Here is a 112217-nt window from a genome sequence, read left to right on the forward strand (position 1 = left end):
CACCTCATCGCGCCGCCGACGGATCATGGCGACGAGATCGAGAATGTAAGGCTCCTGAAAAAACTGCCCGTGGCCACCGCTGACGATGTCGATCGTGAAATTGTCGTCGTAATACGCGCGACATTCGGCGTCGGGGTCCTCGCACCAGAGATGGATATTGCGGTTGCTGTCGCGCCCGAAGCACAGCGCGACCCGCCCGGCATAGCGCTCGGGCACCATCTTCTCGTGCAGCACAAGGAGGGAGACCTCGCGTCCCGCCGCTCGGGCATGCCGGGCGACATGGAAGGCGATGGTCGCGGCCTGGCAATTGCCGCCGATGAACAGCGGACCGGCCGGCACTGCCGCCTGTATCTCGCCGGAGTAATGGGCGGCGAGCCGGTCGATGTTCTCGGCGGACTTCACCATGACTTCATGGCCCGAGCGCATGCCGAACACGGGCTGGTCCTTGCCGATGTAGCGCGCGATCTGCTTCAGTTCGGTCTCGTTCTGGAGGCACCAGAAGAGCGGCGGCCGCGCGCCATCGAGGTTGTGGCCGACCGCCACCGCGCCTGGGAACGGGCGGCGCCCCTCCCAACTCGCGGTGTAGGCGCGAAGCCTGGCGAGGATGTCGGGGTCAAGATGCCCGGCCGGCGCCGGCGCCGAATGTTCCTGTGCCTCATCGGACACCAGCGCCGCCGCCAGTTCCGCGACCGTGCCCAACTGGAGAAGCACGTTCGCTGAAAGGCGCCGCCCCAGCGTCTTCTCCAGATCGGAGAGCATTCGCACCGCCAGCAGGGAATGGCCGCCCAACTCCCGGAAATTCTCATGCCGCCCGATGGGATGGTCAAGCCACAGAGCCTTCTGCCAGAGATCGGCGATGATGCGCTCGACATCGTTCTCCGGCGGGTTGAAGGCGCTCTTTCCGCGTCCGTCGTCGAGGGCGACAAGCGTCTCCAGATCGACCGCTCCGGTTGCCGTGCGTGGCAACGCTGGCAGCGAGGAGAACCGCAGAGGCGGCAGCAGGGCCCCGAACTTGGTGCCGAGCCATGTCGTCAGTTCGTCTGCGGAGGCCCGATTGTACTCGTTCAGCACCATCCATGCCGACATGCCCCCTGTTTGGGGATTTTCGGTCACGGCGGCCTCGTCGATGCCGGGATGGGCGACCAGCAAGGCCCTTAAGCGCTCCCGGTCGACGGTGGGAGGCGTAAGGGAGCCGATCGGCTGGTCGATACCCTTCTCCACCATTGCTGTGAGTGTGTCGCGCAGCAACGTGCCGAACGCCGCCGCGCCGGCCGGGCCGAGAATATGCGCCCGGTGGCTGATCCGGCAGGAAAGAGCCGGGCCATCGGCCTCGAACTGCAGGGCAAGGGCAAAATCTGCGCTCTCGCGGTCCAGCTTCATCTCGCGCACCGGAAGCCGGCCGAAGGCAAGCGGCGCCTCACGCCGTCGCTCCTGCCACGCGGCCATGAACTGGTCGGTGCGCGCCCGCGCGAGGCCGGCCGTGGCCACGATCTCTGCGGTGGGAAGAAAGCGATGGCGATTGGCCGCGAAAAGATCCCGAGCGATGCCGGAGACGATATCGGCCAGAGTCGCCGTCGGCGGCAGGGCCACGGACAGCGGCACAACACGATTCAGATATCCGATGACCGCAGCCGCTTCCGCCTGTTCGCGATTGGTCAGCGGCGTGCAGAGCAGTATCTGGCGCTGCACGGTGACCCGGCTGAGTGTCAGTGCGGCTGCGGCGAGCGCGAGCGCGCCGGGCGGCACCTTAAGGGCAGCGGCGCGCGCGCGCAGCGCCTCCGCAAGATGGTCCGGGAACGCGACCCGCATGGAGCCGTCGCGCTCGGCTTGGCCCGGCGCGGCCGGCAGCGCGGCCGATGGATGGGCTTGCCCAAAGCGTTCGCGCCACCAGGCCCGCGACTGTTCCCCGCGCGGTCCCGCCGCCACCCGCCGCTCCCACTCCGCGACGTCGGTCGACTGGAAGCGCGGCTGCCCCACCGGGGGCGTTCTCCCGTCACTCAAGGCGGTGATGAGTTCCGCCAGTTCACCCGCGAACACATCCCGCGAAAAGCCATCGAAGATGAGATGGTGGAAGACGAGGAGCACGATCGTCCGTCTGCCCCCGACCGTGTAGACGCAGCAGCGCCAGAGCGGCCCGTGCGCGATGTCGAAGGGGCGCGCGCCTGCCCGCCCTATCGCGGCGTGGGCCTCCTCGGGCAGGTCGTCGCTGTCCTTTGCCTGGGCCTTGAAGGCGAGCGTCTCCTCCATCGCGATACGGCTCATGCGCGGGCGGAGCACCGGGCAGGTCTCCGTGGCGGGAAAACAGTATCGCAGCGCCTCATGGCGCTCTTGCAACGCCATAGAGGATGTTCAGATCGAGGGAGCCAGCAATGTCGAGAACAAGCGGCACGTTATAGAGGCTCTCGGCCTGGCGCGCCCGTGCCAGCGGCAGCAGGCTCTCCTGCGCGAGCGTGAGCACGCGGGGCGCCTCGGCCGGTATCGCCACCAGCCCCGGCTCCGACGCTTCCACCGTCGCAGGGGCTGGCGTGAGCAGCGCGATCAGCGCGTCGCGTTCCGCCTTGAGCCGGGCACGCACGGCTTCGTCGAGCCGGTCCGGCCGCGCGCTGCATTGCAGACGCCCGGACTCTACCCACAGCCGGATTCCGCGACCGGCCAGTTCTTCAAGGAACCGTGCCGTATCGTACGATCCCTTACCCGAAGAACCGGCATCCACTGCGTCCACGTTCTTCCCCCCCGAGAACAACTCTACGTACTATAGTGCGCCTGCACGTCGAGGCGCGATCCAAACAGCCCGCCGCACGGCACGTCACACCTCGAAGACGATCCGTTCCTCCGCCTTGCCGAGACGCTCGCCATGGCCCAGCGCATCCGCAAGTGCCCAGGTGGCGTCGGACAGGAAGTCCTCGTCATAATCCTGCTTCCACCGACGGGCGGACTCCCGGTCGATCCCGCGATGGGCATGGAATTTCGGGTCGCCGATCATGCGCGATCCCGGCCGCAGCCCGTCCGTCATCCGGCGGGAAGGATCGCCCAGCGGTTCGAGCATGGCCGGGTCGAACGCGATGCCAAGGCACGCGCAGAGGCGCCGGCAGGTCGCTTCGGGCTGATCGACAAGGTCTTCGTAGCGGACATGAATCCGGCGCGCCGCCGGGATACTGTCAAGAAACCCGGTCACGTTGTGGTGGACATGCTCCCAGATCAGTTCCGCGAGCTGCCGTGACGACAGAGGGCACGTCGCGCCGGCCTGTGGCCCCGCCAGGCGCGGCCACCACAGCTGGCCGAGCCTTGCTTGGTCGAAGGAACGGATCATGCCGTAGGGGTGGCGGCTGAGGTGGACATAGAAGGCGCCGTCGAACGTCGTCTCGCACGCCGCCAACACGCCAGGGTGCACGCCATAGAACGGCGTCTTGTCCACCAGCATCCGCTCGCCTATCGCCGACTGAAGGCGGTGGTAGATTTCGGGCATGGACGTGCCGACCTTCTCCATCTCCGCCACGAGCGCCGCAGCTGTATCGGCATCGCAGCCTTCCGCGCCCATGAGCGCGCGCGGCAGGCCCTCCAGTTGCGAGGCATGCGCCGGGCCATACCAGGCACGCCGCGACGCAAGATCGGAATGGCTGAGAAGGTAGAGTTCCGGCGGGGCGAACAGCCCGGGATGCCCCGCCAGCATGGCGCGCAGAAGGGTCGAACCCGAGCGCGGCGGGCTGAGGATGAACACCGCCGGCGGATTGGGGGCTGAGCCGCGCGGCACGCTCGGCAGCGGGTCGGCGATCGCGCCCCGAAAATAGGCGCGCACCTCTTCGGTCACCGGCGCTTCGCTCGCGCTGCATCCGTGGAACTGCGCGCCGATGATGCGGGCGACCATCTCGGGATAGTGCGCGGTCAGGAACGCGGCCTGGAGAACAGGGGTCGGCGCCTCATAAACCGACGAGACGTAGAGAATATAGTCGGGGTAGCGATCCTGAATGATCGCCGCCGTCTGCGCGGCCTGGAGAGAGGTGCCCCCGGACTGGAAGAAGTCCTCATCCCCACCCATCACCTCCTTGCGGAGCACGGACGCCCAGATTTCGGCGATCCATCGCGCCAGGGGCCGCTGCGGCCAGCTTTGTGCCGGCTTCACCGGCTCGGCTGCCGCGTCCGGCTCAGAAGCGAGGGAGAAACGCGCGGCAAGCCGGCTGCGCTGGAGCTTGCCACCCGACGTGCGAGGGAGCGCGTCGATGATGTGCAGGCGGGCGGGCACGCGCCCATGGCCGAGAATCGGGCGAAGGGCTGCCAATGCCGCGTCACTGCCGGCGAAGTCGCCGCCGTCCCCGGCCAGCACAATCGCCGCCTCGATCTCCTCCCCGAGCGTCGGGTGAGGCACGGCAAAGGCGGCGGCGTCGGCGACTCCGTCCAGCGACAGAAGCGCAGCTTCGATCTCCGCGGGGCTCACCATCTCGCCACCGCGATTGATCAGGTCCTTCAGGCGCCCCTGCAGCCATAAATGGCCATCCGCATCCATTCGACCGAGATCGCCCGTGTGGAACCCTTCCGTGGAAAAGGCGACGGCGTCGCCCGCGGACGCCGCCAGATATCCCGGCGAAACCTGCCGGCCGCGCACCACGACCTCGCCCTCCTCCCCCGGCCCGGCAGGCTCGCCGGACGGACGCAGAAGGACGATACCCACTCCGGCGCGGAGACCGACCGAGCCGGGCCGCTGCTGCGAAGGGGCGAGAGGATTGCTGGCGATGACACCGGCGGTTTCGGTCATGCCGTAAATCTCGACGACCGGCAGCCCCAGCCTAGCTTCGGCTTCCTGCTTCAGCGCCGGGGGCAGGGGCGCGGAAACCGACCGCAAAAGACGAAGCGTCGAGGCCATCTCCAGCGTCGGGGTTTCCAGCACGGAGCGGATCATGCTCGGCACCAGTTGCACCCAGCTCGGCGACAGCGCGCAGCCAGCCGCCAGGGCCGCGCGCGAGAACGTTCCTCCGCAAATGACGCTGCCGCCCGAGAGGAGGGGGGCGCCGACGAGATCCCACAATCCGCCGATATGAAACTGCGGCAGCAGGTTCAGTGCGCGATCGCGCTCCGTCAGGGCAAGGGACTCAATGAGCGCCGCTGCGGCCGCGAAGAGGTTTTCCTCCGTCAGCGGAACCAGCTTGGGCTGCGCCGTGGTGCCCGACGTCTGGAGGATCATGCGCGTCCCGTCGGGCGCGGCGAGCGTGTCGTCTTCCGCGACAGGCAGGGCCGCGCCCGAAGCCGGCGCCAGTCGCGGCCAGCCGGCAATGTCCTGCGCCGACCATTCCACCGCCAGCGTCGGCACGCCCAGCTCGTGGGCGATCCGTTCCGCGCCGCCCGGCAGCCCAGCGCGGTAGACGAGAATATGAGGGCGAAGCCGTTCCAGGGCCGAGGCCGTCTCGGACACCGTGAGTTCGGGATTGAGTGGCACAGCAATGCCCGTCCGCATGGCCGCAAGGCAGACCGTCGCCGCCTCCGCGCCCGGCGGCATCGACAGGGCGATGCGCGCATTCGCGGCCACGCCGGCCTCTTTCAGCCGGTCGGCGATCGCGGCGATGCAGCCGGGCAGGCCTCCCCAGAGCAGCGGCGGACGGTTCGACAGGGCGAGAATCGCCGGCGCCGACGGATGCCTCCGGCTCCAGAGGTCAAGCGTGCTCCAGTCAAACGGGCCTGCCGAATAGCTCACGCCGGAAAAGCCTGCTGCTCTTGCGTACGGATACGCGCCTGCAAACCTTCGATCGCCGGATCGATCTTTGCGTCGGCGCGGATACGGAGACTGAAATTGAACGAGCGCCGGGGAAGGTTGGATTCCGGGCTGAGGGCCGACACACCGTGCCAGGCCCGGTCGTTCTTGGCGAAGAAGAACAGCCGGTTCGGACGGAACGCGCTGCTGCCGATCAGGTCGACCTGATCGCGCGGCAGGAAGAAATTACTGAAATTGACCCGCTGTGCCGGCTTCGGGGGGCTGTAGATTTCGGTCGCGCCGCCCCACCCCTCAACCCACTGCTCCTGCGCGAAATAGTGGACGAAGATGAGAAGCTTGTCGGTCGAATCCGAATGCGGAGGCAACAGCGCGCCACCTTCGATGCTGGAGAACTCGCATTGAAGTTCCACCTGATCGGGCGTCAGGGCCTGACGGAGCCGGAAAAGCTCCCGGTAAGGCCCCTCGGGCAGACTGTCGAGCGGCATCAATTGCCGTGTCCATTCGAGGCAATGCGCCAGGAATTCGCGTGATGCCAGCGCGCTCAGATAGTCCCGCCAGACCGGATCAAGACCAGCCAGCGTGTCGGGAACCGGGGGCATCCGGAACGACACCCGCTTCTTGCCCTTCTTCAGAGTGTCCAGTCCCGGATGAAGATCCGGCATGACGAAGGACCGCTCCAGCGCGTCATAGATGTCCTGCGGCAAATAGCTGTCGATCCACCCGTAAGGAAAAGGTTCGGCATGCAATGTCGCGGGACATTCGCCGGGTTTGGGGACGTTCGCATGTGCCATCTGTGTCAACGACGTTTCTGGAGCAGGTTTTGCGAGGTCGGCCACAACACAGGTAGCCGGATACAATGTCAGGCGTAGGCGGCGATACGGGTCGCGGAAGCGTTGAGGCGAGCCGGATGCCGGCACGCACAACCGACGTCGGACCCTTTGCGAAGACTGCGAGAGCGATGAAACCCGATGATCGAAAACCCATCGGACGTCACGCCACCATCATACCGAAAGACTGAAATTAAAACAAATATAGGCAGTGGATTCAAAATGACGGGCACGCATGGATATCCACAGTTGCATGGGGCTGGTCGCGTCTGCCGGGACTGCCGAGCGCGGAGCATGGCGCGCAATGAGCGGACTTCGTGACGGCGGCGTTGCCGGATCGACCTCTATGGCCGGCCCTTAAACTCGGCACCAATACGGATCAACCCGGCCTAAGCGGGGTTAATCCGGCCAAATAAACTCTGTGAACGGCAACGAACACACCGGGGCGGGCGTCAGGTGCAACACTCGGTCTGCCTTTCCTTCGGCGCCGGCGATTTCACCGACGCTCTCGGCGTCGACTGCACGACGGAGGACACCGGAGGGCTGGTTCCCTCTCGTTCTCTCCTGTGAAGCGCGCGCCGCGAGGGGCTTGAAGCGCCCGGCCGGCGCCCTTATGGTGCCGCCACCTGAGCGGGCGTAGTTCAATGGTAGAACGGCAGCTTCCCAAGCTGCATACGAGGGTTCGATTCCCTTCGCCCGCTCCAGCGCCGACGGTTCGTTGATCTCGGCACGTGCGGGCGCTGCCCCGGCGTTTATCGCTCTATCGGGCGGGTTCCTCATATTCACAAGCGATCGTGACCCAGATTAGGGTCGCAGTGTATTTTTTAGCGATTCCAATAACTTTGCGCATACCGCGCCAAAAAACGCAGTGACGTCACGCGGTGGCACGAGGAACCCATTGTGCCCGTTGGCATTGCCTCCCTGATGACGACGTGGAACCGCGCCCCAAGGGGGTGCCGCGCCGGAGACATGCCGGGATCTGGCTGGCGAAGAAGGGACAGGTCGGTCTCGCACGCCGGATTTCGGACCACCCCAAAACTTTGATCACCCAACACGCGGATCACCCATGCAGCGATTTCCCGAAACCGGACTGTCACGCCGCGACCTGCTTGCGGCGGGGGCTGTCAGTGTCGCCGCCGGCACCACCGGGCGCAGCGCTCGGGCCGAAGGCGCGCCGCTCGCCGCATCGGCGAATGACGCCGTCGCAGTGGAGCCGACCCGGATGAAGGTTGGCTTTACGGTCAACGGTACCGTCAAGGAACTGGACGTCGATACCCGCACCACCCTGCTCGACGCACTGCGTGAGCAACTCCACCTCACGGGCACCAAGAAGGGCTGCGATCACGGGCAGTGCGGTGCCTGCACGGTGATGGTGGAGGGTGTCCGCATCAATTCCTGCCTTACGCTCGCCGTCATGCATGAGGGCGATGCCATCACCACGATCGAGGGGCTGGGGCGGCCCGGCGAGTTGCACCCGATGCAAGCCGCCTTTGTGAAGCATGACGGCTATCAGTGCGGCTATTGCACGCCAGGGCAGATCTGCTCGTCGGTGGCTGTTCTGGCCGAAATCGAGGCCGGCATTCCCAGCCATGTCACCGAAGATCTCACGGCCCGGCCGCAACTCTCGGCCGAGGAACTGCGGGAGCGCATGAGCGGCAATATCTGCCGTTGCGGCGCCTATTCCAACATCATTGACGCCATTACCGACGTTTCGAGGAGCCCGGCATGAGGCCCTTTACTTATGAGCGCGCAACCTCGCCCGCCGGCGCGGCCTCGGCGGCCGCCCGCACCCAGGGCGCCCGGTTCATCGCCGGGGGGACGAACCTGCTGGATCTGATGAAGCTGCAGATCGAGACGCCGCCCCATCTGATCGACGTCAACGGCCTCGGGCTTGACACGATCGAGGCCACGGAAGAGGGCGGTCTGCGGATCGGGGCGCTGGTCAGCAATACCGATCTGGCGGCAGATGCACGGGTCCGGCAGGACTATGGCCTGCTCGCCCGGGCCCTGCTCGCCGGCGCCTCCGGCCAACTGCGTAACAAGGCAACCACCGCCGGAAACCTGCTCCAGCGCACCCGCTGCCCTTACTTTTATGACACCGCCCAGCCCTGCAACAAACGACAGCCCGGCAGCGGCTGCGCAGCCATTGGCGGTTTCACGCGTCAGCTGGGGGTCATCGGAACCAGCGAGGCGTGCCTCGCGACCCATCCCAGCGACATGGCGGTGGCCTTGCGGGCGCTGGATGCGACGGTGGAGACGGTGCGGCCGGACGGCACCGCTCGCGCCTTGCCCATCGCCGATTTCCATCGGCTTCCGGGCGATACCCCGCATATTGAAACCGCGCTGGAGCCGGGCGAGTTGATCACGGCGGTGGTGTTGCCCAAGCCACTCGGCGGGCGCCACATTTATCGCAAGGTGCGCGACCGCGCGTCCTATGCCTTCGCGCTGGTCTCTGTCGGCGCCATCATCCAGTCGGATGGTTCGGGCCGCGTCGCGCTGGGGGGCGTCGCTCACAAGCCATGGCGCGTCGAGGCGGCGGAAGGGGAGATGCCGCGCGGTGCCGGCGCTGTCGCCGGGGCTTTGCTGGCGGGCGCGCGGCCCACACGCGAGAACGCCTTCAAGATCACGCTGGTCGAGCGCACGCTTGCCGCGGTCCTCAACGAGGCAAGGGGCTGAGCCATGAAATTCGATTCCCCCGCCACCACCAATCCCATCGACCGCCTGAAGGTGATCGGCCAGCCGCTCGACCGCATCGACGGCCCGCTGAAGACCACCGGCACGGCGCCCTATGCCTATGAGCGGCACGATATCGTCGCCGACCCCGCCTATGGCCATGTGATCGGCGCCACCATCGCGAAGGGGCGTATCACCGGCATGGACCTGTCGGCGGCTGAACGTGCGCCTGGCGTGCTGGCCATCGTCACGGCCCAGAATGCCGGCACGCTCACGAAGGGCAATTACAACACGGCGCATCTGCTCGGCGGGCCCGACATCCAGCACTACCATCAGGCGGTCGCTCTCGTGGTGGCGGAAAGCTTCGAGCAGGCACGCGCTGCGGCGCATCTCGTCCGTATCGACTATAAGGCCGAGCCCGGCAGCTTCGACCTTCACGCCGCAAAGGGCGCCGCCACCGCGCCCGAGCCGAACGACCTGACCGGCCCGATCGACACCCATGTCGGCGATTTTCCCCGCGCCTTGGCGCAGGCGCCGGTGCGGCTGGACGAGACGTACACCACGCCGGACCATTCCCATGCGATGATGGAGCCGCACGCGACTCTTGCGCGGTGGGAAGACGACGAGCTGACCGTTTGGACCTCAAACCAGATGGTCGCCTGGTCGACCGGCGAACTTGCCACCACGCTGGGCATTCCACCGGAAAAGGTGCGCCTCATTTCCCCCTATATCGGCGGCGGCTTCGGCGCGAAGCTGTTCCTGCGTGCCGATGTTGTACTAGCTGCGCTCGGCGCCCGGGCGGCCGGACGTCCCGTAAAGGTGGCATTGCAGCGTCCGCTGATCGCCAACAACACCACCCACCGCCCGGCGACGATCCAGCGCATCCGGCTCGGCGCCGAGCGCGACGGCACCATCACCGCAATCGGCCATGAGAGCTGGTCCGGCGATCTCGACGGCGGCGGGCCGGAGACGGCGGTCGGCCAGACGCGCCTTCTTTATGGCGGCGCCAACCGCATGACCTCGATGCGGCTTGCCGTGCTCGATCTGCCCGAAGGCAACGCCATGAGGGCGCCGGGCGAGGCGCCGGGCCTGATGGCGTTGGAAATCGCCATGGACGAGATGGCCGAGAAACTCGGCATGGACCCGGTCGAGTTCCGCATCCGCAACGACACCCAGGTCGATCCGGAACATCCTGAGCGGCCCTTCTCGGCGCGGCCTTTCGCGCAATGCCTGCGCCTCGGGGCCGAGCGCTTTGGATGGGATCGTCGCAACGCCCGCCCGGGCCAGACGCGCGACGGTCGCTGGCTCGTCGGCCTTGGCATGGCGGCCGGCTTCCGCAACAATTTGCTGATGAAGTCCGGCGCGCGGGTGCGGCTGGATAGCCGGGGGATCGTAACGGTGGAGACCGACATGACCGACATCGGCACCGGCAGCTATACCATCCTCGCCCAGACCGCCGCCGAAATGATGGGTGTGTCCATGGAGCAGGTGCGCGTGGTGCTTGGCGATTCCAGCTTCCCCGTTTCCGCCGGGTCGGGTGGCCAGTGGGGCGCCGCCAGTTCCACCGCTGGTGTCTACGCCGCCTGCGTGAAGCTGCGCGAGGAGGTGGCGCGCAAGCTGAGCTTCAATTCGGCGGATGCCGAGTTCGTGGACGGCGAGGTGCGGGTGGGTAATCGCACCGCTCGGCTGCAGGAAGCGGCGGCCGATGGCGATCTCGTCGCCGAGGACAGCATGGAATATGGCGACATCACCGAAAAGATGCAGCAATCCACCTTTGCCGGCCATTTTGTCGAGGTGGCGGTGGACAGCGCGACCGGGGAGACCCGCATTCGCCGCATGCTCGCCATTTGCGCGGCCGGGCGCATCCTCAACCCGAAATCGGCCCGCAGCCAGGTCATCGGCGCCATGACCATGGGGGCCGGCGCGGCGCTGATGGAGGAACTGGTCGTGGACACGCGGCGCGGCTTCTTCGTCAATCACGACCTCGCCGGATATGAAGTGCCGGTGCATGCCGACATCCCGCATCAGGACGTCATCTTCCTCGACGAGACCGACCCGATGTCGACGCCGATGAAGGCGAAGGGAGTGGGCGAACTCGGCATATGCGGTGTCGGCGCGGCGGTGGCCAACGCGGTCTACAATGCCACCGGCGTGCGTGTGCGCGACTACCCCGTCACGCTCGACAAGCATCTCGACCGCCTGCCCGACGTCGCCTGACGTGCCCGGCTTTCTCGGCGTCGGTTCGACCCGTTAGGATAACCTCGCCTGCCGAGTCGGCGGGCGGGGAAACGGGAGAAGGTTCGTGAGCGCGGAGGCCTTGGTCTTTTACAGCGACGTGGATAATGCGCAGGCGTGGCGGGAGGCGCTCACCGCCGAGCTTCCCGATCTCGATGTACGGATCGCCCCTGACATAGGCGACCCCGCAGCCGTTCGCTACGCACTGGCCTGGGCACCGCCGGCCGGCTTCTTCGCCCGCTTTCCCAATTTGCAGCTGGTCGTCAATCTCGGTGCCGGCGTGGATGGGCTGATGAAGCGCGACGATCTGGTGCAGGTGAAGGTTGCGCGGCTAAACGATCCGGCGATGGAGGCGATGATGGCGAGCTACGTCATGTTCGCCGTCACCCGTTACGCTCGCGACATTCCGGTCTTTGAACGCGCCAAGCGGCGTGGAGAGTGGGAATATGTCCATCCCCGCCCTTTGTTCGAGATCAAGGTCGGCGTGCTGGGGCTCGGCGAACTCGGCGCGGCCTCGGCAAAGGCGCTGGCGGCGATGGGCTTTTCAGTCACCGGCTGGTCGCGCAGCCCGAAGGACATTCCTGGCGTCACCGCCCTGACGGGCCGCGAAGGGCTGGAACGCGTGCTGAGCGAAAGCGAAATCACCGTGTGCCTCGTGCCGCTGACACCCGATACCCATCATCTGCTCGGCGCCGCTGAACTGGCGCTCATGCCCCGGGGTGCCAAGCTGGTGAATGTGTCGCGCGGCGCCGTGGTGGACGAACTGGCACTGGTCGAGGCGCTGCGCTCCGGCCAACTCGCCGAGGCGACGCTCGACGTGTTCGAGACCGAGCCGCTGCCGAAGGGCAATCCGCTCTGGACGCTCGACAATGTGCTGATCACCCCGCATGTGGCCAGCATCACCGTGCCGGCTCTGGCGGCGCGTGACGTGGCGGAGAGCGTTCGCCGCGTGCGTCAGGGTCTGTCGCCGCTGCACGAGGTGGACCCGCGGCGCGGCTACTGAGGTTGCGCGAGTTCCGGCAATGCTTGGCAAGTCCTCATCCGCGCTTCTTCATCCGCATCTCCTCATCCGCCTCATTCGTGCTACGCTGGAGCTGAGGGCGAGACAGATGGCGGAACCGATGGGGGAAGTGGCACCTTCGCACAGCACTTTCTGGAGCTGGGGGGCGGGCATTGCCGCGATCCTTGTCTTCGGTGCGGCGATCGGCCTGTGGGCGCGCCACGGTGCGGCCGTTTTCTTCGACATGCTGACGGCCGGCTTGGCCTATTGCTTCTGAGCCTGTGAATTGACCCGTGGCGCCGGCCCGCGCGGCCGCGCCGAGCCTTGCTGTGGTGCCATGTCCAACCGTCGTGTTCTGCTGCTCCTCGCCGCCTTTGTCGTCGGTGCCGTCGCCATCGTCGCCGGCGCCCTCACCCTGCTGCCGCCCGGGCCGGGCACGGTGACGAGCCAGGTCACGATCGGTGGCCCTTACGAACTCGTCGACCAGGATGGGCAGGCGGTGACGCAGGAGACCTTCGCCGGCAGCCCCTCGCTGGTGTTCTTCGGCTTCACCCATTGTCCCGACATCTGCCCCACGGCGCTCTACGAGATGTCGCAGCTCTTCGAGGCGCTCGGTCCGGATGCCCGCAAGGCGTCGGGATTGTTCATCACCGTCGACCCCGAGCGGGACACACCGGAGGTGCTGAAGGCGTATCTCGGGAGCTTTCATCCGAGCATCCAGGGGCTGAGCGGCACGCCGGAGCAGATCGCCGCCGTCACCCGGGCCTATCGCGCCTATGCCAAGAAGGTGCCCACCCAGGGCGACGACTACACCATGGACCACACGGCGATAGTCTATCTCATGGACAAGGATGGCACGTTCATCGCGCCGTTCAACTTAAAGCGGCCCCCAGAGGAGGCTGCGGCCGAACTGCGCCGCTACTTCTGAGCCTCAATGCCGGGCGCTGCCGCCGGCGCGAGGTGCGCGCCAGCCCGTGTTCGGTCTTCGCCCAGCGGGAGGGAGCCACCACCAGTTCGATCAGAGCGCGCCAGGCGGCGGCCGACATCATCAGCCAATAGACCGGCATGAGCGCCGCAACGCGGGCGATGCCGGGAATGCCGCGTCGGCGCATGCCCATTAAGGTGGAGAGCACCACGCCCACAAGTCCTGCGAGGAGCACGCAGAACCAGATGGCGTCGAGCAAGGTCGCCACAAGGGATGGGTTCGCGTCCGGCTCCATCACTGCATCGAGCAACAGCGAGACGACCAGCACCGGATGGAGCAGCGCCGCCGCTGTGCCGCTGCCGAGCAGGAAGAGCAGCGTCAGTGTGCCGGGCCAGCCGGCCGTGCGGGCCATAAGCAGCGGCTGTCGCGCGTGCACCAGCAGGGTCTGCATCCACCCCTTGTACCAGCGCGTACGCTGACGCATCCACGGGCCGAGCCGGCGCGGTGCTTCCTCGTCCGTCGCCGAGGCGATGACTTCCGTGCTCCAGCCGGTTCGGGCGAGGCGGACGCCGAGATCGGCATCTTCCGTGACGTTGAACGGATCCCACCCGCCGACGGCGTCCAGTGCCGCGCGTCGGAAATGGTTGGACGTGCCGCCAAGGGGCAATGGCAGTTGGAAGTGGCCGAGCATCGGCAGCACGACGTCGAAATAGCCGGCATATTCCGCGGCGAACTGCCGGGGTATCCAGCCATCCGCGAGATTGTCGATGACGAGGCGCGCCTGCACGCAGCCGATGCGCCCGTTCCCCCGGGCCTTGAGTGTGGTGCAGACCTGCCGCAGTTGCAGCGGATCGGGCACATCCTCGGCATCATAGACGCCGACTACCGAGCCGCGGGCAAAGGGCAGGGCTGCATTCAACGCCTTCGGCTTGGTCCGTGGCCCGACATTGGGTGCGACAATGACCTCGAAGCCGGGCCGTCGGGCGTGCAGCGCCAGTGCGGTCGCCGTCGGCTCGTCATCGGCCTCGATGACCAGAAGCACCTGAAGCTTTTCCCGGGGATAATCGAGGGCGTCCAGTGCATCCACCAACTGCGGCACCACCCGTGCCTCGCGATAGAGCGGCACGATCAGGCTGTAGTCGGGCAGGGACGCATCGTCGCGCGCGGGGCGCGGCGGAGGCTGCGGCGGGATCGTGCAGGCCCCGAGTTTCAACGTCGCGCTGCCGACGAGCATGAGTGCCACCAGACCGGGCAGGACCCATGCGCCGAAGAACGAGCTTGCCGTCGCAGTGAGGAAGAGGGTCGCCAGGGCGAAGGCGATGATGCCGAAGAGATAGCGCGAAATGGTCAGCGTTCCTGCCGACAGGTCGGGCTGCTGGTCGCGGAGCCGATAGGCGGCTTGCCAGCCGAGCTGTCTTGCGAACCGGGAGCGTACGAAGCTTGCCAGCCTTTCGGGCGTTGTCAGGCTTATCCGACCGCGCAGTTCCGGCCGCTCGTCCAGCGTGGCCGCCAGACGTCGCAGCCGCAACCCGCGTGCGGCGACAATGAGACGCCCGTCCGCCGTTCGCATCACACCGCTGCGCAGCATGGCGACAATGTCCGTGGCGCCGACCCTGGTGGGTCCTTGAAGAAAGGGCCGGTCGAGCGGCTCGAAGGCGGCGCCGATCTCGCGCGCCGCTGCCTGGCCAAGCTCGTCGGGTGAGACATGGCCCGCGGCGAGCAGGGTCTCGTCGAGGCCCACCCCGAGCCGGCTTGCCCGGTGCAATGCGTTGTGAACAACCGATGGATCGAGCCGGTGCGCAATGCCGGCCGCTTCGACCGGGACCTCGCTCCAGCGTCGCGCGTCCGGCGGGCCGGATAAGCGCCCGCGCACCACTTGTGTCATGCGGCGGCCCCTCGCCTAGTGGACATCAAGACGGTAGAACATCGCGGTGGCGCGGCAGCCGCCAGACCCAGCGCGAGGCCAGTGTGCGGTATTTTCGTCCGGTAGTTAAGCCCTGTTCGGTGATGGCGCTTGCCTTTGCGGTCGCCCTCCTGCTGGCGGCCCCGCTGGGCGCGGCATGGGCTCAATCGCCAACGCCGGCCGGCGTCTCCGATGCGGTGATGGTGCCCGGTTTCTGGGACCCGAAGCGGCGGCCGGAGCGGCCGGACGTGACCCGCCTGCCGGTCCAGATCCGCTTCGTCACGACGGAGGACTACCCGCCCTTCAGTTTCCGAGGCGAAGACGGCAGGCCAACCGGATTCAATGTCGATATTGCCCGTGCCATCTGCACGGAGCTCGCCATTCGCTGCACATTGGAGATCCTGCCCTTCGAGCAATTGGTGGAGGCCTTGGAGAGCGGCAAGGCCGATGCCGCCATCGCCGGCATCGCCATCTCCGCCGCCAGCCGCGAGCGCACCGATTTTTCCGACCGCTATTTCCGCTCGCCCGCTCGTTTCGTCGCCCGGAATGGCGATCCGGCGCTAAAGGTCACGCCGGACGCTCTTTCCTCCAAATCGGTGGGTGTGGTCGCGGATTCCGCGCATGAGGCCTATCTGCGTGATTTCTTCAACGAGATCGCCATCCGGCACTTCCCTGATGTCGATGCCGCGCGCGCTGCCCTGCAAAAGGGCGATGTCGACCTCATCTTCGGGGACGGCGTGCAACTGGCGCTGTGGCTCAACGGTACGGCATCGGCCGGGTGCTGCGTTTTCGTCGGCGGGCCGTTCACGGAAAGCCTCTATTTCGGCGAGGGCATGGGCATCGCGGTCAAGCGCGGCAATGATGCGCTGCGCCAGTCGCTCAACTACGCCCTGGCCCAACTCTGGGAGGAGGGGGTCTATACCGACCTTTATCTGCGCTGGTTCCCCATCAGCGTTTATTGACGCGGCCGCCGACACTACCTAGAGCATGCCCGAGGCGCGGCTCCGGGAAGCCGCCTTTGTTTTGTGCGCACAGCCCAGGAGGGCAGATCATGACGGCGACCGCTCCGGTCGAGGATTTTGCAGTCGAGCTGCGCACGCTGGCGGAGTCCGCTGGCGCATGGCCGTTCGAGGAAGCCCGCAAGATCGTCGAGCGCCTGAAGCGGAAACCCAAATCGGAAGTCCTTTTCGAGACCGGCTACGGCCCCTCGGGCCTGCCCCATATCGGCACCTTCGGCGAGGTGGCGCGCACCACCATGGTGCGCCACGCCTTCCATGTGCTGACCGAGGGCACGATTCCAACGCGCCTGCTGTGCTTCTCCGACGATATGGACGGCATGCGCAAGATCCCGGAAAACGTGCCGGATCCTGCCGCGCTCAAGCCTTATCTGCAGATGCCGCTGACCAAGGTGCCGAACCCCTTCGGCGGTGGCTATGCCAGCTTCGGCGACCACAACAACGCGATGCTGCGGCGCTTCCTCGACGCGTTCGGCTTCGACTACGAGTTTGCCAGCGCGACTGAGTATTATTTCTCCGGCAAGCTCGACGCGGTGCTGCTAAAGGCGGCGGCGACGTACGAGGCTATCATGGAGGTGATGCTGCCGACGCTGGGCGAGGAGCGGCAGGCAACCTATTCGCCCTTCCTGCCGATCTCGCCCGTCTCTGGCCGTGTGCTCTACGTGCCGCTGAAGGCGGTCGATGCCAAGGCCGGCACCATCACCTTCACCGACGAGGACGGCGAGGACAAGACCGTCCCCGTCACCGGCGGCCATGTAAAGCTTCAGTGGAAGCCGGATTTCGGTGCCCGCTGGGCGGCGCTCGACGTCGATTTCGAGATGTTCGGCAAGGACCACCAGACCAACGCGCCGATCTATGATCGCATCTGCGAGGTTCTGGGCGGCGTGGCACCGGAACACTTCGTCTATGAGCTGTTCCTCGACGAGAACGGCCAGAAGATATCGAAGTCCAAGGGCAACGGCATCACCATCGACGATTGGCTGACCTATGCCAGCCCCGAGAGCCTGGCGCTCTACATGTTCCAGTCGCCGCGCTCGGCCAAGAAGCTGCATTTCGACGTTATTCCGAAGGCGGTGGACGAGTATTTCGGCTTCCTCGCCCGCTACCCCACGCAGGACTGGAAGAGCCGGCTCGGCAACCCGGTGTGGCACATCCATGCCGGCAACCCGCCCGCGGACGAACTGCCGCTGAGCTTCGGCCTGATGCTCAAGCTCGCCTCGGCGTCCAATGCCGAGGACAAGGCCGTGCTCTGGCGCTTTATCGAACGCTACGCGCCCGGGACGTCGCCTGAAACCCATCCGTCCGTCGACCAGCTCGCGGGCTATGCGGTGCGCTATTTCATCGACCGGGTGAAGCCGCGCCGCACCTTCCGCCTGCCGGACGAAGTGGAGGCGCAGGCGCTGGCCCGTCTCGACGCGGCGTTGGCACCGCTCGATGGAACGGACCGCGACGCCATCCAGAACGCCGTGCTCGATGTCGGCCGCGCCGAGCCACGCTATCAGGACCACAAGCGCAAGAGCCCGACCGGCGGTCCCGGCGTGACCTTCGCCTGGTTCAGCGCGCTCTACGAGTTGCTGCTCGGCGAGAAGGAAGGCCCGCGCTTCGGCGGCTTCGTGGCCGCCTACGGCATCCCCGAGACCCGGGCACTGATCGCTCGGGCACTCTCCGGCGAACTCGCGCGCGGGGCGGAGTAGGCGAGAGCGACATGGCAAAGCGGCGCGAGGGACAGATCGACCTGCGAGTGGACGATCCGCAGCAACTGCTCGACATGCTCGATCCGTTTCCCTTCCGGGAGCGCGGCCTCGACGGCGAGGTGGACGCGTATATCTGCGAGCATGCCGAGGACGTGCCGGCGGAAGTCCCGCTCGCCATCACCGTTCACCTGCCGGCAGCACAGGCACAGGGTGCCCTCGCGCAGAGCCTGCCGGGCATTGTCAGCGAGCATTTCCACCAGCAGGCGGAGCAGCGCGGCAGTGAGCTTTCCCGCCTGTTCGCCCAGGGTCGCAAGGCGCTGCTGATCGGGCTGGTCGTGCTCGGCCTGTGCCTCGTCGTCGGCCAGTCGCTGGTCAATCTCTTCCCCGAGTCACGCCTGGCCGGCGTGGTCATGGAAGGGCTCGTCATCCTAGGCTGGGTGGCGAATTGGCGGCCGATGGAGATTTTCCTGTTCGACTGGTGGCCGCTGGTGCAGGAACGTCGGCTGTATCACCGTCTGGCGAAGGCGCAGGTGAAGATCGCCGCCCAGCCCCCGGACTCCTGATTGTCGGTCTATCCCGGCCGGTGCGCCGCCAGCGCCTTCGCGCGCAGAGCGCTGAGCGACGTGGTCGGCGTGATCGCCTCCGGGTCGAGCTTCACATGCACGATGGCCGGCAGGCCGGAAGCAAACGCCGCATCCAGCGCCGGCACGAACTCATCATCCATTTCCACCTTGGCGCCAAAGCCGCCGAAGGCGCGGGCATAGGCGGCGAAATCCGGGTTGCGCAGCGTCGTGCCGAAGACGCGGGTGGGATACTCCCGCTCCTGGTGCATGCGGATGGTGCCATACATGCCGTTGTCGATGACGACGGCGACGATGGGCGCCCCATATTGCACGGCGGTGGCGAATTCCTGCCCGGTCATGAGGAAATCGCCATCGCCGCACACCGCGACAACAGGCGTCCCCGGCTGGGAAATCTTCGCCGCCACGGCTGCCGGCAGGCCATAGCCCATCGAGCCCGACGTGGGAGCCAACTGCGTCCCATAGGCGCGGAAGTGGTGGAAACGGTGCACCCAGATGGCGAAGTTTCCTGCGCCATTGCAGATGACGGTCTCCTTGGGGAGGCCGCGCAGATACTGCACCAGCGTGGCCATCTGCACCGCGCCGGGATTTGCCGGCGGCGCCTGCGTCCAGTCGAGATAGTCGGCGCGCGCTTCGGCACGCCACGCGCTCCATGCCAGTTCGTTAGGCGGCTGAACACCCTCCAGCGCGGCAGCGAAGGCCCCCGATGAGGCGTTGATCGCCAGCGCCGGCTGGTAAACCCGGCCGAGTTCCTCCGGATCAGCATGCACATGCACGAGGGGTACGCCGGGATCGGGAATGCCGAACAGGCTGTAGCCCTGCGAAGGCACTTCGCCCAACCGCCCGCCGGCCAAGATCACGAGGTCGGCCTGCTTCAGCCGGTCGATCAGCTTGGGATTGACCGAGAAGCCGACATCGCCGGCGAAGCATGCGTGATCCGCCGGAAAAAGCATCTGCCGCCGGAAGCTGACCGCCACCGGCAGGTCGAAACGTTCGGCGAAGCGCTCCACCGCCGCGACCGCCCGGGCGTTCCAGCGGGCGCCCCCGAGGATCATAACCGGCCGCTTTGCCGCCCAGAGCAGGCGCTGGAGCCGCATCATGTCGGCGAGGCCGGGCCAGGTCTCGGCCGGCTCCACCGCCGGGGCGTCCGGCACCTCAGCGATTTCGCTCAGCACATCCTCCGGCAGCGCGATCACCACCGGGCCCGGCCGGCCCTGCATGGCGACGCGGAAGGCGCGCGCGACGATTTCCGGGATGCGTGCGACCTCGTCGATTTCCACCGCCCATTTGGCGAGTGGGCCGAACACGGCGCGGTAGTCGACCTCCTGAAATGCCTCACGCCCGCGCATGGCACGCGAGATCTGCCCGACGAACAGGATCATCGGTGTCGAATCCTGCTGGGCGATATGGATGCCCGCGCTGGCATTTGTGGCGCCCGGCCCGCGCGTGACGAAGCAGATCCCCGGCCGGCCGGTGAGCTTGCCGCAGGCTTCCGCCATCATCGCCGCGCCGCTCTCCTGCCGGCAGATGACGAAATCGACATCACTGTCGGAGAGCGCGTCGAGCACGTCGAGATAGCTCTCGCCGGGCACGCCAAAAGCGCGGAAGACGCCATTGGCGCGAAGGGCATCGACGAGAAGACGGGCGCCGGTGCGGGAGGCGGGGGAGGGCAGGGAGGTCATGATCGGGAACTCAGGACGCGACGAGAGGCCGGCACTCTAGAGCCCGGCGCATGGGAAGGCGAGTAGCCTTCCGGCGATGTCCGCCCCGGTTCTCAAGCGAAGCCAATCCATCGCCCGGCTACCAGCACGGCGAGCCAGAGCATGGCGGAGGCTGCGGCCGAAGTGCGAATGCGGCCCGTAAGTGGCCCGCCGCGGAGCGCCTCGCGATAGGCCGGATTGCCGTGCTGGAGGGCGACATTCACCAGCGCCGCCCCCAGCAAGGCGAGCTTTACGAGGAACGCAGGGTTCTCCGCATACTCGGCCGCGCGCACGGTGAAAAGCCACAGGCCGGTCAGCACCGCGAGGCTGGTGCCGAGCGCGGCCACGCGCGCGTGGAGCGGGCCAATCACCGCCAGCGGCACGCGGCGCAGCCCGCCCAGCAGCCGCAGGTCGAGCACCAGTATGGAGCCCAGCAGCAGGGCCACGCCGAGAATGTGGGCAGCGTTCACCAGCAGATAGGCGACCCACGACGCTCGCAGCCAGCGGGCGCCCGGCCAGCCGCCGAGCGCGCCGAGAAGACTTCCCGCGTCCTCCATGTCGGCCTCACTTGCTGCCGATTCGCTCCGGATACATGTCGTAGTTCTGGCCGGCGAGGGTGATGCGAACCGCCTTCATATGCGGCTTAGTCTCGTCGCGGTTGCGATTGCCGAGCACGGTGATGGAATCGCCCGGCTTGGCCGTGTCGCCGGTGAAGCCGGAATTGGCGGTCTGGCGGGGATTGCCGAGATCGACCTGCCAGAGCGTGCCATCCTGCGCCGTCACCTGCAAAGACGGGTGCGGTGGCGCCATGGAGATGGTCTTGATCGTCCCCTCCAGCGTCATCTGCTCGCTGTTCGCCCAGCTCCAGCCGTGATGGGCGAGGGCAGGGGCGGAGGCGGCGAGAAGGGCGGCGAGGCCGGCGCCAAGGAGGGCGCGGCGTGTGTTCAAAGGTGTCGTCGAAAGCATCGAAGCGGCTCCTGTCGTTACGGAAGTCGCTTCAGACTATGGGGCGATGATGGGCGGCGGCGAGAGATCGCTCTCTCACTTCTGCGCCAGCGCAGCGTGCGCTGGCGCGTTCGCCGCCCAAAGATCACACGTCGACGCTGGCGCGCAGGGCATTGTCCTGGATGAATTCGCGGCGCGGCTCGACCACATCGCCCATCAGGCGGTTGAACAGGTCGTCGGCGTCGGCGACTTCCTTCACCTTCACCTGCAGAAGCGAGCGGGCGTCCACGTCGAGCGTCGTTTCCCAAAGCTGTTCGGCGTTCATTTCGCCGAGGCCCTTGTAGCGCTGGAGTGCGACGCCCTTGCGGCCGGCATCGGTGACGGCATCGAACAAGTCCATCGGGCCGAAAACCTGCGTTTCCGTGCCCTTGCGGCGCAGGGTGGAAAGCTCCGCATGAACTTCCTGCAGGTCGGCGGCGAGGCTGTCGAGCCGGCGCGCTTCGGCCGAACCGACGAAGGTGGCATCCAGGGCCGCGACCTCCTTCACGCCGCGCACGGTGCGGGTGAAGCGGAAACCAGCGCCATCCGCCTCGCCGATCCAGCCGCGCTCGGTGTCGTCGGCTATGAGATCAAGGCGCTGGGCGACGATCTTGGCGATGTCGGCGGCCCGCTCTTCCTCGATGAGAAGGCCGGGCGTGAGAGCGCCGGCGATCGCCGCCTGTTCGACCACGGCGCGGTTGTAGCGCGGGTGGAGCCCGTTCATCACATGGCGAAACGAGCGGGCACTTTCCAGTACATGGTGAAGATCGGCGCCGCCGCGCACTTCCCCGGTCTTGAGGAGCAGCGATGCCTCGTCGAGGCCCTGGGTGATCAGGTAGTCTTCCAGCGAGCGCTCGTCCTTCAGGTACTGCTCGGATTTGCCGCGCGTCACCTTATAGAGCGGCGGCTGGGCGATATAGATGTGTCCACGCTCCAGCAGTTCCGGCATCTGGCGGAAGAAGAAGGTCAGCAGCAGGGTGCGGATGTGCGAGCCGTCGACGTCGGCATCCGTCATGATGATGATCTTGTGATAGCGCAGCTTCCCGACATTGAAGTCGTCGCGGCCGATGCCGGTGCCAAGCGCAGTGATCAGCGTGCCGATCTGCTCGGAGGAGAGCATCTTGTCGAAGCGCGCGCGCTCGACGTTCAGGATCTTGCCACGCAGCGGCAGGATCGCCTGGAAGGCGCGGTTGCGGCCCATCTTGGCGGAGCCGCCGGCCGAGTCTCCCTCGACGATGAAGAGTTCGGACTTGGCGGGGTCCCGCTCCTGGCAGTCGGCGAGCTTGCCGGGAAGCGAGGCGATGTCGAGCGGGTTCTTGCGCCGCGTGAGTTCGCGCGCCTTGCGCGCCGCTTCGCGCGCGGCGGCGGCCTCGACCACTTTGGTCACGAGCGACTTGCTCTCGGCGGGGTGTTCCTCCAGCCAATTGCCCAGCGCGTCATTGACCAGCGCCTCGACCACCGGGCGAACCTCGGAGGAGACCAGCTTGTCCTTGGTCTGCGAGGAGAATTTCGGATCGGGCACCTTCACCGAAAGAACAGCCGTCAGGCCCTCGCGGCAATCCTCGCCGGTGGGATCGACCTTTTCCTTCTTGGCGATGCCCGAGCGTTCGGAATAACCGATGATCTGCCGCGTCAGTGCCGCTGCAAAGCCGGTGAAATGCGTGCCGCGGTCGCGCTGCGGGATGTTATTGGTGAAGCACAGCACGTTTTCATGATAGCTGTCGTTCCATGAAAGTGCGCATTCCACAACGATGCCGTCGCGCTCGGCGCGGATGACGATGGGCTTCGGCAACAGCTCCTGCTTGGAGCGGTCGAGATACTGCACGAAGGCTTCGACGCCGCCCTCATACATCATCTCTTCGCGCTTGATCTCGGGGTGACGCGCATCCGTCAGCACGATCCTCACGCCGGAATTGAGGAAGGCGAGTTCGCGCAGCCGGTGCTCCAGCGTCGCATAGTCAAATTCGATATGGGTGAAGGTGTTCGGGCTGGGCACGAAAGTCACCATCGTGCCGCGCCTTCCAGCCGGCGCCGGGCCCGTCACCGCGAGCGGCTTTTCGGCGTCGCCATGGCGGAACCGCATGTGGTGCTCCAGCCCATTGCGCCAGATGGTCAGGTCGAGCGTGGTCGATAGCGCATTGACCACCGAGACACCGACGCCGTGCAGGCCGCCGGAGACCTTGTAGGAGTTCTGGTTGAACTTACCGCCCGCGTGCAACTGGGTCATGATGACCTCGGCCGCCGACACACCCTCTTCGTCGTGGATGTCGGTGGGAATGCCGCGACCATTGTCGGTCACGGTGACGGAGCCCTCGGCGTTGAGCGTCACCGTCACCTCGTCGGCATAGCCGGCGAGCGCTTCGTCAATGGCGTTGTCCACCACCTCATAGACCATGTGGTGCAGGCCGGAGCCGTCATCCGTGTCGCCGATATACATGCCCGGGCGCTTGCGCACGGCGTCGAGGCCGCGAAGCACCTGGATCGACTGCGCGCCATAGTCGTCCCCATTTGCGGTGGGGGTCGGGGCGTTGTCGGATTCGGCCATGGATAAAGCTCATCGATTCGTTTGACGTGACTGAGACTTATACCGCAATCGCGCGGTTATTTCGTGGCGCTCGTGGCCAGGCAGATGACCGTCGCTGTCCGGGCGGATGCCTCCGGGTGAGCGCCGATCCTCGCGTGCGCGTGCGGCCGCGTGTAAGGGCCAAATATAGGAGTTTTTCCCTTTATTTTCAAGGATAAACCCTAGTCAGCGGTAAAGCGCTCCACATGCCCTGATGTCACCGCGAAGCGCTCGGCCCGTCCTGAGAGCGCGGCGAAGGCGGAGGGGTCCGCGCCGGTCATCCACACCTGGCCGCCGAGTGCGTCGAGCGCGGCGAACAGAGCGGCGCGGCGCTCGGGATCGAGGTAGGCGACGACGTCGTCGAGCAGCATCACCGGCGCAATGCCGGTCATCTCCGTCACCAGCCTTGCATGGGCGAGGGCGAGGCCGATCAGAAGAGCCTTCTGCTCGCCGGTGGAGCCCTGCCCGGCGGGAATGGATTTCGGGCCGTGGCCGACGAGAAGGTCGGTCAGGTGCGGTCCCTCAAGCGTGCGTCCCGCCGCCCGGTCGCGCGGGCGAGCGGCGCGCAGCGCGAGCCGATATTGGTCCTCGACGAGCGTGGCCGGCTCGCGTGCCAGCGCGCGCTCCACCTCGCCCTCAAGCGCCACTGTCGCCCAGGGAAAAGGCGAGGTGTCATCACCACCTTCGTCCCGCCCCTGCGCGATGCCCGCGGCGAGGCGGCGAACGGTCTCCATCCGCGCGGCGGCGACCGCGATGGCGAGCGCGGCAAGCTCCTGCTCGACGGCGTCGAGATAGCGTGGATCGGTGGATAGATCCTCCAGCAGACGGTTGCGCGCCCGCAACGCCCGTTCCAGCGCGTTGACCCGTGCCCCGTGCTCGGCATCGACCGCCAATACCAGCCGATCGAGAAAGCGCCGGCGCTCGGAAGGCGGGCCGAGGAACAGGCCGTCCATGTCAGGTGTCAGCCAGACGACGCGGACATGGGCGGCGAAGGCGGCGGCCGAGCCTGCCGGCTCGCCATCGATGCGGGAGCGCCGCGTGCGCGCTTCGCCGTCGGCCTCCACCCCCGTGCCGAGTGTCACTTCGCCATAGGCGCCCTCGACCATGGCGGCGACGGCCCATCCGGAGGCGGCCACGCCCTGCGGCCCACGGGCTGCAAACTGGTCGAGACTCGCCCGTCTGAGCCCGCGCCCGGGCGCGAGCAGCGAAATGGCTTCCAGCAGATTGGTCTTGCCGGCGCCGTTCGGGCCAAGCAGCACGACCGGACCCTTGCCCGCCCGGATTTCCGCCTGATGGTAACTGCGGAAATCGCTGAGCCGCAGGCGGACGATGCGTGCCGTGGCGGTCGCGAGCGAACTCACACGCGCATCGGCATCAGCACATAGAGAGCGCCGCGCTTTTCCGGGTCCTGCACGAGGGTGGGGGAGCCCGGATCGGCGAGCTTCAGCTCAGCCGTGCTGCCTTCGATCTGCGAGGTAATGTCGAGGAGATAGCGGCTGTTGAAGCCGATATCGATCGGCTCCGCCGCGTACTCGACCTCGATCTCCTCGGTGGCGCTGCCCGAATCGGGATTGGTCACGGAAAGGGTCAGCTTGCCATCGCCGATGGAGAGCTTCACCGCGCGCCCGCGCTCGCTCGCAACGGTCGAGACGCGATCGACGGCGGAGGCGAAGTCGGCCTTGTCCACGATCAGGGTCTTGTCGTTGCCGACCGGGATGACGCGGCCATAATCGGGGAAGGTGCCGTCGATCAGCTTGGAGGTCAGCACCACGCGGTCGAGCGAGACGCGGATCTTGGCGGTGGAGAGTTCCACCGTCACCTCGGCGTCGGCATTCTCGGCCAGGCGCTGGATTTCGGCGACCGCCTTGCGCGGCACGATGACGCCCGGCATGCCGATAGCGCCGGCGGGGGCCGTGGTCTGCGCCTGCGCGAGGCGATGGCCGTCGGTGGCGACCGCGCGCAACACCGGCCCGCCGGCATCGGCGACATGCAGGTAGATGCCGTTGAGATAATAGCGGGTCTCTTCCGTCGAGATGGCGAACTGGGTCTTGTCGACCAGCCGCTTCAACTCGCCGGCCGGCAGGGTGAAGCTGTGCGACATTTCACCGGCGGCGAGATCGGGGAACTCGTTCTCCGGCAGGGTCTGAAGTGCGAAACGCGAGCGCCCGGCGCGCACGGTGAGCGTGCCGCGGTCGCCGGAGGTCTCGATCATCACCTGAGCGCCCTCGGGCAGCTTGCGCACGATGTCATAGATCGTGTGCGCCGGCACCGTGGTGGCGCCTTCCTGCTGCACTTCGGCGGCGATCGTCTCGACGATCTCGATATCGAGGTCGGTGGCGCGCAGGGCAAGGCCGCGCGGATCGCTGCGCATCAGCACGTTGGCGAGAATCGGAATGGTGTTGCGCCGCTCGACGACACGATGAACGTGGGCCAGAGACTTGAGCAACTCGGCCCGCTCGACAGTGACCTTCATGGCCGCGACACCCGTGGCTTTACGAAAAAGGGAAGGCGCACGAGGCACGGGCGGCCGGAGGACACCCGGCCACGCGCCCCGAGCAGCGGCGCGGGTGCACCGCCGGGGGCGCCGACATTGCCGCCACTGGCGTATCAAGGCAAGCGGCGCACCCCGTGGATGCGCCTAAATGATGGGGAAATCTACGGGAATAGTGGGGAGCGCCCCGCAGGGCGGGGCTTTCGGCTACTCGTCGTTGACCAGCCGCTTCAGCGTCTCCACCTCGTCGGCCAGCACGCGGTCGGTGCCGACCAGCCCGTCGATCTTGCGCACGGCGTGTAGCACGGTCGTGTGATCTCGACCGCCGAAGCGCCGGCCGATTTCCGGAAGCGAGCGCAACGTCAGCATTTTCGCGAGATACATCGCGATCTGACGCGGCTTCACCACATTCGCTGTGCGGCGCTGGGAAAGGATGTCGGCACGGCTGACATTGTAGTGCTTGGCGACGACGCGCAGGATGTCGTCCACCCGCACGCGCTTGGGCTCGCTGGAGCGCACGAGGTCGCGCACGGCGTTCTCGGCCATCTCCAGCGTGATGGCGCGCGAGGTCAACTGGTTGTGCGCCAGCAGGCGGTTCAGCGCGCCGTCGAGGTCGCGACCGTTCTGGCCGCAATTGCGGGCGATGAAGTTCAGCACGTCCGGCGGAACGCCGAAGCCGGGGTGCTGGTGCGACAGGGTGGCGATGCGGGCGGCGAGGATTTCGAGCTTCAACTCGTCATCCAGCGGCGCGATTTCGACCACGAGGCCGCCGGCGAGGCGCGAGCGTACCCGCTCCTCCAGCGCGTCGAGCTCGGCCGGAGGACGGTCGGCGGCGATCACCACCTGACGGCCGGAATCCATCAGGGCGTTCAGCGTGTGACAGAATTCCTGCTGCACGCTCTTTCCCTGCAAAAACTGCAGGTCGTCGATAACCAGCGTGTCGATGCCGCGCAACTGCTCCTTGAAGGCCAGCGACGACTGGCTCTTCAGCGCTGCCACAAAGCCGTACATGAAGCGCTCGGCGGTGAGATAGACGACGCGGCGGCCATGGTTGGCGCCATCGGCGGCGATGGCCTGGAGCAGATGCGTTTTGCCGAGGCCGACGGCCGCGTGGAGATAGAGAGGGTTGAAGACCGGGCCGCTGCCGGACGGAGCATGGGCCACCTTCAGCGCCGCAGCGTGGGCGAGGCGGTTGGAATCGCCGAGGCGATACGTCGAAAAATTGAGGCGGGGGTCGAGCGGCGACCCGTTGGCCACTTCCGCCGGGTTTGCCATTGCGATCGAGATAGGCGCCGCGCCGTCTGTCTCGACGGGGACAGACGGCCGCGTCACCGCGGCGCGAACCGGCATCGGTATGGAGCCCGGCGCCCGCATCACCGCCGTGCGGACGATCAATTCGACACGGTCGACGGAGCCCTCTTCCTGCCAGAGCGCGATCAGCCGCTCTATATAGTGCTGCTGGATCCAGGTCTTGAGGAAGCGGGTGGGAACGGACAACTGCACGAATCCATCACGGATTCCGTCCAGTTCAATGCGCGGAAACCAACTCGAATACACCTCTTCACCGACCTCGGCGCGCAGGCGACGGCGCACGCGATCCCAGGCCTCGCGTGCGTCCGTGTCCAGCCCTGCACGCGCACCGGCGCGTGCCGCCACACCGGCAAACGGGACTTTTCCAGAGGGTTCGATGCCATCTTTGAACATATCGGCTCCGCGCTTTTTATGCGGCTGTTGGGACACACGAGAGCCATGCCGTCACGCGGGATCGCAGACGCGACCGAGCGGGCGACAGGCTCATCAGTGCAAATGGATTGGTCGACGTCGCCTTGCGGCCGTTCGTCAATGGGCGGGGGATGTCATTAGACGACCCGCATCAGTGCCTCAATAGGCGAGTTCGCCGGGACATGAGGTTCGCGCGGAACGCAGCTCAACTGAGGGTTCGATGTCTCTTCGTCGCAGGCGCCATCCACCTTCGGAAGGGTGGGGCGATCTGGACACGCACCCTCTTGTGCGTTCATTCGCGTGGTCATAGCTGCCCCTTCACGGCAAGATCATTGCCGCCCTCAAAAGATTAGATTGTTATGATTTAACCAAAAATTGGAAACACTACGCGCTACGCTGACAAGTTCTTCCTTTGGAGAAGGCATGTCATTTGACGCCAGACGGCAGCAAATTTTGGGGAGACAGGGTCATGAATACAGCACACACCACCCTCCTCACGTTGCAATGAGCCGTTCCAAAACTCAACTTTTCGCTGAGGTGTCCGGCCGGACCGGATGAAGACAACATACACAGCACCCCCCTGCGGTGCAACGTCATCAGTGCCGCAGAGGTGGCATCCCGGTGCCGCACACCGCTGATTCGGTCGCACAAAAAAGAGCCATCAGCCGGCAAATCTCTGAGTCACTTGCAAGATTCATCGAGGCAAATTGGCGGGTCTTTCCGCAGCTAAATTTGCGCCGAGGGGGGGTGGGTGAGGCCGGGAGGGGGTGATTCGAGAGGGCTCGGCGAGCGTGGGTCGTAAGTATATGTAATTTAAGGAACAATTCTGCGCGACGGCGGGGGATTTTGACAATGAATTTGCGGGATTTCGCCTTGCTTGGGAGTGGCCGCGGAGTCAAGAAGCATCGCTCCCTCTCGTCAAGCGGTTCGAGTCGCAAAACGGCTCCGTGACACTTTTGCAACGCCAGCGCGGGCGGCCTGCGACGAGCAAGACCCCACGCCTGCCGATGACCTGGCCGGCTGCCCTGCGGCGCCCCGCGTAAACGCGAAAAGCCCGGCACGAGGCCGGGCTTGACGTCATTTTTGATCGCTGCGTTGAGGCTTGCAAGCAAGCCGTCCGTTCAGGCGCTGAGCTTGGCCAGGCGCTGAGCCAGACGCGAAACCTTGCGCGAGGCGGTGTTCTTGGGCAGCACGCCCTTCTGGGCGGCGCGCATGATTTCCGGCTCGGCGGTCTTGAAGGCCGCGCCCGCCGCGTCCTTGTCGCCGGAGGCAAGTGCCTCCTCGACCTTGCGCACAAACGTACGCATCCGCGAACGGCGGTTCTTGTTGACTTCAGTGCGGCGCTCAATCTTGCGAGCCGCCTTTTTGGCGGAGGGCGTATTGGCCATCGGCCATCCTCTTCATCTTCGCAAGGACGCCGCGTACCGCGCCTTGCCGAAATGTCGGTTGCAAATGATTAGCAGAGCGGTCCCGGAGGAGCTCTGCGTGAGTGGCGGGCTTATAGTCGGGGGGCGCCGCCGCGTCAATATGCAAGGCGCGGGCGGTCGCCGCTACAAGGGTTAATTGTTGGTAAAAGAGGCCCCGCGCTTGTTGGCGAAGGCCGCCATGCCCTCCTTCTGGTCGGCGGTGGCAAACAGCGCCTGGAAGAGGCGGCGCTCGAATCGGATGCCTTCCGACAGCGAGGATTCGAAGGCGCGGTTGACGCTTTCCTTGGCCATCATCACAGAGGGCAGCGACAGATCGGCGATGGTGTCGGCGACCTTCATCGCCTCGTCCCGCAGCGATGCCAGCGGCACGACGCGCGAGACGAGGCCGTAGCGGTCGGCCTCCTCGGCGGTAAGGGTGCGGCCGGTGAGGCACATTTCCATCGCCTTCGCCTTGCCGACCGCGCGGGCGAGGCGCTGCGAGCCGCCGGCGCCCGGAATGATGCCGAGCTGGATCTCCGGCTGGCCGAAGCGGGCATTGTCGGCGGCGAGGATGATGTCGCACATCATGGCGATCTCGCAGCCCCCGCCCAGCGCATAGCCCGCCACTGCGGCGACCACCGGCTTGCGGCAGCGGGACAGCCGCTCCCACGAGGTGATGAAGTCGTCGACATAGGTCGCGGGGAAGCTGAGCGCCTGCATCTCCTTGATATCGGCCCCTGCGGCGAAGGCGCGCTCGGAGCCTGTAAGGACGATGCAGCCGATGCCGGCGTCGCGCTCGAAGTCGTCCAGCGCACGCCCGAGCTCGTCGATCAGCGCCGCGTTGAGGGCGTTCAGGGCCTTGGGGCGGTTCAGCGTGATGACGCCGACGCGCCCGTTGGTTTCGACGAGGATGGTGTCGTAGGACATGGGGCGCTCCTAGCGCTGGCAGGCGGCACAATAGAAGGTCGAACGCCCGCTTTGCACAAGCCGAGCGATGGTTCCGCGGCAGCCGGGGCTGGTGCAGACGCCGCCTTCGCGATCATAAACCCGGAAGGTGTGCTGGAAATAACCCAGCGTGCCGTCCACCTGAGCATGGTCGCGCAGGGTCGAGCCGCCGGCGGCGATAGCCTCCTGCAGCACCGTGCGGATCGTCTCCACAAGGAGGGCGACGGGTGCGGTGGGGCGGCCCGTGGGGGTGACGAGGGTAGAGGCGCTCCGTTCCGGCGAGAGTCCGGCGCGATGCAGCGCCTCGCACACATAAATATTGCCGAGCCCGGCCACGACCTTCTGGTCGAGCAGCGCCGCTTTCAGCGGGGTGCGCCGCCCCTTGAGCGCCTGGGCCAGCCGCGCGGGGGTGAAATCGTCTCCCAGCGGCTCGGGCCCGAGGTCGCGAAACAGCGGGTGCGCCGCCAGCCCCTCGCGCGGCAGCAGCAGCATGAAGCCGAAGCGGCGCGGGTCGTTATAGATCACCTCCGCCGCGCTGGTTGCGCCGCCCTCCATGCGCAGCACTACATGGTCATGCGCGGCAAGGCGCGAGCGCGGCAGGTGGAAGTCGCCCGGAACCTCCGGCGGGCCGCTGTCAGGCTCGATGCGGAAGGAGCCGGACATGCCCAGATGCATGACCAGCACCTCGTCGACGCCGTGCCCGTCGGGGCCGACATCCGCCATCAGATATTTTGCCCGCCGGTCGAGCCGGCGCAGCACCCGTCCCGTCAGCCGCTCGGCGAAGCGCTCGGGCAGCGGCCAGCGCAGATCCGGCCGGCGGGTAACGGCCGCGAGGATGCGGCGGCCCTCCATGACCGGGGCGAGGCCGCGCCGGACGGTTTCGACTTCAGGCAGTTCGGGCATGGAAGGACAAGGGTCTCGCGGGGGGAGATAAGGCTTCAGGCGACCATATGGTGCGCGCGCAGGAACTGCGCGAGTTCGCCCGCCCGGGTGAAGCAGTGGGCGCGCATTCCGGCCTCGTGCGCGCCGGCGACATTGGCGGGCTTGTCGTCAATCATCACCGCCTCGCCCGGGGTGACGCCATAACGCGCCGCCACACCTTTATACACGGACGGCGTCGGCTTCTTCGCCCCGAACTCGCAGGCGACATGCATGGCCGGGCCGAACAGGGCCCGAAGCTCGGGCACCAGCACGTCGAAATGCTCGCGCATGATGTGGCCATTATTGGTGAGCAGGGCGATGGGCGCGCGCTGGCGCACCTCTTCCACCAGCGCGAGCACATCAGGGTCCAGCGTCATGGCGAGGGCGCGGGTGCGCAGCCAGTCGGAGCGACCGAACGGCACGCCGAGCGCTCCCGCTATGGCGGCGAGATAGGCGTCGGGGGTGAGGTGGCCGAGGTCGGAAGCGTCCTCGATGCCGCTGGCCCATACCCGCTCTTCGACGTCGGCGGCGGAGAGCCCCGCCGGGGCGCCCATGGCGGTGCGGCGGGCCTCGACATCGTAGCGCAGCAGCACGTCATCCATATCGAAGATGACGAGGCGGGGAGGGGGGAGGTCGTTGGCAGGCACGGTCATCGGCGCCCCCTCACGGAAGCGCGTCGTAGCCCTGGCCGAACCCGTTGAGATTGAGCGGGATGCCGATGCCTTCGTCCGGCTCGGGCGTCTCGCGGATCACGAAGATCGCCTTGGACCCGTTGCGCAGGCGTTCCATCAGCGTGGCATCCATCTCCACCTCGGCGACGCAGCCATTGGGCACGCAGCGCACGAAGCCGACGCTGCCGATGGGCGTGTCGTCGACGATAAGGCCGAGGCCGGAGGGGAGCAGCACGCCGAGAGGCGCAAGCACGCGCAGCAGCGACTTACCGCTGTCGCGCATCTTGAGCACGATGGCCGTGAGCCCGACATTCGGGCGGTCATCGGCCTGCACGCTCTGCAGCAGCACGCATTGCTCGGATTGCGCGCCGGGCGGCGTGTCGCAACGGATTTGCCATTCGCCATGAACCGAGCGCACGACGCCCTGCGCCGCCGCCCCGTCGAAGGAGGCGAACAGCGCCGCGACGGCGAGCGCCGCGACAATGGCTGAACGGAGGGCCGCGAAGCCGAGCATGGCTGTCTCCCGAAATGTGTCGTCCGCTATGTCTTCTAAAGAATCGGCGGCGGGGGACAAGGCGAATCGTGCGCGTTCCCCTTTTCAGCCGCTCCCCAAGGCAGGAGGCGGTACAAGCCCGAGCGTGATGTCAAGAATGCGGCAATCCATCGCCCCATGGAGATAGAACAGTTCCAGGCACCCGACGTCATGTCGCAGGACGGGACCCCCCTGCCGCGTTGCTCAGGTGTCCTTTTTGTGTTTGATGAGGATCAAATCACGCTGGCCCGACACGCGATTGCCATCGCTTCATCCGGGCCACGGGGAAGCTGATGGGAGTGACGTTCGCGATGAATTCGTGGGTCCGCAACGCTGCACGCCGGGCCGCCGGCATTGCCGGTGGGGTGCTCGGCATGCTGGCGCTGGCCTTTACCGGGGCCGCACTGGCGGGAACGGGACAGCCTTCGCCCTGGCAGATCAATCTTCAGGGGGCCGCCTCTCCTGTCATGGAGAGCATCCATTCTTTCCATTTCTTCCTGCTGGTGATCACTGTCGCGGTGGTGCTGCTGGTTCTGGCGCTGCTGATCGTGGTGATGGTGCGCTTCAACGAGAAGGCCAATCCGGTGCCTTCCCGCACGACGCATCACACCATGATCGAGGTGGCGTGGACCGTCGTGCCAGTGCTCATTCTGGTGGCGATCGCCATCCCCTCTTTCCGGCTGCTGTTCCTGCAGCTTGACCTGCCGAAGGCGGACCTCACCGTGAAGGTGACGGGCCACCAGTGGTACTGGTCCTACGAATATCCCGACAATGGCGCGTTCAGCTTCGACAGCCTGATGGTGGCGGAGGCGGACCTCAAGCCCGGCCAGCCGCGTCTGCTCGCGGTCGACAACGACGTGGTCGTGCCTGTGAACAAGGTGGTCCGCATCCAGGTGACCGCCGCCGACGTGATCCACTCCTTCGCTCTCCCGTCCTTTGGCGTGAAGATCGACGCCCTGCCGGGCCGGCTGAACGAGAGCTGGTTCCAGGCGACCAAGGAGGGAATCTATTACGGCCAGTGCTCCGAGCTCTGCGGCAAGGACCACGCCTTCATGCCCATCGCCATCCGGGTGGTGAGCGAGGAAGAGTTCGCGAGCTGGGTCGAGACGGCGAAGCAGGAATTCGCCGGTGCTGCCGTGCCCGCGCGTGTGGCGCAGGGCGAAGTGGCGGGCGTCGCTGCCCGCTGAGAGTGCCGTTTCGGCGCATTGAAGTTTCTAAGTGCCTGAAAAGGCGCGAATGAGGGACGGTTCCATGGCATACGCAGCCGGTCACGCGGGCGATCCGACGGGTTGGAAGCGCTGGGTCTATTCGACCAATAACAAGGACATCGGTGTGATGTACCTGATCTTCGCGATCATCGCGGGGATTGTGGGCGGCGCCCTGTCCATCGGCATCCGCATGGAGCTGCAGGAACCGGGGATGCAGATCTTCTCCGATCCGCAGACCTTCAACGTGTTCACCACCGGCCACGGCCTCATCATGATCTTCTTCATGGTGATGCCGGCGATGATCGGCGGTTTCGGCAACTACTTCATCCCGCTGATGATCGGCGCGCCGGACACCGCCTTCCCGCGCATCAACAACGTCGCTTTCTGGCTGCTCCCGCCCGCCTTCGGGCTGGCCATCCTCTCGCTGTTCGTCGAGGGCGCGGCCGGCTCGACCGGCTTCGGTGGCGGCTGGACCATCTACCCGCCGCTTTCGAGCAAGCTTGGCCACCCCGGCCCGGCGATGGACCTGCTGATCCTGTCGCTGCACATCGCCGGTGCGTCTTCGGTGCTCGGCGCGATCAACCTGATCACGACGATCCTCAACATGCGCGCCCCGGGCATGACGCTGCACAAGATGCCGCTCTTCGCCTGGTCGCAGCTCGTGACCGCATTCCTGCTGCTGCTGTCGCTGCCGGTTCTCGCCGGCGCCATCACCATGCTGCTGACGGACCGCAATTTCGGCACCACTTTCTTCGATCCGGCCGGCGGTGGCGACCCCATCCTGTTCCAGCACCTGTTCTGGTTCTTCGGCCATCCCGAGGTGTACATCCTCATCCTGCCCGGCTTCGGCATCGTCTCGCACATCGTCTCGACCTTCTCGCGCAAGCCGGTTTTCGGCTATCTCGGCATGGCCTATGCGATGGTGGCGATCGGCGTGGTCGGCTTCGTGGTGTGGGCGCACCACATGTACACGGTCGGTCTCTCGTCCTCGACGCAGGCCTACTTCGTCGCCGCGACAATGATTATCGCCGTGCCAACGGGCGTTAAGATCTTCTCATGGATCGCCACCATGTGGGGCGGGTCGATCTCGATGCGGGTGCCCATGCTGTGGGCCATCGGCTTCATCTTCCTGTTCACCGTGGGAGGCGTCACCGGCGTCGTGCTCTCCAATGCGGGCGTCGACCGTTCGCTGCACGACACCTATTACGTGGTGGCCCACTTCCACTACGTGCTGTCGCTCGGCGCCGTCTTCGCCATCTTCGCCGGCTGGTACTACTGGGTGCCGAAGATGTTCGGCTACATGTACAGCGAGACGATCGGCAAGATTCACTTCTGGCTGACCTTCGTCGGCGTCAACCTTGTGTTCTTCCCGCAGCACTTCCTTGGCCTCGCCGGCATGCCGCGCCGTTATGCGGACTATCCGGACGCCTTCGCGGGCTGGAACTTCGTGTCCTCGATCGGTTCCTACATCTCGGGCTTCGCGGTGCTGGTGTTCCTGTTCGGCATCTGGCGGATGTTCGCCGCCAAGGTCCCGGCCGGTGCCAATCCGTGGGGCGAGGGTGCGACCACGTTGGAATGGACGCTGAGCTCGCCGCCGCCCTACCACCATTTCGACGTGCTGCCCAAGATCAAGTAAGCGGCCGGATACGGTGAGAGACGATCCGGCGCGGTTCTCCGCGCCGGACGCGCAAAGGGGCGGAGCCGGCAACGGCCTGCCCCCGGGTTTCCGGGCCGGCTTCCTGCGGGGCCGCTGGCCAAGAGTGCATCGCCCCGGCGATGCCGGCAAAGAGAGCATCGCCCCATGGCGATGCCGGAGTTAAGTGGATGAGCGACATCGCCTCGCGCGACTTCGACCTGACCCCCGGTGAGCCGCGCGCGCCCGGCACGCCGTCCTATGCGTCGGTGGCCGACTATGTCGCGCTGCTGAAGCCGCGGGTTATGTCGCTGGTCATCTTCACCGCACTGGTCGGCATTGTCCGCGCGCCGGGCGAGGTGCACCCGGTTATCGCCTTCACCGCGCTGCTCTGCATCGCCATCGGTGCCGGCGCCTCGGGCGCGCTGAACATGTGGTGGGACGCCGACATCGACGCGGTGATGACCCGTACCCGCCGCCGCCCGATCCCCGCAGGCCGGGTGACGCCGGGCGAGGCGCTGGCCTTCGGCATGACGCTCGCGGTCGGCTCGGTGCTGGTGCTCGGCCTGCTGGTCAATGAACTCGCCGCCGCGCTGCTCGCCTTTACCATCTTCTTCTACGCCGTCGTCTACACGATGTGGCTGAAGCGCTGGACGCCGCAGAACATCGTCATCGGCGGTGCGGCCGGCGCCTTCCCGCCCATGGTCGGCTGGGCAGCGGCCTCGGGCGGCATCGGGCTGGAGAGCCTGCTGCTTTTCCTCATCATCTTCTTCTGGACGCCGCCGCATTTCTGGGCGCTGGCGCTCTACAAGTCGGGCGACTATGCCCGCGCGGGCGTGCCCATGCTGCCCGTTGTCGCCGGTCCCAGCGAGACGCGGCGCCAGATCCTGCTCTACACGCTGCTGCTGGTGCCGCTGGCTATGTCGCCCTTCTTCCTCGGCATGGCCGGGCTGGGCTATGGCATCGTCTCGGGGCTCTCCGGCGCGCTGATGCTGCTGCTGGCCGTGCAGGTCTATCGCCGGCGCGAAGGCGCCCCGGCGGAGGTGGCCGCGCGGCGGCTGTTCGGCTTCTCGATCCTTTATCTTTTCCTGCTCTTCGCGGTCCTCCTCATCGAGGCGGTCGTGCCGGCCGGTTTCGGGCTGTGAGCGCATGGCGGCGAGGGTTGGAATGAGCGACGACAACAAGAGGCCCGGTCAGGAACCCGAGGGCGTGGTGCTGACCGAGGAGCAGAAGCGGAGCCGGCGCGCCCGCTCGGTCGCCATCGCGGTGGTGCTGGCGGCGCTGTGTGTACTGTTTTACGTCGTCACCATCGTCAAGCTCGGCCCTGCCGTGCTTGTCCGGCCGCTGTGAGGTTGCCATGGCAGCAGAACGCGAAAACCCGGTCGACGCTCCCGCGCAGGCGGCCCGGCGCCGCGCCCGCAACCACCGCACGGTGGCGCTGAGCTGCGCCGCCTTCGTCGCCGTCATGACGGGCGCGGCCTTTGCCGCCGTGCCGCTCTACCAGATGTTTTGCCAGGTCACGGGTTTCGGCGGTGCCACACGGGTGGCGCAGGCGGCTCCGGGCGTCCCGCTGGAGCGCCGCGTGGAGGTGCGTTTCGACGCCAACACCGCCCCCGGCCTCGACTGGAGCTTCACGCCCGAGCTGCGCTCGGTGGAGGTGCGGGTGGGCGAAACCAAGCTCGCCTATTACCGCGTGCATAACCGCAGTTCCCAGCCGGTCACGGCGTCGGCGACCTACAACGTCACGCCGACCCAGTCCGGCTACCACTTTGCCAAGATGCAGTGCTTCTGCTTCACCGACCAGACGCTGCAGCCCGGCGAAACGCTCGACATGCCGGTCGTCTTCTTCGTCGATCCCGCCTTTGCCGAGGATCCGGAGATGAAGGGCGTGAAGACCATAACCCTTTCCTATACCTTCTTCCCCAAGGCGGCCCCGCTCGCCGCCGGCGCGACGAAGGACGGAAAGGCCCCCCTTTAAGCGGGCGGAACGCCACATTGCGGCCGCTCAGAAGGCCCGCTAGAGAAGCAGACGGAACGGAGAGCGCGACCCATGGCCGAGGCCCACGCCAAACATCACGACTACCACCTCGTCGATCCGAGCCCGTGGCCGGCCGTCGCTTCGGTTTTCGCCTTCATCCTCGCCGTCGGCGCGGTGTTCTGGATGCATGGCCAGATGACCTCGCTGGTGATGATCGTCGGCCTGCTCGGCGTCATCTACACCATGGCCGTGTGGTGGCGGGACATCATCCGAGAGGGTGAGCACGAGCACGCGCACACTCCGGTTGTGCAGCTTCACCTGCGCTACGGCATGATCCTGTTCATCGCCTCCGAGGTGATGTTCTTCGTCGCCTGGTTCTGGGCCTTCTTCGATGCCTCGCTGTTCGTCGGCGAGGAGATCAACTTCGCCCGCGCCGGCGTCACCGGCGGCGTCTGGCCGCCCACCGGCATCGAAACCTTCGATCCCTGGCACCTGCCGCTGCTCAACACGCTGATCCTGCTCACTTCCGGCACCACGCTGACCTGGGCGCACCACGCCTTGGTGCACGGCGACCGCCAAAGCGCGAAATGGGGCCTGTGGCTGACCGTCGGCCTCGGCGTCATCTTCTCGCTGCTGCAGGGCTTCGAGTACAGTCACGCGGAATTTGCCTTCTCCGGCAACATCTATGGCGCCACCTTCTTCATGGCGACCGGCTTTCATGGCTTCCACGTCATCGTCGGCACCATTTTCCTGGCGGTGTGCCTTGGCCGGCTTTATGCGGGGCATTTCACCCCGACCCACCATTTCGGCTTCGAGGCGGCAGCCTGGTACTGGCACTTCGTCGACGTGGTGTGGCTGTTCCTGTTCACCTTCATCTATGTCTGGGGCAGTGCCGGCGCGCCGCACTGAACCGGCTGATCATTTCTGCGAGGGGCGGCTTCCGGCCGCCCCTTTTGCGTTCTCAGGGCGACAAAGGCCCCTGTCGCGACGTTCCGCGAGGAAGTAGAAGCCGGCCATGGACCTGCAACCTTTCGACCACGGCGTTTCGCCCTATGCGGCCGGCCTTGGCTGCCGTTGCCCGCGTTGCGGGCGCGGGCGGCTCTTCAACGGCTTTCTCACCGTGGCGCCCTCCTGCAGCGAATGCGGGCTGGACTACAGTTTCGATGATTCAGGTGACGGGCCAGTGGTGTTCATCATCCTCGCCGCCGGCGCGCTGGTGGTCGGGCTCGCCCTGTGGGTCGAGCTGACCTGGCAGCCGCCCTTCTGGTTGCATGCGCTCCTGTGGACGCCGCTCGTGCTGGTCTCCACGCTCGGCCTGCTGCGGCCGCTCAAGGCGACGCTGATCGCCCTTCAATATTCCAAGCGGGCGCAGGAAGGCCGGCTCGACAAGGGGGATGCGTGAACGAGCAAGCCCCCTTCTGGCGCCGGCTTCTTCCCGCCGCCATCGCCACGCTTGCGGCCTTCGCCGTGCTGGTCGGCCTCGGCGTCTGGCAGCTGGAGCGCCTCGCCTGGAAGGAGAGCCTCGTCGCGCAGGTGGAGGCGCGCATCCACCATGCGCCGGTTGCCCTGCCGCCGGAGGCAGACTGGGGCGAGATCGACTTCGCCAGGGACGAGTATCGCCGCGTCACGACGCAGGGGCGGTTCCGCCACGATCTTGAAGTGCAGGTCTATGCGCTGGTGGACCAGGAGCCGGATGGCTCGGGCGGGCCGGGCTACTGGGTGGTGACGCCGCTCGGGCTGCCCGATGGCTCCTTCGTGCTGGTCAATCGCGGCTTCGTGCCACTGGAGCGCAAGGACCCGGCGACCCGCCTTGAGGGGCAGGTGGACGGGCTTGTCACCGTCACCGGCCTGCTACGCCTGCCGGAAGAGGCGGCGCTGTTCACCCCGGCCAACGATGCCGCCACCGACAGCTGGTATGTGCGCGACCCCGAGGCGATCGCCAGTGCGAAGGAACTGGTACGGGTGGCGCCCTTCCTCATCGACGCGGATGCGAGCCCCAATCCCGGCGGTCTGCCGCGCGGCGGGCTGACGCGGATCGCGTTTCCCAACCGGCATCTCGAATATGCGCTGACCTGGTTCGGCCTCGCGGCCTCGCTGCTCGGCGTGTTCGTCGCTTTTGCCTGGGGTCGGCGGCGGCGCTGAGCAGGTGGGGCAAGCGCTTGCTTGCGCCGGGCCGCCCCCGCCACTAGTTTGCGGCCACTTTCTCCAGCGGAGGCGCGCGTGCGCTACATCTCGACCCGCGGCGAGGCTCCCGTGCTCGCCTTTTCCGATGCCCTGCTCGCCGGACTGGCGCGCGATGGCGGCCTGTATGTGCCTGAAGCCTTCCCGGTCCTCGCCCCGCAGGAGATGTCCGCTCTGGCGGGCCATAGCTATGCCAGGGTGGCGGGGCGGGTGATCGCGCCTTTCGTCGATTCCATCTTCACGCCCGACGTGCTCGCGCCGATGCTGGAGGAGGCCTATGCCGGCTTCCGCCATCCCGCCACCACGCCGCTGGTGCAGATCGCCCCGAACCGCTTCGTGCTGGAGCTGTTCCACGGCCCCACGCTCGCCTTCAAGGACGTGGCGATGCAGCTGCTGGGCCGGATGATGGACCATGTGCTGGCCGCCCGCGACCAGCACGCCACCATTGTCGGCGCCACCTCCGGCGACACCGGCAGCGCGGCGATCGAGGCGTTTCGCGGCAGCAACCGGACCGATGTGTTCATCCTCTACCCCGCCGGGCGCGTCTCCGAAGTGCAGCGCCGGCAGATGACGGCGGTGCCGGACGCTAATGTCCACGCCATCGCCATCGACGGTACGTTCGACGATTGCCAGGCGCATGTGAAGGCGATGTTCAACCATCACGCCTTCCGCGACCGGCAGCGGCTGGCGGGTGTGAACTCGATCAACTGGGCCCGTATCGTCTCGCAGGTGGTGTATTATTTTGTCGCCGGCGTGGCGCTGGGCGCGCCGCACCGCAAGGTGTCCTTCGTGGTGCCGACCGGCAATTTCGGCGACGTGCTCGCCGGCTACGTTGCCAAGCGCATGGGGCTGCCGATCGACCGGCTGGTGGTGGCGACCAATGTGAACGACATTCTCGCCCGCACCATGGAAACCGGGCGCTACGAGGTGACGGGCGTGCGCCCTTCCTCCTCGCCGTCAATGGACATCGAGGTGTCGTCCAATTTCGAGCGCGTGCTGTTCGAGGCGCTGGACCGCGACGCCGGCGCGCTGCGCGGATTGATGGCGTCGCTGGGGCAGGCAGGTGCCTTCTCGCCGCCCACATCAGCCATGGAGGCGCTGCGGGCTGATTTCGACGCCGGACGTGCGAGCGAAGCGCAGACAGCCGAGACCATCGCCCGGGTGCGGGCCGAGACCGGCTACCTGCTCGACCCGCACACGGCGGTCGCGGTCTCGGTGGCCGAGCGCGTCGCTCATGACCCGCATGTGCCGCAGGTGGTGCTGGCCACGGCCCATCCTGCCAAGTTCCCCGACGCGGTGGAGCGGGCCTGCGGCGAGCGGCCGGCGCTGCCGCCGCACCTCGCCGACCTGATGGAGCGGCCGGAACGCTTGCCGACGCTGCCCAACGACATCACGGCCATCGAAGCCTATATCGCCCGGCACGCCCGGGCCTCGGAGACGCCCGCTTGACCAAGGACCTTCCCGCCGGCCCGCGCATCACCACGCTCGACAACGGCGTCACCGTCGTCTCCGATTCCATGCCGCATCTGGCGACCACCTCTCTCGGGATTTGGGTAGGGGCGGGGGCGCGCGACGAGGCCGATGACGAACACGGCATTTCGCATTTGCTGGAGCACATGGCGTTCAAGGGCACGCGCCGGCGCTCGGCGCGGGGCATCGCCGAGGAGATCGAGGCGGTCGGCGGCGACATCAACGCCGCCACCAGCGTCGAGCACACCTCCTACAACGCCCGCGTGCTGGGCGAGGACATGCCGCTGGCGCTTGACGTGCTCGCCGATATTCTCGCCGAGCCCGCCTTCGACCCGGAGGAGCTGGCGCGCGAGCACAATGTGATCGAGCAGGAGATCGGCGCTTCCCTCGATACGCCCGACGATCTGGTGTTCGACCTGTTCCAGGAGCGCGCCTTCCCCGGCCAGCCGATCGGCCGCTCGATTCTCGGCACGCCGGAAAGCGTGCGCTCCTTCGGGCCTGAGAAATTGGGCACCTATCTCGGGCGCAATTACCGCGCGCCGAAGATGATCGTCGCGGCGGCGGGCGCTGTTTCGCACGAGGCGCTGGTGGCCGAGGCGGAGAAGCGTGTGGCGAGCTTTCCCCGCGCCGACAAGCCCGAGGCGGTCCCGGCGCGCTATGAGGGCGGGGTGGAAATCGGCGGCGGGCGGGAGCTTGAGCAGGCGCATCTGCTGATCGGCCTGCCGGGGCTTTCCTATCGCGACCCCGGCATCCACGCGCTCCAGGTGTTCACCAATGTGCTCGGCGGGGGCATGTCGTCCCGGCTGTTCCAGGAAGTGCGCGAGGCGCGCGGCCTCTGCTATGCCGTGTATTCCTTCCACTGGGGCTACGCCGATACCGGCCTGTTCGGCGTCTATGCCGGCACCGATGGCGGCGATGTCGGCGAACTGGTCGACGTGGCGGTGGACCAGATTCTCGCCACCGTCGACAGCATGAACGAGGCCGAGCTGTCCCGTTCCAAGGCGCAGGCTAAGGTCGGGCTGCTGGCGGCGCTGGAGAGTTCCGGCGCCCGGGCGGACCAGCTGGCGCGGCAGATGCTCGCCTTCGGGCGGCCAATCGCGCTGGAGGAAATCGTCGCCAAAGTGGAGGCGGTGACGCTGGATGACGCTCGCGCGGCGGGAAAAGCGCTGATCGGGCGGGGGCGACCGACCTTCACGGCGCTTGGCCCGGGAAAATCACTTGAATCGGCGGCGCGCATCGCGGAACGTCTCAGCGCACCCTAACCGCCGCCCCGGCATCGCTCCATGGCCCTGTTTCGCACCGTTTCCTGGCATGAGCCGCCCATGCTCGTCGAGGGTGAGACGGTGTTGCTGCGCATGCCGCAAATGGCGGACTTTGCCGCGTGGTCGAGCCTGCGCGAACAGAGCCGGGCGTTTCTCACCCCGTGGGAACCAACGTGGCCGACCTATGACCTGACGCGCGGCTCGTTCCGGCGTCGCATGCGGCGTTATGCGCGCGATGTGCGCGAGGATGCGGCCTACCCGTTCCTTGTCATCCGCCGCGCCGACCGGGCGCTGCTCGGCGGCCTGTCGCTGTCCAATGTCCGCCGGGGCGTGACCCAGACCGCGAGCCTCGGCTACTGGATGGGCGCGCCCTTTGCCGGCAAGGGCTATATGAGCGCGGCCGTCCGCACCCTGCTGCCCTTCGCCCATAACACGCTCGGCCTGCGCCGTATCGAGGCGGCGTGCCTGCCCGACAACGCGCCCTCGATGCAGCTGCTCGAGGGCAGTGGCTTCCGGCGCGAAGGCTATGGCCGGGAATATCTCTGCATCAACGGCACCTGGCAGGACCATGTGCTTTTTGCCCGGCTGGCGGGAGACCCGATCGCCCGCTGGGAGGGTTTCGAGACCGCCAGTTTGGTGCCGTTCAAAAGTGCAGACGAGATGAGTGGCGGCGCCTAATCTGGAATCTCTCAAAGCTGAACCAGCAAAGACTAGTCGATCACCTCACATGATCGGCAGATTGGCATTTGCCAATTGACGGCCCACCGGAATAGCGCGAAAAGAGAAGACAAAGGCGATATTTAGAATAATTCTAAACGCCTTAAAGCTTCGGTTTCGCCTCGCGATGATCGTGTGTTCGTGCAATGTGCTTTCCGATCGTCAGATCCGCAGCGCGGTGACGGAGACGCCGGCGTCTGTCCGCACAGTGGGGCAGGTCTATCGCTGCCTCGGCTGCAGCGCCCAATGCGGGCGTTGCGCGCGCACCATCCGCAAACTGCTCGACGACGTGAACGCCAGTGCCTGCGGCAGCTGCCCGCTGGACTGCCCCGTGTCGGCGCAGGCGCCGGGCCAGCCCGCGCAGCCGCATGGCGGGCACAGCCACGTCGGGCACGGTCACGCCACGCATAGTCAGACCGAGCCTGCCTATGGCGGTCACGGCGAACATTTCCACCCGCACGCCCAAAATCACGCTCACGCCCATGGCGAGCAGGGCCACGCCCACAGCAACGGCCGGCACACCCGCACCCCGCGCCGGCTCGTGCCCGGCGACCACCCCCGGCGGGCGCATCTGGGCCATGCCGTGGCCGCCGAATAGGCCTTCGCCTCTCGTGCAGATGCCTGATGCCGGCCACGGCGCGTTGCCGTGCCAGGTCGATACCGGGTGAAAACCGGGTCGCGCTCCCGGCGTTGCGCGATAATAGGTTGCCTATTCCTTAGAAGTTTTCTAAACAGATGGCGCAAGCTCGAACAAGGAGGCGCGCGCCATGAAGGGCGATTCAAAGGTTATCGACTATCTCAACCGCGGCGTCCGCTCGGAGCTCACCGCGATCAACCAGTACTGGCTGCATTACCGCATGCTGGACAACTGGGGGTACAAGAAGCTGGCCGCCAAGTGGCGCGCCGAATCGATCGAGGAAATGCAGCACGCCGATCGCTTCATCGATCGCATCCTTTTCCTTGAGGGCCTGCCCAACCTGCAGGTGCTCGACCCGCTGCGCATCGGCCAGGACATCAAGGAAGTGATCGAGTGCGATCTCGCCGCCGAGATCGAGGCACGCGCGCTTTATCAGGAAGCGGCGACCTATGCCGACTCGGTGCAGGACTATCCCAGCCGAGACCTCTTCAAGGAGTTGATGAAGGACGAGGAAGGCCATATCGACTTCCTTGAAACCCAGCTCGACCTGATCGCCAATCTCGGCATCCAGCTTTACGCCCAGCACCATATTGGCGGGCTCGACTGATCAGGCGCGGTTCGTCGACACGTCTGAGAGAAGGCCGGTCTTGAGACCGGCCTTCTGCGTTCTGGGGTCCGGTCCCGCAGCAGGCGCTGCGCGATTTACCTCGCGGCTTCAATCCCTTCCGATCCAGTTTTTGATTAGACTTATTCTAACTTATTGAGTTCACTTAGCTTTTCGTTGACCGTCGAGCGCCCTTCGGATACCGCCTGCAGCAGACGTAACGTCAACCATGCGATCGCCTGCTGATCGGCGGTCCGCACGCAGGAGACGCCGATGACCGCCCGCACGCCGACCCGCTCTGCCCGCCGCCTCGCTCTCGGGGGCTTCATTGCCGCCAGCCTGGCGCTGGCGCCCTTCGCCGCCATGGCGGAAGAAGTGGTCAACATCTACACCACCCGCGAGCCGGGCCTGGCCAAGCCGCTGTTCGATGCCTTCACCGAGAAGACCGGCGTCAAGGTGAACAGCGTGTTCGTCAAGGACGGCCTCGCCGAGCGGGTGAAGGCCGAGGGCGCGGCTTCCCCGGCCGATGTGCTGATGACGGTGGATGTTGGCGCGCTGCTCGACCTCGTCGACCAGGGCGTTACCCAGCCGGTGAAGTCGGACGTGCTGGAAAAGGCCATCCCCGCCAATCTGCGTGGTCCCGACGGCGGGTGGTTTGCGCTGTCCGCCCGCGCCCGCGTCGCCTACACGTCCAAGGACCGGGTCAAGGACACGGCGATCACCTATGAGAGCTTCGCTGACCCGAAGTGGAAGGGCGAAGTCTGCATCCGCTCGGGCAAGCACCCCTACAACACCGCGCTGATCGCCGCCTATATCGTCCATCACGGCGAGGCGAAGGCTGAGGAATGGCTGAAGGGCGTGAAGGCCAATCTCGCCCGCAAGGCGGCCGGCGGCGACCGTGAAGTGGCGCGCGATATTCTCGGCGACATCTGCGATCTCGGCCTCGCCAATTCCTACTATGTGGGCCTGATGCGCTCCGGCAAGGGCGGCCCCGAGCAGGAGGAATGGGCGAAAGCGATCAACGTCGTGCTGCCCACCTTCGAGAATGGCGGCACCCATGTGAACATTTCCGGCGCCACCGTCGCCAAGAACGCGCCGAACAAGGACAACGCCGTCAAGCTGCTGGAATATCTCGTCTCCCCCGAAGCGCAGGACCTCTACGCCAAGGGCAATTTCGAGTATCCGGTGGTTCCCGGCGCGCCGGTTGATCCGATCATTGCCGCCTTCGGCCCGCTCAAGGTCGACAATGTCGATCTCGTCGCGGTCGCCAAGGCCCGCAAGGCGGCGACCAACCTCGCCGACAAGGTTGGCTTCGACAACTGAGTCCCTTGAAGGCGGCGTTTTCGCGCGCCGCTAGAGCTTCACCGACATGATTGGGTCCCGGGGTGCCTGCCGCCCCGGGACGTTTTGGCGAAATGAGCCTGGTTCTCTCCCGCAGCCCGCGCCGCGCCCCCGTCACCGGCTCCCGTCTTGTGCGGGCGGCGGCGGGGGCGGTCGTGCTTCTGGTGCTGCTGCCGCTGCTGGCGCTGGGTTGGACCGCGCTGCAGGGCTCGGGCGATCTCTGGCCGCACCTCATCGCCAATGTCATTCCGCACGCCCTGCTGGAAACCTCGCTGCTGGTGCTCGGCGTCGGCGCCTTTGTCGCCATCATCGGCACAGGTACGGCGTGGCTGGTGGCAGTGTGCCGCTTTCCCGGGCGTGGCGTGTTTGAATGGGCGCTGCTGCTGCCACTCGCCATTCCGACCTATATCCAGGCCTTCGTCTATGTCGATGCGGTGCACCCGCTGGGGCCCATTCCCACCTTGATCCGCACCAGCTTCGGCCTGCGCCCGCGCGACCTCTGGCTGCCGGAGGTGCGCTCGCTGCCGGGCTGCATCATCCTCCTCGGGCTGGTGCTCTACCCCTATGTCTATCTCTCCGCCCGGGCCGCCTTCCTGGTGCAGACCGCCTCGGTGCTGGACGCCGCCCGCACGCTGGGGGCGGGGGCGGGGGAGGCTTTCTTCCGCATCGCCCTGCCGCTCGCCCGCCCGGCCATCGCGGTGGGGGTGACGCTGGCGCTGATGGAGACGGTGAACGACATCGGCGCCTCCGAATTTCTCGGCGTGCAGACGCTGACCCTGTCGATCTATTCCACCTGGCTCAACCGTTCCAGCCTGCCCGGCGCGGCGCAGATCGCGCTATGCATGCTGCTGCTGATGTTCGCGCTGGTGATGCTGGAGCGCTGGGGGCGGCGCCATCAGAAAACCGGCAATATCGGCGATCGTGCCCGCCCGCCGGTGCGGCGCTCGCTCTCCGTCGGGGCAGCCGCGCTGGCCTTCATCGCATGCCTCATTCCCGTTGTGCTCGGCTTCGTGCTGCCCGCCGGCCATCTCGCTTTGACGGCGTGGAAGCGCGTGTCGTTCCACGGTGTTTCCCAGACGATCCTTACCGAGACCGCGAACACCGCGCTGTTCGCCGCGCTCGGCACCGTGCTCGCTTTGCTGCTTGGCTTCGCCGTGGTGGTGGCGCTGCGCACGGGGGCGCTGCGCTCCGGGCTGGCGCTGCGCCTCGCGAGCCTGGGCTATGCCGTGCCCGGCACGGTGCTCGCGGTGGGTCTGCTGGTGCCGCTGGCGAGCTTCGACAATCTCGTCTCCGGGCTCAGCGAGCGCCTTGTTGGCGTCTCTACCGGGCTGCTGCTCTCCGGCTCCGGCGCGGCGCTCATCATCGCCTATGTCATCCGCTTCCTGGCCATTCCCATCGGCGGGCTGGAGGCCGGCTATGGCAAGGTTGGCACCACGCTCGACATGGCGGCACGGAGCCTCGGCGAGAGGCCGGGCGGCGTGGTGCGCCTCATTCACCTGCCGATGCTGCGGCCGGCGCTGGGCGGCGCGGCGCTGCTGGTATTCGTCGACTGCATGAAGGAACTGCCGGCGACGCTGATGCTGCGCCCGCTGAATTTCGAGACGCTGGCCAGCCATGTCTATGCCGAGGCCGCGCGCGGCACCTATGAGGACGGCGCGCTGGCGGCGCTGCTCATCGTGCTGGTGGGGCTGGTGCCGGTGATCCTGCTGGCGCGACTCTCCCGGCCAAGGCAGGGGTGAGGGCGCGGGGTGGTGGCGGCACAGGCCGGGGTCCTGCGAGGCCCGGCGTTGCCGAGCGCCTCAGGATCACGGGTGGCGGACTTCCGGCCCGCCCTCACTCCGCCAGTTCGGGCCGGTTGCGGAAGAGTTCCAGCGATTCCGGGTTGGCCAGCGCCTCGGTGTTCTTCACCGGGCGGCCATGCACCACGTCGCGCACGGCCAGCTCGGTGATCTTGCCCGAGCGGGTGCGCGGAATGTCGGCCACCGCGAGGATGCGCGCCGGCACATGGCGCGGGCTGGCCCCGAGGCGGATCTGGGTGCGAATGCGCTTGTCGAGTGCGGCGTCGAGCGCCGCCCCCTCGCGCAGCCGCACGAACAGCACCACGCGCACGTCATTGTCCCAGTCCTGGCCGATGGCGATGGCCTCGGCGATTTCCGGAATCTGCTCGGCCTGCGCGTAAATCTCGGCGGTACCGATCCGCACCCCCTGCGGGTTCAGCGTCGCGTCGGAGCGGCCGTGGATGATGAGCCCGCCATGCGCGGTCCACTCGGCGAAGTCGCCATGGCACCAGATGTTGGGGAAGCGCTCGAAATAGGCGGCGTGGTACTTGGCGCCCTTCGGGTCGTTCCAGAACATGACCGGCATGCAGGGGAACGGCTTGGTGCAGACCAGTTCGCCGCGCTCGCCAGTGACGGGCGTGCCCGCGTCCGACCACACCTCCATCGCCATGCCGAGGCCCGCCGCCTGGATCTCACCCTTGTAGACCGGCGCGGTGGGGTCGCCGAGCACGAAGCAGGACACGATGTCGGTGCCGCCCGAAATGGAGGCGAGGTGAAGGTCCGGCTTGATCGCCTCATAGACATAGGCGAAATCCGCTGGCGCCAGCGGCGAGCCGGTGGAGGTCATCGCCCTCAGCGCCGACAGGTCGTGCATCTCGCCCGGGCGCACGCCCTCCTTGCGCAGCGAGTCTATGTATTTCGCCGAGGTGCCGAACAGGGCGAAGCGCTCCGCCTCCGCATAGTCCCACAGCACGGAAGCGTTGGGGGCGAAGGGCGAGCCGTCATACAGGCACAAGGTGAGGTGGCTGGCGAGGCCCGTCACCAGCCAGTTCCACATCATCCAGCCGCAGGTGGTGAAATAGAACAGCGGGTCGCCCGGCGCGAGGTCGCACTGGAGCCGGTGCTCCTTGATGTGCTGGAGCAGCGTGCCACCGGCGCCGTGGACGATGCATTTCGGCACGCCTGTCGTGCCTGACGAAAACAGGATGAAGGCGGGGTGGTTGAAAGGCAGCCGCTCGAACGTCAGCGGGGCAGGGGCGAAGGGGGCGAGGAAAGCGTCGAGCGCCACGCCATTGGGCAGGCTCGCGGCCACCTCTTCCGCTTGCCCGAGATAGGAAATGATGAGCATTGTCGCCACGCTCGGCATCTGCGGCACGGCGGCGCGCAGCTTTTCGGCGATGGAGACCGCCTTGCCATTGTACCAGTAGCCGTCGCAGGCGACATAAACCTTGGGCTCGATCTGGCCGAAGCGGTCGAGAATGCCGCGCTCGCCGAAATCGGGCGAGCAGGAGGAGAACACCGCGCCGAGCGAGGATGTCGCCAGCATTACCGCGATGGTCTCGGGCAGGTTCGGCAGGGTGGCGGCGACCCGGTCGCCGACGCCGACGCCGGCCGCGCGCAGCGCCTGCTGCAGCCGCGAGACAAGATCGGTGAGTTCGCCGAAGCTTACCCGGCGCTCCACCTTGTCCTCTCCGCGAAACACCAGCGCTACGCTTGCGCGATCGCGCGGGCGCAGCAGGTTTTCGGCATAGTTCAGCCGGGCCTCAGGGAAGAACTGGGCGCCCGGCATGCGGTCGCCATCGACGAGGGAGGGTCCGCTGCGGGTGCCGACGACCTCGCCAAGCTCCCACACCTCCTCCCAGAAGGCGGCGGGATGGGCAATGGACCAGGCGTGCAGGGCGCGGTAATCGGCCAGCGCGGCGCCGTGACGGGCATTCACCCGGGCGATGAAGTCGGTTATCTGCGCGCGCGCCACCCGTTCCGGGCTGGGCGTCCACAACGGCGCGACTGCGGGCACCCCCGCGCCGCCCAAGCCCCCGCTTTCGATGCCTTCCGCCCCCATGGCCCTGCTCCCGTCTCCGCTCGCCGTCATCGCGGCGTTTTGCACTGCAACAGTCATAGCGCCGGGAGGTTCGCCTGTCAGGCCATCAAACAGACACAGAGCGCCAACATGGTGCGGCAACTTTTGGTACGCCACCTGCGCGCGACCCGTACCTGTCCGAGCGCCGCCTTATTTGCGCGGCTTCGCTCCGATGGGGTAGCGAGGGCGGGGAGCTTGACGACGAAATGAAGAAGTACATTCCATTCCTCCTCGTGCCGGTGGCACTGGCGATGGCGGCGGGCGTCCTTGCGCCCAAGCTCGCCTCCGAGGAGACGCTGCGGGCCGAGGCGCGGGCGATGATTGCCTCCGCCACCGGGGCCGAGCCGGTGCTCGACGGGCCGGTATCCTTCGCCGTGCTGCCCTGGCCCTCGCTGTCAATCGGCGGGGTGAGCCTCGAAGACCCGCGTGCGCGGCTGGACGTGCCAAATGTGCGGGTGGTGCTCGACCTGCTGCCGCTGCTGGCGGGGCGCGCGCGGGCCGATCATATCGAACTCACCGACGCCAAGCTCACACTCGCCGACCCCGGCGACGGGCTGGCGGCGCTCGGCGGCTTCATCGCCGCTCTCGGCACGGCCGGGTCGCGCGGTGATCTCGTGATCATCAATGGCAGCGTGGGCATAGCCCGCGGCAGTGCGGTCGACATGCTGGTCCCGCAGGCGGACCTGACCGTTGGATGGCGTGGCGGCGGCAGCGTCGAGGTGGCGGGCAAGGCGGTCTGGCGCGACGAGACGGTGGAGATCGACGGCCGCCTCACCGGCCTGCGCGCGCTGGCGATCGGCGAGGTGGGCGGGCTCACCCTGTCGCTGACCGCGCCGCTGGCGAGCGCTACCTTCAATGGCGGGGCCCGGCTGGCGGGCGGGCCGGTCGTCTCCGGCGACCTCAACGTGGCCGCCGGGCAATTGCGCGATGCGTTGACATGGCTGGGGATGGACGCGCCGACCGAGCGCGGCTTCGGTGCCTTCGAACTGCGCGCCATGGCGCTGCTCTCGGCGCAAGGCGCCATGCTGAGCCAGGCGCGGCTCGATCTCGACGGCAATTCCGGCATCGGTGCCTTCAATCTGCGCATCGATGGCGCGCGGCCCATGCTCCAGGGGTCGTTGGCCAGCGAGACCATAGATCTCTCGCCCTATGGCGAGCTGAGCCTGTCCAGCCCCCATCAGGGCGGCTGGAGCCGCGAGGCGATCGATCTCGGCCCGACACAGGCGCTGGATGTCGAATTGCGGCTCTCCGCCGGGCGGGTCCGCCTCGGCGACGCCGATCTGCAGCGCATGGCCGCGAGCGCCACCGCCAAGGGTGGACGGCTCTCGCTCACCATCGGCGAGGCCGAGGCCTGGGGCGGGCTGTTCCGCGCCTCCGTCCAGCTGTCGCCGCGCCCGGCCGGGCCGGGAATGAATGTGCGGGTGGACCTTTCCGCCGACGATGTGGCGCTGGGCGCGGCGCTGGGCGAATTGTTCCGGTTCCAGCGCCTCGAAGGCACCGGCTCCTTCCGGTTGTCGGCGATGGGCGGCGGTACCAGCTTCATGGACATCGCGAAGGGGCTCGGCGGCGCCTTCACCCTCACCGGCAGCAAGGGCGGGCTGGTCGGCATTGATGTCGGGCGCATCCTGGCACGGCTGGAGAAGCGCCCGCTTTCCGGCGGCGATCTGCGCGGCGGGCGCACGCCTTTCGCCGACATCGAGGTCGATGCGCGCATCGCCGACGGCATCGTCAAGCTGGACCGGCTCGATCTCTCCAGCGACACGCTGCATGTGGCGCTCGCCGGAGAAAGCCCGGTCGCCTCGCGCGCTCTCGATCTCTCCGGCGTGGCCGAGCTGGTGCGCGCGCGCACGGCCGCTAAGGCAGAGGCCAGGACGAGTGACGCGAGGAGCGGCGCCAGCCCGAACACGTTGGGTTCCGGCGGGGAGGGCGCCCCGGCTGTGGCCGGCGTCGTGGCGAGCCTGACCGGCGCCGGCACACCCGCCGTGCCCGCGAACGGGGCCGAGCTTTCATCCCCGCCCGCGCCCCCACCTTCGTCCTCCGTGGCCTTTGCGCTGCCCTTCATCGTGCGCGGCGACTGGCAGCGGCCGATCGTCCTGCCCGACCCGCAGGCGTTGATCCGCCGCTCCGGCGCCGGCCGCGCCTTGCTCGGCACCTCGGAAAAGCTGGACGTCTCCGCCCCCGCCCCCGCCCCCTGAAGCCGTTACTCCGCCAGCACCCGTGTCGAGGGGAAGATGATCTCGACGATGGTGCCGACGTCCACCGCGCTGCGGATGTTGAAGGCGGCGCGGTTAGCTTCGGCCAGCGCCTTGGTTAGCGGCAGGCCGAGGCCGGTGCCGCCGGAGCCCGCGCGGGCCGAGGTGGTGATCTGGCGGAACGGCTCCATGGCGACCAGCACGTCGGATTCGGACATGCCGACCCCGGTGTCGCGCACCCGCAGCACCACTTCGCCTTCTTCCGTCAGTGTCGTCGACAGGATGACCTGCCCGCCGGGCTGGGTGAACTTGATCGAGTTGGACACGAGGTTCAGCACGATCTGGCGGATCGAGCGCGTGTCGGCCACCACGGGAGGCAGGTCGCTGGCGAGGGAGGAGCGGATGATGATCCGCTCGCGGTTCGCCTGCGGCTGCATGATGCCCATGCACTGCTGCACCACCTCGTTCAGCGACACGCTGGTGAAGGCGAGGTCGAGCTTGCCGGCCTCGATCTTCGAGAGGTCAAGCAGATCGTTGATCAGCGAGACGAGGTGTTCGCCCGAGGCGTGGATGTCGCGCAGATAGTCGCGGTAGCGCTGATTCTCGACCTGCCCGAAACGCTCCTCCATCATCACTTCCGAGAAGCCGATGATGGCGTTGAGCGGGGTGCGGATCTCGTGGCTGATCTTGGCGAGGAAGTCGGATTTGGCGAGGTTGGCGCGCTCGGCGAGGCGCTTGGCCTCGATCAGCTCTTCCTCGGCGCGCTTCCACTGGGTGATGTCGCGCAGCACCGCGCAGAACTTGGTGGGATCGTCGCCCACCCGGCCCACGGTCATGAACAGCGGGATGAGTCCGCCCTCGCGCACCCGCCCGATGACCTCGCGCCCGTCATTCAGCACGCTGGCGACGCCGTTGGAGGCGAGGCCGTCGAGATAGTCGACGGCGGCGCGGTGGCTTTCCGGGGCGAGCAGCAGGGTGAAGGATTCGCCCATCACCTCGCCGGCATTGAAGCCGAACAGCGCTTCCGCCGGGTGGTTCATCGACAGGACCGTGCCGGCGGCGTCGATCAGCACCACGCCGTCGGTGGCGGTATCGAGAATGGCGCGCAGCTCGCGGCTGGAACTCTCCGCCTCGCGGAGGGCGAGCTCGGCCTGGCGCAGGCGTTCGTCTGCCACGCGTTCGTCGGCCACGCGCTCTTCGGCGAGGAGGTCGACGGCCGGCGCGGGGATCGGGGCGGTGGAACGATGCAGAACATAGAGCATCGCCGGGCCACCCTCCCAGGGGGAGGACATCAGCCGCGCCTCGACGCGGATCGGCGCGCCGTCGGCGCCGAGGATGGTCAGCGGCACGTCCTCGCCCGCCGCCGCGGGGCTGGTGTCGAACAGCGAGGGCAGGCCGCCCGCCGCTTCCAGCGCGGCGAGGTCGCCATGGCCGGTCCATTCCAGCAAAGCGCGGTTGGCGTAAAGCAGCCGGTCGCCACGAAAGGCGAGCAGGCCGAGCGGCAGGCGGTCCAGCACCGGGCGCTCGCCCTCCGAGAGCACGCGGCGGAAGCCGGTGGCCTCACTGAGGTTCTCGTCGTCTTTCGTGCCGGGGCCCGCGTCCGCGCCTGCCCCCGCATCGGCGGCTGGCGTCAGGCTGGCATTGTCCTGCGCCACCGGCACCAATTGCGGCACCGACTCGGATGCTGAAGCGGGGCTCGGCTCCTGCCCCGGCTCGCCGAGGTCGTCGACACCTTCCAGCCGGGCACCAAGCGCGCGGGCAATCTCGCGGAAGGCGTTGCGTTCCCCGGTCGACAGCCCTTCCCAGGAGGAGCGGACATTGTCGCGCCCGGCTTCCTGGCTACCGGCACGCAGCGGCACGACATTGGCGGGCGAGGGCACGAGGCTGAGTGTCACCCGTACCGGCGGGTTGGTGTCCGGCGCCGTCGTCTCGGGCGGGGTGATGTCCGGCTGGGCCGCCCCAGGCACCGGGCTTTCGGGAGCCGGGGTGGGCGCACGCGGCGGCGCAGCGGCCGCGAGGGGCGGCGCGGGGGGGCGTTCAAACGTGTCGGATCGGGCCTCCAGGGGCCGGCGGCCCTTGACCAGGCCGAAGCCGCGCATGCCGTCGCCACGAATGGGCGCGCCGCCCAGTTCGATCTCGATGCCATCGCCGTGCCCGGTCGGCACGTGCACCGCCAGATGGGTGAAACTGACGCCTTCCGTCACCGCCCGGTGCGCGTCCGGCGCGCCGAGCGCCCGCCAGTCGAGGCAGGCGAGATCCTGCGGCGCCCGCGCCAGCGCCGCGGCCAGGCGCGGGTCGATGCGGTTCAGCCGGGCATCGGGGCCCGTGCTCCAGGTGAAGCGGGCCGGGGCGGCGGCGGGCGCCGTCATGGCTTGCACGGGGGCAGCCGGCGGGTGGGCGGGCATCGCGTCGAGCCCCACCAGCAGCAACGCCCGTGCCCCACCAGCGGCGAGCAGGGAGCAGGCGAAAGTTGCGGGGGTGAGCGCGCCCGGCAGGCGCAACCGCTCCAGCCGCGCCGGCCGGGCGGGGCGCAGCGAGGCGGCAAGGCGCGGCGCGAGGGCCTTGAGCGTCGCCGCGTCCAGCACCGCGCGGCCGGCTTCATTGGCGGCGATCGGCGTTCCATCGGCGTGGACGAGCACGGCCGGCGCCGCGCCGGCGAGCGCGGTGGCCGCCTGAGCACGCAGGTTCTGCGTCGCCGAATTGCCGAAATCGTCGCTGTTCATGGTCGCCTGAATAATCCCGCCGGTGCGAACCGGATGCCGGCGCCGGGCCCGGAGGGACCTGTCGCCGCATTCCAACAATAATGCGGGCCGGCACCGCTTGCCATGCGCCGGGGCCCCTGTCGCGCCAGCTTCACCTTTTCCGGTTAATTGGTTGCCACCGATCCCGGTTAACCAATCGCAACCGGGGGGCGGCGCGCGGGTGAATTCCGTTGCGTTTTGCCGGGCGCCTACTACTTTTGATGTAGGCATCAGGCCGGATAGAAGTGCCTTACGCTGCGTCTACACTCCCACATCGTCATCCGGAGGAGTTTTCGCCATGGCCGACAATCCGAAACTCGACGTTCCTCCCGAATTGCGCGCTATCGCCGAGCAGGGCGTGGGGCAGGCGCGCGCGGCGATCGACGGCTTTCTCAGCGCCGCGCACAAGGCGCTCGATGACGCCAGCCGGCAGGTCGACACCGCGCAGGGCAGTGCCCGCGAAATGGGCCGCACCACGCTGGATTTCGCCGAAGCCAACATCGCCGCCGGGTTTGATTTCGCCTCTCGTCTGGCGAAAGCGACGACAATGGACGAATGGGCGCGGCTGAACGCCGACTATGTGAAAGAGCAGGCGGCCCGCCTCACCGAGCAGGCCAAGGCCATCGGCCAGCACGCCAGCGCCGCTTCGCCCTTCGCCAAGGGCGACAAGTAAGCGGCGGACCAGCCGCACCCGGGTGAGGCTGCGGCAAGGGGCCCAGGTTTCTCGCCTGAAAAAAGCGAAAAAATTGCGCTTATGGCGTTATTGTGCATTGCAATACGATGCTGCATTGCACAATTATAGGGAGCCAGACGAGGCAGAGGGTCGGGTTTCACTCTGACAGCGCCTTTGCCGGTCAGGGCGCGATCGCCAGCGCGGAGCGGTCGCAGCCATCCTGAATCCGCCGCGAATGCGAGGAAAGACCCCCATGGTAGACGCAACCCCCGCCACCCCGTCCCCGAAAAAGGCCGTCAAGGCCGCGACCTCGGCTTTCGAGGCTTCCATGTCCAAGTTCGAGATGCCGAAATTCGATATGGCGTCCGGTATGGAAGTCCCCGCCGCCATGCGCGAGATGGCCGAGAAGAACGTGCAAAGCGCGCGCGACGCCTATGAGAAGATGAAGGCCAGCGCCGAAGAGACCACCGACCTGCTCGAAGACACCTATTCCACCGCCTCGCGCGGCCTGACCGAGTACAACACGGTGGCCCTCGAATCCATGCGCACCAATGTGAACGCCGCCTTCGACTATATGGGCGCGCTGTTCGGCGCCAAGAGCGTCTCGGAAGCGGTGGAGCTCTCCACCGGCCATATGCGCAAGCAGTTCGACGTGCTCTCGTCCCAGGCCAAGGAACTGTCCAGCCTGGCGCAGAAGGTTGCCGCCGATACCGCCGAGCCGATCAAGGCCTCGGTCGAGAAGACCATCAAGAAGTCGGCCTGATCGCCGCTTCGCCTGCGAGATGAAACCCGGTTCGCGCGCTGCGCGGGCCGGGTTTTTTCATGCGCCGCCGACGCCCCCGCCTGCATGACGAAGTATGACAGCCGATGGTCGCCCCGCCCGCTTGACTCATCCCGGCGCCGTTCCTATCTCGACGCGGTTTGGCACTCACCCGCGAAGAGTGCTAGTACGCTTCTCACCAGCGCCAATAGGGCGCGCGATACGAAGACCGAGGATCTACCGATGGCCAAGCTGAAGTTCCGCCCCCTGCATGACCGCATCGTGGTGAAGCGCCTCGACGCCGAAGAAAAGACGGCGGGCGGCATCATCATCCCCGACAGCGCCAAGGAAAAGCCCTCGCAGGGCGAAGTCCTCTCCGTCGGCCCGGGCGCCCGCGACGAAGCCGGCAAGCTCGTCCCGCTCGACGTCAAGGCTGGCGACAAGGTGCTGTTCGGCAAGTGGTCGGGCACCGAGGTCAAGATCGACGGTCAGGACCTCCTGATCATGAAGGAATCGGACGTCATGGGCATCGTCGGCTGAGCCGACGCTATCCTTCCCGACATACTGAATTTCAGGAGTAGGCCAGATGGCTGCCAAGGACGTTAAATTTGCCGGCGACGCGCGCGAGCGGATGCTGCGCGGCGTCGATATCCTCGCCAATGCGGTGAAGGTCACGCTCGGCCCCAAGGGCCGCAATGTCGTCATCGAGAAGAGCTTCGGCGCTCCGCGCATCACCAAGGACGGCGTCACCGTCGCCAAGGAGATCGAGCTCGAGGATCGCTTCGAGAATCTCGGCGCCCAGCTTGTGCGTGAGGTCGCTTCCAAGACCAACGACCTCGCCGGCGACGGCACCACCACCGCCACCGTTCTCGCCCAGTCCATCGTCCGCGAAGGCGCCAAGTTCGTCGCCGCCGGCATGAACCCGATGGACCTGAAGCGCGGCGTCGACCTCGCGGTCGCCGAGGCGATCAAGGATATCGAGAAGCGCGCCAAGAAGGTGAAGAACACCGACGAAGTCGCGCAGGTCGGCACCATCTCCGCCAATGGCGATGCCTCGATCGGCGAGATGATCGCCGGCGCCATGCAGCGCGTGGGCAATGAGGGTGTCATCACCGTCGAGGAAGCCAAGACCGCCGAGACCGAGCTCGACGTCGTCGAAGGCATGCAGTTCGACCGTGGCTATCTCTCGCCCTACTTCATCACCAATGCCGAAAAGATGACGGTGGATCTCGAAGATCCCTACATGCTCATCTTCGACAAGAAGCTTTCCGGCCTGCAGGCTATCCTGCCGGTGCTCGAAGCGGTCGTGCAGTCGGGCAAGCCCCTGCTCATCATCGCCGAGGACGTCGAGGGCGAGGCTCTTGCCACGCTCGTCGTCAACAAGCTGCGTGGCGGCCTCAAGGTCGCGGCCGTCAAGGCGCCCGGCTTCGGCGATCGCCGCAAGGCCATGCTGGAAGACATCGCCGTCCTCACCGGCGGCCAGGTGATCTCCGAAGAGCTCGGCATCAAGCTGGAGAGCGTCAGCCTCACCATGCTCGGCCGCGCCAAGAAGGTGATCATCGAGAAGGAAAAGACCACGATTGTCGACGGCGTCGGCAAGAAGAAGGACATCGAGGGTCGGGTCGCGCAGATCAAGGCGCAGATCGAGGAAACCACCTCGGACTACGACCGCGAGAAGCTTCAGGAGCGCCTGGCCAAGCTCGCCGGCGGCGTCGCGGTGATCCGCGTCGGCGGCGCGACCGAGGTCGAGGTCAAGGAAAAGAAGGACCGCGTCGACGACGCGCTCAATGCCACCCGCGCGGCCGTGCAGGAAGGCATCGTCCCCGGCGGCGGCATCGCCCTGCTGCGTGCCAAGAAGGCGGTCGAAAAGCTGACCTCCGACAACCCGGACATCCAGGCCGGCATCAAGATCGTGTTGCGCGCGCTTGAAGCCCCGATCCGCCAGATCGCCGAGAATTCCGGCGTCGAGGGCTCGATCGTGGTCGGCAAGGTGCTGGAGTCGAAGGACCAGAACTTCGGCTTCAACGCCCAGACCGAGCAGTTCGTCGACATGATCGCCGCCGGCATCGTCGACCCCGCGAAGGTCGTGCGTACCGCGCTTCAGGACGCCGGTTCGGTCGCCGGCCTCCTCATCACCACCGAAGCGATGATCGCCGATGCGCCCAAGCGCGACGGCGGCGCCCCCGCCATGCCGGGCGGTGGTGGCATGGGCGGCATGGACTTCTGAGGACGTCCATTCGCCCCTGCGGATGCCTCGATTAGTGAAGAGGGCGCGGCGCAAGCCGCGCCCTTTTTGTTGGGCGCGCGTGTGCGACGTCGCTCCGAGAGCACTGTCATCCCCGGGGCTCGGCCCGAGGATCCACGACTTCGCATCGCGTCGCCGGAAAGCCGTGGATGGCCGGGTCAATCCCAGCCATGACGTGGCGTGGGGGGAGGGCGGCTCGTCAACTGCCTTGGGATCGGCGGTGCCGTCAGACCGGCAGACGCCCTTCAGATCGGCGGCAGCTTCAGCCACTGAGCGGTGGCGCTGAGGATGAGGTCGACCGCCAGCGCGGCCAGGATCATGCCCATGACCCGGCTGATGATCGAGGCGCCCCCGCGGCCGATCAACCGCCCCAGCGGGCCGGCCACCAGCATGATGGCGAGCGTCATCAGCAGCACCAGGCTGAAGGTGGCGATGGTCATGATCCGCTCGGGAAAGTCATGCCGGGCATTGTCGGTCAGCACCGCCGCCGCGAGCATCGCGCCCGGGCTGGCGATGGAGGGGATGGCGAGCGGATAGATCGCGATCTCGACCGGGTTTGTCTCTGCCTGCGCATGCGGATCGCTGTGGCCCCTGCCATGGATCATGGTGAGCGCGAACAGGAACAGCACGATGCCGCCGGCGATCTGGAACGACTCGATCGACACGTCCATCGAGCGCAGCAGCCAGTTTCCCGCCAGGGCGAAGAATACCAGCACGCCGAAGGAGACGAGGATCGAGATGAACGCCGCCTTCTTGCGGTCCGTCGCGCTGAGCCCCGCCGTCACCGCCAGGAAGACGGGAAGGGTGCCCAACGGGTCGATCACCACCCAGAGGGTGACGAATTCCTGAATGCGTTCCGCCCAGTTCATGACCCACCCGCCTTTGATGCTACAGCCTTATAGCCGCATCTGCCGTGGGGCCAAGTTGCATCGCGCAGCCCCCCTAGGCATGGTGCGGGCGCACGGGCGACGTCCCGAATCGCAGGAGAGACCTCGCCGATGGCCGTGACGCGACTGAAGCCGGACTTTTCGCGGGAGCATGACGCTCACCGCGCGGGCGAGGTGCCGGTGGCGGGCGTCGACGAGGTGGGGCGCGGCCCCTGGGCGGGGCCGGTGGTCGCCTGTGCCGTGGTGCTGGACCCAATTCGGGTGCCCGACGGGCTGGACGATTCAAAGCGTCTGTCAGCCGCCCAGCGCGAGCGCCTGTTCGAGGAGATATGCGCTACCGCCGATGTCTCGCTGGCCTTCGCGCCGCCCACCCGCATCGACGGCCATAACATCCGCCAGGCGACGCTGTGGGCGCTGGCCCGTGCTGTGGCCGGCCTGTCGCGCACGCCGCGTCTCGTGCTGGTGGATGGCAACGACCTGCCCCCCGTACCCTGCGCGGCGCGCACCATCATCGGCGGTGACGGGCTTGTGGCCTCCATCGCGGCAGCGTCGATCGTCGCCAAGGTGACGCGCGACCGGCTGATGGGCGCGCTCGGGGCGGCGCACCCGGGCTATGGTTTCGAGCGTCACATGGGCTATGGCACGCCCGAGCATCAGCTGGCATTGGCGGCGCTCGGCGTGTGCCGCCACCACCGCACCTCCTTCGCCCCGGTCCGCATCCGCCTTGCCGAGACGCCGGCGGCCTGAGCCGGGCGGCGGCGCCGCAGCGCGCCGGCAGGTCAATGATAGCGCTCGCCCTCGCGCACCTTGCCGCGGAACAGCCAGTAGACAAAGGCGACGTAGCCGAGGATCACCGGCAGCATGAACACCGTGCCGATGAGCATGAAGATCTGGCTCGCCGGCGCGGCGGCGGTTTCCCACACGGTGAGGGCGTTCGGCACCAGATAGGGGAAGATCGACACCCCGATGCCGAAATAGCCGAGGAGGAAGAGCCCGATGACGCCGAAGAAGGGCAGGTTATCGTGGCCCTTGTCGAGCCAGCGCCAGACAAAATAGGACAGCGCCAGCGTGAGCAGCGGCACGGGCGCGAGATAGAACAGGTTCGGCGTGGTGAACCAGCGCTCGGCGATGCGCGGAAAGGCCAGCGGCGTCCACAGGCTGATGATGCCCATGAACACGAGCACCACCGGCAGCAGCGTCTTGGCCCGGGCGCGCGAGCGTATGGCGGCGGCACCCTCGGTCTTCATTACCAGCCAGACGCTGCCGATCAGCGCGTAGCCGGCCACCACGGCGAGGCCGCAGACCAGGGCAAAAGGGGTGAGCCAGTCCAGCGCGCCGCCGGCAAAGGCGTTGTTCTCGACCTTGATGCCCTGCACGAAGCCGCCCAGCAGCACGCCCTGAAAGAAGGCCGCCAGCGTCGAGCCGCCCGCAAAGGCGATGTTCCACAGGAACCGGCTGGTGTCGGCCACGTGCCGGAACTCGAAGGCGACGCCCCGGAACACCAGCGACAGCAGCATCAGGATAACCGGCAGATAGAGCGCCGGCATGACGATGGAATAGGCGAGGGGGAAGGCGACCAGCAGGCCGCCCCCGCCCAGCACAAGCCAGGTCTCGTTGCCGTCCCAGAACGGGGCGACCGAGCTCATCATCTGGTCCTTCTCCACCTCGCTGGCAGCGAAGGGGAAGAGGATGCCCATGCCGAGGTCGAAGCCGTCCAGCACCACATACATGGCGATGGCGACGGCGAGCAGCAGCGACCAGATGACGGGCAGATACCATTCCATGCCGGAGCCGACGACCATGCTCATTCCCCCGGGTTGTTGATGGCCGCGCGCGTCGCCTTGTTGGCGGAAGCGAGCGGACGGGTCGGCACGCCCATCGGCGGCTCGACGGCCGCCCCTTCGGGGCCCTTCGTGATCAGCCGGTTGATGTAGTAGATGCCGCCGGAGAACACGATGCCGTAGACGACGACGAACAGCGCCAGCGTGGTGGCCACCGCCCAGCCCTCCACCGGCGAGACCGCGTCCGCCGTGCGCAGGATGCCATAGGCCAGCCAGGGCTGGCGGCCGACCTCGGTGACGAACCAGCCCGAGAGGATGGCGACGAACCCGATCGGCCAGATGTGCTGCAGCGGCGCGAGATACCAGTCGGTCTCGAACAGCCGGCGCCGCCAGAGCAGGAAGACGCCCAGCCAGCCCACGGCGATCATCAGCATGCCGATGCCAACCATGACGCGGAAGGCGAAGAAGGGCACCGCGACCGGCGGCCGGTCGGCGCGGGGGAAGTCCTTCAGTCCCTGGATCGTGTCGGTCCAGCTATGGGTGAGGATGAGGCTGCCCAGATGCGGAATAGCGATCTGGTAGTCGTTGCTCTCCGTCTCTTCATTGGGAATGGCGAACAGTACCAGCGGCACGCCGCTCTCCCCCGGCACATTCTCCCAGTGTCCCTCAATGGCGGCGATCTTCACCGGCTGGTGCTTGAGCGTGTTCAGCCCGTGCGCGTCGCCGATATAGGCCTGCAGCGGGGCGAGAATGCAGATCAGGCCGATCGCCATCCGCATCATGGTCCGCCCCTCTTCCGGGAAGCGGCCGGAATAGACATAGCGCGCACCCACCGCCAGCACCACGAAGGCGGTGGTGAGGTAGCAGGCCGTTACCATGTGCGCGAGGCGGTAGGGGAAGCTCGGGTTGAAGATGACGGCGAGCCAATCCACCGGATGGGCGATCCCGTCGATGATCTCGTGCCCGGCGGGCGTTTGCATCCAGCTGTTGGCGGCGAGAATCCAGAACGCCGACAGCGTGGTGCCGAGCGCCACCATCACGCAGGAAAACACATGCAGCCCGCGCGGCACCCGGTTCCAGCCGAACAGCATGATGCCAAGGAACGTCGCTTCGAGGAAGAAGGCGGTGAGCACCTCGTAGCCGATGAGCGGGCCGATGACATTGCCAACGACGCGGGAGAAATGGCTCCAATTGGTGCCGAACTGGTAGGACAGCACGATGCCGGAAACCACGCCCATGGCGAAGGAGACGGCGAAGATCTTGGTCAGGAAGCGCGCGATGCGGTGGTAGCGCTCGTGCCCGGTGCCGATCCACAGCAACTCGAGCGTCGCGATATAGGCGGCAAGGCCGATGGTGAAGCTGGGGAAGATGATGTGGAAGGAAACGGTGAAGGCGAACTGGATGCGCGCCAATATGGTGGGATCGAAGTCCATCGCTCAACCTCTGCCGTCACCGCCTGCGAGGGTGACTTGCGCAGGGTAAGCCCATGCGCGCGTCAATGGAATGACTCAAATCAGCCACAACACGGTCGAATTGTCCACGGTTCGCGGGCAGCCCCGCGCCGCGTGCGTTGTCCGCTGCGCCGCGACACCGCATAATTGCGGCCGCCTCGCTGCGGACCGGGGTACTCCGCCTCGATTGTTTTCGAGCATGCCAGGGATCAAACAAGAAAATGGCAGCCAAGCTCGCCTTCTCGATCGGCACCCTCGTCACCGACCTGCATCTTTACGATCAGATGAAGGCCTCGTTCCGTGCGAAGGGGTTCGGGGAGGACTGCGAGTTCCTCATGGTGGACAATACGGGCCCGCAGCAGACCGATGCCTATGCGGGGCTGAACCGGCTGCTGAACGAGGCTCGCGCGCCGCTCGTCATTCTTTGCCATCAGGACCTGCTGCTCATCGACGATGGCCGCGCCGAGCTGGAGGCGCGGCTGCGCGAATTGTCGGAGCATGACCCGCATTGGGCATTGGCGGGCAATGGCGGCGGCAGCCACCTTGCCCGGCTGCACCTCCGCATCACCGACAAGTTCGGCGACAACCAGAATCGCGGCGGTCCATTCCCCGTGCGCGTGCGGAGCCTCGACGAGAATTTCATCGTGGTCCGGGCCGAGGCCCGTATCGGGCTGTCGCGTGATCTTACCGGCTTCCACCTGTATGGCACCGACATCTGCCTGATGGCGGATATGCTCGGCTGGAACGCCTATGTCGTCGACTTCCACCTCCGGCATCTCGGCGAGGCCCGCATGGGGGAGGCGTTCGAGCGGTCAGTTCGGGAATTCCGGACCAAATGGAGTCACGCGCTGCGCGAGCGCTTTCTGCAGACGACCTGTACCAGGGTGCTGGTAACGGGGAGAAAACAGGGCCGCCTCGTTCAAGACCTGCGGCTGAAGTTTCCGCTTTCCTATTCCGTCTGGTCGGACAGGTTCCGGAGGAAGGTTAAGGCCTTCCGGCTCTCATCCAGGGCCGGCACGAAATAGGCGGCGCGAGACGTCTAGCTTTCGCTCATCCTCGCCTCGATGGCGAGCATGTCGCGCCAGGCCATGCGCTTGCCGAGCGGGGTGCGCAACAGGTAGGCGGGGTGGAAAGTGGCCAGCGCCGGGATCGTTCGGCTTCCGGTGTCGTAATCCACCCAGCGCCCGCGGGCCTTGGTGATGCCCTCGCGCAGCCCGAGCAGGGTCTGCGCCGAGGGGCCGCCGAGGCACACCAGCAGATCAGGGTTGGCGAGTTCGATCTGCCGGCGGATGAAGGGCAGGCAGATGGCGGTTTCCTGCGGCGTCGGCGTGCGGTTTCCCGGCGGGCGCCAGGGCACGACATTGGCGATGTAGGCGCTCGTGCGGTCGATGCCGATCGCCGCCAGCATGCGGTCGAGCAGCTTGCCCGAGCGGCCGACAAACGGCTTGCCCTCGATATCCTCGTCACGCCCCGGCGCCTCGCCCACCAGCATCAGCCGGGCGGCGGGGTTGCCGTCGGCGAAGACAAGGCGGGTGGCGGTGTGCTTGAGCGGGCAGCCCTCGAAGCTCTCCAGCAGCGCTCGCAGCGCGTCGAGGTCCGGTGCCGAGGCGGCCGCCTCGCGCGCCTCCAGCGCCGCCACGTCCGGCGGCGGCGGGGAGGCCGGGGCGATGATGGCGGGGGCATTGGCAGGCGCCGGGGCGCGGCGCGCGGGCTGTGCGGTGGCGCCTGACGCGGCGGCGGAGGGGGCGCCGCCGGCCATGTGCGGCGGTTCCTGAGCGGCGAGGGACGCGGGCGCGCCCCGCGCGGCCAGGCTCTCGGCGAAGCGATCGACCGGCTCCTCGCCCAGCGCGACATCGACCCCCGCCTCCAGATGGAAGGCGAGGATGTCGGCCAGGGCGTCGCGGTCGCCGTTCCAGCCGTTGCCGTCCGCGCTATCGCTAAGTGTCGAACTCATAAGGCGCATTCTTCCTGTCGGATGGCTGATCCTATCCGTCGCGGAGAGAGTTGTCAGGTCGGGGCAAGCGTGGAAGAAGTCCAATCAGCACCCTGCGGCAGCGGAGAGACGGAATGGACGCGGCGGAACTGCCAGCAGAACTGCCAGAACGCGAGGCGATGGAGTTCGACGTGGTGATCGTCGGCGCCGGTCCTGCAGGGCTCGCCGCCGCCATACGATTGAAGCAGCTCGACGAAAGCCTCTCCGTCGTCGTGGTGGAAAAGGGTTCCGAGGTCGGCGCACACATCCTCTCCGGCGCGGTGGTCGACCCGTCCGGGCTCGACACGCTATTTCCCGACTGGCGCCTCGAGCCGGACGCGCCGTTGAAGACCCCCGTCACCGACGACCGCTTCTACGTCCTCGGCCCCGCCGGCGCGCTGCGCCTGCCCAATGCGCTGATGCCGCCTCTGATGAGCAATCACGGCGCCTATATCGGCTCGCTCGGCACGGTGTGCCGCTGGCTGGCGGGCAAGGCGGAGGCGCTGGGCGTCGAGATTTATCCCGGCTTCGCCGCCGCCGAGGTGCTTTATGAGGATGGCGCGGTGGCCGGCGTCGCCACCGGCGACATGGGCGTCGGGCGCGACGGCGACATCACCGACCGCTTCACCCGCGGCATGGAGTTGCGGGCGAAATACACGCTGTTCGCGGAAGGCGCGCGTGGCCAGCTCTCCAAGCAACTCATTGCTCATTACGGCCTCGACGCCGGGCGCGAGCCGCAGAAATACGGCATCGGCCTCAAGGAGTTGTGGACCGTGCCCGCAGAACAGCACCGGCCCGGCCTGGTGCAGCACTCGTTCGGCTGGCCGCTCGACAACGCCACCGGCGGTGGCTCCTTTCTCTACCACATGGAGGACAATCAGGTGATGGTGGGCTTCGTGGTCCACCTCAACTACGCCAATCCCTGGCTCGCCCCGTTCGAGGAGTTCCAGCGCTTCAAGACCCACCCGCTGGTGCGCGACATGCTGGAGGGCGGCAAACGGATTTCCTATGGTGCCCGCGCGATCACCGAGGGCGGCTTTCAGTCCGTGCCCAAGCTGGTGTTTCCGGGTGGTGCGCTCATCGGCTGCGCCGCCGGCTTCGTCAATGTGCCGCGCATCAAGGGCAGCCACAACGCCGTTCACTCCGGCATGCTTGCCGCCGAGGAGGTGGCGAAGGCGCTCGCCGAGGGGCGCCGGCACGACGAACTCGCCGGTTACGAGGCCGGCTGGCGCGTCTCGCCGATCGGGCGCGACCTGTGGAAGGTGCGCAACGCCAAGCCGCTCTGGTCGAAGCTCGGCACCTTGGCCGGCATCGCGCTGGGCGGGCTCGACATGTGGCTGAACACGCTGTTCGGCATCTCGCCCTTCGGCACGCTGGGCCACGGCAAGCCGGATTCGGCGACGCTGATGCCGGCGGCGCAGGCGAAGCGGATCGACTATCCCAAGCCCGACAACATCGTCTCCTTCGACCGTCTGTCCTCGGTGTTCCTGTCCAACACCAATCATGAGGAAGACCAGCCGGTCCACCTCAAGGTGGCGGACATGGCTCTGCAGAAGGCGTCGGAATTCGAGGTCTATGGCGGGCCGTCGGCGCGTTACTGCCCGGCGGGCGTGTATGAATGGGTGGAAGAGGGTGGCGAGCCGTGCTTCGTCATCAACGCGCAGAACTGCGTTCACTGCAAGACATGCGATATCAAGGACCCGAACCGCAACATCACCTGGGTGGCGCCGGAAGGCGGCGGTGGGCCGAACTACCCCAATATGTGAGGATTGAGGATGCGCATCCGTTTTCTCGCGACCTTGGCAATGGGCGCCGCCCTGTGGATGGGTGCCGACCTCACGGCGCATGCGCAGGAAAAACCCGATTACGCGCCCTATCGTGAAGGGCTGTTCCTGCGCTACCTCAATGCCGAGCCGGGTGAAATCGACGGCGTCCCGCGCCTCGGCCTTTCCTTCGGCGGCAGGCCGCTGCGGGCGGAGCTGGATTCCGGCTCGACCGGCATCGTAGTCGCCGCCGAATTCGTGCCCGGCTTCGAGCAGATGCCCTCGCAAGGCCCGGCCAAGCTCACCTACACCAGCTCCGGCCGGGTGATGGTGGGCCAGTGGGTTGTCACCCCGGTCACGCTCTCGGGCCGAGAGGGGGCGAGCGTTACGACGGAGCCGCTGCCGGTGATGGTGGTCACGGAAGTGCAGTGTCTTGACTATGCGCGCGCCTGCCATCCGACCACCGAGCCGCGCAACATTGCGATGATCGGCGTCGGCTTCGCCCGCGAGGGCGACAAGCAGAGCCAGAGCACGCCGGACAAGAACCCGCTGCTGCATGTGACCGGCGGCGAGGGGCGGCGCCGGCAGGGCTACATTCTCTCGCCGGAGGGCGTGCATATCGGGCTGACCGCCGCCAATACGCGCGGTGCCTTCCGCTATGTGAAGCTCGACCGCCGACCGGACGGCGCCGACTGGGCGCCGCTGCCGGGCTGCATCGCGCTGGGCGACGCGAGCCTGCCGTCCTGCGGCACGGTGCTGGTCGATACCGGCGTGTCGGTGATGTACATGACCGTGCCGGCCTCGCAGGCGGCGGGAGCGCAGGGCACGCTGCCGCCGGGAACGCAGGTGGCGATCAGCATCGGCGCGGAGGGCAGCACCTTCCCGCTCTACAGCTTCAATGCCGGTGATGGCGGGCCGATGACGCCGAGCGCGGTCCATCTGCGGGTGGCGGATGACGCCCCGCCCTTCGTCAACACCAGCTACCACCTGCTGAACGGCTTCGACGTGCTGTATGACGGTGAAGGCGGTTTTGTCGGGTTCCGGCCGAGGTAGCGCTCAGGGGTCGGCGGCGTCGGCATTTTGGGGGATCGAATGGCGAGCGAGATCGACGAGCTGAGGCAGCTCTTCACCGGCCAGCCGCGCCCGACAAGCTGGGCGGAGCGGCGGCAGCGGATGGACGACATCTGCGCCATCGACCCGCCGCCCGAGGATGTGACCTTCACGGCCTTCGACATCGCAGGGCTGCCGGCCGAGTGGTCGCTGGCGCCGGGAAGCGACGAGACGCGCGTGCTGCTGTATTTCCACGGCGGCGGCTATTGCTCCGGCTCGATCCGCAGCCACCGTGCCATGGTCGGAGCCCTTGGCAAGCAGGCGGGCATCCGCACCCTCGCCATCGGCTACCGGCTGGCGCCGGAGTACCCCTATCCCGCCGCGCTGGACGACGCCCTCGCCGCCTGGCGTTTCCTGCGTTCGCAGGGCTACGCGCCGGAGGCCATCGCCATCGGCGGCGACAGCGCCGGTGGCAACCTGACGCTCGCGACGCTGATCGCCCTGCGCGAGGCCGGGGAGGCGATGCCGGCGGCAGCGTGGCTGGTGTCGCCCTGGACGGATTTGACGATGAGCGGCGCGACGCTCGACAGCAAGGCGGCGGTCGATCCGCTGATCAGCCGCGACTATCTCAACGGGCTCGCGCAGGCCTTTCTAGCGGGGCGCGACGCGCGCGATCCGGCGGTCTCCCCGCTCTTCGCCGACCTCTCCCGCCTGCCGCCGACGCTGGTCCAGGTCGGGTCGAGCGAGGGGCTGCTGGACGATGCGGTCGGCATCGCCCGCGCGCTCGGCGCCGCCGAGGTGCCGGTGGTGCTGGAGGTGTGGCCGCAGATGATCCACGCCTGGATGGTGTGGGCGGCGCGGCTTGCCGATGGCCGCGCCGGGCTCGCGGGCGCCGCCGGATGGCTGCGCGCGCAGTTCGCCCTCAGAACAGGCTGAACACGAACACGGCGAGCAGGATGGCGGCGGCCCACAGATCCGTCACCATCGCCACGTTCTCGCGCATGTTCCGGTGCGGGCGCATGAGGTGGTTGACGCCGGCGAGGCCGAGGAACAGGCCGCCGATGAACGCCACCGGCAGCGCCCAGATCGAGAACAGGATCGACAGCAGGCCGGCAAGGCCGATCGAGAGATTGGCAAAGCCGAGTTCCTGCACCACCACATGAGCGCGGGAATCGTCGACGCCGAGAATGCCCTTGAGCGTGTAGCCGGGTTTCACGATCTGGGTCACGCCGGCGAGCAGCAGCCGCACGCCCACCGCCCAGAAGGCGAACCATTTGGTGGCGACGACGATCAGGCTGCCGAGCCCGGTGATGCCTGGATACTCCGCCGCGATGCTCAGCAGCGGCGCCACCACCATCGTAAATGCGACTATCGCGTAATACATGCGGCTCGCCGCTCCCGTTCAGCCTGCCCGATCCCGGCGCGAGTGTGCTGACGAAGCCGCGCCGGTGTCAATGAAGTCGATGGCGCCGCAGGGTTTTTCCCACCGTCCCGGTGCCGGGCGCGCCAACGGGACGGGGAGGCCGGCCCCGCTGCTGCGGGCAGGTGAATACCGGCCGAAAGCCGCGCCGCGCCTTGTCGCGAGCCGTGTCATCGAACTGTAATCGAGGTTTCATCCGCCCGTCACGGCGCGGGGCTACCCCAAGCCGGTCTTCAACAGGCCGGCGGAGCACCGATGGCGGCAGCCCTTCAACTCGACCGCGTGAGCAAGACCTACGGGCAGATGCGTGCGGTGGAGAATGTCTCCCTCACCATCCAGCCCGGCGAGCGCGTCGCCCTCATCGGCGCCTCGGGCTCGGGCAAGTCGACCCTGATCCGCCTTGCCTCCGGCCTCATCCTGGCCGACCGCAACGGCTCGGGTTCCGGCGCCGTCCACTCCTTCGGCATAAAGGTGCAGGAAGGTGGCAAGCTGGCGCGTGACGTGCGGGCGGCGCGCCGGCATATCGGCCTCGTCTTCCAGCAATTCGCGCTGTCGGGCCGGCTTTCGGTGCTGACCAATGTGCTGGTCGGCGCGCTCGGCCGCATGAGCGCGCTGCGCGGCACGCTCGGCCTGTTCAATGCCGATGAGCGCCGGACCGCCTATGCCGCGCTGGCCGAGGTCGGCATTGCCCCGCACGCCGCCAAGCGGGCGCGCGAGCTTTCCGGCGGCCAGCAGCAGCGCGTCGCCATTGCCCGCGCGCTGGTGCAGGGCGCCAAGCTGGTGCTGGCCGACGAGCCGATCGCCTCGCTGGACCCAAAAAGCGCCAAGCGGGTGATGGACACGCTGGTGACGATGAGCCGGGACCACGGCATCGCGCTGGTCGTCTCGCTGCATCAGGTGGACTACGCCACCGCCTATTTCGACCGCGTCGTCGCGATGAATGCCGGCAAGGTCGTGTTCGACGGCCCGGCGTCGCAGATCAACGCGGCCTTTCTCACCGAGCTCTACGGCGCAAGCGCCGAGGAACTGATCCTTCCCAGCCAGTTCGTGGTGCCGGCCCCCGCCGAAGCCGCAGCCCCCTCCCAGACCGTTTCCTGACAGGAGCCACCCCATGAAGCGTCTCATTGCCACCGGCCTCGCGCTTGCCGCCCTTGCGGTTCCGGCCCGCGCCGAAGAGATCAAGGAGCTGAACTTCGGCTTCATCTCCACCGAATCCTCGGCCAACCTTGCCAAGAGCTTCGAGCCCCTGATCAAGGACATGGAAAAGGCCATCGGCATTCCGGTGAAGCCGTTCTTCGTCGGCGACTATGCCGGCGTGATCGAAGGCATGCGCTTCAAGAAGGTCGATATCGCCTGGTACGGCAACAAGTCGGCCATGGAAGCGGTGGACCGCGCCGGCGGCGAAGTGTTCGTCAAGACCGCCAAGCCGGATGGTTCCTCGGGCTATTATTCGCTGATCGTCACCCATGTCGACCGCAACGACATCAATGATCTCAAGGACGTGCTCGACTGCGCGAAGGGCTACAATTTCGGCAATGGCGACCCGAACTCGACCTCGGGCTTCCTGGTGCCGAGCTATTATGTGTTCGCGCTGAACAATGTCGACCCGACCAAGTGCTACAAGCGCGTCGTCGCCTCGAACCATGAAGGCAACCTGCTCGCGGTCGCCAACAAGCAGATCGACTTCGCCACCAACAACACCGAGAACGTCTCGCGCCTGCAGGCGACCCGCCCGGCGGAAGCCGCCAAGATCAAGGAAGTGTGGCGCTCGCCGCTGATCGCCGGCGACCCGATCGTGTGGCGCAAGGACCTGCCTTCCGACCTGAAGGCGAAGATCTACACCTTCTTCATGACCTATGGCCGCAACGGCACCCCGGAAGAGATCGCCCACGCCCGTGAGGTTCTCGCCAAGACCTCGGACGGCTGGGGTCCCTTCCTCGCGTCTTCCGACGCCCAGCTGATCCCGGTCCGCCAGCTCGAACTGTTCAAGGCCAAGGTTAAGGCCGAGAACGACGACAAGCTCTCCGCCGACGAGAAGGCCGCGAAGGTCAAGGAGATCAACGCCAAGCTCGCCGACCTCGACGACCAGCAGAAGAAGCTCCCCAGCATGTGAGACAGGCGGGGCCGCACGCACGGCCCCGCATCCTGCCACTGACAAACGCCATCCCGGACGGCCGAAAGGTCGATCCGGGATCGCTGCGACAGAGCCCGCCGATGACGCCGGCCGGACGACGATCACGGGGATAGCCACATGTTTGCCGCTGCCGACGCCGCCCACCGCACCGCCTCGCGCACCATGCCTGCGCCGCCGGTGACGTCGCTGGCGACCCGCCTGTTCCGCCTTGCCGTCGCGGCCATCACCATCGTCGTGCTGGTGGCCGCCTGGTACGAGGCGGAGATGAACCCGGCGCAGCTCTGGCGCGACTCCGGCAACATGGCCACGCTCGGCGCCGATTTCCTGCGCCCCGATTTCAGCGACTGGGACGTCTACACCAACGCCATGCTGGAAACGCTGGCGATCGCCATCTGGGGCACTGTGCTGGCGGTGATCGCCGGCATTCCGCTCGGCATTCTCTCGGCCGAGAACGTCTCCCCGCGCTGGCTGGTGTTCACTGTCCGCCGGCTGATGGACGCCTGCCGCGCCATCAACGAGCTGGTCTTCGCGCTGATCTTCATCGCCGCCGTGGGCCTTGGCCCCTTCGCGGGTGTGCTTGCGCTGTTCATCCACACGACAGGCGTGGTCGCCAAGCTGTTCTCGGAAGCGGTGGAGGCCATCGACCCCGCCCCGGTGGAGGGCATTCGCGGTACCGGGGGCACCTGGCTGCAGGAGGTCATCTACGGCGTGCTGCCGCAGGTGATGCCGCTGTGGATTTCCTATGCGCTCTACCGCTTCGAATCCAATGTCCGGTCCGCCACCGTGCTCGGCATTGTCGGTGGCGGCGGCATCGGCATGACCTTCAACGAGACCATGCGCGGTTTCCTCTATTCGCAGGCCTCGGCGATCCTGATCATGGTGGTGATCACCGTCTCGCTGCTCGACATGGTGAGCCAGCGCATCCGCAAGAAGTTCATCTGAGCCGCTCGGCCGGGGCCTACACCACAACGGCTGACAGCGCGGGCGCAGGGCGTCCGCGTTCTCGTTTTGCCCGGGCGCGCGGGTGGTAGCGGGCCATGGCGCGCAAGCTCTCCAAACGGTAATGTTGCGGCCACCATCCCGCCAGCATCGCGCGGCGTAGATGGGGAGATCGCGACGTCTTCCCGGAGTAGCCCCCTTGCGCGCCATTTCCTCTCTGCTCGCCGACGTCTGGCGGCTGTCGATCCCCTATTTCCGCGGCGAGGACAGGTGGCGTGGGGGCGCGCTGCTGGCGGCGATCATCGCGCTGGAGGTCGCCTGGGTTTATGTCATCGTGCTGATCAACCAGTGGAACGCGGTTTTCTACAACGCGATCCAGGAGAAGGACTACGCCGCCTTCGTCCATCAGCTCTGGATTTTCACCTTCTACGCCGCGGTCGCCATCGGGGTAGGCGTCTACCAGGTCTATCTGCGCCAGTGGCTGGAGATACGCTGGCGCAACTGGATGACGGACAAGTACCTCACTGCCTGGCTGGCCGACGAGACCCATTACCGCATGCGGTTGAAGGGCGACGAGGCGGATAACCCCGACCAGCGCATTGCCGAGGACATCCGTTCCTACATCGCCCAGACCATCGGCCTGTTTCTCGGGCTGCTCAACTCCATCATGACGCTCGCCTCCTTCGCCGTCATCCTGTGGGGGCTGTCGGGCGATTTCGCCTTCAACCTGTTCGGCGCGGACTGGGACATTCCCGGCTATCTCGTCTGGGCCGCCTTCGCCTATGCGGCGCTGGGCACCCTCATCGCCCACCTCATCGGCCGTGTGCTGATCAAGCTCAACTACGACCAGCAACGCTACGAGGCCAATTACCGCGTCGACCTGGTGCGGGTGCGCGAGAATGGCGAGCAGATCGCGCTGATGCAGGGTGGCCCGGTGGAGCGCGCCCGGCTGCTCTCCCGCTTCAGCCATGTCGTTCACAATTACTGGGGCATCATGATCGCCCAGAAGCGGCTGACCTGGTTCACCTCGGGCTATGGCCAGCTGTCGGTCATCTTCCCCTTTGTCGTCGTCGCGCCGGCCTATTTCACCGGGGCGATCCCGTTCGGCCAGCTCATGCAGACCTCCCAGGCCTTCGGTCAGGTGCAGGGCTCGTTCTCCTTCTTCATCAACGCCTATACGACGCTGGCCGAGTGGAAATCGGTGGTCGACCGGCTGGTCGGCTTCGAGCGCTCGGTGCAGAAGACGCAGGCCGAGGCGCTGCGCAGCGCTTTCCGCCGCGTGCCGGCGAGCGGTCCGGCGCCGCTGGCGGTGAGCGCCATGGAGGTGCGCCTGCCGGATGGGCGGGCGCTGCTGGACGTCGCGGCGCTGGAACTGGTGCGCGGCGAGCGGGTGCTGCTGTCGGGTCCCTCGGGCAGCGGCAAGAGCACGCTGCTGCGCGCCATCGCCGGCATCTGGCCGCATGGCCATGGCGAGGTGGAGGTCGTGCCCGGCGCGCGGGTGCTGACCCTGCCGCAGCGGCCCTATCTGCCCGTCGGCACGCTGCGCGGCGCGCTCGCCTATCCCGACCCGCTGGAGGCGTATGACGACGAGACGCTGCGCGAGGCGCTGGAGGCGGTCGGCCTGCCGGGCCTCGCGGGGCGGCTGGACGAGAGCGCGCCGTGGGCCACGATCCTGTCGGGCGGCGAGCAGCAGCGCCTCGCCGTGGCGCGCGCCCTGCTGGTGAAGCCGGACGTGCTGCTGCTGGACGAAGCCACCTCGGCGCTGGACGAGGCGAGCGAGGGCGCGCTCTACCTTCTGCTGCGCGCGCGGCTGCCGCAAACCGCGCTGCTCTCCATCGGCCACCGCTCGACCCTGATCGGGCTGCACGAGCGGCAGGTGACGCTGGCCCGCGAGGGCGAGGGGCCGGCGCGACTGGTCGATCTATCCCCGGCTCCGGTGGCGGCGTAAGCCCGTTTCAGCGCGAGGCGGCGGCGCGGGTCTCCGCCTCGATGGCCAGCGTGCGCTCCAGCAGGATCTCGTAGATCGGCCGCCCGCCCAGTGCCAGAAACACCATGTGGGCGAAGATCGCGCAGATCATCACCGGCAGCAGCACGGCATAGGCGCTGGTCAGTTCCAGCACCAGCACCATGCCGACCAGCGGGGCGCCGATGGTGGCGGCGAACAGCCCGCCCATGGCGGCGATGGCGAAGGTGGTGTGGGCCTGTTCCGGCAGGGTGAAGAACAGGTCGAGCGTGGTGCCGTAGCAGAGGCCGATGGTGGTCGCCAGCGCGAGGATCGGCGCGAAGATGCCGCCGGCCACCCCGGTGGAATAGCTCGCCATGGTCATGACGAAGCGCAGCAGCACCACGAAGACCAGCATGGCGAGCGGCAGGTTCTCGCGGGTCAGCTGCACCGCCAGCAATTCCCCTCCCTGCGTCGCCTCCGGCCGTACGAACATCAGCACGCCCACCGTCAGGCCGACAAAGGTCGGGAAGATGTAGAACGAGGTGCGCTGCCCCAGCGTGCGCACATGGTTCAGCGACCAGACCAGCGTGCGGTTGAAGACGAAGCCGGCCACGCCGAGGATGGCGCCCAGCACCACGAAGGCCGGCAGCCAGTCATAGGGGATGGTGGCGGCTTCCAGCAGCATGTAGGGCCGGCTGCCGGTGAGAAATTCGGTGACGATGGCGCTGGCGATGGAGGCCAGCACCACGGCGATATAGGTGCGCGAGGAATAGGGAAACTGCCGGCGGGTCTCCTCGATGACGAACAGCACCGCGGCGAGCGGCGCGTTGAAGGCGGCGGCAAGGCCGGCCGCGCCACCGGCGGCGAGCAGGCCACGCATGTCCTCGCCCGACCATTTCATCAGGTCCGAGGCCGCCTTGGCGACCGAGGCACCGATATGGATGGTCGGCCCCTCCCGCCCCAGCACCATGCCGGAGGACAGCGAGAGCATGCCCGCGACGAACTTGACCGGCAGCACGCGATGCCAGCGCACCTCGCGCAGCCCTTCCATCGCACCCTCGATCTCCGGCACGCCGGAACCGCTGGCCTCGGGGGCGAAGCGGCGCACCAGCCAGAGCGAGGCGACCGTCATCGCGGCGGCAACCAGCGCGGCAGCCACATAGAGCGGTAACCCGTCGAGGCCGAGGCCGGTGTCGAGATAGGCCGGCCAGGCGGCGGTGAGCGTTTCGACGCCGACATGGAAGGCCGAGCCGAGCAGGCCGACGACGGCCCCCACCAGAATTGCCACGACGTGATACGCCACGTTCCCCATGCCTGCCCTCACCCTCGCTGACGCCCCGTGCATCGGTAGCATCGGCAGGCGGAGGCTGGAAGGTTTCATGCGGAACGCCGGCCCCGGGCGTGCCCCGGTAACGACCTCTCTTCGGCAGGCGTGGATGGCCGGGTCACGCCCGGCCAGGGCGGCGTAACCCGGCGCCTATGGCAGCTTCGGCGCGTAGACCGACACCGGCTCGACCGTGTCGATCAGGCCGTGGCCCTTCATGAACGCCCCGAAGCGGGCATAGCGGCCTTCGTCCAGCCCCGCCGGGGCGTGGGCAAAGCGGCGCAGCGTGTCGGTCCAGGCGGTGCGGTTCAACTCGTCGTCGAGCTTCGGGTTGGCCTTGACGAACAGGCCCCACGCCTCTTCCGGGTGGTTGAGAATGTAGATGGTGGCGTCCTCGACGGCGGCGAGGAAGCGCTTGAGCCGGGGGTCGGCGAGCTTGTCCGTGTGGGCGACATAGATCAACTCGTCGAAAACAGGCACGCCGTGCTCCTCGGGGAAGAAGGCGCGGCCCTCCTTGCCCTCCAGCCGGATCTGTGTGAGCTCGAAATTGCGGTAGGCGCCGATCACCGCGTCGACCCTGCCGGCGACCAGCGCCGGGGAGAGGGCGAAATTGACGTTGATCATAGTCACGTCGGAGGGCTTCAGCCCGGCGCTCGCCAGCATGGTGCCGAGCAGCGCGTCCTCGAGCCCGGCGACGGAATAGCCCACCGTCTTGCCCTTCAGGTCGGCGATGGATTTAATCGGCCCGTCCTTCAGCACCACCAGCGCGGTGAGCGGGGTGGAAATCAGCGTGCCGAAGCGCGCCAGCGGCAGGCCTTCCTTCACCTGGAGATAGAGGCTCGGCTGGTAGCTCACCGCGATGTCGGCCTGCCCGGCGGCGACGAGGCGCGGAGGGGCGGACGGGTCGGCCGGGGCGACCAGCTCGACGTCGAGCTCATGGGCTTTGAAGAACCCTTTTTCCTGCGCGATGATGAGCGGCGCATGGTCGGGGTTCACATACCAGTCCAGCAGGACGGTGAGTTTTTCCGCCGCGGCAGCGGGGGCAAGGCCGAGCGCGAGCGCAATGAAGGCGGCGCCGGCGTGGGCGGCAATGGTCTTGAACATGGATCTCCTCCAGAGTTGGAGACCCGGCGCGAGCTTTCGGGGGAAATCCGGCGCGGGTGTCACGCGCCGCGTGAGGCCCCGCCGTCGCTCCGTCCCTTCGCCGGCATGACCCGGATCAGGTTCAAAGGGTCTGGCGGCTGCCATCTCAGCCCCTTGATCGGTAAGGATCGCGGGACACCCCTCGGACGCCGCGAGGCTAGCATCGCGCGCGGGACAGGGCAAATGGGTGGGGCGGGATCACTCCGCCGGGCCTCAGTCCCCCCGCCATCCGTCGAGATAGACCGTGCGCTCCACCCCGGCGAAGCGGCCGAGGCGGGCGAGTTCGGCGTCGAGCGCGTCGAGACGGCCCTGCGACGCACGCACGCCCGGCTCCAGCCACAGCCGACGCACATCCAGCGTGCCGGCCTTGCGGTCGGCCTTCATGTCGATGCGCCCGATCATCCGGTCGCCCTCCAGGATCGGGAATACGTAATAGCCATAGACGCGCTTTTCCGCCGGCACGAACACCTCGATCCGGTAGCTGAAGCCGAACAGCCGCTCGGCCCGGGCGCGGTCGCGCAGCAGCGGGTCGAACGGGCTCAGCACGCGCAGCCGCGACGGCGGGGCGGGTAGGGAATCGAACAGGGCGGCGCTGCCGGCGAAGGCGTACGAGGCGCGCGGCTTGCCACCTTCCGCGCCCGCAACCAGCACCGGCTCCAGCCGGTCGCGGTTCGCCTCCACCCACCTCTTCGCTTCCTCCGGCGAGACGAGGTTCCAGAAGGCGGCGATCTCGCCCGAGGTGGCAAAGCCCAAACGCTCCAGCGCCGAGGTGCAGGCCCAGTCGACGAAGGCCTCGCCCGTCACCTCCCCGGCAAGCTGGGGCGCGGGGATGACGCGCTCGGTGAGGTCATAGCGCTTCTGGAACCCCTCGCGCCCGGCAATGGCAAGCGCGCCGGTGCGCCAGTGATATTCGAGCGCGGTCTTCTCCGGGTGCCAGTTCCACCAGCCGCCGGGCGGGCGCTTGCCGGCGACCGGGTCCTGCTCGAAGTCCCGCGCCATCAGCGGGCCCTCGCGGCGCACCCGCTCCAGCACATGGTCGACATAGGTCTCGAAGCCGTTCTCGTGCCAGCTTCTCCAGCGCGTCGCCAGCGTTTCCCTCGCCCGCGCGAATCGGTGCTTCCAATAGGGGAAGAAGGCGCAGGGGATGATGGCCGCGTCATGCGTCCAGTGCTCGAACAGCGCGCCGTCCTTCTCCAGCAGGGCGGTGAGGTGCTCGCGCTTGTAGGAGGGGTTGCGGGCGAACAGGATGTGGTGATGCGCGCGCTCCACCGTGGAGATGCTGTCCACCTGCACGAAGCCGATCGCGTGGATCAGTTCCAGCAGCCCGGCCTTGCTCAGCGCGCCGCGCGGCCGGCTGAGGCCCTGCCTGGCGAGGAAAACGCGGCGCGCGTCTTCATTGGAGAGGTGAAGGGTCATGCCCGCACGGTTTCCGGCGCCCAGGGCACCAGCCGCGTCAGCCCGCGATCGACCAGCGTGAACAAGATCAGCGCCATCGCCAGCAGCACGGCCAGCGCGGCGAACACCATGTCGGTCTGCATGCGGGCGTTGGAATAGATCATGAGATAGCCGAGCCCGGCCGACGCGCCGACCCATTCCCCCACCACCGCGCCGATGGGGGCGACGGCGGTGGCGACCTTGAGGCCGGAGGCGAGGGCGGGGAGGGCGGCGGGAATGCGGATGAAGCGCAGCGTTTTCACCGTACCGGCGCCGCCCAGCCGGGCAAGATCGACCAGCCCCTGCTCGGTACGCGCCAGCCCGTCATGAAAGGCCGAGGCGACGGGAAAGAAGATGATGAGGCTCGCCATCACGATCTTGGAGGCGAGGCCGAAGCCGAACCAGATGACCAGCAGCGGGGCGATGGCGAACACCGGCAGCGCCTGCGCCACCAGCAGCACCGGGCGCATGGCGCGGCGCGCCAGCGGCGAGGCCGCCATGGCGAGCGCGCAGGCGATGCCAAGCACCGAGCCGCACAGCAGCCCCAGCAGCATTTCCCCCAGCGTGATGCCGGCATTGTGGACAAGCACGTCGGCATTGTTCCACGCTGTCATGCCAATGCGCAGCGGACCGGGAAGTATGTAGGCCGGCACGGCAAGAAGGAGCACCGCGGCTTCCCACAGGCCCAGCAGAACAAGAGTGACGGAGAGCGCGCGCCCGATGGCGGCCATGGGGGGATTCCTGCGGGGAGAGTCGTGCATGCGTTGCAGCCCTTATAGCCGCCGCCCTGCAAATGCGCGACGTTTGCGCCGGCAAGGGGAGAGCGGATTCAGCGACGGCCGGCGCGGAGAGACTTGACGGCCGTCAATGCGACGACACTTCTTGAGAGGCAAAGAAGTCTTCATCAGAACCGGGGAGGAAGCCAGATGATCAAGGACATTCTCGTCAGCCTGCGCGTGGCCGACGTTGGGGACGACGTCGCCGGCGATTATGCGGTCTCCGCCGCGGCTGCGCTCGACGCGCATCTGACGGGCGTCGCGGTGAGCTACGAGATCGACGTGCCGCCGGTTTACACCGAGGCCTTTTCCACCGATTTCATCGAGGCGCAGCGGGCGGAGGGCCAGCGGTTGGCGCGCTTCTCGGTGGAACGCTTCGGCGAGGCGGCACGCTCCCTCGGTCTCACCGGCGAGGTTCGGATGATCGACGGCACGCCCGGCGGGGCGGCCGAGCAGATCGGCGTGATGGCCCGCCTCTATGACCTTACCATAGTCAACCAGGCCGACCCGAACAGGCTCGGCCCGGAGGATGTCGTGACCGAGGCCGTGCTGTTCGATTCCGGGCGGCCGGTGCTGGTGGTGCCGCGCACGCAGCAGAAGCCCTTCTCGGCCAAGCGCATCATGGTTGCCTGGGATGGCGGCCGCACCTCCGCCCGCGCGGTGGCGGAGGCACGGGCGCTGCTCGGCCACGCCCATCTGGTCGAGGCGGTGGTGGTCGATAGCGGCAAGCCGCTGAAGAAGAAGGGCGTCGACCTGCCGGGCGCCGATCTCGCCCGCCATCTGGCCCGGCACGACAAGTCGGTGGAACTGCGCACGCTGGTGCCGGAGCGCGGTGAGAGCATCGCCGACGTGCTGCTCAAGGAAGTGGCGGAGCGCGATATCGATATCGTCGTCATGGGTGGCTACGGCCATTCGCGGCTGCGCGAATTCGTGCTCGGCGGCGTCACCCGCGACATGCTGGAGCGGATGACCGTGCCGCTGTTCCTCGCCCATTGAGGCACATCGGCCGGCGCGAAAAGCCAAGCCCGGCGCCCGCGCCGGGCTTTCGTGCTTCCGAGCGCTGCCGGGCCGGTCGGGCGCAAGCTGATCTCAAGATGTGAAGGGACAGGTGTGCCGGAAGTGCTTACCTGTCTGCAGTGGGTCGACGGCACGGAAATCCAAAGGGAAAGACGATGAAAAGGCTCCTCGCCACCACGCTCGCACTGCTCGCCACCGTCAACATGTCGCTGGCCTGCACGGCGGTCGATCTTGTTGCCAAGGATGGCAGCGTCATCGCCGGGCGCACCATGGAATGGGCCTATGACATGCAGTGGCAGTTGGTCAGCCAGCCCAAGGGCACCGAGCTGACGCTGATCGCTCCTACGGCCCTCGACCTCCCGGCCCACAAGGTGACGACGAAATATGCGGTCGTCGGCGTCAATGCCGGCATCATTCCCGGCGGGGCGCTGCTCGACGGGCAGAACTCCGAAGGCCTCTCCATGAGCGGCAATTTCCTGCCCGGCTTCACCCAGTACCAAAGTGTGACGAAGGACGACAAGGAGTACCAGTCCGTGCTGACCTTCGGCTCCTGGGCGCTGGGCAGCTTCGCCAATGTCGCGGAACTGCGCGCCGCGCTGGCGACGATGAAGGTGTGGGCGGACGACACGCTTGAGAGCGGCCCGACGCCTCCGACCCTGCATTTCGTCTTCGTCGACCGCTCCGGCGCCGGCATGGTGGTGGAATATGTGAAGGGCGAGGTGCAGATCCACGACAATGTCGCCCATGTCCTCACCAATGCGCCGACCTATGACTGGCACATCAACAATGCGCGCAACTATCTCAGCCTGACGACGGTGGGCGTACCGAGCCAGCAGGTGGGCAGCGTGAACGTGACCGAGCTTGGGCAGGGCGGCGGGCTGCTCGGCCTGCCGGGCGATTACACGCCCCCCTCGCGCTTCGTGCGCGCGGCCATGCTGCGCCACAATGTCACCGAGCCCGCGAACGCCGGCGAGGCGGCGCAGGCGGTCGGCCACATCCTCAACAATGTCGACATCCCGCTGGGCATCGCCCAGTTTCGCCAGCAGGACGGCACGCTCGGCTCCGACTACACCCAGTGGGTGGTGGTGAAGGACCTCACCAACAACACGCTGAAGATCGCCGATTACGACAACCGGCTGAACTACCTCACCATCGACCTCGCCCCGCTCTTCGCCCAGACGAAGCCGGCGGCACGTCTGGTGACCGAGCTTCCTTACCCGAAGACGAGCGCCGGCGCCGAGGTTCTGGCGCCCTGATCGTGCCGCCCGTCCGGCCCGCTCCCGGCGGGCCGGACGCGAGCCTCCTGCGCGGGTGGACGCTTGCCACCCGGGCTGGCCGCCGGCTTGCATGGTTTCTCGCTCCGGAAGCGAGGAGGCCGTGCCGATGCTCTCGATGCCACCCCGGACGCCGTTGCGCCCGATTCCTTCGCCCCCACCCCTGACCGAGGAGCGGGTGCGCGCTGCCGAGGCGTTCGCCCTCGCCTATGCCCGCAAAAGGGGCGGGCGGGTGCGGGTGCGCCCGGATGTGTGGCTTGAACTGCGGGCGGCCGGGGCGGACATGTCGCTTTATATCTGCGACACGCGCTGAAGGGCGTTCGCGCGCGTCCTACAGGCCGAGCACGGCCTTGAATTCGTCCGGCAGCGTCACATTGGCCGAAGCGTCCTTGAACATCGGGGCGATGTCCGCCGGGGTGTAACCGGCATGGCCGCAGCCGATTGGCGTGAGCTGGAAGCTGAGGTCCGGACGGGCGGCGGCGAATTTCAGGAAGCGGCGGACGAATTTGGCGATTTCAGGCAGCGGCAGTGTCTCGATGTCCCAGTCCTTGGTCGGGATGGCGAAGGCGGTTCCGGTGAGGCCGAAACCGACGCCCCATTCGGCGTCGCGATTGTCGTGCGCCCAGCGCGCCGCCCCGCCCGCATGGATGCCGGCGAGATTCGAGCCGAAGACGAAGATCGGGTTGCGCTCCATGCCGTTGCTGCTCCTGTGCCGTGCCGGTGGGCAGCGCATTCCGCCCCTTTAAAATGGCACCCGCGCGGCGCGCCAAGGGCGCGCACCACCGGGGCGCGCCGACACTCTCGGGCAAAGGATAGGGATAACGGCGATTCTGGTACAGCTGGGTGGGCTCGAACCACCGACCTCCGGTTCCACAGACCGGCTTTGAACGCCGTGGTTGTTAGCTTCTCCGCCGATATGTTGCAACTATGTTGCATGGAGCCCGTGGAAAAGTGCTGTAGCGGGTGTCACTCGGAGAGCAGCCGGGCCTCAATCTGGGCCATGGCGTTTCGATCGTCATCGTCCGATGGGAACAGATAGCCATAGAGATCGAACGTCATCTGGATCGACGAATGGCCCATGAGCGCCTGCACCTTCTTCGGCGGAAAGCCCTGTTCGATGAATAGCGCCGCAGCAGCGTGCCGGAGGGCATGCAGGCTGAACTTCGCATCGGGAACCTGAATCGAATTGCCGTCCTCGCCGAGAGCGTCGCGCATCACTGTCACGCCAGCCTTGATCTGCGCCGGCCAGAACACGCGGTTGAGGATATTCGTGTGTTCCTCGATGCGGCCGGAGGCGTTCGGGAAGACCAACCCGAGAGCGCCGTTTGGGCATTGAAGTTTCCACGCCTTGAGCCCGGTGACGCTGGTCTGCGATAGCGGAATGTCACGCGTGCCGGCTTTCGACTTGGGCGGGCCAAAGGAGCCCTTCCGGTCGACACGGCGCCGAACGTGGATCATGCCCGCGTCGAGATTCACATCCGACCAAAGCAGCCCGCGCAGTTCACTGCTTCGCATACCCGTGAGCATGGCGGTGCGGATGAAGGGCTTCCAGCGGGCTGGGGTGTGCTTGAGGATCGCGGCCAGTTCCGCCTTGGTCGGCATATCGATATGCGGGCCGCTTCGGCGAGCATGCGGCAGCTTCACCTCCCGCGCGGGGTTGTGGGATGCACGACCGTCACGCATGGCCTGGGCGAAGATGGAGGTGATGCAGGAAAGAGCTTTCCGTGCCGACGAGCGCGACAAGATCGCTGCCACCTCATCCACGGCCGACTGAATCATCGGCGCTCCAATCTTCGATAGCTTCGTCTTGCCAAGCCTGGGCTTGACGTGATGCTCATACGTCGAGCGGTAGCGCTCGATCGTCATCTGCTCAAGCCCGACCTCTGCACACTTGGCCAGCCAGCGCTCACCCGCATCGGCGAGCGTGACGCTTGCCGACTCCGCCGTGTGGATGCCACGCGAGACCTCTCCTCGCGCATGCACCAGGAAAGAATCGGCTTCCTTCTTCGTCGTGAACTGACGGTGGCGTCGCTTGCCACCGCCGTCCACATAGTCCGCTTGCCAGCAGGTCTTGCCGGAAGGCAGCGTACGTTTGCGGATGGTCGCCATCAGGCCTTTCCCTCATCAACCGCGAAGGCGAGATCCTCAAGCGCTTCCGCCTCCGTCAGCGCGATGTCGAGCGCGTCGTCCAGGAGGTTCCACTCGTCACCGCGAGACTCCCCCTCATCCAGCGCCAGTTTGGCCAGCCGGATCGTCGATCGCACGCGCCCCGCCATGCCGGGCAAAGCGGAGGTTGCAGGCCTGACGGCCTTGATCTCCGCACCGAACTGCCGAAACAGCTGGCGGTACTCGTCCGGTAATTCGTCGATGTAGGCGTGCATCATCACCTCATGTTTCGCTGCCAGATCGCTCAGAGAGCCAACAGGCATCGCGAGGATTGCGAGGCCGGCAGCATCCGCTGCGGCGAAGTCCTCGCCGGTCATGAGCGCCCTGAAGGCCGTCATGCGGGTGCTGATAGTTCTGTCGTCGTCGGTTGCCTCGAACTCCACCGGGGCTTTGTCAGCCGGCCGATCGGGGTTCGAAGGCCGCCGTGCCGGCGCTGTGCCGGTCTGTCCGGCACGCAGGTCGTGGAGGTGGCGTGCGGCGGCGATGGCGCGATCGACGTCGGTGGGCGTGCGGAGGTTCATTGCTCAACCCTCCGCCGAGACGGCGCGGACGGCCGCGATCGACGTGAACCGCGAGAGGAAGACGCCGGCATGCGCGAGGATGCGGCGCGCCGCTTCATCATCCGGCGGAAGCATGCTGCAGAACTTCGCCGCGACCTGGCGCTCGAGGGCGTCGCGGAGCTCGTCGTTTGTGGCGCGGGTGGCGGGGATGGGGTCATTCGCAGGCAAGCCGATCCCGGCTGCCGATCGTGTGATCGTCATGATGGTCTCCATCGATGTTGAGAAAAGAGGCGTCCGAGCCGAAGCCCGGCTAGAACGAGAGTTAGATGTTGGCCGGGCGGCCTTCGGCCATGCGGGCCTGCTCGGCGACTGCGCGGGCAGCTTCCTTCCGCGAGATCAGATAGATTGCGGCTTGCGTCGACACGTTCGGCATCAGAGCGTGCAGAAGGTCATCGATCACGCGCTGCGGACTGTTGGGGAAAGAGCGAAAGCCAATTGCCCGCATGATCTCGGAGGTCGCTTCCGACAGAGTGTAGGGCTCACCCTCATCATACGTTGATGCGAGTGCATCGAGAGCATTGACCGGAATGGAGTCCGGCGCTTCAGCCATGGCCTGCAGGCGCTCAAGCAATTCCGCTGCTTGTTTATTGGCGGAGGAATCGTGCTCCTCAGCAACGCGGCGCCGCCAGTCCGCTGTGTCCGAAAACTGTCCCGCTAGAGCCTCGGCGGCTTCTTCTCGTGTCGTCATGTGCATATTTCCTCTTGCGTCAGTTCAAGCTGTCAGGCGGTAGCGGCCGGGGTGGAGTCCGGCTTCAAGCTGACGTATCCCGACTGGTGACCACAGTGATGGTCGCGCATCTCGTGCAGTTTGATGTGGTTCTGGTCGAAGATGAAGTCGAACTGGATGACCTCGCGCGAGGTCTCCTCGACACGGAGATTCACCCGTCGTCCGGCGTGGATCTCCACATCGTAAGCCATCAAGGCCAGTGTCTCGGGCGACACCTTGGCTCGCAGGATGCGGATCATGTCCTGCATATCGCTCCATTCCTGCCGCTCCTTCGGGAGGCTCTGGATGTAGGCAATGGCGTAGGTAAGCGCCTTGCCTTCGACGAACCAATCGCGGCCGCTGATTTCCGTGTCGCTCATGCTCTCTCCTCCTTGCCGGCGCCCCGGCGGGTTCTGATTGGCGTAATCAGAAAATATCCGAAATCTTGCGGCCGTCAACTGATATCGGATGAAATACGAAAAGATTTCAGATTTTATCCGATATATCGTTGACGTCGGTATGAAATCGGATTATTTACGAAATCGAACTTGGCTTGTAGAAAGGAGGGAGCCTCAGAGGAGTAGAGATGGCCACGCCTGCGCAGTTAGTTGGAGCCGTTGCCGCGACATTCGGCATCCCAGAAACCACCGTCATCACTCACGACCGCAACTTGGCGAAGGCCGGATTGCGCACGGTTGGGGGGAGGGGGACGGGTGCGGCTCAGATGACCAGCCGCGACGCTGCTCATCTGTTGATTGCGGCGGCGAGTGATGCTCCAGTTAAAGACTCTGTGGAGGTTGTTTTGCGCCATCAGGCGTGCAGGCGCGTGCCTCTAGGGTCGATAGCTGACGCCTTTCCCTCATCGCATTTGATAGACCTTCCAGAAGATCACAGTTTTGTAGATTTTTTGGAAGCAATAATACAGTCATACGTTAAAGGTGAGATTATTGCAGGCAATGATGGTTTAAAAATTGCTTTAGATGAAGAAAAAAATGATGAGGAAAACTTAGAGACCGTGGTTTCATTCTTATTTCGTCTATCAAATCCCTACTTTAGGGCTCGGATAGAGACTTATAGAATTGTGTTTAAGCCAACAAATAATATTGATTTTGAGTACAAGGCTGAATTTGAAAGAAAAATCAATCATTTCTACGTTAATTCGGATGTGAGTGAGTCTCAGGGTTATGATCTGAGGCATGAGCACATTTTCACGGATAGGACCATCAAAACGATCGGCAACCTCCTGAGGGGAGATCCATGAACGACAACCAGCCTGTCGCCGCCGATATATTGCGCGGTGCAGATGAGATTGCAGCCTTCCTAGGTCTCGACAAACGCGCAATCTACCACGCGGCGAGCCGCCAGAAGTTGCCGACATTCCGCCTGGGGGCAATCATCTGCGCTCGGCGCTCGACCTTGCTGTCATGGATATCCGAGCAAGAGAGGAAAGCGGCCTAGCGCTCCACCTCTCCCGGGGCCCGAGCCTTAGCTCCGGCCCCCCGCCGCGTAGTCGGCCCCAGCTTCCCCACCACCCACACACAGGAGGCGCCCGTGCGCATCCTCTCCATCCGTCCCGGCCCGCCGGGATCGGCAGTGTTGGCCCATGTCGATATCGAAGTCGCCGGCCTCCGCATTTATGACGTCGTCATCAGACGGGCCGCAGATGGCTCGCTTAGGGCCTTCCCGTCCGAGCGCGGCCGCAAGGCGACGGTCAGTTTCGGCATTGAATTCGCAGAATCCATCACGCGCGCCGCGCTTCCGGCGATTGAGGGCAATAGCCATGCTGACCGCGACGCAGCCTGACCTTCCCACCTCTCCCGTCCGCACCCACGTCGAAATGCTGCACCGCCTCGCGCAGGGCGTCGACGGGGTTCTTGTCGTGTCGGTATTCAACGCGAGCCTGTCGCACGACAAGGGCATCATAACCCATCACCGCGTCGGCGATGTGGGGGGCATGGTAGCGGCGATAGAGGCCCACCAGGGCACCGTCGGCGCCAATGTCTATGTCGGATTGCAGGTAATGCGCAGCGGCCTCAAGCGTGGCCTTCGGGGCACAGAGGCCGACATTGTCGCCGTCCTCGGACTTGTCGCCGACATGGACGCCGACACTGGCAAGGCCGCCGGCCCGTACCCGCTGCCCCCTAATCTCGTCATCGAGACCTCCCCCGGCAATCTGCAGCCGATGTGGACGTTCGACCGACCTGTGGCGCCTGCAGTCGCCAAGGCCGTTGCGCGGGGCCTGAAGACGGCCACAGGCTCCGACCATGGAACGGCGGATATCGCTCATGTCTGGCGGGTGCCGGGCACGCTGAACTGGCCGAACGCAACCAAGTTGGCGCGGGGCCGCAGCGCCGAGCCCGCTCCTGTGACGGTCGCTGAACCCTGGGACGGCACCCTCACGGACCCGGCGGCTCTGGCGATTGCTGTCGGAGGGCATGACACCCCCGGCGATGCGGCCCCCGTAACACTGGACGACCTTCCGGAGGTGGACGGCATCGAGGTGTCGCCCGACGCTGCTCTTCTGCTTGCCGCTTGCGACGTCGGAGATCGATCCGCTCATGCCGCGCGTGTCGTCGAGAAGTTGGCCTTTGACGGCCATCCGGCAGAGGTGGCGGCCGCGCTGTTCCTGTCGGCAAGCGGGGACTGGCTACAGCGATACGCCAGCGACGTGCGCGCGAGGACGGACTTTGCGCGGATGTGGGGACGGTTCGGCGAGCCGCATGCCCAGGCGCGAGAGGCTGGAGAAGCCATGGCGGCGAACCTCAAGGCGAAAGCAGCGAACGATAACGAGCCGCAGTCTGCGGAGGTCTCGCGCAAGCCACCTCTGTTCATTTCATCGGGCGATTTCGTGCGTGGATTCCGTCCGCCAGATTATCTGCTGGACGGCATCATGCAGTCGGGGTTCCTGTACTCACTCACAGGCCAGACCGGCGCCGGTAAGACGGCGGTGGCGCTCCTGTTGTCCGCCTGCGTAGCCCAAGGGATGCCCTTCGCCGGCCGTGAGACTAAGGCCGGACGGGTCTTCTACTTTGCCGGTGAGAATCCCGACGACGTCACCATGCGGTGGATTGGCCTATGCCACGCGCTCGGCCTCGATGCCGACGACCTGGACGTGCACTTCATTCGCGGGGTGTTCGATATCGACCAGTTTCTTGACCACATCCGCGCGGAGGCCGACCGCCTGGGCGGCGTCGGGTTGATCGTGGTTGATACCACCGCGGCATACTTTCTGGGCACCGACGAAAATTCAAACGTGGAGATGGGCAGGTATGCCCGCCTGCTCCGCGACCTCGCGCTGCTCCCGCCGCGGCCTGCGGTGCTGGCGGCATCACATCCGGTAAAGAACGCGACTGCGGACACTCTACTTCCTCGAGGGGGCGGCGCCTTCTTGAACGAGCTTGACGGCAACCTCACTCTCGCCAAGCGCGGCGACGCATCGTCCCTACACTGGCTCGGGAAGCATCGCGGGCCGGACTTCAAACCGTTGCTCTTCGACATGAAGCAGGTGACGGCGCCGGGGCTCGTAGATAGCCGAGGGCGCGACATTCCGACCGTCCTTGCCTCTCCCGTTGGCGAGGAGGAAGTTGCGCAACGTGCGGATGCCGGCAACCGAGACGACGATGAGATCTTGCTGGCCATACGCGCCAACGGCAATCGCTCGCTCTCGGATTTCGCCGCGGACCTCGGCTGGTACTCGGAAGATGGGAAGGGCGACAAGCAGCGCGCCGCCAACGCTACCGATCGCCTCAAGCGCCAGGATTTGGTCCAATACGCCGCGCGTGTCTGGAAACTTACGCGGAAGGGTGTGGAGGTGGCCGGCCCCATTGCCGAGCGCGTCCACATGCGCAAATCCGGCGAGCGCCTCGCCGAGACCGTGGTATCCAACCGGAGAGGCAGGGCGCCTCGGGGCAAGAACCGTAGCGGCTCCAGCCGTAGCGCGGCATAGAACACACTACGGGTACAGAGAATAACCCTTCAATATCAATGCACTATAGCCGTAGCGCGCGAGATGTGCAGCAGTAAAAACCCATGCAACGCGGCGAGAGGGGGGATTTCATCCCCTCTCTGCCGCAAGGGTCGAAAATCAAGTCGTAGCGTAGCTTACCTTTACTAGGGGGCATCAAAACGCTACGGAGTAACAATTATATAGTTATATCAATGATTTAACCCCGTAGCGCAGCATGTTATTGTGGCGCGTGCTACGCTCACGGGCACCCCTAAAAAATAAGTCCGAAACTCGCGGGGTCGCGCGTGAATGACCCCCGCCGTTCCTGCGGCCGAAGGCGCCAGGGGACCTCGACGCCCCCCCCCACCCACAGGGGGGTGGGTCGGTTCCCTAGGGCGCTTTGACCCCGGACCGGCGGGGTAAGAAAAGTTTCACATCCGCAAAATTCGGAATTCCAAAATGGCTCGACCGAGGAAGCCGACCGCTGTCCTCGAGTTGAAGGGCGCGAGGGCACTGGCGGCCAGTGCCGCGACTTAGGACAACTCGGCGCCTCCGATCATATTCCGCCCACCGACCGGTGCCCGCGCCTATTTGGCCAGTAGAAGGTCATGGCGCGGTGCCGGATCCAGAGGGCTTGGCATATGAACCTGGACGGCAGCACCTGCCGGTGCCCAGCGCTGCATCGCGCCATCGTTGGTCACTGGCACCTGCGAGCGCCAGCGAACGACTCCGAACTCATCCCCCGCGACAGGCCGGGCAAGGGCCGTCACCCGGACCTAGCCGACGTAGTGCCAGCGCTCCGGGCCTGGCGGGATCTGCACTCACCATCCGTGCCGCTCACTACGAACTGGTTGGCGTCAGCCGCGAACGACAATGCTGCCGAAGAGCCCTTCGACGCCTATGAAGATGAATGGCGGGAAACCCTGCCGGCGCCCTCGGTAGACTCCCAGATGGAGATGCGCCCCCGGCCGGAAGAGCTTGTCCGGGCAATGGGCGACGTGGAGATTGCGCATAGCGAGTTCGGCGGCCCAGCCGTGCCCGTTGGCGGAGACATGGACGTCCACCCCGGTATGGAGCCTGCCGTTATCGGCGGCACGCCCTGCGCCCCTCTGGCCCGCATGGGGGCGCTGCGGTTCGGTAATGGCGAGACGCACGAGCGCGGCATGGTGCGGGCCGCGGGCGGGGTGATCCGTGCTGGGGAGATCCCGGTGCCGCGTGGCGCGCTTACCCATTGTGGCCCGTTCGCGGTGCGCGACCGTCACACGTCGTGGCATGGCTCGGTTGACGGCAAGATTGACCCGGCATCAGCATCGCCGTCCATCAGCATCGAGGACCGGATCGACGCCGAGAGGCTGGCCGGACGACTTCGGCAGCAACTGGGCGCAAATGACGTGGCTGTGCTCGACACAGCGCTCGAGGCACAGAACCTCGCCGACATCGGCGAATTGGTCGGACTCACCGGCAAGCACGCACAACGCGAAGGAAAGGTGATGCTGCGAGCCGCTGCAGAACGTCTGCGGGAAATGCTGCAGGCCGCCTAGTCCCTTTCTGGCACCTGGGCCGGAATAGTAATGAAGGGCTCCTCGCAGCGCCCTCCACTACAGCCTGGCTTCGGCCGGTCTCTTCCCCTCGTTGACCGCGGATGTACCGGCAGCGCGGGGATTTCTTTTCTCTCGAAATTGGACATGGGTCCCAGAATGACGAACGTCGCCTTGACGGTGGACGACGTCGCGCACGTCGTCGGGCTGCCTGTCAGCCACATCAGAAGTTGGTTGAAGCGCTCCGCCGTCGGGTTCGGCACCCGGCTTTTCAATCGACGAGTGCGCTTCAATCTTGATGAGGTCCGCGGCCTAGCCGTAATGCGGGAACTCGTGCGCCACGGGCAGGCGCCCAATCGTGCGGCTCGAGAAGCGGCAGCAATAGTTCGCCAGGCCGGGGGCAAGGACGCGGTCGCCGTCTGCAGCGCAAGCCCGGACCACGCTCCAGTTGTGGTCCCGCCCGAATACGTCCGTCCATACCTGGAGAAGGTGCGGATCGTGGTGCCCTTGGCGCCGCTGTGGGCCGAAGTCGACGCGCGCATCGCAGGGTTGCGGCGGTGATCGGTCTGGATATCGGCACCGACGATCAGCCGCTATCTCGGGCTGAAGCAGAGTTAGCGCGTTCGGAAGGCAGAGGTGGCCCGCAAGACGTGTTGCTGGCGATCCATGGCGAGATCGACACCAGCACCCGCGACCGTGTGTATGCCGCCCTCGAGGCAGCACAGTTCGCTGCTGAACTGCACATCGATATCGATTCCTGCGGCGGGCAGCCCGGTGCGGCGATCGATATCTACGCGGCGATCATCAGCTATCCCGCCATCACCAAGACGGCCGTTATCCGCAACGCGGAGTCCGCCGCGTTGCTCATAGCGATGGCGGCCGACCATCGATGCGCCGTCCCCGGCGCCCGCATCACTTTGCACCGCGCCGCCGGCGAGCCCGAACCTGGACTTCGGTGGACGGCCGACATGCATGCCGCGTCCGCTGACTTTCTCAACTGGCTGGACACCGAAATGGCCAGGTTATTGGCAATCAGAACCGGCACGCCCGGCGAGGCGTTCGAGACCGAGATGCAGTCCGAGGACAGCAGCTCATTGGTCTGGTGCCTTGACAACCGAGTTATTCACGAGATCAGGGACATAAAATGACTTTGGACACGAAAGCATTCAGCGACGTGGTCGCCGCCACAGTCAAGGAATACGTCCAGCGGGAAGCGCTCGATCGCATCGACGCCCTTGAAAAGCGCCTCGCCGAGGTAGAGGCGTCTGGCCTGAGGTTCTTGGGCGTTTGGCAGCGGGCCGTCGACTATCGACGCGGCAGCGTCGTGACCAGCGAGGGAAGTTCCTGGGTCGCGCTGAAGGCGACGTCTCCCGCCGAGAAGCCGGGAGACTGTGATGCGTGGGCATTGGTCGCGCAACGTGGCCGAGATGGGAGGGTAGCGTGATGAATGAGAATGAAATTGTGGTGGCGCTGGCCGAGAAAGTCCGCCGTCAGCTGCGCGATCGGACGCACGCTGGATCTGAAGGGGCCGAGGCCGAGTTGATCGCCCAGGGGGCATCGCCAGCGGATGCGGAGACGCAGGCCGCCGCCTTCTTCGGCCTCGCCATGAACGGCGTCGACGCCGAGATGCCTCGCCTGACCGGCGAGATCCGCGAGTTCGTCCGCGAGGCTGCCCGCCGGTGACCGGGGGGGACTTCCCCGGTTTAGATCGCCTTCGACCGGAGGAACGGCAGGGGTCAATCGCGCACATATCCGCAATTCAAAAGTTGGGGGTCATATGACCACAGATGAAGCCGCGCATTCCGCGGCGCAGGACGCCGTGGCCGCCTTCGCAATCGCCGCCGAGGCTAGCGGCTACGACATGGCCTCGATTGGCGAGGCGCTTGTTCACGGCGGGATGATCGTGATGAGCCGCGCCCTTGGCGCCGAGCAGGCCGGGTTCACCGGGCTTGTTGCCGTTCGCGCGGCGATAGCAGGAGAGCTCAATGGCCACTGACGCGCGCATCGAATTGGACTGGGCGGATGGCACCCATGTCTTCCGCCTGGCCATCGGCCAGCTTGCCGAACTGCAGGACAAAACCAACGCCGGCCCGCTGGTGCTTTTCGAGCGCCTTCGCACCGGCTCCTGGCGCATCGAGGACATCACCAACACCATCCGGCTCGGCCTTATGGGCGGCGGCATGCCTCCCGTAGACGCCCTTAAGAAGGTCCGCACTTATGTCGAAGACCGGCCATGGACCGAGAACGTCCCGACGGCGATGATGGTGCTCATGGCGGCCCTGTACGGTGCGCCGGAGGACGACTCGGGAAACGTCGCAGCGGCGGAACCGGAGATCGCCTCGACGATCTCCCCAACGGCCGGTTGAGGTTCCGCCGCATATTCGGCGCCGGCACGGCCATGGGGCTTGGGCCGGCGCAAATTCGCGACTTGTCCCTGTGGGAGTTCGGGGCCGCAGTCGACGGATGGGCCGACGCCCATACAGAAAGCGGCAGCGAGCCGCCTACTGAAGAGTTCCTAAACTGGGCTTTGAGCGAGTAATGGCCAAGAACTGGTCGACGGACGAGCTCCGGCGGGCGCTGCGCAAGGTCGCGCCCGCCGTGGCAAAACGCGGCGATGAAGCGCTGAAGATCAACGCGCAAGAATGGGTGGATGCCGCGAAATCAGCGGCGCCGTCCGATCCGGATGGCGGGTCCTTCTTGCGGCAATCGATCCGGAACGAAGAGAGCGACACGGGTGGCCAAATCGTGCGTGCCGGCGGCCCGACGACGACGCGAGACGGGGCGAACGGTCCCTATGATTATGCCCGCGCGCAGGAGTTCGGCCGGAGCGATATGCAGGCCAACCCCTATTTCTGGCCGACGTACCGACTGTTGAAAAAGCGATTTATCAGCCGCCGGCGCCGCGCGGTGAACCAGGCGATTAAGGAATCAATTAATGGCTAACGAACCCGCGCTTTATGCGCGGATGGAACTGCGCATCCGGGATTTCGAGCGGCAGCTTCAGAAGGCGCAGTCTGCTGCTGACGCTTCCATGGCGAAGATCTCGCGAAGCTCCGAGCGTGCCACCAAGGCGGTGGAAAGCCGATTTGCCGCCATGGGCAAAGGCGCGGGGTCCTCATTGGCATCGTTCGGCCGCACCGCTGCCGCCGGCCTGCTGGCCTCGCTTGGCGCCCGCGAGATCGGCCAGGCCGCCGCAGCGTATGTGAACCTGCAAAATACCCTCAAGGTCGCCGGCCTGGAGGGGCAGGCGCTCACCGGCACATTCCAGCAACTATTCGAGATCGCCCAGCGCAACGGCACCGCGATCGAACCGCTGGTGACGCTTTATAGCCGGCTTTCGCAGTCCCAAACCGAGCTAGGCGCATCGTCGGATGACCTTATCAAGTTCACCGACGGTATATCCTTGGCGCTGCGCGTGGGCGGCACCAATGCCGAGGCAGCTTCGGGTGCCCTGTTGCAGCTTTCGCAGGCCCTTGGCTCGTCTGTTGTGCGAGCAGAGGAGTTCAATTCTATTAATGAGGGCGCCCGGCCCATCCTCCAGGCCGTTGCCAATGGTCTCGAGGAAGCCGGTGGGTCCGTCTCCAAGCTGCGAACGCTTGTTCTCGCCGGCTCGGTCTCTAACAAGACCTTCTTCGACGCCTTCAATGCAGGAACGGGCGGCTTGGCGGTCCAGGCAGCGAAGGCCGCCGGCACCACCGACCAGGCGGTGTCGCGCATCAACAACGCCTTCGTGCTGTTGATCGGGAAGCTCGACGAGACGACGGGCGCGAGCAGAAACGCCGCGGGAAATCTTGACGGGGTGGCATCTGCGATCGAGAAGATGCCCGGCCTCATCGATCGTGCTGTGGCGGGGTTCAAGAGCCTGCGAGACTATCTGTCAGAAGTCGGCAACATGCCGGTGTGGCGGAAGCTCGGCGAGTTCCTTGGTGGCGACTACAGCCCCGAGGGGCTCGCAAAGGTCGGCATCACCTACGTGCCGCCGGGCTCGGAAAAGAAGTCCGCCGGTTCATCCCGCCGAGGCGGCGCTACTATGGCGCAAACGGGCATTGAAACGGTCTCGATCAAGGACGCGCCGGTAGACGACGAGAAGGCGACGAAAGAGCGGATCAACTCCTACGAGCGGCTTACTGCGGCCATCACGGAGCGCACTGGCGCCATCCAAGCGGAGACCGAGGCGCAGGCCGGGCTCAATCCGCTGGTGAACGATTATGGCTTTGCGGTCGAAAAAGCGCGGGCTGAGTATGACCTACTTCAGGCCGCCCATGAGGCAGGGCTGACCGTCACGCCGCAGCTGGAAGCGCAGATCGAGGCCCTGGCGACGTCCTACGCCGATGCGTCGGTCGCCGCCGCACACCTCGCAGAGGCGCAGGGGAAGGTCCAGGAATCGGCGGCCGAGTTCAACGACATCGGCCGGGATGTTCTTGGCGGGTTCATCAGCGACATACAGCGCGGCGTGTCGGCGGCGGCTGCCCTGGAGGGCGCCCTGGCGAAGGTCGCGGACAAGTTGCTCGACATTGCGCTGAACTCCATCTTCCCCAGTAGCGGGGGCGGCGGCATCGGCGCTGCAATTGCCTCTGCCTTCGGCGGCTCCGTTAGCGGCTCCGGCGGCATCGGCCACGCGGCGACTGGTGGCCGCATTCGTGGCCCCGGTAGCGGAACGTCGGATAGCGTCCCCATGATGCTGTCCAACGGCGAGTACGTGGTGCGGGCCAGCCAAGCCAAGAAGCACGCCGCGCTGCTCGAGGCCATCAACAGCGGCACCGTCGGCATGATGGCGGCGGGCGGGTTCGTCGCGCCCACGCTGCCCCGCATGCCGGCTCGGTCGGGTGGTGGGTCGGTGGGTGGCGCGGCTCCGCAACTCAACCTGCAGATCATCAACCAGTCTGACGCGAAGGTCACTACGTCTCAGCCGACACGGCGCGCCGACGGCGGTTTCGACCAGAAAGTCCTCATCCGCATGATGGAGGACGTGGTGGTCAACCAGATGACGGACGGGAGCCGAGGGTCACAAGTATTGAAGCGTCAATGGGGCTTGCGCAGGAGCGACCTGGCGTAAACGGCACCTACCGGGCGCGCCCGCAACCGCGCCCGGCCACCCGACCAAGGCTCGGGCAAAGATATGGTCAGGCGGACTGCTATAACCCAGATGAGTGACTTTGGGGAAGATTCCTTGCGACCCGGCCGGCTAGCCCTTCGACGCTTCGTCGATCATCGCCTCAACCGCGGCAAGCGCCACCTCAATGTCGCCGATCTTTCGTAGCGCGTTGTCGGGCGGCGTGGCTCCCGCCTCAGCAGCGGCCACAATCAATGTGCGTTGCGCTGTCAGCAGTCGGGCACGGAGGGCTTGGAGTTTGTCGGTCATGGGCGGGGCTTAACCCGCCATGTGACGGTGAGCAAGCGGCCCCAATCGTTCCGCTCGCGGAATGCCACTTGTTCCGCTTTTGTTCTCATGCGATCCATGACTGCCTGATGGAGGTCGCCATGGTCCAACGAAGCAAAAGAAGCCTATCCGCCCATGAGGCCGGGCAAATGCAGCGCGAGCTGCGGGCGTTTCACAGCCGAGTGCGCGTGTGGTGCGGCGAGGTGCCGATTGGCGAGCCGGCGTATGTGGCGTTGGAAAGCCTGAACAGCGCTCTCATCCTGATGGATCGCCAGTTGCAGGGCGCGATAGACGGCGATCTAAAGGCTTGGCCGCCTGGGTATCAGGGGCTGCCGTGATGGGTAAGAATCCTGTGCCGGCCATTAAGGCCTTCCTCGCTGCTGGCACAGGAGGGTTAGACACACATGAATGAAATGCAGTAGAAGTCTGGGAGGTAATTTTAGTCTGCGGTGCCAGTGTGGGAATCAATATATCGGCCACGAAAGTCGTCAGTCTTGACGACACCCACGAGCGCTTAGTTGATACCTCGTTAGCGAATAATCCGAAGCTCCATAGTTTAAATTCACTTCCTGTATATGCGATTTTCCAAAGAAACAGGACTGGCGATAAAGACCGCGACGGGAGTCCTCTCGTATATGCCTTAAAAGGCATCAAAAAATATACGATTTCGGTCTCACATGAGGAGCACGCTTACAAGAGAGCACGGGATATCGTTCCCCAATGTCTAGCCAGTTCGCAGGCTGATTACGTCATTCCCATCATGTCAAAGTACGCGGTGTCGAGCCGGGTTGCGCAGCTTGTGTCCGAGGTGTCCGGAATACCGTTTCTGAATCCCGATTTCTTGCGGAAGAAAACTGTCGGCGAGATGTTGGAGGAGCATGATGGAAATGTACCGAGCGGTTTAAATGCGCGAAATGAGCACATGTTCAAGCAGCAGCTGCATACATGGGGAAGAATGCCGAGCGGCACGGCCGCTTCAATGAAGGAAATAGACACTAAGATCCGACACTGTTTTGCCCCGATCACGATTTGCGGCGCAGTGGAGCATTTGCGGTCTGCGCGCGTTATCGTGGTGGATGACCTTATGTCGTCTGGCGCGTCTTTAGCGTGCGTATCGAGCCTGCTAACCACTCAGTGCGGGTGTCATGTAGAGCGAGCTGTTTGCCTACTAAGCCCACTTTAGTCGTTGTCGGTTGACGAGCGCGAAGGGTGGGATTAAAGTTCCAACACTTCAGGTGGAAACACCTCGACCGCACTTACGCCTTGCGGTCGATAAATATCAGGTGCGGCGCAAGCTGCACAGGTCCGAGCGAGCGCCAGATGAGGCCAGCCCATAAGGGGCGAGTATCACAAGCCGGGGATCGGTCGGCGAATTTGGCTAAGGGGATCGGTTGACCGATCCCCTTTTCATTTTAGCACCACTCACATTCGCTCCGCGAACTCCCGAACCTCGTCGAGCGTAGCGTCGTAGGGGCGCTTGGCGGCGCCCAGCCGCACGGTGTTGGTGTCGTCCGTCACGATGTAGCCCGACCCATACTCGCCGCGTGTCCAGTGGCGGGAAGGTGTCTTCCGCAGGCGGAAACCGGCCTTGGTAAGAAAGCGACGGACGCGCCGCCCGTCAAGCCCTCACCCCGCCGCCCGCTCCAGCGCCCGCTGTGCCGCCTCTAGGCGCCCCCAGGACGCCCGGCTCATCTTGGCGATGGTGAGCCCGCTTAGGCCTGTGACGATGCGGTCAGGGGTGGTACTCTCTTGTTATCGTCGGTGAGACACTAGCACCTCGGCGGCTGGAAGTTTCGGAGGTTCTTCCGTGCGCTTTCGCTCAACCCATTTGAGGGGAGCAGGCGTATGACCGAGCGCCGACAACAATCTGGCGATCCATCCGTGTTCGATAGCGCTCTAGCGGATGCCATATTCAGCCCCGAGGAAATCGCGGTTCTTGATCTCGTCTATACGGCCGTGTGCGACCGAGCTGCACTCCATAAGCCTGTAACGGACGGAATACGTTCGCTCCTCGCCTCGGCAATTTTGGAGGGGGCGATGCAGGGAATTTGGGGGCCGGACGAGTTGTCTTCGTTCGCGCTGCGGACCCTCCCAGAGTTCCGCAGTCAGCGGTTAGAGGGTTAGTTTGGCTCGCTCCACTCCGACTTGCCTGTTGCTGCCGACATAGCGGCGGTGAGCCGGGGAGCTTCGGCCCTCTCACGTGTGTCGCCGATTTGGCGACTTACGCTCGGGCTACCGTGTTTCGTCTCCGGGTGCAGTTCCTCATACCGCACCTTGGCGCGCCGGATGGCGTGCGCTCCTCCTCCGAGCCGAACGGTTGCATGCAGCGTCTCTAGCAGCAATGCCTCAATGCCTATTGCCGCCGCTACGCCACCCCCGTGCCGACTCGACTTTTGCGCGAGCCGGTGGAATTCTCTCCTAAGGGGAGAGGGTATCATGGGGTTATGGAACGCGCCGAGCGGCCGGGTGGAAACCCCCGCCGTCATTGAGGGGTTGCGCCGTGTCGTCGTGCTCGACACCGAGACCACCGGCCTGCAGCAATATGACCGCATGATCTCCTTGGCCGCCCTGCGCTTCGAGGGCGAGAAGCCCCAAGGCTACCTCCACCGCATTTACGATCCGCGGAAGGACAGCCACCCTGGCGCGCTTGCCGTTCACGGCTGGGACGACTGGACGCTACGGTTTCAGGATCTGTTCGCTGATGATGCGGAAGAGGTCAGGGAATGGCTTGCCTGGGCCGACGTCTTGGTGATGCACAATGCGGCGTTCGATATGCGCTACGTCGCAAGGGAACTGCGTAAGGCGGAGGTGTCACCGATCGAGGTTGACGCCTTCTGCACAATGGAGGGCGCCCGCGACGTCTGGAGCGGCTCTGCACGGCTTGATGATTGTCTCGGACGGATGGGGCTGCGAAGGGCCGGCAGCCGACACGGCGCCTACGAAGATGCGCTCCTGACCGCATGCTTGTATTTCCATTTGCAGGGCAATTCGTTTCGACCGGCGCTGCCCGAAGCTTGGCCAGCACCTACGAACCTGCGCCCCGCGCCTGCTAGACCGGAGGGCGCGCTACCGAGGCGGACCACAAAGAAGCCATCGAAAGGCAAGCTGACCGTCCCCACCCCGAACGCAATGAACCTGGCGCCGCTCATGGAAAGAGCAAGGGGTGGCATCGCGATCCTGCGGTACGTCGCCGAGGTCGGCCAGGTGAACGCCGAAGCGCAGATCGACATTCTCGATCAGTATCTCGATCACATTTGGCCGGAGGGCGCGTCAGCACCCGTTGATCGTCACCTCGCTCTTCAGGCAGCCCTAGCCGTGCCAGGCGATGAAGTGGCCGCCCTTTGGGCTGCGCAGCACGTGGCGTCATCGACCGATGAGGTGATCGTGCTCGGCCCGCTCATCACCGCGCTGGTGAAAGTCGACGGCCGCGCAACGCCTGAGGAAACGCGCGCCGTGCAGTTAGTGATCTCGACCATCCGGAAGGCACGCTCTCTGTAGGGGATGAACCGCGAGCATACGCCCGAATCGTGTTGCATCCGCGTTGCACGGACTTTTTGGTAGCGCGTGGGAAAGCGTTGAAAATCAAGGATTCTGGTGGACTGGCACAAAGCGCCAGATCGGGGCGCTAACTTCGCCCCGACTAAGCCTAAGCCATTGATATATATAGGTATTTTTCTGGTACAGCTGGGTGGGCTCGAACCACCGACCTCCGGTTCCACAGACCGGCGCTCTAACCAACTGAGCTACAGCTGCGTGCCAGAACGGCGCGGAACCTACTTTGGCGGCCCGCGCTTTGCAAGGCCACCGCGCAAGCTTCCGCAAACCGGGGTGGACAACCCGGTTCCCCGCCCGCTGCGGCGGGCGCGCGCGGCGTGTGGCATAGTTCCTGTATGATGCCCGCCCGTGCGGGTGTGAAGGCAGGGGAACGGCATGCAGGCGGGAGACACAATCGACGGCGCGGCGGAGATCAGCACCACTCTGGGAGCCTTTCTCGATGCTGGACTGAAGGTCGCCGGGCTGCCACTGGAGCCGGAGTTGCGCCCACGCGTGCTGATGCATCTCGAAACGGCGGTCGCGATGGCGGCGCTGGTGACGCAGTTTTCGCTGCCGGACGAGGCCGAGCCGGCACCGGTCTACCAGCCGTGAGCGCAACCATGCCTGACGAAACCGACGCGGCAACCGCTGCAACCCTTCTGGCCGGCCCCGCCTGCGACCTCGCCGGGGCGGTGCGTGAGGGCCGGGTGAGCGCCCGCGCGATCACCCGGGCGGCGCTGGCGCGCATCACTGCGGTCGACCCGGTGCTGAACGCCTTCACTGACGTCACCCGTGACCGCGCTCTGGCCGAGGCCGACGCGATTGATGTCGCCCGCGCCCGTGGCGCAACGCTCGGGCCGCTGGCGGGCGTGCCTTTCGCGGTGAAGAACCTGTTCGATCTCAAGGGGCTGGCGACGCGGGCGGGCTCGAAGATCAACCGCGACCGGGAACCCGCCGCGCGCGACGCGACGCTGGTGGAGCGGATGAGCGCGGCCGGGGCGGTGTGCCTCGGCGGGCTCAATATGGGCGAATATGCCTATGATTTCACCGGCGAGAACCTGCATGACGGCGCCTCGCGCAACCCGCACGACCCGCAGCACATGTCCGGCGGTTCGTCGGGCGGCTCGGGTTCGGCGGTGGGCGGCAAGCTGGTGCCGCTGGCTCTCGGCTCCGACACCAATGGCTCGATCCGCGTGCCGTCCTCGTTCTGCGGCATTTTCGGGCTGAAGCCGACCTATGGGCGGCTGTCGCGCGCGCGCAGCTTTCCCTTTGTCGCCAGCCTCGACCATCTCGGCCCTTTCGCCCGCCATGTCGGCGACCTCGCCGCCACCTATGACGCGCTGCTGGGGCCTGACCCCGACGATCCCGCGCTCGCCGACATGCCATTCGCGCCGACCATCTCGGCCCTCGATTCGCCCGGCGATCTCAAGGTCGCGGTGCTCGGCGGCTGGTTCGCCCGCCAGGGCACGCCGCAGGCCTATGAGGCCGTGGCCCGTGCCGCAAAGGCTCTGGGCGCCACCGCGAGCGTGGAGCTTCCCGAGGTCGAGCGGGCGCGGGCGGCGGCGTTCCTCATTTCGATGGCGGAAGGGGCGGCTCTGCATGAGGGGCGGCTGCGTTCCCGACCCATGGATTTCGACCCGGCGGTGCGCGAGCGTCTGCTCGCCGGATCGGTTTTGCCGGCGACGTGGATCGCCCGGGCGCAGATTTTCCGCCGCTGGTTCCGCGAACGGGCACTGGAGCTTTTCGCTGACTGGGACGTGCTGATCGCGCCCTCGACCCCGGTGCCGGCACCGCGCGGCGGCCAGAAGACCTTCGTGCTGGACGGGCGGGAAATGCTGGTGCGGCCGAATATCGGCATCTACACCCAGCCGATCTCCTTCATCGGCCTGCCGGTGGTTGCGGCGCCGATCGCGACCGGTGAGCGCCTGCCCATCGGCGTGCAGCTGATCGCCGCCCCGTGGCGCGAGGACAAGGCGCTGCAGGCGGCGCGGGTGCTGGAGCGGGCGGGGATCGCCTTCGCGCCCGAGCCGGTGGTGTAGGGCTCAATCGCGCCGGAAGGCCACATTGGCCATGAAGCCGACACCGAGCGCCGCGAGGGCGGTGGCGAGGCCGTAGAGCCAGGGGTGGTCCTGCGCGGCGGTGGCCACCGTCTGCTCGAAATCGATCTTCGCCACTTCCAGGCTCAGCGTCCCCCGGCTCACCGGCGTGCCGTCGGCAAAGGTCTTCACCACAACCTCATAAGCGCCGACGGGGGCCGTGCCGGGAATCGGGATGGTCGCCCGGAAAACGTTCGGAGCGATGAACTCCACCCCTGCCGGCCGCTCGAAATACAGCCCCTGCGCCTGCTTCACCCGAAGAAATGCCTGCCGGAACGGGTCCTGCGGCACCACGTCGGCATAGTCGGAACCGATGCGTTGCAGCAGGCGGTTATTGTCCAGCCCCGCCTGCTCCCGCCGCAGCGTTTCCGGGCTGGCGATCAGCTCCGGGGCGCGGCTGGCCAGCACGGCGAGATAGGACGGCGCGGCGAGGAAGCTGCGGCTGTCGACATTCACCCAGATGCCGAGAAAGCGCTCCTTGCGCCAGGTGGTGAAGCTCTCGCTCGGCCCGCGCACGGTGACGATGACGTCCTGCGGGGCGGGCCTTGCCGCCTCGCCGGGGTCGATGACGCCGAACAGCACGATCGTGTCGCCGGTGAAGTTCGAGGTGATGGTGACGCGAGCCTTGGACAGCGACAGCACCATCTCCGCGCTCCGCGCGTCGCCGCCGGCAAGGACGAGCAGGAGCAGCATCAGCGGCGCGGCGAGCCGTCTCATCGCGCCGCCTCGTCGATGGAGACGGCGTATAAATCGGCGGGGGTGAGGATCTGGTCGACAGCGACGCGAAGGCCGACGGCGAGCACCAGCAGGCCGAGCAGCAGGCGCAGCTTTTCCGCCGGCAGCGCCTGCCCGGCGCGGGTGCCGAACTGCGCCCCGATAGTGCCGCCAACCATCAACACCAGGCCCAGCACGGCGTCCACCGTCTGGTTGAGCACCGCGTGCATGAGGATGGCGGCGGTCATCGTCACCAGCGTGAGCATCAGCGCGGTGGCGATGGAGGTGAGCGTGGGCACGCGCAGCAGATAGATCAGCGCCGGCACCAGGATGAACCCGCCGCCAATGCCCATCAGCGCGCCGAGGAAGCCGATGGCGAAGCCGATCGTCACCACGGGGATGACCGACACATAGATGCGCGACTGCCGAAACCGCATCTTGAACGGCATGCGCAGAAACCAGGGATGCGCTCCCGGGCGCCTCACATTGGCTTTCTCGCCGCGCCATTCGCGCAGCAGCGCGCGCAGGCTCTCCGCCACCATCAGGGTGCCGATGGTGCCAAGCATCACGATATAGGTGACGGCAATGACCAGATCGAGCTGGCCGTGCCGGCGCAGCAGCATGAAGGCAACGACGCCGGCCAGTGTGCCGGTGAGGCCGCCGGTCAGCAGCACCAATCCCAGCCTCACATCCACCAGCTTGCGCCGGAGATAGGTGAGCGTGCCGGAAAAGGAGGACGCGGCCATGTGCGTGGACACGCTCGCCACCGCCACCGCCGGCGGCACGCCGAGGAAGATGAGCAGCGGCGTCATCAGGAAGCCGCCGCCCACGCCGAACATGCCCGAGATGAAACCGACCGCGATCCCCAGCGCGAGCAGCGTGAAGATGTTTACCGGCAGTTCCGCTATCGGCAGATAGATCGTCACGGGCAGATCCGGCGGCGTCGGGGCGTCACCAGCCCATAGCAGGATTCGCCCAACAAGGATTTAACGCCGGCCACCGGGCTGTCGCCGTGATGGCGACGCGACGGTGATATAATACATTATGAAAGATAATGTCCTACAGTAACTGTTCGCTGAATGTAGTAGTGGGCTGTTACATTATCGAACGTGGTAATATTTTTTGGCCGCAAAGTTGATTTAGGTGCGGAAACGCCAGCTTTGCTGACTTAACGTTTGCGTAAGGCATGCTAGCGTGCCGCGTCAACGGGCCCGAACGAGGCCCGGCATGTCTAGGAGGAAACCCATGTCTATTTTCCGGCGCGGTCCGCGTACCGCTGCGCTTCTCGCATCCACCATGTTCGCGGGTGCGGTGATGTTGTCGGCTTCGGCGCATGCGCAGTCGACCGACAATATGCAGAAGCTCTCGAACTTCCAGCAGACCGGCGCCTCCATGGAAATGGAAACGGTCCCACAGACCGGCCCGCGCGCAGATGCCTTCAACAAGACGCTGGCGGGCATCAAGCTGCCGGATGGTTTCAAGATCGCGCTCTACGCCATCGTGCCCGATGCGCGCGAGATGGCCGTGGGCCCGACCACCGGCGCTGTCTTCGTCGGCACCCGCAAGTCGAAGGTGTGGGCCGTCACCGACCGCGACAAGGACCGCGTCGCCGACGAGGTGAAGGTGTTCGCGCCCTCCATCCAGTTCAAGCTGCCCAACGGGGTATGCTTCTCCAAGGACGGTTTCCTGTTCGTCGCCGAGCAGAACCGCGTGCTGCTCTTCCCCGCCGCCGAGTTCTTCTATGAGGGGCCGGATGTCGCCGCCTTCGAGGTGGTGAAGCAGGGCGAACTGATCCCGCCGAGCGAGGAATCCTACAACCACACCGCCCGCGTCTGCCGCATCGGGCCGGACGACAAGCTCTACATCACGCTCGGGCAGCCCTTCAACGTGTTCGCGCCGGAGAAATACGACCTTTACAAGAAGGCGGGCATTGGCGGCATCGTGCGGATGGATCGCGACGGCAAGAACCGCGACGTCTATGCCTGGGGTGTCCGCAATTCGGTAGGCATGGACTTCAACCCCAAGGACAAGACCCTGTGGTTTACCGATAACCAGGTTGACGGCATGGGCGACAACATCCCGCCCGGCGAGCTGAACCGCGCCACCGAGGCCGGCCAGACGTTCGGCTTCCCCTATTTCGGCGGCGGCAATGTCCGCACCGTCGAATACAAGGACCAGACGCCGCCGGCCGACTCGGTGAAGCCGGAAGTGGAGATGGAGGCCCACGCCGCCGATCTCGGCATGACCTTCTACACCGGCAAGCAGTTTCCGGCGCAGTATCGCGGCGGCATCTTCTCGGTGCAGCACGGCTCGTGGAACCGTACCGACCCGGTCGGCGCGCGGGTGATGTTCACCTCGCTGAACGAGGACGGCACCGCGGCCAAGAGCGAGCCCTTCGCCGAGGGCTGGCTGGTGGACGGGGAATATCTCGGCCGTCCCGCCTCGGTTGCGCAGCTCAATGACGGCTCGCTGCTGGTGGCCGACGATACCTCGGGCGCGATCTACCGCATCTCTTACGAGAAATAAGCGGAATTCGCCCCTTCGTCCCTGCGCCTTCGGGCGCGGGGGCACCCCCTTCTTGCCGGGAACAATCAATGAAACGGATGATCTGCGTGTCGTTGCTTGCGGCAGCAGTGCTCGGCTGCGCCCCCGCCATGGCGCAGGATGCCAAGGCCGGTCGCGCCAAGGCCTCCGCCCAATGCGCCGTGTGCCACGGCACGGACGGCATCGCCCAGATGCCCACGGCGGCCAATCTCGCGGGCCAGCAGGAGGTCTATCTGGCCAAGGCGCTGGAGGATTTCCGCGCCGGCCGCCGCGTCAACGAGATGATGACGGTGGTCTCCAAGGAGTTGACCGACGCCGACATCGCCAATCTCTCGGCGTGGTACGCCTCGATGAAGGTCACGGTGCAGGTGCCCGAGCGCGCGCCCTGAGCGTGTGCCCTGAGCACGTGTGCAACACAGGGGCGGATGTCGCGCGCGCGGCGTCCGCCTTTTTGTTTTGGCGGCGTGTTCACGCGCGCGGGCGGCTCTGCCGGTATTGCGTCAGCAGCGCGGCGAGCAGGGCGTCGAGCCCGCGGGAGAGGCGCGCCGGCGCGAGCCGGCCGGGGCGCGGCAGCGGCACATGAACGAAGACGGCGAGGCGCGGGCCGCCATCGGTGCGGGGCCCCTCGCGCGCCCAGCCATAGGCGCTCCAGGCCAGGGCGTTGCAGACATAGCGGCCGGCATCGCGCGACAGATGCGCCGGCACCCCGGCTGCGCGCAGGGCCGCCAATAACGGCACGGGGCGGGCAGCGAGCGCCCGTTGCGCCGGCGCGCCTGCTTGCAGCGGGCGGCAGGCCGGGCGGCGGTGGGCGGCATCGGGAAAATCGCCGGTGGCATTGCGGGCCACGACTTCGACCGAGACCCGCCGACGCCGCGCGGCGACCCCGAGCATCAGCACGATATCGGGAGCGGCGCGCTCCAGCACGGCGGGGAAGGCGGCTGCCTCGTCCCAGCGGGTCGGCAGCACATGCAGCGCGATCCGCGTCCCCGCACGTCGGTACCGCCGCACCAGAAGCCGGGCGAGGCCGGCAGACGGGTTCGCCGGCATGCCGGGAAAGCGGCCGAAGCCGGTGATGAGAAGATGGGGAGCGTCCGGACACGGGACGTGCCCAACAGGCATCAGGCGGCGCGCTTGTCCAGCGCCCGCGCCAGCGCGCCCTGCAGATCGGCCAGCTGGAACGGCTTGTTCAGCACCGGGCAGCTGCGCCACGCCGCATCGATGGCGTTGTCGGAATAGCCCGTGGAGAACACGATCGGAATGCCATGGCTGGCGATCGCTTCGGCGATGTCATAGCTGTGGCGGGTACCGAGATTGAGATCGAGCATGGCAACGTCGATCTCGCCATGGCGCGCGGCGACAAAATTCAGCGCGTCGTCGAAACGGGATTCGTTGCCGACCACGGTGGCGCCGAGCTCTTCAAGCATGCCCTCGATCATCATCGCGACGAGCGTTTCGTCCTCGACAACGAAAACGCGCTGGCCGGACAGCGTGGGCTGATCCTGCATGATGATGTCCGTCACTCCTTCTGGTCGAGCTTGCCAATTCGGTGCCGACCAGGAACCGTCGCCTGAACCATCAATATTCTTCCATCATTTCGGTTTTTTTGCGAGAGCAAAGCGCTCAAAAATCCGGCCAGCCGAACAGGGCGGCGATTTTGGAGGCGCCGAGCGTGGGCGAAAGCTCGCCCGCTGCGACGGCGTGCTCGATGGCGGGCAGTTGCGCCCGCAGGGACGGCGCGGCGCGCAGCTTTTCGCGCACCCGCTCGTCGAACAGGGTCCACATCCATCTCACCTGCTGGGCACGGCGCCGCGCCGCCAGGGCCCCCGCCGCCTCGCTGGCTGCCCGGTGTCGCAACACCTCGTCCCACACCGCCGCGATACCCTCGCCGGTGAGGCCGGAATAGGTGAGCACCGGCGTCGACCAGAACGGCTCGCGCCCGCCGAGCACATGGAGCGCGGCGCGGTACTCGCTCGCCGCCACCTTGGCGCGGGTGAGGTTGGCGCCGTCGGCCTTGTTCACGGCGACGATGTCGGCCAGTTCGATGATTCCCTTCTTGATGCCCTGCAATTCGTCGCCGGCGCCGGGGAGCATGAGCACGAGGAAGGTGTCGGTCATATCCGCCACCGCCGTCTCCGACTGGCCGACGCCGACCGTTTCCACGAGCACCACGTCATAGCCCGCTGCCTCGCACAGAAGCATCGTCTCGCGGGTGCGCGCGGCGACGCCGCCCAGCGTACCGGCGGCCGGGGAGGGACGGATGAAGGCGCGCTCCTCCAGCGCCAGCCGCCCCATGCGCGTCTTGTCGCCGAGGATGGAGCCGCCGGTGCGCGAGGAGGAGGGATCGACCGCCAGCACCGCCACCCTGTGGCCTTGCGCGATGAGATGGCCGCCAAGTGAATCGATGGTCGTCGATTTGCCCACCCCCGGCACCCCGGTGATGCCGACGCGAATTCCTGCAGCTTGTGATGGCAGCAGCGCCTGCAGCAGGTCGCCCGCCAACGCGCGGTGCGCCGGCTTGCGCGATTCGACCAGCGTGATCGCCCGCGCCAGCGTGGCGCGGTGCCCGTTGCGGACACCGTCGACAAGCGCGTCGAGCGCGGGGAGCGGGGCGGCGTGCGGCACGTCTGTAGCCTGTGGTTTGCGCAGCGTCCGGCTCGGCGGCGCGTCAGGAGTGGGCGAAATCCCAGTAGAGTTCGCGGGCGCGGCGATAGACCGGGCCGGGCTGGAGGTCGCGCGCCTCGATCCGCGTCACCGGCGTCACCTTGGAATAATTGCCGGTGGAGAAAATCTCGTCCGCCTCCAGGAAATCGCGCCAGGTGAGCGCGCCCTCGATCACTTCGATGCCTGCGGTGCGCAGCAAATCTGCCGTGCGGGTGCGGGTAATGCCGGCCAGGAACGTGCCATTCGGCGCCGGGGTGAAGGCCACCCCGTCCTTGGCGAGGAACACATTCGCGGTGGCCAGTTCGGCGACATTGCCGATCATGTCGCACAGCACGGCATTGTCGAAGCCGCGCGCGTGCGCCTCCACCAGCGCCCGGCTGTTGTTGGGGTAGAGGCAGCCGGCCTTGGCGTCGGTGACGGCGCATTCGAGTGTAGGGCGGCGGTAGCGCGACAAGGTGATCGAGGTGCCGTGGTCGGGGCTCGGCATCCCGGCCTCATAGAGGCTGAGGCACCAGCGGGTGGATTCCGGGTCGGCGTCCACCGTGCGCGCGCCGGGATATTCCGCCCAGTACATGGGGCGGATGTAGAGCGCGGCCCCGGGCGCGAAACGCTTGACGCCTTCATGGGTCAGCTCGACCCATTTCTCCACGGATATCAAGGGCTTCAGCCCCATCGCGAGTGCCGAGCGGTTCACCCGGGCGCAGTGCAAGGCGAGATCCGGCGTCACCCCCTCGAAGGCGCGGGCGCCGTCGAATACCGAGGTGCCGAGCCATGCGGCATGGGTCCGCACTCCCATGATCGGGATGTTGCCCTGCTGCCATTCGCCGTCGAAGAAGCTCCAGGTCTGCGTCCAGTGATGCGACATGTACGCTACTCCGCCAACGCCGCCAGGATGCGGACCCAGCTGCGAATGCCCTTGTGGAAAGAGGTGAGGTCGTATTTCTCGTTCGGCGAGTGGATGCGGTCATCGTCGAGCGCGAAGCCCACCAGCAGCGTGTCCTGTCCCAGAACCTTCTTGAACTGGCCGACGACGGGGATGGAGCCGCCTTCGCCATAGGTGACGGCCGGGGCGCCCCATTCATCGCCGAGTGCGGCGGCGGCCTTGGCCAGCAGCGGGTTGTCATGCGCCACGGCGACCGCGCGGTTGCCTTCGCCGCTGAGGAACTCCACCGTGCAGTCGGCCGGCAGCTTTGAGCGGATATAGGCGCGCACCACGTCGCGCACATGCGCCGGGTCCTGGTCCGCCACGAGGCGGCAGGTGATCTTGGCGGTGGCGATGGAGGGGATGACCGTCTTGGCGCCTTCGCCGATATAGCCGCCCCACAGGCCGTTGACCTCGAAGGTCGGGCGGGTCGACACCATCTCGATCAGCAGCCGGTCCTTTTCGCCGATAGGAGCGGACAGTCCGACAGGGCCGAGGAAATTCTCTGCCGTCAGGTCGAGCGTGGACCAGGAGTGCTTCACATGGTCCGGCGGCTCGACGACGCCGTCATAGAAGCCGGGGATGGTGATGCGCCCGTCCGGCCCGTGGATGCCGCCGATGATCTTCGAGATCACGTGAAGCGGGTTGGCCGCGGCCCCGCCATAATAGCCGGAATGCAGGTCGCGATCGGCGCCGCGCACGATGAACTCGTCATGCATCAGGCCGCGCAGCGAGAGGATGATGGCAGGGGTCTGCGCATCCCACATGCCGGTGTCGCAGACCAGTGCGAGATCGGCCTTCAGCTCATCCTTATGCGCTTCAAGGAACGGGCCGATATTGGCCGAGCCGCTCTCCTCCTCGCCCTCGACAATGATCGCCACTTCTACGGGCAGGCTTCCCGTGGTGCGAATATAGGCGCGGCAGGCCTCGACGAAGGTCATCACCTGGCCTTTGTCGTCCGATGAGCCGCGGGCGACGATGCGCTTCACCCCTTCCGCATTCTCGACGATGCGCGGCTCGAAGGGCGGGCTGTCCCACAGGTCGAGCGGATCGACCGGCTGCACGTCGTAGTGGCCGTAGAACATGACCCGCCGCGCCGCCGTCCCGGACGAGGTGCCGGTGACGATGGGGTGGCCGGCCGTGTCGTTGAGCTTTGCCGTCAGGCCAAGCGAAGCGAGATCGTCCGCCAGCCACTGTCCGGCGCGCCGGCACTCGACGGCATAAGCGCGATCGGTCGAGATAGAGGGGATGCGCAGAAAGGCGAAGAGACGCTCGATCGAAGAGTCGAGGTCTGAATCGACTGTGGCGAGTACGCGGTCGAGATCTGCCTTAACGAGAGCGGCCATGCCGGGTCCTTGTCGTTTCTGGAGGCCTTATTTGCCCCATCCCCGGGTTTGAGCCGGGGATCCAGACACCTTGCGCCTCGGTCAAGGACTGGGTGGCCGGGTCAAGCCCGGCCATGCGGGTGTGCGGGGAGCCTACCGTCGGCGGGCGCCGCCCAGAACGTTGCGCAGAATGGCCCTCGTCACTTCATTGGTGACTTGCCGCGTCACCTGATTGACCATTCTCTCGCCCACGCTCATGCCGCCGCGCGGGCCGCGCCGGAAAATTCCGCCAAGCGTGTCGGACAGCCACCCGCCGCTGGTGGCGCCGGCCTCGGTGGGAGCGGGGGGCTCTCCGGCGGGCGGCGCCGGTGCGGCACTTTCTTCCGCCCGCTTGGCAAGCATCTCGAACGCGGATTCGCGGTCCAGCGTCTCGTCATAGGCATGGCGCACCGGGCTCTGAGCGAGGGCGACCTTGCGCATCTCCGGGGTAATCGGGCCGACGCGGGCGGCCGGCGGGGCGATGAGCGTGCGCTCGACCATGGAAGGGGTACCGTTGCCCTCCAGCATCGAGACCAGCGCCTCGCCCTTGCCAAGCTCGGTGATGACCTGCGCCGTGTTCAGCTTCGGGTTCGGGCGGAAGGTGTCGGCCGCCGCCTTCACCGCCTTCTGGTCGCGCGGGGTGAAGGCGCGCAGCGCGTGCTGCACCCGGTTGCCGAGCTGGGACAGCACGCTCTCCGGCACGTCGAGCGGGTTCTGGGTGACGAAATACACCCCGACTCCCTTGGAGCGGATCAGGCGCACCACCTGCTCGATCTTCTGCAGCAACGCCTTCGGCGCCTCGTCGAACAGCAGATGCGCTTCGTCGAAGAAGAACACGATCTTCGGCTTGTCCGGGTCGCCGACCTCGGGAAGCTCCTCGAACAGTTCGGACAGCAGCCAGAGCAGGAAGGAGGCATAAAGCCGGGGCGAGCCCATCAGCTTGTCGGCGGCCAGCAGCGATATGGTGCCGTAGCCCGAGCGCGGATCGACGCGCATGAGGTCGGTGATCTTCAGTGCCGGCTCGCCAAAGAACTTGTCGGCGCCCTGGTTCTCAAGTACCAGCAACGCGCGCTGGATAGCGCCGACCGTGGCGGGCGAGACATTGCCATAGGTGGTGGTGAGCTTTGCGGCATTCTCCGCCACGAAGGCGAGCATCGCGCGCAGATCCTTCAGGTCTAGCAGCAGTAGGCCCTGCTCGTCGGCGAGGCGGAAGACGACGTTGAGCACGCCCTCCTGTACGTCGTTCAGGTCCATCAGCCGGGCCAGCAGCAGAGGCCCCATTTCCGAGACGGTGGCGCGGACCGGATGGCCCTGCTCGCCGAACAGGTCCCAGAATATCACCGGGAATTCGTCAGGGACGTAGTCGATGCCGATCTCGGCGCAGCGCTTGACGATCCAGTCCTGCCCCTCGCCGGGCATGGCGACGCCGGAGAGGTCGCCCTTGATGTCGGCGGCAAAAACCGGCACGCCGGCGCGGGAGAAGCCTTCGGCCAGCGTCTGCAACGTCACGGTCTTGCCGGTGCCGGTGGCGCCGGTGGCGAGGCCGTGGCGGTTGGCGAGCTTGAGGGTGAGGTGTTCGGGCTTGCCGCCGTCGCTTGAGGGGCTTAGCCCGACGAAAATACTGCCGTCGGTGTCACCGGACATGGCCGTCTCCTGCGCACGCTCGCGTTGCCTCCTTTAGAGCGCAGGCGGGGTGCGAGGTCAAAAAGTGTTTCTCGCTAGAGAGTCGCTTGCGTTCCGCGTGGCGGCGGGCGATCTGGGAGGCAAGATACCAACGCCGGGAACATGATGGCCTCTCTTATCCCGCCTATCCAGCGCATCTTCGATGCGCGCGGCCGCCGGCTCGACTATGCCGGCCGCACCCTGGTGATGGGCATTCTCAACGTGACGCCGGATTCCTTCTCCGATGGCGGGCGCAGCGCCGCGCTGGACGACGCATTGGCCAATGCCCGCCGGCTGGTGGCGGAGGGTGCGGATATTCTCGACATTGGCGGCGAATCCACCCGCCCCGGCCATATTCCGGTGCCGGCCGAGGAAGAACTGCGCCGGGTGTTGCCGGCGGTGGAGGCGCTGGCCGGCCTGCCGGTACCACTCTCCGTCGACACCCAGAAGGCGGCGGTGGCCGAGGCGGCGCTGAAGGCGGGCGCGAGCATCGTCAACGACATTTGGGGGCTGATGGGCGACCCTGACATGGCGCGGGTAGCGGCGGCGTATGACGCCGGCGTGGTGGCGATGCACAACCGGGCGCGGGTCGAACCGGAGGTCGATATCGTCGCCGACATCCTCGCCTTCTTCGAGCAGTCGCTGGAGCGGGCAGCGCGCGCCGGCATCCGCCCCGAGCGCATCAGCCTCGATCCCGGCATCGGCTTCGGCAAGACCTTCGAGCAGAACCTCAAGGCGCTGGCCTCGCTGGAGCACTTCGGCCGCCTCGGCTTTCCGATCCTGCTCGGCACCTCGCGCAAATCGCTGATCGGCAAGGTGATCGAGGCGACGCCGGCGGAGCGGCTGCCGGGAACCATCGCCTCCAACGTGATCGGCATCCTGGCCGGCTGCGCGATCATCCGCGTGCACGATGTGGCCGCCCATGTGCAAGCGGCGCGGGTGACGGAGGCGATCCGCCATGCCTCCTAAGCTGCCCCCCGAATTCTTTGTCCGCCGGCCGCGAACGGTCGAGAAACGCCTCGCCTATCTCTGCCTCGGTTCCAATCTCGGTGACCGTGCCGGCACCATGGCGAAGGCGGTGGGGCTGATCGCCCGCTCGGGGCTGAAGATCGTCGCCCGCTCCTCGCTCTACGAGACCCCGCCCTGGGGGCCGGTGCCGCAGGGGCCTTATCTCAACATGGTGGTGGCGGTGGAGACCGAGCTCTCGGCGCGCGAGCTACTGCACATGCTGCTCGGCGTCGAGCACGCGTTCGGGCGCGACCGCACCCGCGAGGTGCGCTTCGGGCCGCGCACCATCGACATCGACATTTTGCTCTATGGCGACGAGGTGGTCGCCGAGCCGGACCTCGAAATCCCGCATCCGCGCATGATGGAGCGGGCGTTCGCGCTGATTCCGCTGAGCGAGCTGGCGCCTGATCTCATGATCGAAGGCGTCGCGGTGACGGCGGCGCTGGCGGGGCTCGACCGCAGCGGCATCGTGAAGGTGGATTCGCGGCCGGTCAGCGACTGACGGGCGACGCGCGAAGGGCGACGGATCGCTCCGCCGCCCGCTCGTTCGTCGCGCCTTGGGAAATGGGGGAGGGTGCCGTTTAACGGCACACCTCGACATCGCGGTAATAGGGCTGGCCCCAGCTGTTGTAGAGCGTGCGCGTCTCCATCCAGCAGCTCGGGCGGTAATAATTGTTGGCGGCGCCGGCGGCGATCGCACCGACGGCGAGGCCGCCAATGATGCCGGCGGCGACGGCGGCGCCGTTATTGTTGCGACGCGGGCCGTAATAATAGCCCGGGCCACCCCAGCCGGGACCGCGCCAGCCCGGGCCGGGGCCAGGACGACCCCAGCCGGGGCCGCCGCCCCCATGGCCGCGCCAGCCCGGGCCACGCCAGCCATCGGCGGAGGCGGGAACGGCGGAGAGAAGAGTGGCGCCCGCGAGAGCGAGCGCGGCGAGCTTGCTAGCTTTGGTGAAGCGGATCATGGCGTAATCCTCGGATGGATCTGCGGGTCGCTCGGGCCGGGCGGCCTCTGATGAACCCACACTAGCCGCGCCTTGCCGAACCTAATCTGAACCCGCTGTTGCAAAAGGTTCATCAAACTGAACGCATTCCATTGCGCGCGTTCATCAGCCA

106 protein-coding genes, 2 tRNA genes and 1 riboswitch (1 of these 109 running past the window's edge) are annotated in these 112217 nt (G+C 66.5%); of the genes, 63 read left to right on the forward strand and 45 right to left on the reverse strand.

Translation table 11 applies throughout. The features are described 5' to 3' along the window. From EV667_RS06230 to EV667_RS06245, 4 genes are all read right to left on the reverse strand, one after another. On the reverse strand, window positions 1-2340 hold the 5' portion of the coding sequence (locus EV667_RS06230; protein ID WP_131834390.1) for a condensation domain-containing protein. The gene continues 57 nt to the left of window position 1, outside the view; the window shows 2340 of its 2397 coding nt (coding positions 1-2340); the start codon lies at window positions 2338-2340; its stop codon lies off the left edge, out of view. Beyond that, complete coding sequence (locus EV667_RS06235) at window positions 2318-2722, reverse strand: TubC N-terminal docking domain-related protein (protein WP_131834391.1); 405 nt, start codon at window positions 2720-2722, stop codon at window positions 2318-2320. The genes EV667_RS06230 and EV667_RS06235 overlap by 23 nt, the downstream gene beginning before the upstream one ends. 84 nt (window positions 2723-2806) lie before the next feature. Next, window positions 2807-5683, reverse strand: a complete 2877-nt coding sequence (locus tag EV667_RS06240) for an AMP-binding protein (RefSeq protein WP_131834392.1) — start codon at window positions 5681-5683, stop codon at window positions 2807-2809. Beyond that, the gene (locus EV667_RS06245; protein WP_131834393.1) at window positions 5680-6537 is read right to left on the reverse strand and encodes a 2OG-Fe(II) oxygenase; all 858 of its coding nucleotides are present in this window, start codon (window positions 6535-6537) and stop codon (window positions 5680-5682) included. The genes EV667_RS06240 and EV667_RS06245 overlap by 4 nt, the downstream gene beginning before the upstream one ends. Window positions 6538-7158: 621 nt before the next feature. Here EV667_RS06245 and EV667_RS06250 point away from each other — a divergent pair. The 7 genes from EV667_RS06250 (at window position 7159) to EV667_RS06275 (ending at window position 13364) form a co-directional block, all read left to right on the forward strand. Continuing rightward, a tRNA-Gly gene (locus EV667_RS06250) sits at window positions 7159-7232 on the forward strand. Between the two features lie 362 nt (window positions 7233-7594). Next, on the forward strand, window positions 7595-8257 hold the full coding sequence (gene paoA / locus EV667_RS06255) for an aldehyde dehydrogenase iron-sulfur subunit PaoA (protein WP_131834394.1): 663 nt from the start codon (window positions 7595-7597) through the stop codon (window positions 8255-8257). Then, window positions 8254-9204 carry an FAD binding domain-containing protein gene (locus EV667_RS06260; RefSeq protein ID WP_131834395.1) on the forward strand — a complete coding sequence of 317 codons (951 nt, stop codon included), beginning with the start codon at window positions 8254-8256 and terminating at the stop codon, window positions 9202-9204. The genes paoA and EV667_RS06260 overlap by 4 nt, the downstream gene beginning before the upstream one ends. A 3-nt stretch (window positions 9205-9207) precedes the next feature. Continuing rightward, the gene (gene paoC / locus EV667_RS06265; RefSeq protein ID WP_131834396.1) at window positions 9208-11418 is read left to right on the forward strand and encodes an aldehyde oxidoreductase molybdenum-binding subunit PaoC; all 2211 of its coding nucleotides are present in this window, start codon (window positions 9208-9210) and stop codon (window positions 11416-11418) included. A gap of 85 nt (window positions 11419-11503) precedes the next feature. Continuing rightward, entirely contained in the window at window positions 11504-12439 is a 936-nt protein-coding gene (locus EV667_RS06270; RefSeq protein ID WP_131834397.1) for a 2-hydroxyacid dehydrogenase, read from the forward strand. A gap of 106 nt (window positions 12440-12545) precedes the next feature. After that, complete coding sequence (locus tag EV667_RS22530; protein WP_165901559.1) at window positions 12546-12713, forward strand: hypothetical protein; 168 nt, start codon at window positions 12546-12548, stop codon at window positions 12711-12713. Between the two features lie 60 nt (window positions 12714-12773). Next, complete coding sequence (locus EV667_RS06275; protein ID WP_131834398.1) at window positions 12774-13364, forward strand: SCO family protein; 591 nt, start codon at window positions 12774-12776, stop codon at window positions 13362-13364. Here EV667_RS06275 and EV667_RS06280 read toward each other — a convergent pair. After that, a complete protein-coding gene (locus tag EV667_RS06280) occupies window positions 13309-15246 on the reverse strand; it encodes a glycosyltransferase (RefSeq protein WP_131834399.1) in 1938 nt (645 codons plus the stop codon). The two genes, EV667_RS06275 and EV667_RS06280, sit on opposite strands and share 56 nt — an antisense overlap. A gap of 218 nt (window positions 15247-15464) precedes the next feature. Here EV667_RS06280 and EV667_RS06285 point away from each other — a divergent pair, with 218 nt between their 5' ends. The 3 genes from EV667_RS06285 (at window position 15465) to EV667_RS06295 (ending at window position 18537) form a co-directional block, all read left to right on the forward strand. After that, on the forward strand, window positions 15465-16226 hold the full coding sequence (locus EV667_RS06285) for a transporter substrate-binding domain-containing protein (RefSeq protein ID WP_131835051.1): 762 nt from the start codon (window positions 15465-15467) through the stop codon (window positions 16224-16226). 89 nt (window positions 16227-16315) lie between these two features. Next, on the forward strand, window positions 16316-17974 hold the full coding sequence (locus EV667_RS06290) for a lysine--tRNA ligase (protein WP_131834400.1): 1659 nt from the start codon (window positions 16316-16318) through the stop codon (window positions 17972-17974). Window positions 17975-17985: 11 nt separating this feature from the next. After that, a complete protein-coding gene (locus EV667_RS06295; RefSeq protein WP_131834401.1) occupies window positions 17986-18537 on the forward strand; it encodes a hypothetical protein in 552 nt (183 codons plus the stop codon). 8 nt (window positions 18538-18545) lie between these two features. Here the strand turns inward: EV667_RS06295 and EV667_RS06300 are convergent, their stop codons facing one another. The 12 genes from EV667_RS06300 to EV667_RS06355 all read right to left on the reverse strand — a co-directional run bounded on the left by EV667_RS06300 (window position 18546) and on the right by EV667_RS06355 (window position 32472). Next, window positions 18546-20237 (reverse strand): thiamine pyrophosphate-binding protein, encoded by a 1692-nt coding sequence (locus tag EV667_RS06300; RefSeq protein ID WP_131834402.1) that lies wholly within the window; start codon window positions 20235-20237, stop codon window positions 18546-18548. A 92-nt stretch (window positions 20238-20329) separates the two neighbouring features. Further along, window positions 20330-20812 (reverse strand): DUF6644 family protein, encoded by a 483-nt coding sequence (locus EV667_RS06305; protein ID WP_131834403.1) that lies wholly within the window; start codon window positions 20810-20812, stop codon window positions 20330-20332. Window positions 20813-20819: 7 nt separating this feature from the next. Then, window positions 20820-21221, reverse strand: a complete 402-nt coding sequence (locus EV667_RS06310; RefSeq protein ID WP_245516005.1) for a DUF6152 family protein — start codon at window positions 21219-21221, stop codon at window positions 20820-20822. A 124-nt stretch (window positions 21222-21345) separates the two neighbouring features. Further along, a complete protein-coding gene (gene gyrB / locus EV667_RS06315; RefSeq protein WP_131834404.1) occupies window positions 21346-23784 on the reverse strand; it encodes a DNA topoisomerase (ATP-hydrolyzing) subunit B in 2439 nt (812 codons plus the stop codon). Window positions 23785-23984: 200 nt separating this feature from the next. Continuing rightward, the gene (gene recF, locus EV667_RS06320) at window positions 23985-25163 is read right to left on the reverse strand and encodes a DNA replication/repair protein RecF (RefSeq protein ID WP_131834405.1); all 1179 of its coding nucleotides are present in this window, start codon (window positions 25161-25163) and stop codon (window positions 23985-23987) included. Beyond that, window positions 25160-26275 carry a DNA polymerase III subunit beta gene (gene dnaN / locus EV667_RS06325; RefSeq protein ID WP_131834406.1) on the reverse strand — a complete coding sequence of 372 codons (1116 nt, stop codon included), beginning with the start codon at window positions 26273-26275 and terminating at the stop codon, window positions 25160-25162. The genes recF and dnaN overlap by 4 nt, the downstream gene beginning before the upstream one ends. Window positions 26276-26500: 225 nt before the next feature. Then, window positions 26501-27919 carry a chromosomal replication initiator protein DnaA gene (gene dnaA, locus EV667_RS06330; RefSeq protein ID WP_131835053.1) on the reverse strand — a complete coding sequence of 473 codons (1419 nt, stop codon included), beginning with the start codon at window positions 27917-27919 and terminating at the stop codon, window positions 26501-26503. 1217 nt (window positions 27920-29136) lie between these two features. After that, window positions 29137-29403, reverse strand: coding sequence for a 30S ribosomal protein S20 (rpsT, locus tag EV667_RS06335; RefSeq protein ID WP_131834407.1), 267 nt, complete (start codon window positions 29401-29403; stop codon window positions 29137-29139). A gap of 171 nt (window positions 29404-29574) precedes the next feature. Then, window positions 29575-30348, reverse strand: coding sequence for an enoyl-CoA hydratase (locus EV667_RS06340; protein WP_131834408.1), 774 nt, complete (start codon window positions 30346-30348; stop codon window positions 29575-29577). Between the two features lie 9 nt (window positions 30349-30357). Next, entirely contained in the window at window positions 30358-31269 is a 912-nt protein-coding gene (gene mutM, locus EV667_RS06345) for a bifunctional DNA-formamidopyrimidine glycosylase/DNA-(apurinic or apyrimidinic site) lyase (protein ID WP_131834409.1), read from the reverse strand. A 35-nt stretch (window positions 31270-31304) separates the two neighbouring features. Continuing rightward, window positions 31305-31940: an HAD-IA family hydrolase gene (locus tag EV667_RS06350; RefSeq protein ID WP_131834410.1), complete on the reverse strand. Its 636-nt coding sequence runs from the start codon at window positions 31938-31940 to the stop codon at window positions 31305-31307. Between the two features lie 10 nt (window positions 31941-31950). Next, window positions 31951-32472: an invasion associated locus B family protein gene (locus EV667_RS06355; protein WP_131834411.1), complete on the reverse strand. Its 522-nt coding sequence runs from the start codon at window positions 32470-32472 to the stop codon at window positions 31951-31953. Between the two features lie 392 nt (window positions 32473-32864). Here EV667_RS06355 and coxB point away from each other — a divergent pair, with 392 nt between their 5' ends. From coxB to EV667_RS06430, 15 genes are all read left to right on the forward strand, one after another. After that, entirely contained in the window at window positions 32865-33677 is an 813-nt protein-coding gene (coxB, locus tag EV667_RS06360) for a cytochrome c oxidase subunit II (protein ID WP_425359020.1), read from the forward strand. Window positions 33678-33741: 64 nt separating this feature from the next. After that, window positions 33742-35334 (forward strand): cytochrome c oxidase subunit I, encoded by a 1593-nt coding sequence (gene ctaD / locus EV667_RS06365; RefSeq protein ID WP_131834413.1) that lies wholly within the window; start codon window positions 33742-33744, stop codon window positions 35332-35334. A 188-nt stretch (window positions 35335-35522) separates the two neighbouring features. After that, window positions 35523-36476: a heme o synthase gene (locus EV667_RS06370; RefSeq protein WP_131834414.1), complete on the forward strand. Its 954-nt coding sequence runs from the start codon at window positions 35523-35525 to the stop codon at window positions 36474-36476. Window positions 36477-36498: 22 nt separating this feature from the next. After that, window positions 36499-36681: a hypothetical protein gene (locus tag EV667_RS06375; protein ID WP_131834415.1), complete on the forward strand. Its 183-nt coding sequence runs from the start codon at window positions 36499-36501 to the stop codon at window positions 36679-36681. A gap of 7 nt (window positions 36682-36688) precedes the next feature. Further along, window positions 36689-37309, forward strand: a complete 621-nt coding sequence (locus tag EV667_RS06380; protein WP_131834416.1) for a cytochrome c oxidase assembly protein — start codon at window positions 36689-36691, stop codon at window positions 37307-37309. Window positions 37310-37381: 72 nt separating this feature from the next. Continuing rightward, window positions 37382-38218 carry a cytochrome c oxidase subunit 3 gene (locus tag EV667_RS06385; protein ID WP_131834417.1) on the forward strand — a complete coding sequence of 279 codons (837 nt, stop codon included), beginning with the start codon at window positions 37382-37384 and terminating at the stop codon, window positions 38216-38218. A gap of 106 nt (window positions 38219-38324) precedes the next feature. After that, window positions 38325-38711 carry a DUF983 domain-containing protein gene (locus EV667_RS06390; protein WP_131834418.1) on the forward strand — a complete coding sequence of 129 codons (387 nt, stop codon included), beginning with the start codon at window positions 38325-38327 and terminating at the stop codon, window positions 38709-38711. Then, a complete protein-coding gene (locus EV667_RS06395) occupies window positions 38708-39451 on the forward strand; it encodes an SURF1 family protein (RefSeq protein WP_131834419.1) in 744 nt (247 codons plus the stop codon). The genes EV667_RS06390 and EV667_RS06395 overlap by 4 nt, the downstream gene beginning before the upstream one ends. A gap of 78 nt (window positions 39452-39529) precedes the next feature. Next, entirely contained in the window at window positions 39530-40939 is a 1410-nt protein-coding gene (gene thrC, locus EV667_RS06400) for a threonine synthase (RefSeq protein ID WP_131834420.1), read from the forward strand. Further along, window positions 40936-42222, forward strand: coding sequence for a M16 family metallopeptidase (locus tag EV667_RS06405; RefSeq protein ID WP_131834421.1), 1287 nt, complete (start codon window positions 40936-40938; stop codon window positions 42220-42222). The genes thrC and EV667_RS06405 overlap by 4 nt, the downstream gene beginning before the upstream one ends. Window positions 42223-42243: 21 nt before the next feature. After that, on the forward strand, window positions 42244-42900 hold the full coding sequence (locus tag EV667_RS06410) for a GNAT family N-acetyltransferase (protein ID WP_131834422.1): 657 nt from the start codon (window positions 42244-42246) through the stop codon (window positions 42898-42900). Between the two features lie 166 nt (window positions 42901-43066). Beyond that, the gene (locus EV667_RS06415; RefSeq protein WP_131834423.1) at window positions 43067-43537 is read left to right on the forward strand and encodes a (2Fe-2S)-binding protein; all 471 of its coding nucleotides are present in this window, start codon (window positions 43067-43069) and stop codon (window positions 43535-43537) included. A gap of 169 nt (window positions 43538-43706) precedes the next feature. After that, window positions 43707-44183, forward strand: a complete 477-nt coding sequence (gene bfr / locus EV667_RS06420; protein WP_131834424.1) for a bacterioferritin — start codon at window positions 43707-43709, stop codon at window positions 44181-44183. Between the two features lie 270 nt (window positions 44184-44453). Next, the gene (locus EV667_RS06425) at window positions 44454-45503 is read left to right on the forward strand and encodes an extracellular solute-binding protein (RefSeq protein WP_131834425.1); all 1050 of its coding nucleotides are present in this window, start codon (window positions 44454-44456) and stop codon (window positions 45501-45503) included. A 92-nt stretch (window positions 45504-45595) separates the two neighbouring features. Next, entirely contained in the window at window positions 45596-47260 is a 1665-nt protein-coding gene (locus tag EV667_RS06430) for an ABC transporter permease (RefSeq protein ID WP_131834426.1), read from the forward strand. A 94-nt stretch (window positions 47261-47354) separates the two neighbouring features. Here the strand turns inward: EV667_RS06430 and EV667_RS06435 are convergent, their stop codons facing one another. Next, window positions 47355-49316 carry an acetoacetate--CoA ligase gene (locus EV667_RS06435; RefSeq protein WP_207907721.1) on the reverse strand — a complete coding sequence of 654 codons (1962 nt, stop codon included), beginning with the start codon at window positions 49314-49316 and terminating at the stop codon, window positions 47355-47357. 269 nt (window positions 49317-49585) lie between these two features. Here EV667_RS06435 and EV667_RS06440 point away from each other — a divergent pair, with 269 nt between their 5' ends. Further along, window positions 49586-51574, forward strand: a complete 1989-nt coding sequence (locus EV667_RS06440) for an AsmA family protein (protein WP_131834428.1) — start codon at window positions 49586-49588, stop codon at window positions 51572-51574. Between the two features lie 5 nt (window positions 51575-51579). Here EV667_RS06440 and EV667_RS06445 read toward each other — a convergent pair whose 3' ends face one another. Continuing rightward, window positions 51580-54294 carry a histidine kinase dimerization/phospho-acceptor domain-containing protein gene (locus tag EV667_RS06445; protein ID WP_131834429.1) on the reverse strand — a complete coding sequence of 905 codons (2715 nt, stop codon included), beginning with the start codon at window positions 54292-54294 and terminating at the stop codon, window positions 51580-51582. A gap of 316 nt (window positions 54295-54610) precedes the next feature. Here EV667_RS06445 and EV667_RS06450 point away from each other — a divergent pair, with 316 nt between their 5' ends. From EV667_RS06450 to groL, 4 genes are all read left to right on the forward strand, one after another. Continuing rightward, the gene (locus EV667_RS06450) at window positions 54611-54985 is read left to right on the forward strand and encodes a phasin family protein (protein WP_131834430.1); all 375 of its coding nucleotides are present in this window, start codon (window positions 54611-54613) and stop codon (window positions 54983-54985) included. A 253-nt stretch (window positions 54986-55238) separates the two neighbouring features. Next, window positions 55239-55748, forward strand: a complete 510-nt coding sequence (locus tag EV667_RS06455; RefSeq protein WP_131834431.1) for a phasin — start codon at window positions 55239-55241, stop codon at window positions 55746-55748. Between the two features lie 240 nt (window positions 55749-55988). Further along, window positions 55989-56285: a co-chaperone GroES gene (locus tag EV667_RS06460; protein ID WP_018389796.1), complete on the forward strand. Its 297-nt coding sequence runs from the start codon at window positions 55989-55991 to the stop codon at window positions 56283-56285. Between the two features lie 46 nt (window positions 56286-56331). Further along, window positions 56332-57972: a chaperonin GroEL gene (groL, locus tag EV667_RS06465; RefSeq protein ID WP_131834432.1), complete on the forward strand. Its 1641-nt coding sequence runs from the start codon at window positions 56332-56334 to the stop codon at window positions 57970-57972. Between the two features lie 263 nt (window positions 57973-58235). Here groL and EV667_RS06470 read toward each other — a convergent pair whose 3' ends face one another. Then, a complete protein-coding gene (locus tag EV667_RS06470) occupies window positions 58236-58859 on the reverse strand; it encodes a MarC family protein (RefSeq protein WP_131834433.1) in 624 nt (207 codons plus the stop codon). A gap of 129 nt (window positions 58860-58988) precedes the next feature. On the opposite strand from EV667_RS06470, the gene EV667_RS06475 reads away from it, so the two are divergent. Then, on the forward strand, window positions 58989-59624 hold the full coding sequence (locus EV667_RS06475; protein ID WP_131834434.1) for a ribonuclease HII: 636 nt from the start codon (window positions 58989-58991) through the stop codon (window positions 59622-59624). Window positions 59625-59656: 32 nt separating this feature from the next. On the opposite strand, the gene cydB is transcribed toward EV667_RS06475, so the two are convergent. Next, a complete protein-coding gene (gene cydB, locus EV667_RS06480; protein WP_131834435.1) occupies window positions 59657-60679 on the reverse strand; it encodes a cytochrome d ubiquinol oxidase subunit II in 1023 nt (340 codons plus the stop codon). A gap of 2 nt (window positions 60680-60681) precedes the next feature. Further along, complete coding sequence (locus tag EV667_RS06485) at window positions 60682-62091, reverse strand: cytochrome ubiquinol oxidase subunit I (RefSeq protein WP_131834436.1); 1410 nt, start codon at window positions 62089-62091, stop codon at window positions 60682-60684. A gap of 239 nt (window positions 62092-62330) precedes the next feature. Here EV667_RS06485 and EV667_RS06490 point away from each other — a divergent pair, with 239 nt between their 5' ends. Further along, on the forward strand, window positions 62331-63134 hold the full coding sequence (locus EV667_RS06490) for a hypothetical protein (RefSeq protein ID WP_207907682.1): 804 nt from the start codon (window positions 62331-62333) through the stop codon (window positions 63132-63134). A gap of 14 nt (window positions 63135-63148) precedes the next feature. Here EV667_RS06490 and EV667_RS06495 read toward each other — a convergent pair whose 3' ends face one another. Continuing rightward, window positions 63149-64063, reverse strand: coding sequence for a uracil-DNA glycosylase (locus EV667_RS06495; RefSeq protein ID WP_131834438.1), 915 nt, complete (start codon window positions 64061-64063; stop codon window positions 63149-63151). A 113-nt stretch (window positions 64064-64176) separates the two neighbouring features. Here EV667_RS06495 and EV667_RS06500 point away from each other — a divergent pair, with 113 nt between their 5' ends. Genes EV667_RS06500 through EV667_RS06510 form a run of 3 tightly spaced genes read left to right on the forward strand, consistent with a single transcriptional unit; the run spans window position 64177 to window position 67830 of the window. Next, window positions 64177-65847, forward strand: coding sequence for an electron transfer flavoprotein-ubiquinone oxidoreductase (locus EV667_RS06500; protein ID WP_131834439.1), 1671 nt, complete (start codon window positions 64177-64179; stop codon window positions 65845-65847). A gap of 9 nt (window positions 65848-65856) precedes the next feature. Further along, on the forward strand, window positions 65857-66897 hold the full coding sequence (locus EV667_RS22850) for a hypothetical protein (RefSeq protein ID WP_245516008.1): 1041 nt from the start codon (window positions 65857-65859) through the stop codon (window positions 66895-66897). Between the two features lie 39 nt (window positions 66898-66936). After that, on the forward strand, window positions 66937-67830 hold the full coding sequence (locus EV667_RS06510; RefSeq protein WP_131834440.1) for an alpha/beta hydrolase: 894 nt from the start codon (window positions 66937-66939) through the stop codon (window positions 67828-67830). On the opposite strand, the gene EV667_RS06515 is transcribed toward EV667_RS06510, so the two are convergent. Continuing rightward, window positions 67817-68278, reverse strand: a complete 462-nt coding sequence (locus EV667_RS06515) for a DUF6790 family protein (protein WP_131834441.1) — start codon at window positions 68276-68278, stop codon at window positions 67817-67819. The two genes, EV667_RS06510 and EV667_RS06515, sit on opposite strands and share 14 nt — an antisense overlap. Before the next feature lie 291 nt (window positions 68279-68569). Between EV667_RS06515 and phnC the strand changes: the two genes are divergently transcribed. The 4 genes from phnC (at window position 68570) to EV667_RS06535 (ending at window position 73335) form a co-directional block, all read left to right on the forward strand. Further along, on the forward strand, window positions 68570-69412 hold the full coding sequence (phnC, locus tag EV667_RS06520) for a phosphonate ABC transporter ATP-binding protein (protein ID WP_131834442.1): 843 nt from the start codon (window positions 68570-68572) through the stop codon (window positions 69410-69412). Between the two features lie 13 nt (window positions 69413-69425). Next, window positions 69426-70427 carry a phosphonate ABC transporter substrate-binding protein gene (gene phnD, locus EV667_RS06525; RefSeq protein ID WP_131834443.1) on the forward strand — a complete coding sequence of 334 codons (1002 nt, stop codon included), beginning with the start codon at window positions 69426-69428 and terminating at the stop codon, window positions 70425-70427. Between the two features lie 138 nt (window positions 70428-70565). Further along, window positions 70566-71390, forward strand: coding sequence for a phosphonate ABC transporter, permease protein PhnE (gene phnE / locus EV667_RS06530; RefSeq protein WP_131834444.1), 825 nt, complete (start codon window positions 70566-70568; stop codon window positions 71388-71390). Between the two features lie 196 nt (window positions 71391-71586). Continuing rightward, window positions 71587-73335 (forward strand): ABC transporter ATP-binding protein/permease, encoded by a 1749-nt coding sequence (locus tag EV667_RS06535; RefSeq protein ID WP_131834445.1) that lies wholly within the window; start codon window positions 71587-71589, stop codon window positions 73333-73335. A 7-nt stretch (window positions 73336-73342) separates the two neighbouring features. Here the strand turns inward: EV667_RS06535 and clcA are convergent, their stop codons facing one another. The 4 genes from clcA to EV667_RS06555 form a co-directional block, all read right to left on the reverse strand. Next, window positions 73343-74644, reverse strand: a complete 1302-nt coding sequence (gene clcA / locus EV667_RS06540) for a H(+)/Cl(-) exchange transporter ClcA (RefSeq protein WP_131834446.1) — start codon at window positions 74642-74644, stop codon at window positions 73343-73345. Between the two features lie 165 nt (window positions 74645-74809). After that, on the reverse strand, window positions 74810-75760 hold the full coding sequence (locus EV667_RS06545) for an ABC transporter substrate-binding protein (protein ID WP_131834447.1): 951 nt from the start codon (window positions 75758-75760) through the stop codon (window positions 74810-74812). Between the two features lie 75 nt (window positions 75761-75835). After that, window positions 75836-75952: riboswitch (TPP riboswitch) on the reverse strand. A gap of 60 nt (window positions 75953-76012) precedes the next feature. After that, window positions 76013-77215 (reverse strand): winged helix-turn-helix domain-containing protein, encoded by a 1203-nt coding sequence (locus tag EV667_RS06550; protein WP_131834448.1) that lies wholly within the window; start codon window positions 77213-77215, stop codon window positions 76013-76015. Continuing rightward, window positions 77212-77964: an ABC transporter permease gene (locus EV667_RS06555; RefSeq protein ID WP_131834449.1), complete on the reverse strand. Its 753-nt coding sequence runs from the start codon at window positions 77962-77964 to the stop codon at window positions 77212-77214. Before EV667_RS06555 ends, EV667_RS06550 begins: the two co-directional genes overlap by 4 nt. 195 nt (window positions 77965-78159) lie before the next feature. On the opposite strand from EV667_RS06555, the gene EV667_RS06560 reads away from it, so the two are divergent. The 3 genes from EV667_RS06560 (at window position 78160) to EV667_RS06570 (ending at window position 80613) form a co-directional block, all read left to right on the forward strand. After that, window positions 78160-79005 (forward strand): universal stress protein, encoded by an 846-nt coding sequence (locus EV667_RS06560; RefSeq protein ID WP_131834450.1) that lies wholly within the window; start codon window positions 78160-78162, stop codon window positions 79003-79005. Between the two features lie 176 nt (window positions 79006-79181). After that, on the forward strand, window positions 79182-80282 hold the full coding sequence (locus EV667_RS06565; protein ID WP_131834451.1) for a choloylglycine hydrolase family protein: 1101 nt from the start codon (window positions 79182-79184) through the stop codon (window positions 80280-80282). Window positions 80283-80409: 127 nt separating this feature from the next. Further along, on the forward strand, window positions 80410-80613 hold the full coding sequence (locus EV667_RS06570; protein WP_245516009.1) for a hypothetical protein: 204 nt from the start codon (window positions 80410-80412) through the stop codon (window positions 80611-80613). Between the two features lie 18 nt (window positions 80614-80631). Here the strand turns inward: EV667_RS06570 and EV667_RS06575 are convergent, their stop codons facing one another. The 6 genes from EV667_RS06575 to EV667_RS06600 all read right to left on the reverse strand — a co-directional run bounded on the left by EV667_RS06575 (window position 80632) and on the right by EV667_RS06600 (window position 84112). Next, the gene (locus EV667_RS06575) at window positions 80632-80994 is read right to left on the reverse strand and encodes an A1S_2505 family phage non-structural protein (protein ID WP_131834452.1); all 363 of its coding nucleotides are present in this window, start codon (window positions 80992-80994) and stop codon (window positions 80632-80634) included. A gap of 272 nt (window positions 80995-81266) precedes the next feature. After that, on the reverse strand, window positions 81267-82409 hold the full coding sequence (locus tag EV667_RS06580) for a tyrosine-type recombinase/integrase (protein ID WP_131834453.1): 1143 nt from the start codon (window positions 82407-82409) through the stop codon (window positions 81267-81269). Beyond that, a complete protein-coding gene (locus tag EV667_RS06585) occupies window positions 82409-82987 on the reverse strand; it encodes a hypothetical protein (protein WP_131834454.1) in 579 nt (192 codons plus the stop codon). Before EV667_RS06585 ends, EV667_RS06580 begins: the two co-directional genes overlap by 1 nt. A 3-nt stretch (window positions 82988-82990) precedes the next feature. Then, window positions 82991-83227, reverse strand: a complete 237-nt coding sequence (locus EV667_RS06590) for a hypothetical protein (RefSeq protein ID WP_245516010.1) — start codon at window positions 83225-83227, stop codon at window positions 82991-82993. A gap of 61 nt (window positions 83228-83288) precedes the next feature. Next, window positions 83289-83714, reverse strand: coding sequence for a hypothetical protein (locus EV667_RS06595; protein WP_131834455.1), 426 nt, complete (start codon window positions 83712-83714; stop codon window positions 83289-83291). A 32-nt stretch (window positions 83715-83746) separates the two neighbouring features. Beyond that, window positions 83747-84112 carry a hypothetical protein gene (locus EV667_RS06600; RefSeq protein WP_131834456.1) on the reverse strand — a complete coding sequence of 122 codons (366 nt, stop codon included), beginning with the start codon at window positions 84110-84112 and terminating at the stop codon, window positions 83747-83749. Window positions 84113-84318: 206 nt separating this feature from the next. Between EV667_RS06600 and EV667_RS06605 the strand changes: the two genes are divergently transcribed. From EV667_RS06605 to EV667_RS06660, 13 genes are all read left to right on the forward strand, one after another. Beyond that, complete coding sequence (locus EV667_RS06605) at window positions 84319-84993, forward strand: hypothetical protein (protein ID WP_131834457.1); 675 nt, start codon at window positions 84319-84321, stop codon at window positions 84991-84993. Then, on the forward strand, window positions 84990-85190 hold the full coding sequence (locus EV667_RS06610; protein ID WP_131834458.1) for a MerR family transcriptional regulator: 201 nt from the start codon (window positions 84990-84992) through the stop codon (window positions 85188-85190). Before EV667_RS06605 ends, EV667_RS06610 begins: the two co-directional genes overlap by 4 nt. 93 nt (window positions 85191-85283) lie before the next feature. Next, window positions 85284-85535 (forward strand): hypothetical protein, encoded by a 252-nt coding sequence (locus EV667_RS06615; RefSeq protein WP_131834459.1) that lies wholly within the window; start codon window positions 85284-85286, stop codon window positions 85533-85535. Continuing rightward, window positions 85513-87678, forward strand: a complete 2166-nt coding sequence (locus EV667_RS22535; RefSeq protein WP_165901560.1) for an AAA family ATPase — start codon at window positions 85513-85515, stop codon at window positions 87676-87678. The genes EV667_RS06615 and EV667_RS22535 overlap by 23 nt, the downstream gene beginning before the upstream one ends. Window positions 87679-88319: 641 nt before the next feature. Then, complete coding sequence (locus EV667_RS06625) at window positions 88320-89219, forward strand: hypothetical protein (protein WP_131834460.1); 900 nt, start codon at window positions 88320-88322, stop codon at window positions 89217-89219. A 156-nt stretch (window positions 89220-89375) separates the two neighbouring features. Further along, complete coding sequence (locus tag EV667_RS22540) at window positions 89376-89777, forward strand: MerR family transcriptional regulator (RefSeq protein ID WP_165901561.1); 402 nt, start codon at window positions 89376-89378, stop codon at window positions 89775-89777. After that, window positions 89774-90364, forward strand: a complete 591-nt coding sequence (locus EV667_RS06630; protein ID WP_165901562.1) for an ATP-dependent Clp protease proteolytic subunit — start codon at window positions 89774-89776, stop codon at window positions 90362-90364. The genes EV667_RS22540 and EV667_RS06630 overlap by 4 nt, the downstream gene beginning before the upstream one ends. After that, window positions 90361-90660 carry a hypothetical protein gene (locus tag EV667_RS06635; RefSeq protein ID WP_131834462.1) on the forward strand — a complete coding sequence of 100 codons (300 nt, stop codon included), beginning with the start codon at window positions 90361-90363 and terminating at the stop codon, window positions 90658-90660. The genes EV667_RS06630 and EV667_RS06635 overlap by 4 nt, the downstream gene beginning before the upstream one ends. Beyond that, complete coding sequence (locus tag EV667_RS06640; protein ID WP_131834463.1) at window positions 90660-90899, forward strand: hypothetical protein; 240 nt, start codon at window positions 90660-90662, stop codon at window positions 90897-90899. Before EV667_RS06635 ends, EV667_RS06640 begins: the two co-directional genes overlap by 1 nt. Window positions 90900-90993: 94 nt before the next feature. Beyond that, window positions 90994-91212, forward strand: coding sequence for a hypothetical protein (locus EV667_RS06645; RefSeq protein WP_131834464.1), 219 nt, complete (start codon window positions 90994-90996; stop codon window positions 91210-91212). Next, window positions 91202-91582, forward strand: a complete 381-nt coding sequence (locus tag EV667_RS06650; RefSeq protein ID WP_131834465.1) for a gene transfer agent family protein — start codon at window positions 91202-91204, stop codon at window positions 91580-91582. The genes EV667_RS06645 and EV667_RS06650 overlap by 11 nt, the downstream gene beginning before the upstream one ends. A 172-nt stretch (window positions 91583-91754) precedes the next feature. Then, window positions 91755-92159: an HK97-gp10 family putative phage morphogenesis protein gene (locus tag EV667_RS06655; RefSeq protein WP_131834466.1), complete on the forward strand. Its 405-nt coding sequence runs from the start codon at window positions 91755-91757 to the stop codon at window positions 92157-92159. Further along, a complete protein-coding gene (locus tag EV667_RS06660; RefSeq protein ID WP_131834467.1) occupies window positions 92152-94272 on the forward strand; it encodes a tape measure protein in 2121 nt (706 codons plus the stop codon). The genes EV667_RS06655 and EV667_RS06660 overlap by 8 nt, the downstream gene beginning before the upstream one ends. Window positions 94273-94401: 129 nt before the next feature. Here the strand turns inward: EV667_RS06660 and EV667_RS22545 are convergent, their stop codons facing one another. Next, on the reverse strand, window positions 94402-94578 hold the full coding sequence (locus EV667_RS22545) for a hypothetical protein (RefSeq protein ID WP_165901563.1): 177 nt from the start codon (window positions 94576-94578) through the stop codon (window positions 94402-94404). A gap of 167 nt (window positions 94579-94745) precedes the next feature. Between EV667_RS22545 and EV667_RS06665 the strand changes: the two genes are divergently transcribed. Both EV667_RS06665 and EV667_RS06675 read left to right on the forward strand, forming a co-directional pair. After that, window positions 94746-94934, forward strand: coding sequence for a hypothetical protein (locus EV667_RS06665; RefSeq protein ID WP_131834468.1), 189 nt, complete (start codon window positions 94746-94748; stop codon window positions 94932-94934). A gap of 2098 nt (window positions 94935-97032) precedes the next feature. Then, a complete protein-coding gene (locus tag EV667_RS06675; RefSeq protein WP_131834470.1) occupies window positions 97033-98094 on the forward strand; it encodes a 3'-5' exonuclease in 1062 nt (353 codons plus the stop codon). A 178-nt stretch (window positions 98095-98272) separates the two neighbouring features. Here EV667_RS06675 and EV667_RS06680 read toward each other — a convergent pair. Beyond that, a tRNA-His gene (locus EV667_RS06680) sits at window positions 98273-98349 on the reverse strand. Window positions 98350-98526: 177 nt separating this feature from the next. Here EV667_RS06680 and EV667_RS06685 point away from each other — a divergent pair. Then, entirely contained in the window at window positions 98527-98742 is a 216-nt protein-coding gene (locus EV667_RS06685) for a DUF4089 domain-containing protein (RefSeq protein WP_131834471.1), read from the forward strand. An 8-nt stretch (window positions 98743-98750) separates the two neighbouring features. Next, the gene (locus EV667_RS06690; protein ID WP_131834472.1) at window positions 98751-100169 is read left to right on the forward strand and encodes an AtzE family amidohydrolase; all 1419 of its coding nucleotides are present in this window, start codon (window positions 98751-98753) and stop codon (window positions 100167-100169) included. A 3-nt stretch (window positions 100170-100172) separates the two neighbouring features. On the opposite strand, the gene EV667_RS06695 is transcribed toward EV667_RS06690, so the two are convergent. Together EV667_RS06695 and EV667_RS06700 are read right to left on the reverse strand one after the other, a co-directional pair. Beyond that, on the reverse strand, window positions 100173-100943 hold the full coding sequence (locus tag EV667_RS06695; RefSeq protein ID WP_131834473.1) for a TIGR02186 family protein: 771 nt from the start codon (window positions 100941-100943) through the stop codon (window positions 100173-100175). Next, complete coding sequence (locus tag EV667_RS06700) at window positions 100940-101866, reverse strand: sulfite exporter TauE/SafE family protein (protein WP_131834474.1); 927 nt, start codon at window positions 101864-101866, stop codon at window positions 100940-100942. The genes EV667_RS06695 and EV667_RS06700 overlap by 4 nt, the downstream gene beginning before the upstream one ends. A 319-nt stretch (window positions 101867-102185) precedes the next feature. On the opposite strand from EV667_RS06700, the gene EV667_RS06705 reads away from it, so the two are divergent. Both EV667_RS06705 and EV667_RS06710 read left to right on the forward strand, forming a co-directional pair. After that, complete coding sequence (locus EV667_RS06705; RefSeq protein ID WP_131834475.1) at window positions 102186-103466, forward strand: PQQ-dependent sugar dehydrogenase; 1281 nt, start codon at window positions 102186-102188, stop codon at window positions 103464-103466. 68 nt (window positions 103467-103534) lie between these two features. Beyond that, window positions 103535-103873, forward strand: coding sequence for a c-type cytochrome (locus EV667_RS06710; RefSeq protein ID WP_425359005.1), 339 nt, complete (start codon window positions 103535-103537; stop codon window positions 103871-103873). Between the two features lie 79 nt (window positions 103874-103952). Here the strand turns inward: EV667_RS06710 and EV667_RS06715 are convergent, their stop codons facing one another. From EV667_RS06715 to EV667_RS06740, 6 genes are all read right to left on the reverse strand, one after another. Beyond that, window positions 103953-104603: a pyroglutamyl-peptidase I gene (locus EV667_RS06715; protein WP_131834476.1), complete on the reverse strand. Its 651-nt coding sequence runs from the start codon at window positions 104601-104603 to the stop codon at window positions 103953-103955. Continuing rightward, entirely contained in the window at window positions 104603-104989 is a 387-nt protein-coding gene (locus tag EV667_RS06720; protein ID WP_131834477.1) for a response regulator, read from the reverse strand. The genes EV667_RS06715 and EV667_RS06720 overlap by 1 nt, the downstream gene beginning before the upstream one ends. 115 nt (window positions 104990-105104) lie before the next feature. After that, complete coding sequence (meaB, locus tag EV667_RS06725) at window positions 105105-106106, reverse strand: methylmalonyl Co-A mutase-associated GTPase MeaB (RefSeq protein WP_131834478.1); 1002 nt, start codon at window positions 106104-106106, stop codon at window positions 105105-105107. Between the two features lie 43 nt (window positions 106107-106149). Further along, window positions 106150-107010 carry a branched-chain amino acid aminotransferase gene (locus tag EV667_RS06730; RefSeq protein ID WP_131834479.1) on the reverse strand — a complete coding sequence of 287 codons (861 nt, stop codon included), beginning with the start codon at window positions 107008-107010 and terminating at the stop codon, window positions 106150-106152. Between the two features lie 5 nt (window positions 107011-107015). Next, window positions 107016-108413 (reverse strand): M20/M25/M40 family metallo-hydrolase, encoded by a 1398-nt coding sequence (locus EV667_RS06735; protein WP_131834480.1) that lies wholly within the window; start codon window positions 108411-108413, stop codon window positions 107016-107018. 132 nt (window positions 108414-108545) lie between these two features. Next, window positions 108546-110075: a helicase HerA-like domain-containing protein gene (locus EV667_RS06740; protein WP_131834481.1), complete on the reverse strand. Its 1530-nt coding sequence runs from the start codon at window positions 110073-110075 to the stop codon at window positions 108546-108548. Between the two features lie 144 nt (window positions 110076-110219). Between EV667_RS06740 and folP the strand changes: the two genes are divergently transcribed. Together folP and folK are read left to right on the forward strand one after the other, a co-directional pair. Continuing rightward, window positions 110220-111062: a dihydropteroate synthase gene (gene folP / locus EV667_RS06745; protein WP_131835058.1), complete on the forward strand. Its 843-nt coding sequence runs from the start codon at window positions 110220-110222 to the stop codon at window positions 111060-111062. Beyond that, window positions 111052-111603, forward strand: coding sequence for a 2-amino-4-hydroxy-6-hydroxymethyldihydropteridine diphosphokinase (folK, locus tag EV667_RS06750; RefSeq protein ID WP_131834482.1), 552 nt, complete (start codon window positions 111052-111054; stop codon window positions 111601-111603). Before folP ends, folK begins: the two co-directional genes overlap by 11 nt. 79 nt (window positions 111604-111682) lie before the next feature. Here the strand turns inward: folK and EV667_RS06755 are convergent, their stop codons facing one another. Beyond that, window positions 111683-112066: a hypothetical protein gene (locus EV667_RS06755; protein ID WP_131834483.1), complete on the reverse strand. Its 384-nt coding sequence runs from the start codon at window positions 112064-112066 to the stop codon at window positions 111683-111685. Window positions 112067-112217 lie beyond the last annotated feature (151 nt).

The organism is Ancylobacter aquaticus (assembly GCF_004339465.1).
Taxonomy (GTDB): domain Bacteria; phylum Pseudomonadota; class Alphaproteobacteria; order Rhizobiales; family Xanthobacteraceae; genus Ancylobacter; species Ancylobacter aquaticus.

Excerpts from the sequence above, each read along its gene's own strand:
- paoA (WP_131834394.1), top strand. The coding sequence starts at position 7,595 with ATGCAGCGATTTCCCGAAACCGGACTGTCACGCCGCGACCTGCTTGCG.
- EV667_RS06260 (WP_131834395.1), top strand. The coding sequence starts at position 8,254 with ATGAGGCCCTTTACTTATGAGCGCGCAACCTCGCCCGCCGGCGCGGCC.
- paoC (WP_131834396.1), top strand. The coding sequence starts at position 9,208 with ATGAAATTCGATTCCCCCGCCACCACCAATCCCATCGACCGCCTGAAG.
- EV667_RS22530 (WP_165901559.1), top strand. The coding sequence starts at position 12,546 with ATGGCGGAACCGATGGGGGAAGTGGCACCTTCGCACAGCACTTTCTGG.
- EV667_RS06275 (WP_131834398.1), top strand. The coding sequence starts at position 12,774 with ATGTCCAACCGTCGTGTTCTGCTGCTCCTCGCCGCCTTTGTCGTCGGT.
- EV667_RS06280 (WP_131834399.1), bottom strand. The coding sequence starts at position 15,246 with ATGACACAAGTGGTGCGCGGGCGCTTATCCGGCCCGCCGGACGCGCGA.
- EV667_RS06285 (WP_131835051.1), top strand. The coding sequence starts at position 15,465 with ATGGTGCCCGGTTTCTGGGACCCGAAGCGGCGGCCGGAGCGGCCGGAC.
- EV667_RS06290 (WP_131834400.1), top strand. The coding sequence starts at position 16,316 with ATGACGGCGACCGCTCCGGTCGAGGATTTTGCAGTCGAGCTGCGCACG.
- EV667_RS06295 (WP_131834401.1), top strand. The coding sequence starts at position 17,986 with ATGGCAAAGCGGCGCGAGGGACAGATCGACCTGCGAGTGGACGATCCG.
- EV667_RS06300 (WP_131834402.1), bottom strand. The coding sequence starts at position 20,237 with ATGACCTCCCTGCCCTCCCCCGCCTCCCGCACCGGCGCCCGTCTTCTC.
- EV667_RS06305 (WP_131834403.1), bottom strand. The coding sequence starts at position 20,812 with ATGGAGGACGCGGGAAGTCTTCTCGGCGCGCTCGGCGGCTGGCCGGGC.
- EV667_RS06310 (WP_245516005.1), bottom strand. The coding sequence starts at position 21,221 with ATGCTTTCGACGACACCTTTGAACACACGCCGCGCCCTCCTTGGCGCC.
- gyrB (WP_131834404.1), bottom strand. The coding sequence starts at position 23,784 with ATGGCCGAATCCGACAACGCCCCGACCCCCACCGCAAATGGGGACGAC.
- dnaN (WP_131834406.1), bottom strand. The coding sequence starts at position 26,275 with ATGAAGGTCACTGTCGAGCGGGCCGAGTTGCTCAAGTCTCTGGCCCAC.
- rpsT (WP_131834407.1), bottom strand. The coding sequence starts at position 29,403 with ATGGCCAATACGCCCTCCGCCAAAAAGGCGGCTCGCAAGATTGAGCGC.
- EV667_RS06340 (WP_131834408.1), bottom strand. The coding sequence starts at position 30,348 with ATGTCCTACGACACCATCCTCGTCGAAACCAACGGGCGCGTCGGCGTC.
- mutM (WP_131834409.1), bottom strand. The coding sequence starts at position 31,269 with ATGCCCGAACTGCCTGAAGTCGAAACCGTCCGGCGCGGCCTCGCCCCG.
- EV667_RS06350 (WP_131834410.1), bottom strand. The coding sequence starts at position 31,940 with ATGACCGTGCCTGCCAACGACCTCCCCCCTCCCCGCCTCGTCATCTTC.
- EV667_RS06355 (WP_131834411.1), bottom strand. The coding sequence starts at position 32,472 with ATGCTCGGCTTCGCGGCCCTCCGTTCAGCCATTGTCGCGGCGCTCGCC.
- coxB (WP_425359020.1), top strand. The coding sequence starts at position 32,865 with ATGCTGGCGCTGGCCTTTACCGGGGCCGCACTGGCGGGAACGGGACAG.
- ctaD (WP_131834413.1), top strand. The coding sequence starts at position 33,742 with ATGGCATACGCAGCCGGTCACGCGGGCGATCCGACGGGTTGGAAGCGC.
- EV667_RS06370 (WP_131834414.1), top strand. The coding sequence starts at position 35,523 with ATGAGCGACATCGCCTCGCGCGACTTCGACCTGACCCCCGGTGAGCCG.
- EV667_RS06375 (WP_131834415.1), top strand. The coding sequence starts at position 36,499 with ATGAGCGACGACAACAAGAGGCCCGGTCAGGAACCCGAGGGCGTGGTG.
- EV667_RS06380 (WP_131834416.1), top strand. The coding sequence starts at position 36,689 with ATGGCAGCAGAACGCGAAAACCCGGTCGACGCTCCCGCGCAGGCGGCC.
- EV667_RS06385 (WP_131834417.1), top strand. The coding sequence starts at position 37,382 with ATGGCCGAGGCCCACGCCAAACATCACGACTACCACCTCGTCGATCCG.
- EV667_RS06390 (WP_131834418.1), top strand. The coding sequence starts at position 38,325 with ATGGACCTGCAACCTTTCGACCACGGCGTTTCGCCCTATGCGGCCGGC.
- EV667_RS06410 (WP_131834422.1), top strand. The coding sequence starts at position 42,244 with ATGGCCCTGTTTCGCACCGTTTCCTGGCATGAGCCGCCCATGCTCGTC.
- EV667_RS06415 (WP_131834423.1), top strand. The coding sequence starts at position 43,067 with ATGATCGTGTGTTCGTGCAATGTGCTTTCCGATCGTCAGATCCGCAGC.
- bfr (WP_131834424.1), top strand. The coding sequence starts at position 43,707 with ATGAAGGGCGATTCAAAGGTTATCGACTATCTCAACCGCGGCGTCCGC.
- EV667_RS06425 (WP_131834425.1), top strand. The coding sequence starts at position 44,454 with ATGACCGCCCGCACGCCGACCCGCTCTGCCCGCCGCCTCGCTCTCGGG.
- EV667_RS06430 (WP_131834426.1), top strand. The coding sequence starts at position 45,596 with ATGAGCCTGGTTCTCTCCCGCAGCCCGCGCCGCGCCCCCGTCACCGGC.
- EV667_RS06440 (WP_131834428.1), top strand. The coding sequence starts at position 49,586 with ATGAAGAAGTACATTCCATTCCTCCTCGTGCCGGTGGCACTGGCGATG.
- EV667_RS06445 (WP_131834429.1), bottom strand. The coding sequence starts at position 54,294 with ATGAACAGCGACGATTTCGGCAATTCGGCGACGCAGAACCTGCGTGCT.
- EV667_RS06450 (WP_131834430.1), top strand. The coding sequence starts at position 54,611 with ATGGCCGACAATCCGAAACTCGACGTTCCTCCCGAATTGCGCGCTATC.
- EV667_RS06455 (WP_131834431.1), top strand. The coding sequence starts at position 55,239 with ATGGTAGACGCAACCCCCGCCACCCCGTCCCCGAAAAAGGCCGTCAAG.
- EV667_RS06460 (WP_018389796.1), top strand. The coding sequence starts at position 55,989 with ATGGCCAAGCTGAAGTTCCGCCCCCTGCATGACCGCATCGTGGTGAAG.
- groL (WP_131834432.1), top strand. The coding sequence starts at position 56,332 with ATGGCTGCCAAGGACGTTAAATTTGCCGGCGACGCGCGCGAGCGGATG.
- EV667_RS06470 (WP_131834433.1), bottom strand. The coding sequence starts at position 58,859 with ATGAACTGGGCGGAACGCATTCAGGAATTCGTCACCCTCTGGGTGGTG.
- EV667_RS06475 (WP_131834434.1), top strand. The coding sequence starts at position 58,989 with ATGGCCGTGACGCGACTGAAGCCGGACTTTTCGCGGGAGCATGACGCT.
- cydB (WP_131834435.1), bottom strand. The coding sequence starts at position 60,679 with ATGGTCGTCGGCTCCGGCATGGAATGGTATCTGCCCGTCATCTGGTCG.
- EV667_RS06485 (WP_131834436.1), bottom strand. The coding sequence starts at position 62,091 with ATGGACTTCGATCCCACCATATTGGCGCGCATCCAGTTCGCCTTCACC.
- EV667_RS06490 (WP_207907682.1), top strand. The coding sequence starts at position 62,331 with ATGGCAGCCAAGCTCGCCTTCTCGATCGGCACCCTCGTCACCGACCTG.
- EV667_RS06495 (WP_131834438.1), bottom strand. The coding sequence starts at position 64,063 with ATGAGTTCGACACTTAGCGATAGCGCGGACGGCAACGGCTGGAACGGC.
- EV667_RS06500 (WP_131834439.1), top strand. The coding sequence starts at position 64,177 with ATGGACGCGGCGGAACTGCCAGCAGAACTGCCAGAACGCGAGGCGATG.
- EV667_RS22850 (WP_245516008.1), top strand. The coding sequence starts at position 65,857 with ATGCGCATCCGTTTTCTCGCGACCTTGGCAATGGGCGCCGCCCTGTGG.
- EV667_RS06510 (WP_131834440.1), top strand. The coding sequence starts at position 66,937 with ATGGCGAGCGAGATCGACGAGCTGAGGCAGCTCTTCACCGGCCAGCCG.
- EV667_RS06515 (WP_131834441.1), bottom strand. The coding sequence starts at position 68,278 with ATGTATTACGCGATAGTCGCATTTACGATGGTGGTGGCGCCGCTGCTG.
- phnC (WP_131834442.1), top strand. The coding sequence starts at position 68,570 with ATGGCGGCAGCCCTTCAACTCGACCGCGTGAGCAAGACCTACGGGCAG.
- phnD (WP_131834443.1), top strand. The coding sequence starts at position 69,426 with ATGAAGCGTCTCATTGCCACCGGCCTCGCGCTTGCCGCCCTTGCGGTT.
- phnE (WP_131834444.1), top strand. The coding sequence starts at position 70,566 with ATGTTTGCCGCTGCCGACGCCGCCCACCGCACCGCCTCGCGCACCATG.
- clcA (WP_131834446.1), bottom strand. The coding sequence starts at position 74,644 with ATGGGGAACGTGGCGTATCACGTCGTGGCAATTCTGGTGGGGGCCGTC.
- EV667_RS06545 (WP_131834447.1), bottom strand. The coding sequence starts at position 75,760 with ATGTTCAAGACCATTGCCGCCCACGCCGGCGCCGCCTTCATTGCGCTC.
- EV667_RS06550 (WP_131834448.1), bottom strand. The coding sequence starts at position 77,215 with ATGACCCTTCACCTCTCCAATGAAGACGCGCGCCGCGTTTTCCTCGCC.
- EV667_RS06555 (WP_131834449.1), bottom strand. The coding sequence starts at position 77,964 with ATGGCCGCCATCGGGCGCGCGCTCTCCGTCACTCTTGTTCTGCTGGGC.
- EV667_RS06560 (WP_131834450.1), top strand. The coding sequence starts at position 78,160 with ATGATCAAGGACATTCTCGTCAGCCTGCGCGTGGCCGACGTTGGGGAC.
- EV667_RS06565 (WP_131834451.1), top strand. The coding sequence starts at position 79,182 with ATGAAAAGGCTCCTCGCCACCACGCTCGCACTGCTCGCCACCGTCAAC.
- EV667_RS06570 (WP_245516009.1), top strand. The coding sequence starts at position 80,410 with ATGCTCTCGATGCCACCCCGGACGCCGTTGCGCCCGATTCCTTCGCCC.
- EV667_RS06575 (WP_131834452.1), bottom strand. The coding sequence starts at position 80,994 with ATGGAGCGCAACCCGATCTTCGTCTTCGGCTCGAATCTCGCCGGCATC.
- EV667_RS06580 (WP_131834453.1), bottom strand. The coding sequence starts at position 82,409 with ATGGCGACCATCCGCAAACGTACGCTGCCTTCCGGCAAGACCTGCTGG.
- EV667_RS06585 (WP_131834454.1), bottom strand. The coding sequence starts at position 82,987 with ATGAACCTCCGCACGCCCACCGACGTCGATCGCGCCATCGCCGCCGCA.
- EV667_RS06590 (WP_245516010.1), bottom strand. The coding sequence starts at position 83,227 with ATGACGATCACACGATCGGCAGCCGGGATCGGCTTGCCTGCGAATGAC.
- EV667_RS06595 (WP_131834455.1), bottom strand. The coding sequence starts at position 83,714 with ATGACGACACGAGAAGAAGCCGCCGAGGCTCTAGCGGGACAGTTTTCG.
- EV667_RS06600 (WP_131834456.1), bottom strand. The coding sequence starts at position 84,112 with ATGAGCGACACGGAAATCAGCGGCCGCGATTGGTTCGTCGAAGGCAAG.
- EV667_RS06605 (WP_131834457.1), top strand. The coding sequence starts at position 84,319 with ATGGCCACGCCTGCGCAGTTAGTTGGAGCCGTTGCCGCGACATTCGGC.
- EV667_RS06610 (WP_131834458.1), top strand. The coding sequence starts at position 84,990 with ATGAACGACAACCAGCCTGTCGCCGCCGATATATTGCGCGGTGCAGAT.
- EV667_RS22535 (WP_165901560.1), top strand. The coding sequence starts at position 85,513 with ATGCTGACCGCGACGCAGCCTGACCTTCCCACCTCTCCCGTCCGCACC.
- EV667_RS06625 (WP_131834460.1), top strand. The coding sequence starts at position 88,320 with ATGAACCTGGACGGCAGCACCTGCCGGTGCCCAGCGCTGCATCGCGCC.
- EV667_RS22540 (WP_165901561.1), top strand. The coding sequence starts at position 89,376 with ATGACGAACGTCGCCTTGACGGTGGACGACGTCGCGCACGTCGTCGGG.
- EV667_RS06635 (WP_131834462.1), top strand. The coding sequence starts at position 90,361 with ATGACTTTGGACACGAAAGCATTCAGCGACGTGGTCGCCGCCACAGTC.
- EV667_RS06640 (WP_131834463.1), top strand. The coding sequence starts at position 90,660 with ATGAATGAGAATGAAATTGTGGTGGCGCTGGCCGAGAAAGTCCGCCGT.
- EV667_RS06645 (WP_131834464.1), top strand. The coding sequence starts at position 90,994 with ATGACCACAGATGAAGCCGCGCATTCCGCGGCGCAGGACGCCGTGGCC.
- EV667_RS06650 (WP_131834465.1), top strand. The coding sequence starts at position 91,202 with ATGGCCACTGACGCGCGCATCGAATTGGACTGGGCGGATGGCACCCAT.
- EV667_RS06655 (WP_131834466.1), top strand. The coding sequence starts at position 91,755 with ATGGCCAAGAACTGGTCGACGGACGAGCTCCGGCGGGCGCTGCGCAAG.
- EV667_RS06660 (WP_131834467.1), top strand. The coding sequence starts at position 92,152 with ATGGCTAACGAACCCGCGCTTTATGCGCGGATGGAACTGCGCATCCGG.
- EV667_RS22545 (WP_165901563.1), bottom strand. The coding sequence starts at position 94,578 with ATGACCGACAAACTCCAAGCCCTCCGTGCCCGACTGCTGACAGCGCAA.
- EV667_RS06665 (WP_131834468.1), top strand. The coding sequence starts at position 94,746 with ATGCAGCGCGAGCTGCGGGCGTTTCACAGCCGAGTGCGCGTGTGGTGC.
- EV667_RS06675 (WP_131834470.1), top strand. The coding sequence starts at position 97,033 with ATGGGGTTATGGAACGCGCCGAGCGGCCGGGTGGAAACCCCCGCCGTC.
- EV667_RS06685 (WP_131834471.1), top strand. The coding sequence starts at position 98,527 with ATGCAGGCGGGAGACACAATCGACGGCGCGGCGGAGATCAGCACCACT.
- EV667_RS06690 (WP_131834472.1), top strand. The coding sequence starts at position 98,751 with ATGCCTGACGAAACCGACGCGGCAACCGCTGCAACCCTTCTGGCCGGC.
- EV667_RS06695 (WP_131834473.1), bottom strand. The coding sequence starts at position 100,943 with ATGAGACGGCTCGCCGCGCCGCTGATGCTGCTCCTGCTCGTCCTTGCC.
- EV667_RS06705 (WP_131834475.1), top strand. The coding sequence starts at position 102,186 with ATGTCTATTTTCCGGCGCGGTCCGCGTACCGCTGCGCTTCTCGCATCC.
- EV667_RS06710 (WP_425359005.1), top strand. The coding sequence starts at position 103,535 with ATGAAACGGATGATCTGCGTGTCGTTGCTTGCGGCAGCAGTGCTCGGC.
- EV667_RS06715 (WP_131834476.1), bottom strand. The coding sequence starts at position 104,603 with ATGCCTGTTGGGCACGTCCCGTGTCCGGACGCTCCCCATCTTCTCATC.
- EV667_RS06720 (WP_131834477.1), bottom strand. The coding sequence starts at position 104,989 with ATGCAGGATCAGCCCACGCTGTCCGGCCAGCGCGTTTTCGTTGTCGAG.
- EV667_RS06730 (WP_131834479.1), bottom strand. The coding sequence starts at position 107,010 with ATGTCGCATCACTGGACGCAGACCTGGAGCTTCTTCGACGGCGAATGG.
- EV667_RS06735 (WP_131834480.1), bottom strand. The coding sequence starts at position 108,413 with ATGGCCGCTCTCGTTAAGGCAGATCTCGACCGCGTACTCGCCACAGTC.
- EV667_RS06740 (WP_131834481.1), bottom strand. The coding sequence starts at position 110,075 with ATGTCCGGTGACACCGACGGCAGTATTTTCGTCGGGCTAAGCCCCTCA.
- folP (WP_131835058.1), top strand. The coding sequence starts at position 110,220 with ATGGCCTCTCTTATCCCGCCTATCCAGCGCATCTTCGATGCGCGCGGC.
- folK (WP_131834482.1), top strand. The coding sequence starts at position 111,052 with ATGCCTCCTAAGCTGCCCCCCGAATTCTTTGTCCGCCGGCCGCGAACG.
- EV667_RS06755 (WP_131834483.1), bottom strand. The coding sequence starts at position 112,066 with ATGATCCGCTTCACCAAAGCTAGCAAGCTCGCCGCGCTCGCTCTCGCG.